We start from the raw sequence: 103,786 nt of genomic DNA, 5'->3' as shown, positions 1-103,786 counted from the left end.
CATCGCCTACTACAACCAAGACCGCATAAGCCTCAGACTGAATGGCTTGAGTCCAGTACAATTTCGGACCCAGGCACTAAATCAATAGCGTCCCCTGTCCAACTTTCGGGGGGCAGTTCAACGGCGGGTCACTTTTGGAAGGACCCAAAAGTAACCAAAAGGTCCTCGCCCCACCACTCGGCACCTCGCTTAGGCTCGGTGTGCCCGCAATCCGCCAGTGATTTGGGGGGCCGCCGCCACGCGCCATCCATGGCGCGGGGCGGCTAAACCGGCATCCCTGCCGGTTTACCCCCCAAATCCCTGTCGAATTCCGGCCAGCGTGGTTTAACGGGGCGCTTGAGATCAAAAGCAGATCAAGATCAAGATCAAGATCAAGAGCGACTCGCTTCGCATCGTGGTTACTGTTGGCTGCTACAGCCCCCACATTTGACTGAGGTGCCTGCTTTATTTGAGGCCCAGCCGCTTAGCCATGCGCCCCAGGTTGGCGCGGTCCAGGCCCAGTTCGCGGGCGGCGCTGGCCCAGTTGTGCTGGTGGCGTTCCAGGCAGGCGCTGATGAGTTGGCGCTGGTAATGCTCGGTGGCCTGGCGCAGGTCGCCGCTGACCACCGGGAGGGCTTGGGTCGGTGCTTGTTCGGCCACCGCCGTACTCACGTCGGGCAAGTCCAGGTCCAGGGCGCTCAGGCTGAGAATCTTTGGGCGCTCGCGGCAGTTGCCCAGGGCTTTCAACGCGCTGCGCCCGATCAAGTGCTCCAGCTCGCGCACATTGCCGGGCCAGTTGTAGGCCAGCAGCGCCGCCTGGGCATCGCCGGTCAGGCGCAGGCTGCCCAGGCCCATGCGCGAACGGTTCTGTTCAAGGAAGAAGCCCGCCAACAGCAGCACATCCCGCCCGCGCTCGCGCAGCGCCGGCACTTGCAGCGGGTAGACGCTCAAACGGTGGTAGAAGTCGGCGCGGTAGCGGCCATTGCGCACCTCTTCGGCGAGGTCGCGGTTGGTGGCGGCAATCAGGCGCACGTCCACCTGGTGTTCCTTGTCCGAGCCCAGTCGCTGCAACTGGCCGCTTTGCAGCACGCGCAGCAACTTGGCCTGCACGGTCAACGACAACTCCCCCACTTCATCCAGGAACAAGGTGCCGCCATTGGCCAGTTCGAACTTGCCTCGGCGCTCGTTCAGCGCGCCGGTAAAGGCGCCGCGCACATGCCCGAACAGTTCGCTTTCGACCAAGGTTTCGGGCAGGGCGGCGCAGTTGAGGCTGATCAGCGGTTTGTCGGCGCGCGCAGAGGCGGCGTGGATCGCCTGGGCCACCAACTCCTTGCCGACCCCGGTTTCGCCGGTAATCAGCACGGTCAGGTCGCTGCCGCCGACCAGCTTGATTTCCTCCACCAGGCGCTTGTGCGCTTTGCTCTGGCCGATCATTTCCTTGTGCTGCTGGCCGCTGGCCTGGCGATAGATCTCGGCGCGCTGGTGCTCGTCTTCGGCCCGCAGCGCCAGGCGCTCGATGCGTTCAGCCACGTTGACGGTGGCCGCGGCAAGGCTGGCGAAGGCTTGCAGGGCGTCCAGCTCGACCCGTTCAAACCGCTCGGTATCGAGGGCGTCCAGGGTCAGCAGGCCCCAGGGCTGGTCGTCGATAAACAGCGGGCAGCCCATGCAGTCGTGCACTTCCAAGTGGCCGTGCAAGCCGGCGACCAGGCCGTCATAAGGGTCGGGCAATTCGCTGTCACTGTCGAAGCGGGTAGGGCCGGGGCTGCTCAGCAGGATCTCGAAGCGCGGATGTTCGCTGACCTTGAAGCGTCGGCCCAAGGTATCGGCGCTCAAGCCGTCCACGGCCAACGGCACCAACCACTCGCCATCCAGGCGTAACAACGCGGCGGCGTCGCAGGGCAGCAGGGCGCGCATGGCTTGCAGCAGGCGTCGGTAGCGCTCGCCTTCGGGCAAGTCCCGGGACAGGTCAGCGACCAACGGCAGCAAGGTGGTGAGTAGGGGTTGTGCAGTCATAATGACTCCTTGTAGTCCTTATGACTATAAAGTGTAGGAGGTCATACTGACTACATAATATTTAACTTGTTGAAAATAAAGGATTTATAAGTTGGCATGATTACTGACTGCTTTAAGGCAATCAGTAAGAAGACCTAGGAGTCTCCCATGCTTAGTGCCCAAGACCGTGCAATCATCAAATCTACCGTGCCCCTGCTGGAAAGCGGCGGCGAAGCGCTGATCACCCATTTTTATCGCATGATGCTGTCCGAGTACCCCGAGGTGCGCCCGCTGTTCAACCAGGCCCACCAGGCCAGCGGTGACCAGCCTCGCGCCCTGGCCAATGGCGTGCTGATGTACGCGCGGCATATCGACCAGTTGGACCAACTGGGCGACCTGGTGGCCAAGATCATCAACAAGCACGTGGCCTTGCAGATTCTGCCGGAGCATTACCCCATCGTTGGGGCGTGCCTGCTGCGGGCTATTTCTGAAGTGCTGGGCAGCGAGATTGCCACCCCCGAAGTCATGAGTGCCTGGGGCGCGGCCTACGGCCAGTTGGCAGACATTCTGATCGGCGCGGAAGCGGCCATCTACGACGAAAAAGCCCAGGCGCCCGGCGGCTGGCGGGGTGCGCGGGCGTTCCTGTTGGTCAAGCGCGTGGAGGAGAGCGACGAGATCATCTCCTTCTACTTCGCCCCGGTAGACAACGGCCCGATCCTTGCGGCCGCGCCCGGCCAGTACATCGGCCTGAAACTGGTGCTTGATGGCGAAGAAGTGCGTCGCAACTATTCCCTGTCGGCCCTCACCGACACTGGCCTGTACCGCATCAGCGTCAAGCGCGAAGCGGGTGGGCGGGTCTCCAATTACCTGCATGACCAGATGCATGTCGGCGCGACCATTGACCTGTTCCCGCCATCGGGCGAGTTCACCCTGGCCGCCAGTGATAAACCGCTGGTGCTGATCAGCGGTGGGGTAGGGATTACGCCCACATTGCCGATGCTCGAAGCCGCCCTGGCAACCGAGCGCCCGGTGCACTTCATCCATTGCGCCCGTAACGGCGGGGTGCATGCGTTCCGTGACTGGGTGGACGCCCTGGCGGCCCAGCATCCGCAGCTCAAGCGTTTCTACTGCTACGCCGAGGATGACGGCATCAGCCCGGCGGCAGACAAGGTCGGCATGCTCAACCAGGAGCAACTGGCAGCCTGGTTGCCCGAGCAGCGCGACATTGATGCTTATTTCCTGGGACCCAAGGGCTTCATGGCGGCGATCAAGCGCCATCTCAAGGCGCTGGGTGTGCCGCAGGAGCAGGCGCGCTATGAGTTCTTTGGTCCGGCGGCGGCGCTGGAATAATCCCCCCTAGCAACAACACTGTCCAAAATGTGGGAGCGGGCTTGCTCGCGAAAGCGGTGTGTCAGTCACTACATGTGTCTCTGATGCTCCGCCTTCGCGAGCAAGCCCGCTCCCACATTTGGCCCTCTATTGCTCACGATTAATCCGCCGTTAACCCCTCTCTGTTTTAACCACTGCCTGTGTGTAAACTTGTTGCCATCAGGCACAACCATAATCAGAGAAAGGGAAAGACGGGGATGATTGACGACATGCGTTTAGGCAGGGAGCGGCGCTTTCTGGTGTTGCTGGGCATCATCTGCCTGGCGCTGATTGGCGGGGCGTTGTACATGCAAGTGGTGCTGGGCGAAGCACCGTGCCCGCTGTGCATTCTGCAACGCTACGCCTTGCTGCTGATTGCGCTCTTCGCGTTCATTGGCGCCGCTATGCGTACCAAGGGCGCGCTGACGTTCTTCGAAGGGTTGGTGGTGCTCAGCGCCTTGGGTGGCGTGGCTGCGGCCGGCCATCATGTGTACACCCAGTTCTTCCCTCAGGTCAGCTGCGGCATCGATGTGTTGCAGCCGATCGTCGATGACCTGCCCCTGGCCAAAGTGTTTCCCCTGGGCTTCCAGGTCGACGGCTTCTGCAGCACCCCCTACCCGCCGGTCCTCGGCCTGTCCCTGGCCCAATGGGCGCTGGTGGCATTCGTGCTGACGGCGATCCTGGTGCCCCTGTGCATCTATCGCAACCGTCACCCCAAAGCCTGAGTCACTGCGGTTGCCAAACGCTCCGTTCCTTCTGAATGAAGGCCGGAGCGTTTTTGTTTGTAGGGATTTGTGAAAGCACCGTGACGAGGGGCAACGGAAGGTGCGCGCAGCGTGCGACATGTTGTCACACGGACGCTGTCGCAGGACGTTTCTGACCCGCCAAATCGGCCCTTAAATTTGCACCCGGCGCACAAATTGTGCTGTCAGTTCGTGGTTCGTGCGGTGGCCCGATTTGTGTGCGGCCCCAACCCCTGCAGCCTCTATGAATGCCTTGTTTTATGGGGACTTGGACGGCATCCGCATGCCCTTACAAGCCGTAAGGGAAGTGGCACTGTGCCCAATAACACGGCAATTTTTGTGGTTTTTGTTGAGAATCGAACACGATAAGATCGCGAATCTTTGCAACTTTGGTGAAGGATTGTTGCTGGAATCGATAAAAATTATTTCTTTATAAGACATGGTTTATACATCGCTAGCTAACTACAATCGCCCGCACTGAATGTCCGGTGCTGTTCAATATTTGAGCATTGGAGCGGTCGAGGAGCAGATGGAAGGCTCAATGCGACCCCAGGTTCCGGCAGCCTTTCAACTATCCGCACCAAATGGAATTGGTCTGTAACAAGGCCTTTAGCCACGAAATCGAATAAGAACTCACTGCAGGTCCGTGAAACGTACAGTCATGACGTGTCGGGCAGGCTCTTATTCAATCGAAAAGAAATGCCAACCCTTGGCAGGGTGAAGTGTTGGCGATCAAAACCCAACTGCATTGCGCAAGCTGCTTTAGAGGTCGTGAGATGAGTAAAAACAGGTACCCCCGATTACTAGGCTTTTTGCCGCTGCTTGGCATGATGTTAATGCTGGGAGGCTGCAAGTGGACCTTGCTCGACCCAAAAGGACAGGTCGGTCTGGATGAACGAAACCTGATCATCACCGCTACCCTGCTGATGCTGCTGGTTGTGGTGCCTGTGATCGTGATGACCTTCGCCTTCGCCTGGAAATACCGCGCGTCCAACACCAGCGCTACCTACGCGCCGAAGTGGTCGCACTCCACCAAGATCGAGATCGCGGTGTGGCTGGTTCCGATCCTCATCATCATCGCCCTGGGTTACATCACCTATAAGTCGACCCACGCGCTGGACCCGTACCGTCCGCTGGAATCCGACGTCAAGCCTGTGAACATCCAAGTGGTCGCGCTGGATTGGAAGTGGCTGTTCATCTACCCGGACCTGGGTATCGCCACTGTCAACGAGATCCGCTTCCCGGAGCACACCCCGCTTAACTTCCGGATCACCTCCGACGCCGTGATGAACTCGTTCTTCATCCCTGCACTGGGCGGCCAGATCTACGCGATGGCAGGCATGCAGACCCGCCTGCACCTGATCGCCAACCAGAAAGCTGAAATGGAAGGCATCTCCGCCAACTACAGCGGCGCTGGCTTCACCGGCATGAAATTCAAAGCGATCTCGACAAGCCAGGAAGATTTCGACGCCTGGGTAGCTGCAGTCAAGGCCGCACCTAAACAGCTTGATCAAGCTGAATACGACGCTCTGACCAAACCGAGCCAGAACAACCCTGTCGCCTTGTACTCCGCGTATGAGCCGGACCTGTTTCAGAAAATCGTCGACAAGTACGAAGGTATGAAGCCAGGCAAGCCGGTCAAGCACGAGAAGAAAGAAGTGGCCGTGGTTGAAGGTTCTGATACGGGCGCGCATTCAACTGCTGGGGCAGAGGAGTAAACGATGTTTGGTAAATTAAGTTGGGACGCGGTCCCATTCCACGAGCCGATCGTAATGGTGACTATCGCCATGATCGCGCTGGGTGGTTTGGCGCTGGTTGCGGGTATCACCTATTTCAAGAAGTGGTCCTACCTGTGGACCGAGTGGTTGACCTCGGTCGACCACAAGAAAATCGGCGTCATGTACGTCATCGTTGCCATGGTCATGCTGCTGCGTGGTTTTGCCGACGCCATCATGATGCGTACTCAGTTGGCCATGGCCACCGAGGGTTCGCCTGGCTACCTGCCACCTGAACACTATGACCAGATCTTCACCGCCCACGGTGTGATCATGATCATCTTCATGGCGATGCCTTTCTTCACCGGCTTGATGAACCTTGCCTTGCCGCTGCAGATCGGTGCGCGTGACGTTGCCTACCCGTTCCTGAACTCCCTGAGCTTCTGGCTGCTGGTATCCGGCGTGGTGCTGATCAACGTTTCCCTGGGCGTCGGCGAATTCGCCAAGACCGGTTGGGTTGCGTATCCGCCATTGTCGGGGCTGCAGTACAGTCCGGGCGTGGGTGTGGACTACTACATCTGGGCGCTACAGTTATCAGGGCTCGGGACGACATTGACGGGGGTCAACTTCCTGGCCACCGTCCTGAAAATGCGCGCCCCTGGCATGAAACTGATGGACATGCCGATCTTCACCTGGACCTGCACCTGGGCAAACGTGCTGATCGTGGCTTCGTTCCCGATCCTGGCCGCTACCATGGCGCTGCTGTCGCTTGACCGTTACCTGGATTTCCACATTTTCACCAATGAACTTGGTGGCAATCCAATGATGTACGTGAACCTGTTCTGGGCATGGGGTCACCCTGAGGTGTACATCCTGATCCTGCCAGCGTTCGGTATCTTCTCCGAAGTGATCTCGACCTTTACCGGCAAGCGCCTGTTCGGTCACCACTCGATGGTCTACGCATCGGGCGCGATCTCCGTACTGGGCTTCATGGTGTGGCTGCACCACTTCTTCACCATGGGTTCGGGGGCCAGCGTCAACGCCTTCTTCGGCCTGGCGACGATGCTGATTTCCATCCCGACGGGGGTGAAGCTATTCAACTGGCTGTTCACCATCTACCACGGTCGTCTGCGCACGACCAGCCAGGTCCTGTGGACCCTGGGCTTCATGGTGACCTTCGCCATCGGCGGCATGACCGGCGTACTGCTGGCCATCCCAGGTGCTGACTTCGTGCTGCACAACAGCCTGTTCGTGATCGCCCACTTCCACAACGTGATCATCGGTGGTGCGGTATTCGGCTACATCGCTGGTTTCAGCTTCTACTTCCCGAAAGCGTTCGGCTTCAAGCTGCACGAAGGCTGGGGCAAAGCTGCATTCTGGTTCTGGATCTCTGGCTTCTTCGTCGCGTTCATGCCGCTCTATGCACTGGGCTTCATGGGCATGACCCGTCGTCTGAACGCCACTACCAACCCTGAGTGGGTACCGTACCTGTACGTTGCCATGTTCGGTGCGGTGATGATCGCTGTGGGTATCGCCTGCCAGCTGATCCAGCTGTACGTCAGCGTGCGTGATCGCAAGCAGAACATGTGCGAATCCGGCGACCCATGGAACGGCCACACCCTGGAATGGTCGACCTCGTCGCCACCACCGTTCTACAACTTCGCCGTGATCCCTACTGCGAACACCATTGATGCGTTCACCGAAGCCAAGGAAGACGGTACTGCGTACCAGAAGCCCAAGCATTACGAACCGATCCACATGCCAAACAACACCGCCACTGGCGTGGTGATGGGCGCGCTGTTGACCGTGTTCGGTTTCGCGATGATCTGGCACATCTGGTGGCTGGCAATCGCGAGCCTGGTGGGCACTATCGGTTACTTCATCATTCACGCTGCCCGTGATGATCAAGGCTACATGGTGCCGGTCGAAACGATCGAACGCATCGAAGCCGAGCAGCACGCTCGCCTGGTAGCCGAGAAGAAGATCCCGGCCAACCGTGTAGAAACCTCGTTGGAACAGGCTTAAACCATGTCGAACTTAGTGACCAATGCTGGACACGCCCATGTCGATGACCATGGGCACGATGACCACCACCACGACTCGGGGCCGATAACCGTCTACGGTTTCTGGCTCTACCTGATGACCGACTGCATCTTGTTTGCGTCGATCTTCGCGGTGTACGCGGTACTGGTAAACAACGTAGCGGGTGGCCCGTCGGGCCACGACATCTTCGAACTGCCTTACGTGCTCGGCGAAACCGCCTTGCTGTTGTTCAGTTCGATCACCTACGGCTTCGCCATGTTGGCCTTCTACAAGGGCAACAAGAAAGGCGTACTGAGCTGGCTGGGCCTGACCTTCCTGTTCGGCCTGGGCTTCATCGGCATGGAGATCAACGAGTTCCACCTGCTGATCTCCGAAGGCTACGGCCCGCACCGTTCCGGTTTCCTATCGGCGTTCTTCACGCTGGTCGGCACCCACGGTCTGCACGTATCCGCTGGCCTGCTGTGGATGGCGGTGATGATGTATCAGGTCAATAAGCACGGCCTGACCAACACCAACAAGACCCGCCTGAGCTGCCTGAGCCTGTTCTGGCACTTCCTGGACGTGGTCTGGATCTGCGTATTCACCGTCGTTTACTTGATGGGGACTCTGTAATGGCTAATGCACACTCCCATGACAGCCACGATTCGAGCCACGGCAGCGTAAAGTCTTACGCCATCGGCTTCATCCTGTCGGTCATCCTGACTCTGATCCCGTTCGGCCTGGTGATGTACCCAACCTTGCCGAAGTCGATCACCTTGATGATTGTCCTGGCGTTCGCGGTGATTCAGGTGCTGGTTCACCTGGTGTACTTCCTGCACCTGGACCGCTCCAAAGAGCAGCGCGAGAACGTGATCGCGTTTGTGTTCGCAGGCCTGGTGATCGTTCTGCTGGTTGGTCTGTCGCTGTGGATCATGTTCAGCATCCACACCTACATGATGGCGAAGTGAGGTAAGACCCGATGTCGCTTAAGCACTTTATCCAAATCACCAAACCGGGGATCATTTTCGGTAACGTGCTTTCTGTGGCGGGCGGTTTCTTCCTGGCCTCCAAGGGACATGTCGATCTGGCCATCTTCCTGGCGGCAATGATCGGTACGTCCCTGGTGGTTGCTTCCGGTTGCGTATTCAACAACTGCATCGACCGTGACATCGACATCAAGATGGAGCGCACCAAGAATCGCGTGCTGGTCCAGGGCCTTATCTCCCTGAAGCTGGCACTGATCTACGCGACCGTCCTGGGTGTTGCCGGTGTGGCCCTGTTGTACAAGGTGGCCAACCCGTTGGCGGCGCTGTTTGCCGTGATCGGTTTTGTCATCTACGTCGGCCTCTACAGCCTGTACCTCAAGCGCAAGTCGGTTCACGGCACGCTGGTGGGCAGTCTGTCGGGGGCGATGCCGCCGGTGATTGGTTATGTGGCTGTGACCAATAGCTTCGACATGGCCGCGCTGACGCTGCTGGTGATGTTCAGCCTGTGGCAGATGCCGCATTCCTACGCCATTGCGATTTTCCGCTTCAATGACTACCTGGCTGCGTCGATTCCGGTATTGCCGGTCAAGCGTGGCATCCAGGTGGCCAAGAAACACATCCTGCTCTACATCCTGGCCTTCCTCGTGGCGACCTTGATGTTGACCTTCAGTGGCTACGCCGGAATGAGCTACCTCGCTGTTGCCGCCGCCATGGGCATGTACTGGTTGTACATGGCCTGGACCGGCTACAAGGCGGTGGACGACACCGTCTGGGCGCGCAAGCTGTTCGTGTTCTCGATCTTCACCATCACCGCGCTCAGCGTGATGATGTCCCTGGATTTCCAAGTGCCGAAAGAGCTGTTGCTGACCTACGCTCACTGAGTGGTCTTGCAGTAAAAAAGCCCCGCCTTCGAAAGTCGTGCGGGGTTTTTTATTGAGCGCTGCGCCAAACCGGATACGCTGCGTTATCGTTGACGTTTTTCGCGAGCGAGCTCGCTCCTACACCCTAATTCTTCGAATGCAGGAAGCAATGCAATGAGTAAAAAAGCCGTAATGGTCTTCAGTGGCGGGCAGGATTCGACCACCTGCCTGATCCAGGCCCTGCCGCTGTATGACGAAGTGCACTGCATTACCTTTGATTACGGCCAGCGCCATGTGGCAGAAATCGAAGTGGCCCAGAAGTTGGCCAAGCAGTTGGGTGCCACTGTGCACAAAGTGATGGATGTGTCCCTGCTCAATGAGCTGGCGATCAGCAGCCTTACCCGTGACAACATTCCGGTGCCGACCGTGAACAGCTCGGGCGAAAGCCTGCCGAGCACCTTTGTGCCGGGGCGCAACATCCTGTTCCTGACCCTGGCTGCGATCTACGCCTACCAAGTCAAGGCCGAGACCGTCATCACCGGCGTGTGCGAAACCGACTTCTCGGGCTACCCGGATTGCCGGGATGAGTTTGTCAAAGCGCTCAACCAGGCCCTCAAGCTGGGCATGGAATATGACGTGCGCCTGGACACGCCGTTGATGTGGCTGAACAAGGCCGAGACCTGGGCCCTGGCCGATTACCACGGGCAACTGGAGCTGGTGCGCGAGCAAACACTGACTTGCTACAACGGCATCATCGGTACCGGCTGCGGCGAGTGTGATGCGTGCAACCTGCGCGCTCGGGGCTTGAATGACTACCTGCAGAACAAGACACCTGTCATGCAGAGCCTCAAGCACAAGTTGCAACTCAAATAACCCTTGTAGGAGCGAGCTTGCTCGCGAAAAACCTGAGAGCGCCGCGTTCCACCAGATGCGCTGCGTGATCGTTGACGTTCTTCGCGAGCAAGCTCGCTCCTACAGGATTATTGATAGCGTTTGAACAATGAGCGTGCGCCATAGGCGGGCAGGATATTGAAGAACGCAAAGCCGACTTTGATCGCGATCTGCACATAAATCATGCTGAGGATATCGCTGGTCTGCATCGCCCCGTAGAAGGCAATGAAGCAGAACAGGAAGCTGTCGATAATCACCGCGAAGAACGTACTGAGGAATATCCGCAGGTACAGGTACCTGGAGTTGGTCAGCTCCTTGATCTTGCACAGCAGGTAGGAGTTTATGTTCTCCGACACCAGGAACGACACCGAAGAGGCCACCAGCACCGACGACACTTGCAGGATCACGTCGGTATAAGGCCCATCCAGCTTCCAGCCCGGCAGCCCCGGCAGGAACGTGGAGCCATACAGCAGGATGATGATCATCGCGTTGCTGGCAAACGCAAACAGAATGGCCCGCCTGGCCAGGCGCAAACCAAAATTCTCGTTGAGCAAGTCCACGATCAAAAAGGTCAGCGGGTACAGGAACGTGCCCGGCGTGACGATGATGCCCAAGGACTCCAGATAAATCGGCTTGGTCGCGGCAATGCTGGTGAAGATATAGAAGGTGAACAGCAGCAAGTTCAGGATGATGTAGATCATCCAGGAGTTTTCATTGCGGTCGTTTATCTCGTAAGCGGTCAGTGCTCCGCCTTGGGAATAGAACTTCTTGTACAGGTTCTTGATTTCCATCTTGTTGAAGTTGTCCATCATTTCGCTGCTGAGCACTTCACTCAGCTTGATCTTGAGGACCTTGCCCGTGGCGATCACCATGATCACCGCCAGGCGCTTGTCATTTTCAAAACCCAGCAACTTGTATTTGCTGTTTTCAACGGCGCCCTCAGATGGTGTCATTGAAGCGCTCCTCAAGGATGTCGCCGATGACACACAACCGGTCTGAGTTCCCGCAGGGTTCGAGGGTGATGAACAGCTTCTTGGTGGCGCGGTCGTATACCAGCTTTTCTTTATCGTCGCTCGACGAGCCTTTCTGCACGATCAGCAAGTCCCCCGGTTCGTTGAGGCCGGGAATTCCGTGCTCCAGGCGCACGCCGATCAGGTTGCAGGCGCTGCCAAAGTAGTAGGTCAGTGGATGAAGCGTGGCCAGTTCACCGATGCGCTTGCCCAGGTTCTGCATGAGCAGGCTTTCCTTGAGCACAGGCACTGCCGCGGGGTTCTTGTTACCCAGCGGGGAAACGTTGCTCTCGATGACTTCCTTGGCCTCAAAACTGATGGTCTCGATTTCTTCGTAGGACACGCCAAAGAAGTCCGAGATCTTGCGAATCGTCGACTGCTGTACGTTAACGACCTTGCCTTCCAGGATGTTGTAGATAGTCGTCCTAGTCAGGCCGGCGGCACTGCTTAACGAAAGCTGGGTTTCGCCACGACTCTTGATCAAGTACTTGATGTTGCTCTTCAAGTGCTCGGTTTTTTCCCGTCTGTGTATCAAGTGCTCACCACTTCCATTTAGTCATCAGTCCATGCCGGCACAACCCGATGTTGCGGGTTTGGCGGCAGTGAAAGTGTTGCATGCGCCCGCTATAACAATAAAGTACTGAGTGCAGGGATACGCCTTGGTGGTAAATCCGGCAACGGCTTTCTCGTCATACTCTTCTGAACGGCCTGCGCGAATCCCTCGCGCCTCTACAAGGAGTAGTCACCATGGTGCGTGTCAGTCGTCGATCCCTTCTCGCCCTGGGCGCGGCCCTGCCTGTGATGGGGCAGCTCAATTGGGCCGTCGCCAGCCCGGCGCCGACGAAATCTGACAAGGTGCTGCTCAATTACAATGAAAGCCCCTACGGTCCTTCAGACGCGGCTCGCCAGGCGATGCAGCGCGCGATAGCGGCGTCCGGACGTTACCCTTACGGCGATATGTACGCATTGGCCGCGCTGTTCGCCCAACAACAGGGCATAGCCGAAGAAAACGTCGGGGTATTTGCCGGCTCGATGGCCGCCCTGCGTTACGCGGTGCTGGCGTTCACCAGCCAGACCCGCGGCCTGGTGATGGCCACGCCGTCCTACGAAGTACCGCGCCAGGCGGCCGAGTCGATCAAGGCGCCGGTGCAAGAAGTGAGCCTCGACGCCCAGCATGCCCACGATGTGCCTGCCATGCTCGCGGCGGACCCACAGGCCGGCATGCTGTACCTGTGCAACCCCAACAACCCGACCGGTACGCTCACCTCGACCGAGGCCATCCGCCAAGCCCTGGCGCACAAACCCAAGGGCAGCGTGCTGGTAGTGGACGAGGCTTATATCGACTTCTGTGATGCCCCCAGTTGCGTGAGTTGGATCAACGACCACGACGACCTGCTGGTGCTGCGCACGTTCTCCAAGATCTACGGCATGGCCGGTGCGCGCCTGGGCCTGGCGATCGGCCACCCGGCGCTGCTGGAGCGGTTGGCGGTGTTCGGCGGCGACAACGTCCCGGCCGGCGCCAGCTTGCTGGCCGCCCGTGCCAGCCTGGAAGATGCGCAACTGGTGGGCCAACGCAAAGCGCGCAATGCCAGGTTGCGCGATGAGACGATCGCTTGGCTCAAGGGCCGAGGCTTTACCTGCACCGTTTCCCACAGCAATTGCTTCATGATCGACGTGAAGCACCCGGCAGAGCAGGTGATTGAGCAGTTGGCGGCACAGGGTGTGCTGGTTGGGCGGGTGTGGAAGGACTGGCCGCATTGGGTGCGGGTGACGGTGGGCAACCCGCAGGAGATGCAGCGCTTTCGCGAGGCGTTCGCGGCGCAGGTCTAGGCCCAGTGTTTGTCATCCGCTGCCTGGACAGGTAAGCCAGGCATGCTTCATGCTCGACCGGGTCGAATGCTCAAGGAAGATACCCGTGGGACCTAATGGCCAACCCGATAAGAAATCGCCCATGCTGCCCGAGGAGATGCGCCGCTTGCTCGATGCCGAGCTGAGCCGCCGTGGCCTGGGGCACTTTGAGGTCTATCAGTGTGGGCCGCCGATGGACCAAGCGCAGATTGTGTCCAATTACCCTGAGGCCATGGAGCCTTCCGACACGGCCGACGATTTCTACCGGCGTGGCGAGCTGGTTTCATTGACCCGCACCCGGATCAAACCGTTTTTCTGGAGTGATGAACACCTGCTGGCCGTGGCCGATGAGGCGGTGCCGGTGCCGGGCCCCTACAAACCCGTTGGCGAGGGCGCCAGTTTTATCGTGCATGGCAATCGCGGCTTCTATTCGGTGCTCAATCTGTGCAGTTTCGGCGACGACCAGCAATTTCGCGAGACCGTGCTGGCCCATCAAAGTGAACTGCAGATGCTGTTGGTCTCGATGTACGACGAGGCCCTGGAAGATCACGCCGCGCCGGTCGCTCAACAGACGGTGCTGACCCCACGGGAAACCGAAGTATTGTCCTGGGTCAGCCTGGGCAAGACCTACAACGAAGTGGCGCTCCTGACCTCGATGACCTCCCATACGGTCAAGTTTCACATGAAGAATATCTTCGGCAAATTGCAGGTCACCAACGGCAAGTCAGCAATCGGCAAGGCCCTGCAATTGGGCTATATCCGCCACCCGGCCTGAGGTCGCAATCAGCACCTACCTGTCCAAATGGGTAGCTTGTTCGCCGCACAGTGCTGCATTAGGTTGCCCAGCTATGGAGTTTGGCGTCGGACACACCGGCGCCGCCATTGCCAAAGGACATTCGGATGAGCCGCTCTGTAGCTTTGCTCCACACCTGTGCCAGCGTGTTGCGCTGATGGGCACTTTTCACGCCTTGCGCGGCCTTAATGCGCGGTTGCAAGCACTGTTCATGATCACGCTGGTGTTCCGCATGGGCACTCTGGCGTTTCCTTTCTACGCGGCGTACCTGATTCATCAACACGCGATATCGGCGGGCACGGCTGGCCTGTTGGTCGGGGTATATGGCGCGGGCGCCCTGTGTACCGACCTGGTCATCGGCGCTGTGATCAAGCGGTTTTCGGCCAACCGGGTCATCCTCGGTTCGTTGGTGTTCAACGCGGCGTTGCTGCTGGTCATTCCCTCGGTGGAAAACCTGCTCGCGCTGTTCCTGTTGTCGTTTCTCTGGGGCGCTTGTTACGAAGCCTTCACACCGGCCGCGTTCTCCGAGACGGTGGCTCACAGCAACCTTGAGTCACGCAAAGTGGCGTTTTCGTGCAACCGGCTGGCGATCAACATCGGCATGGCCATCGGGCCGTTGCTGGGCAGCTTGATCTTTCTGCGCAATGCCGATGCGGTGTTCTACATCAATGCCGTGTTGTCCTTGCTGGCCTTCGCCGCCTGCCTGCGGTTCGGACGGCCCCGGCCAGCCACCCAAGACGCGCCCGTCGCCGGCAAGGGCGAGGGCTTGCCCGAGGTGGCGGCTCATGAGCGTTCGCGACTGCTGGTGATCCTGTTGGCGGCGCTGCCGGTGCACGTGGCATACGCACTGCCGCCGACTTTTCTGTCGGCGTACATCATCAACTACACCCAATTGCCGGCCTATTACGTGGGCATCATTTTCTTTATCAATGCTTTGCTGGTGATTGTGTTTGAAGTGCCGATCAACCTGCGCATGGCGCACTTGTCGAGCAGCCGCTCGCTGATCATCGGCTTCTTGCTGGCAGGCAGCGGTTTCTTCTTGATGGGCTTTGGTCAGGTCGGCGCGCTGTTGATGCTGGCTACGGTGTTGTGGAGCCTTGGCGAGATGATTGTGTTCCCCGCGATCACCCACTATGTCAGCAGCATTTCCAGCCGCGACAGCGTGGGCCGCAACCTTGGATATTACTCGGCAGGCGTCAACATCGGCGTGATGATCGCGCCCTCGTTGGCGTTCATGTTATTGGCCCGGCCAACCTTGCCATCACCGTGGCTGCTGACAGGCTGCGTGTTGGTGCTGTTCGCAATCGCCGTGGGGATGATGAAAAGCTCGGGGGTGTTGTGGAACAAATCGGCGTAGACGGCAACCGGCGCTGCGCCTTGCACGCGCGCCGGGTTGCGTCAGCTATTTACTGGGCGGCGATGGCGTAGCCGTCAAACGCGCTTTGCTGTTGCAGCGCGGTCACGATGCTCTTGCGCGTGACCGGGTGCTCGGCGCCGCTGTTGTCGATGAAGGTTTCGCTCGCAAGCTCCGCCTCGCTGCCTTCGCCCACAAAGGTGAAGCCCAGGAACTCCAGCGCTTCGCGGGCCACGTTGAGCTTGGAGCGCGGCGTGCGCAGCGGCAGGGTGACGCTGATGCCATCCTTGCTGATCACAAACACTTCGGTGTCTTTCTTGGCGCGTGCAGCCTTGCCCTTGCCGGCGCTCGGGTTGCTGATGGCCTGGTGCGACTGGTTAAGCACCTTGAGGGCCAGGCCGTAGACCAGTTCCTGAAACTCTGGGTCGTCCTTGAAGCTGGACAGGATGCGGCTGATCGAGAACTGGCTGCTCAGGTGTTCCAGCGCGGCGTTGTCTGCGGCTTCGGCGTCTTTCAATTGCTTGAGCTGGCCCATCAGCTCATAGGCTTTGTCATCGTCAAAGGCATCATGGGCCTGGCGGATGGCAACGCGCAGCTCGCGGATCTGGTCGCTTTCCTTGGAGGTGTGAAACGCGTCCAGCACCATCTCGCTGATGATCTTGGCGGCTGGCACATGCTGTGAAAGATTGATGGCGTTTTCGTATTCGGCTTTGGCGTGCAGGGCGACTACGGATTCTTCGGCGGATTTTTCGGTGTAGGAATCAGACATTAAAATTTCACTGCGTAGTATGCGGAGAGACAAAAAAACGTCGGGCATTTTCAGCGGGTGAGGGGATCAGGTCAAGGCAGGCCGCTATTCGTCCAACTGTGTGAGACACGCCTGGAGAATATCCAGGCCTTCCTCCAACACCTCAGGCTCAATGGTCAGCGGGGCCAGCAAGCGTACGATGTGCCGCGACTTGCCGCTGGGCATCAGCAGCAAGCCCGCCTTGCGCGCCAGCTCCAGCAGTTGCGCCAGTTGCTTGGGGGCGGGTGTGCCGTCGGCATGGGCCAGTTCAATGCCCCGCATGGCGCCGACACCGGTAAGGCGGCCCAGGTAGGGCGACAGTTGCTGTGCGCGCCAGGCTTCATAGCGGCCCACAATCGCGGCCTCCTGCGCGACGCCCCACGCGTTCAGATGTTCATCGCTCATCACCTCAAGGGTCGCCAGCGCCGCCGCACAGGCGATGGGATTACCCGAGTACGTACCGCCCAGGCCGCCTTTGGGCAGGTTGTCCATCAGCGCCTTGCGCCCGACCACCGCCCCCAGTGGCATGCCGCCAGCGATGCTTTTGCCGAGCAGCAGCAGGTCCGGCTCGATGCCCAGGCGCGAGAAGGCGAAACGCTGGCCGGTGCGCCCGAAACCCGACTGGATTTCATCAATGATCAGCAGGATGTTGTGCTGGTCGCAGAAGCGCCGCAGAGCCTGTGCGAAATCAGTGTCCAGGGTGAGAAAACCGCCTTCGCCCTGCACCGGCTCGATGATGAAGCAGACCACATCGTTTACGTCGATTTCCACGCTGAACAGACGGTCCATGGCCTTCAGCGCTTCGGCGCAGGTCACACCATTATCGGTGCTGGGGTAGGGCAGGTGATACACAGGGCCGGGCAGTACACCAACCTTCTGCTTGTAGGGCGCGACCTTGCCATTGAGGTTGAGGGTTGCCAGGGTGCGCCCGTGGAAGGCGCCGTCAAAGGCGATCACCGCCGTGCGCCCGGTGGCACCACGGGCGATCTTCAGGGCGTTTTCGGCCGCCTCGGCGCCGCTGTTGGTGAGCATGCCGCTGACCGGGTATTCCACCGGGATAAAAGCGCTGAGACGTTGCATCAGCTCGATGTAGGGCGTATGCGGTGCGGCGTTGAACGCGTAATGAGTAAGCCGGGTGGCTTGCTCGCAAATCGCCGCCACCACGGCCGGGTGGCAATGGCCCAGATTGAGTACACCGATACCGCCGACAAAGTCGATGTAACGCTTGCCCGCCGTGTCCCAGACTTCGGCGTTTTTACCGTGGCTCAGGCTGATGGGATGAACGATGGAAATCGACTGACTGATGGTGGCGTGGCTCATGACGGGAAGACTCTGCGGTGGCGTGCGGGAGCTTATCTAAGCTGCGCGCCGGGCCTTGCCGCAAACGAAATAAAGTTGCCGGGTCATTCCACCTTGGAAGGAGCTGCGGCTATTCCGACACCCCATCCTTGCCCGCCGCCTTGGACCGATACAAGGCTTGATCGGCCCGCGCCATCAGCGCAGCCGGAGATTCCCCCATGCGCCGCTCTACTACGCCCAGGCTCAGGGTAACGTTCAACGCGCCCAAGGGGGTCGCCGTCTTGATTTTATGGCGAATACTTTCGGCCAACTCTTTGGCCGTGTCCAGGCTGCTTTTGGGCAGCACCACCATAAATTCATCGCCGCCCCAGCGCGCCAGCAAGTCGCTTTTACGTACACAGGCTTCCAGCTGTTCCACTACCCGTATCAGGGTCTGGTCGCCGACGCCGTGGCCGTATTGGTCATTGATCGGTTTGAAGTCATCGACATCCATGGCCACCAGTGCCAAGGGTAGGCGGAAGCGCTCGGCACGGTCGCATTCTTCCAGCAGCACTTTTTCCAGGCGGTACCGGTTGGCGATGCGCGTCAGGGCGTCGCGCTCGGCCAAAGAGCGGTTTTCGTCCAGTTGCAATTGCAGTTGCTGGTTGACGCGTGACAACTCAAGGGTGCGCTCCGCGACTAGTGCTTCCAGGGACTGGTTGCGCTTTTGCAGCTGTTCGATAGAGCATTTGCGCGTATGAATATCGCGGTGTGCGCCCACCATGCGCGCCACGGAACCGTCGGGGTTGCGGGCAATGACGTAGCCACGGTCCTCGATCCACAGGTACGTACCGTCTTCTTTGCGACAACGGTATTCGGCCCGGTAATGAGGGGCGCGTTGGCAGATGTAGTCATCGAACCCGGCCATCACGCGGGGGTAATCCTCGGGGTGGATCACGTTCTCCCAGGTGAACACGCTGTTTTCCAGGGAGTGGTGGGAGTAGCCAAGCATTTCGTACCAGCCGGGGTTGCGGTAGACGAAGCCGGTGTTGGCGTTCCAGTCCCAGATGCCATCACTGACCAGTTCCATGATGGCGTGCAACAGGTCGACGTTAAGGTCGGACACCTCATTGCGTAGCGGTTCTTTGCCGGATGTATCGTCCATCTGCGCGCTTCCTGCGGGGGCTGGCGCCCAAGGCCAGTCATGGTTGAAGCCGATACTCCGTGGCTGGCGCTACTGTACATCGGTGCTTGCGCGCTTTGAATAGGGCAGGTGTGCTGCTTATGACGAGTGGCGAAACGCTATTTTTCTGGCGCCATCATCTTTGTCCGAGGCCTTCCATCCGCGTTGTGCTGGTAAATGGCCTGCGGTTGGCCCTGCTCATTGAAAAATACCTGGCCAATGCCTGCCGAGTTCCACAATCGCTCACCCGCTTCGGCGTGCTCGGGAATATAGGGCACCACCTGCATGGTGCGCCGGCGAGTAAACCAGTTGAGCGGCGAACGCGGGGAGTAGAGCCAGCGGTTGAGGCGGTCGAACCATTCCAGCAGGCGCGGCGGGAACTCATTCTTGATGCCGCTGCTGGTGATTTGCCAGATATTGGGGCCGCCGTTGCGGTGGCGGATCAGCACTTGGTAGACAAACGAGTAATGCACGTCACCGGAAAGGATCACGTAGTTACCCGGCGTGCGTGAGTGGCGCAAGATATTCAAAATCACCTGAGCGGCGCCGCGGTGAGCCATCCAGTTTTCGGCGTCCACCAGCAGGGGAAAGCCGCACCAGCTGAAGACCTTTTGCACCGTCTCGATCAGCTTGACGCCAAAGACCGGCGCGGGCGAGACAATGATGGCTGACGGGTGGTCCAGCAGGGCTTGTTGCAGTTCACTCAAGGCTTCCCAGTCCAGCAGGCCAGAGGGTTGCTTGAGGGTGAACTCGCTGCGCCAGCGGCGGGTGCGGGTGTCGAGTACCACCAGTGCCGGGCTGGTGGGCAATACGTAGTGCCACTGCTGGAATTTCAGCAGGGCCTCCAGCAACGCGTCTTGCGCCGCTGTGTCGAGATGATTGCCTTGTGCCTGGCCGGTGAGTGCCTGGGTCTGGCTCAGGAGTTCGCCAAATACCTGGGGCTGGTTGCCCCAGCCTTGGCATAGCAGATAAGCCAGCAAGGCATTGCCGATGATGCGTTTGGAAAAGGGATGGCCGTAGGCGGTTTCTTCCCACTGCGCGCTGAGGTTCCAGTCGTCGGTGATGTCGTGATCGTCAAACATCATCAGCGTCGACAGGTGCGCGAACACCCGCGCCACTCCAGGCAGGCCTTCGCGGAACTGATTGATATGAACCTGTTCGCGGGCGTAGCGTTGCTGCTCTTGCGCGCTCAGCGGCGGCGGTTCTGGCGTGATCAGTGTCCAGGGTGCTGGCGACCAGGCCAGCAGGTACATCGCGATCACTTCGGCAAAGGTCACCAGGTGATTGTCGGCGGTGCTGCTGGTGAAGATCGGCTTCTTCACGCCGCCGAAAAAGCGTTCGCGCAAGGTCTCGTTACTGTCCAGCGCAGGGAGCAGGTCGGCCCGGTGGTAATAGCTGGCGTGATGCCCATAAAGGCTGGCGCTGTCGCTCACCAGCGCGCCCTCCAGGTACTCATCGAACAGGCCCAGGCGCGCAATCAGCCCATGAATGGCGCGCAGCATGGGCCCCGCGACATCGTCGGCGTAGATCTGGTCGCCATTCATCATCAATAAGGCTGGGCGGTCGAGCGGTGTGCGAGCATCCGCCAACAGGCGGTCGACACACAACAAGCCTTCGTCGGCGCGGTGGTGGGGTTTACGGCACGAGCCATGCACCAAGTGGTGGATGCGGCTATGCAGCACGAAGCTGGGCGTAGTGGCGTCGCCATACAGCAAGTGTGGTGCCCATTGTGCAATGCCGAGGCCGTCAATCAACAGGTCGTAACCGATGATTTCATCCTGTGGCAGGGCGTGGCTCAGGGCTATGTCGATCAGGTGGATAAAGGCATGGCGCCCTACGGGCACGACTTGGCAGTGCGTTGCATCGAGTGGGATATCCAGCGCCTCGCCCGAGGGTAATTGCAGCATCAAGGACAGTGGCAGGGCACGACTGCCCACCAACCAGATAACCAGGCGTTGCGGCTCCAGGCGTCTTAGCAAGGGGCCAGTGATCACGGCAGGCAGGATTTCGGGTTGACCCATGAAGAATGCAGCTCATACCAAGTGGAACTGGAGAGGATAACGCAGAGGATGTCAGTGTTTTGTTAACAGGGTGCAGCGCTGTGCGCTGCACTTGTCGCCGGTGGCTCGCAACGGTTTAAATCAGCTTGCCGCCTCCAATGGAGTCCAGACCCGAATTTTTGGATTTTGGTTGGGTGTGTTGCTCCTGTTGGTTGCTGTCAACCGGCGAAGAGGTGGGTGCGGGATTGGCTGGAGGCTGGTTATCTTTCATGCCTTGCTGGATGTTATAGCTGAAGCTGCTAAACGAATTGCCAACGATCATCGGTAAAACCCCTTACTCAATTGGAGGATGGTTATCGCATCAATACTCCCTTTGACTGCGCACTGATTGAGTGGAGCTGGCCGGTTTTTCGTTCCCGGCCATAGGTAACCAAATGTCTGGCTTGTAGGATTTGAGAGCGTTTCAAGCAGGCTTAGGCACCGTAAACCTGAATTCACTGCCGCGGCCCAATTCGCTTTCGGCCTCGATGCGCCCACCATGGGCCTGGACAATCCCCTGGGTGATATACAGCCCGAGTCCGCTGCCGGTGGGGTTGTTTTCAGTCTGGGTCCAATAGCGATCGAACACATGGGGCAGGTCGTCCGGCGCAATGCCTTCACCGGAGTCGCGCACCGAAAATACAATCTCCTCGCCGTTGCTCATGGCGCTGATGCCGATGTTGCCCTGACGCGGGGTGAATTTGATCGCGTTGCCGATCAGGTTTGACAGCACCTGGAACAAGCGCTCCGGGTCGGCTTTGATCTGCAGGCCAGGCTCGACATTGAACGACAGGTCGATGCCCTTTTCCGAGGCCAGGGGCGCCAGCAGCGAATACGCCTCTTCAAAAATCTGGCTGACGTCCAGCGCCACCGGCTTGACCACATAGCGGCCGGCCTCGATTTTCGAGGTGTCGAGCAAATCCTCCAGCAACACGTTCATGCGCCCGGCAGCCTGTTGCATGGTGTCGATGGCGGAAGAGATGCGCCGTGAAGTGTGGGGGCCATCGGAGCTGAAGGCTTTTTGCATCATGCCGCAGAGCATGGAGATGACGGTCATGGGGTTGCGCAGATCGTGGGAAACCACCGCGACCAGTTCGTCCCGCGCACGCACCGCTTGTTGCTCGCGCAGCACCTGTCGGGACAGGTCGTTCTCCAGGGCCGAGCGGCGCAAATCATTGGCGGCAAACAGGTCGCCATGGCTCCATTTGGTGGAGATGCCGGCCATTTCCACTTTCCAGATTTCAAACGAGGTACGTGGGCGAAGGCGCATGCCCGCGTCGCAGGTTTCCAGGTTCAGCGGCTTGTTCGGGTCGCCACTCCAGTGGATGTTCTCTTTGACTTCCGGGCGAAACCACAACACGCCGTTATCCACAGGCTTGGGCAAGCTCATGGCAAGCACGCCGCTGGCCACGCTCTGATACTCGGCGGCAGGCGGATAAACCGAGGCCAGGTTATGGCTGGAAAATACCGGTGCGCCGTTGCCCAGCAACCACTTGTGCAGCGCGCGTATCTGCGCCGGTTCCGGGCAGTTGCCGTAGCGGTGCAATTGTTTATCTTCGATGATCGCCACGCCACCAGAGAGGGTCAGGTCCATCAGCATTCGGCCTTGCTGGGCCAGGCCGTCGAATACGTTATTGGCAGAGGCCTTCATCGCCAGGTCCAGCAGCGCCAGCGCTTCGACTTTTTCTTCGCGCTGGCGGGTCAGCTCCAGGGTCTCCATGGCACTGATCTGCAATGACAGCACCTGGCCGATGGTCTGACAGGCCATGCGCAAATCGTTAGGCACCAGCAGTGGCTCGCGGTTGCCGCAGCTGATCAGGCCCCAGAGTTTGTCGCCCTTCATCAGTGAAATACTCATGGACGACAACACGCCCATGTTCTGCATGTACTGGCAGTGAATCGGCGACACGCTGCGCAGGGTGGCGAAGCTCAGGTCCAGGGGCTGGCCCGTGTCCGGGCGCAATTTGGGCAGCAGCGGTACCGGTTCGTAGGACGCATTCGGGATGATCCGTAGCCAGTTGGTGCGGTACAGCTCGCGAGCCTGTTCGGGGATGTCGGACGCGGGGAAGAACAGCCCGTTGAACAGCTCCATGGACGGCGCCGAAGCTTCGGCGATTACCTGGCCATGGCCTTCTTCTTCGAAGCGATAGATGAGCACCCGGTCATAACCGGTCATGGCCTGGATTTCGTTGACGCTGATGGTGTAGAGCGCCTGCAAGGTCTTTGCCGATTGCAGGCGATGCAGCATTTTGCCCAGGTCGCTGGTGCGGCCATTGTGCGCACGGGGTTTGAAATCCTTGAGCCGGGGTTCGAATTCCAGCACCAACACGCCCTGGTGGCGATGCAACAGGCCTTCGAACTGCTCACCCTTGAAGGTGATGAGCAGGGGCGGCGAGTCCAGGAATGCACTGTCCTCGGCCATGGTTTGCACGGCCTGGGCGTACTCCTCGCCAATCAACCTGTGCAACGGTTGATTCAACAGCGCCTCGGGGGTGTGGCCGAACAACGTACCGACGTTGGCACTTACCTGAATGATGTTCAGGCCGGGCTCCGACAAGGTCAGCAGCACGCCGTGGGGCTGGATGGCCCCCGGAAAACGAATGGGTTCGTCGGCGCAGTTGGCAAGCAGCTCTTCAAAATCTTCGGGTTTCATAGCAATACCTCCTGGCTGTCGAGCCATTGCTCAAAGCCGCTGAATGTCGAACGGGCCGCCATCACCGCGCGCGCGGCGGTATGTGTATCCAGTGGCTGGCGGGCCAGATAATCGAGGAAATCTTTCCAGCGCCGTCCGGTCTCGGCGCCGTATACATTGAGAAAGGCACCGCCGTTGTCGGCGTTCACACCCAGGCGCAGGGCCATTTCCCGGCGCAGCACTTGGCCGCCCAGGGTGGCGCCTTCCAGCACATACAGGGCGCCGAGGCACGCAGCCGGTGTGTCTAATACGGGGAGTTGGGTACAGCGAGGCAGGGCATGGATGGCGTGGTCAATCAGGCCGAGTGCGTGCATGTCATGCACCAGTGTTGGCGTTTTCACACGCAACGCAGACTCATATCCCTCGGGAATCAAACCGCTGTCATACAGCGCCGCTTCCATTGGCTGATAAAAGCCGTAATACGCCTGCAGCAAGCGCCGATACCACTGGGCATCCAGGCGCTCGGAAAAAAACGGCAGGCGCTGTTCCAACGCCACATGCAGCAGGCCCGTGCCCGTGCGCAACGTTTCCAACAAGGAGGGCGCACTAACGTCATGGGCCTGTGAATGCATTCAATGAGCTCGAACTGTGGGCCTGTCGGCCATGAATGACGCGTGAAAATGGGCGACGATTCTACACAACTCATTGTCGTCAGATGAACGCAGAAGCGAAAAGGCTGACCAGCGGATCAGAAAAGTCGCTCCCTGCACATTACATGACCGCAGACCGGGCCCTCAAGTTCGGTTGAAATGATATCGAGCTGCTATCAATGCAGGGGCAGGCCCTAGTGCATCAATGCCGTCTGCACGCACTCGAGCAAGTGGTCGGTACTCCACGGTTTGGGCAGAAACCGCACCGAACTGCCCAACTCGGCGGCGATTTTCGTATTGCCTGAGGTCAGCACCACCTGCACTTCAGGCCAGCGATGGGCGACCACACGGCTCAAGTCATAACCATTGAGCAAACCGGGCATTTGAATATCACTGACAATCAAATCCACCGGGTCATCGCCGCGCTCCAGGTAAATCATCCCTTCGTCTGCCGATGCAAACGATGTCACCACCGCACCAAAGTCTTCCAGCACATCCACCATCAACGCCCGAATGATCTCGTCGTCTTCCAATACCAAAATCGATGGCTGAGCCATGATCCTTACTCCACCATCAGGGGTTCAGTAAGGTGGAGTGGAAGGTGGCCGGATAGGTTCGATTGGATGTTTTTTAAACGATGGGTGGTCATTTGGCTGCTTGTGAACTCTGGGCGCGACAATCCGTTAAGGTGAACGCCACCCCGCCGTCCAAGGAATGCCATGTTCAACCGTAACCCGCTCGTGCCGGAACTGATCGTCACCCGCCTCAGCGCCAGCCTGGCGTTCTGGGTCGAACAGCTAGGTTTCGCCATTGCCTATCAGCGCGCAGAAGAAGGCTTTGCCTACCTCGACCTGCACGGCGCGCAAATCATGCTCGAACAATACGACCCCGATGCCGGCCAGTGGCTCACCGCACCGTTACAGTCACCGTTTGGGCGCGGCATCAACCTACAAATCGATGTGCCCGCCGTGGCGCCTATCCTGCAACGCTTGGCGCAACTCGGCTGGCCATTGTTCCGCGATGTTGAAGATGCCTGGTACCGAGCCGGTGACGTAGAGGCCGGGCAACGCCAGTTTATCGTGCAAGACCCGGACGGTTATCTGGTCCGCCTGGTGCAGCGGCTGGGGGAAAGGCCGGTCGAACAGGCATAATCGACGGCAACAGCCGATAGGGAGACCTGAATGAAGTATGTGTTATTGAGCCTCGCCCTGACCGTTATCGCTGCCCCCGCGCTCGCTGCCGGCGACGCCGAGGCGGGCGGCAAACTCTTCACCAAGACTTGCGGCGGCTGCCACAGCATCGGTGAAGGCGCGCGGGGCGGTTTTGGCCCGGAACTGAACGGCATCATTGGCCGGCCTGCCGGTACCACCACGGACTACCAGTACTCGGATGCGATGAAAAATTCGGGCGTGGTGTGGACGCGGGAAAAACTGGCGGCCTACATCGAAAATCCGAAGTCGGTGGTGAGTGGCACGCGGATGATCTTCTGGGGGATCAGTGACCAGGAGAAGATTGAAAATATCCTGGCGTACTTAGCGACATTCCAGCCCAAGTGAGGGGCCCAGGCTGACACGCATCACCGCGCTCTGTCCTCTGTAGGAGCGAGCTTGCTCGCGAAAAGCTCACAGGCGTCGCATTCATTCAGGAAGCACGCGTCATCGTTGACGTTTTTCGCGAGCAAGCTCGCTCCTACAAAAAAGCACAGTGTGAGTGTTAGCCTGCATCCAAAGCCTACACACAAGTAGGACCGTTCTGATTTGCGCCAGACCTCGCCATTATCGGCAAAGTGTTTGCTACGTTCGTGTGAAAAATACGCTTAGAAGGTCATATGAAGCTGGTTAAGGGCGTGGTGTTTGTCGTCGGGGTGGTTGTAGTGGCGCTCGGAGTGTTTAACGGTTTGGTGGTGGCCGTATCTGCGTATTTTGGGCCGTTTTACCAAGGGGATGCCGATCAGAGCAGGAATTTTGGGTTTTGGTTGGTTGGGAATGGGGTTGTGGTTTTGGGAGCGGCGTTGAGCGGGGCGGTTTGGTATGGCAGGCGTTTGAGTCGGGGGCGGGAATGATCGTGTACTTCGACGGGGTTGAGGGGCGACTTAAAATTAGGCGAGCTGTGCGACGCTGAACCTGTGGCGAGGGAGCTTGCTCCCGTGACGGCCTGACAGCGGGCGTTGGTCTAGCTGACGCGCTGCGATCCAAATGTGGGAGCTGGCTTGCCTGCGAAGACGGCCTGACAGCTGACACAGTTATACCGAGTACATATCCATTCCTGAGGTAACGGCCACCTAGGGTTCCGCCCCAACGGTGGCTCACTTTTGAACAGCGATGTGGATCAACTCAGCAGATGCTTGGAAATCAGCCGGGAGATTTCCACGATCGAGGTCTTGCCGGTGAATTCGAATTTCACCTTCCCCAACGAAGAAAAGTAAATCTCCAACTCCGAATCCAGATCAAACGTCCCTGAAGTTTCCACCGAGTACGCCACGATGTTCTTGTACGGCAATGAAGTGAAGTCCTTCTTGCTGCCGGTAATCCCCTGCACGTTCACCGCGATGATGCGTTTAGTGGTGAACACAACGCCGTCGCGCATGGCCTTGTACGCGTCGACCACTTCTTCGCCGTCCAGCAGCAGGGCCGATACGCGTTCGGCGTATTCGTTGTTTTGCTTGAGTTTGAAGAAGCCTTTGTTGTTGAAGTCGATCATGTGCCTGTCCTGGGTAAGTGGTGGTGCCGGTGTATGACGTTTTGCTTGCGGATCTGTATCTAACGCCTGGGCCTGCAAGCCCCTAGCATGACGCTCAACACGACCGCGTCGGCGAAGGATTTCACGCTGGCAGCCTAAAAAACCAGGAGCCAATCCATGCCTGATATGTCCAGCTTGCTCGCCTACGGCCTGATTTCACTCGGCATGGTACTGACACCGGGGCCAAATATGATTTACCTGATTTCACGCTCCATCTGCCAGGGGCGCACGGCCGGGTTGATTTCTCTCGGTGGGGTGGCGCTGGGGTTTGTGGTGTATATGGTGTGTGCGGCGCTGGGTATCACGGCGTTGGTGATGGCGGTGCCCTTTGCCTACGAAGCGCTGCGGGTCGGCGGGGCGCTGTATCTGGTGTACCTGGCCTGGCAGGCGGTCAAGCCGGGTGGGCGCTCGCCATTCCAGGTGCGCGACTTGCCCAAGGACAGCCCGCGCAAGTTGGTCACCATGGGCTTGGTCACCAACCTGCTCAATCCCAAAGTGGCGGTGATGTATTTGTCGTTGCTGCCCCAGTTCATCGACCCGAATGGGCATGGCAGTGTGCTGATGCAATCCCTGGCGCTGGGTTCCCTGCAGATTCTTATCAGCGTGAGCGTCAACGCGGTGATTGCCTGCATGGCGGGTTCCATCGCGGTGTTCTTTGTCACCCGGCCGGGTTGGCAGGTGCTGCAGCGCTGGCTGATGGGGTCGGTGTTGATGGGCTTGGCGGTGCGGATGGCGGTGGAAGGGCGGCGCTAAATCTGCTTTCAGCGTGCCATGACGTTGACGATCACATGCAGGATGAATGCAGGTCCGTAGCAGGGGCGCCCGTGTTCATCTTCGATACGCCAGATCGAGGTGACCGTACAGGTCTCCCGCGGCGCTCCAAACTCCACCGTGATATGCACCGGCTGCCCAGGCAGGGTTTCGGCGATCGGCACCTCGCTGTCAAGGCTGCGCAGATGGCTGTCCATCACCACTTCCAGGGGCGCGCCTGTAGCCGTTCGACGGGCGATGACGTATTCACCGTCGACTCGTACCAAGCGTCGACCGCGCCAGGCGCGGGTGCCGACATTCTGGATCTCCCAGGTTTTCTGAAATGTTTCGCCTGGCAACACGACGGTCTGGTCGGGGGTGGTGACATCGGCGTTGAATACCACAACGTCGCCAGGATCATGCAGGCCGATGGCTCGGTTGGTGGTTGCCATTGAATGGGCATCGACCGGCGAGCCGGACAAATCGGCGAAGTAGCGGAACAGCATTAAGGGGGACACCTGCAGCGCCTTGGCCAGTTTGATCAAGGTGCGTACCGACGGATCTTTTGAAATACCACCCGCCAATCCGTACAAATAGGTTCGTGAAATACCGGCTTCCTTAGCCAGGGTTGTCATGGACTTTCCCAGTTCCCGACTGCGTCGTATGACCAGTGCCTGGAGGGTGTCGCGGGTTTTGATGCTCATGTCCGTATGTGATCCCAATCCTTGAAAAAAATCGTCAACTTGTTCGCCAAAAAGGACAACTTGCTCGCCGTTGCGTGTATTGGACCGTGCACACTCGCAACCTGCTAGCGACGTTGTGAAGGACATGGATCGGTCCCCTTCTGTTTGACTATATCCAGTGTCGCGGTTTCTCGCATGCTTGCGAACCTGGTGTGTTGCATTCCTTTACAACTATCTTTGGATATAGCTATGTCTCAATTTAAAGCATGCTGCGAATCCATAGCCCGATCAGGCTTTGGCATCCTGCAAATTCCTGATGCGATGTTGCAGGACTACAAAAAGATCATTGATGGGTATTCGGCCATTCCCCAGGCCATCAAGGATGAATTTTCCTTTGCCCAGGACACAGATGGGTTTTTCCCTTTTGTCGCCGAGTACTCCCTTGCCGAGGATCACCCGGACCTGTGCGAGCGGTTTTGTTACTGGCCCGCCCACGCTTCAAAAAGAACCGCTTTCGAATTCACCCGAAGTACTTTCGTTGCCGCAGTCGGCAGTTATGAGCGACAGATGAGCGAGTTGGCCCAGGGAGTGATGGATGGCATTTGCGCGGAGTTTGGCGTTCAATCCTTGGCCCCCTTTCGCTCGGCATCGTACATCCAGTTGTGTGTCTATGGCCCACAAGCCAAAGACAATTCTCGTAAATATGCCCAGGACCCTCATGAAGACGGGCATATGCTTTCGTTTATCAAGCCTACCCGCGAAGGGCTGGTTTTGATGAAAGGACGATCATTGGAGCCGGTGCGCCTTCTGGAGAACGAGGTCGCGGTGCTGGCGGGCTCCTTGCTGACAGAACTCTCTGATCATGCCGTGCCTGCCGCCTACCATGCTGTACTTGCACCCAGCAAACCGGTTGCCAGAAGCTCATTGATCTACTTTGCAAACCCCAATCCGGATCAGTTGCTAACGACCTTTTACCGCCAGAAACCTATTGATCTGGGCAGTACTGTGAATGCTCGTCATACCGGTTTCGGTAATCAACCGATTCAACTGCGCTAAATAGTCCTGGAGGGCTTGAACAGTCCATGTTTCCTCACTTCAATGCCCTTTACCTCGAAGGTTTGCTCTTGGGTATCGGACTGTTCGCCGCCCCTGGCCCGAAAGACACCTTGGTGATCCGCCAAGGTGTCGGTCGCGGGCCGATCTGGGGCGTTGTCGCTATTTGCGTCTTGGCCGATATTTTCCTGATCGCTTTCGGGGTCACGGGTTTAGGTTCGTTGTTGGGAAGTCGGCCTGAGGTGATGGCACTGTTGCTGTTGTCCGGCGCTGCCTATCTGCTTTGGTTTGGTGGCCAACGTCTGTTGGCTTGTATCCGGGATCAGTCCATGCCGGATGCTCAAGGTGGCAACTCGCAAAGAGGGCTGTTGCGCTCGGCGGTCATACTCGGCTTTGCCAACCCTTACGCCTGGCTCGATACCGTGGTGTTGATTGGTTCCATCGGTGCCACGAAACCTGCGGGCCAACAGGCGCTGTTCGCGACAGGCGCCATGACGGCATCACTCGTGTGGTTCGTGGTGTTGGCGCTGTGCTGTCAGCGATTGACGGTATTGTTTCGCAAGCCTGCGGTCTGGCGCTGGCTGGATGCAGGGGTGGCGGTGTTGATGGTTTACCTGGCCGTTATGCTGATCAACGATTCATTGCACATCTTTCAGATAGCCCTTTAGTACGGTCAGCGGGCAGGTCAACTCATCAAGACGAGCGATGTTTTGCACATCGGTGGATAGCCTTTGCAATTCACGCCCGAGAACGCTGTCCGCTCCACCCAATGCAATCAACGCCTGGGTGGTGCACTCATCGAGCTTCAACTGGATCTCAGCCAGGTTTCCCTGGCGCACTAACAACCCGAACACCTCGCGATCATAGCCCTCCATCACGGGATCATCGCGCAGCAATGGGCTGCCGTGGTCAGTCTCATGCACCAGCTTCAACGCGAACAACGCAACCGCTTCAAGCGTCAACTCCATGGTCCCGCTACCTCCACTGCCACGCCTGGCACTTTTTTGCAGGCGAAAAAAAAGACCTTGAATTTCAAGGTCTTTCTTTAAGATGGTGCCCCGAGGGAGACTCGAACTCCCACTCCTTTCGAAAACGGATTTTGAATCCGCCGCGTCTACCAATTCCGCCATCAGGGCTCAATGGCGGCGAAGTATAGAGATGAGATTACCGTTGGTCAATCACGTTTCATGGTCTATTTTCACTATTTCCGCTAGACTTCCCGGCCCTGCTAGACGAACCCCATCATGCGCGTTGCTGACTTTACTTTTGAGCTCCCTGATTCGCTGATCGCTCGCCACCCTTTGGCCGAGCGTCGCGCCAGTCGACTGCTGACCCTGGACGGGCCCAGCGGTGCCCTCGCACACCGTCAATTCACTGATTTGCTTGAGCATTTGCGCCCAGGCGATCTGATGGTTTTCAACAATACCCGGGTGATTCCGGCGCGGCTGTTTGGCCAGAAAGCGTCCGGCGGCAAGCTGGAAATCCTGGTGGAGCGGGTGCTGGACAGCCATCGTGTGCTGGCCCATGTGCGCTCCAGCAAGTCGCCCAAACCGGGGTCGAGCATCCTGATCGAGGGCGGTGGCGAAGCCGAGATGGTCGCGCGCCACGATGCCTTGTTCGAGCTCAAGTTTGCTGAAGAGGTGTTGCCGCTGTTGGAGCGTGTCGGCCATATGCCGTTGCCTCCTTATATAGACCGCCCCGACGAAGACGCGGACCGCGAGCGCTATCAGACCGTGTACTCACAGCGCCTCGGCGCCGTCGCCGCACCGACTGCCGGGCTGCATTTCGACCAGCCACTGCTGGATGCGATTGCTGCCAAGGGCGTCGACACCGCCTATGTGACCCTGCACGTGGGGGCCGGCACGTTTCAGCCGGTGCGTGTGGATAACATCGAAGACCACCATATGCACAGCGAATGGCTGGAAGTCAGCCAGGACGTAGTGGATGCGGTGGCGGCGTGCAAGGCGCGGGGCGGTCGAGTGGTGGCCGTGGGCACTACCAGTGTGCGTTCGCTGGAGAGCGCGGCGCGTGATGGCGTGCTCAAGCCGTTCAGTGGCGACACCGATATCTTCATTTTCCCAGGGCGGCCATTCCATGTGGTCGATTGCCTGGTCACCAACTTCCATTTGCCCGAATCCACGCTGTTGATGCTGGTGTCGGCATTTGCCGGTTACCCGGAAACCATGGCTGCCTACCAGGCCGCCATCGCCAACGAGTACCGTTTTTTCAGCTACGGTGATGCGATGTTTATCACCCGTAACCCGGCGCCGCGCGGCCCTGAGGACAACTTATGAGTCGTATGTCGTTTGAATTGCTCGCTACGGACGGCAAAGCCCGTCGCGGTCGCCTGACCTTCCCGCGTGGCACTGTGGAGACCCCGGCGTTCATGCCGGTCGGCACCTATGGCACCGTCAAGGGCATGTTGCCCCGTGACATCGTCGCCACTGGCGCCGAAATCATTCTCGGCAACACCTTCCACCTGTGGCTGCGCCCGGGCACGGAAGTGATCAAGAAGCATGGCGACCTGCATGACTTCATGAAGTGGCAAGGCCCGATCCTCACCGACTCTGGTGGTTTCCAGGTGTTCAGCCTGGGCGCCATGCGCAAGATCAAGGAGGAGGGCGTGACCTTCGCCTCGCCGGTCGACGGCGCCAAGGTGTTCATGGGCCCGGAAGAGTCGATGCAGGTACAGCGCGACCTGGGTTCGGACATCGTGATGATTTTCGACGAGTGCACGCCGTACCCGGCCGATGAAGACGTGGCGCGTATTTCCATGGAGCTGTCGCTGCGTTGGGCCCAGCGTTCGAAGAACGCCCATGGCGACAATACGGCGGCGCTGTTCGGTATTGTCCAGGGCGGCATGCATGAAAGCCTGCGCAAACGCTCGTTGGAAGGCCTCGACAAGATCGGCTTTGACGGCCTGGCCATCGGCGGTTTGTCGGTGGGCGAGCCCAAGCACGAAATGATCAAGGTGCTGGATTACCTGCCGGGCCTGATGCCCGCAGACAAACCTCGTTACCTTATGGGCGTTGGCAAACCGGAAGATCTCGTAGAGGGTGTGCGCCGCGGTGTGGACATGTTCGATTGCGTGATGCCAACCCGTAATGCCCGCAATGGGCATCTGTTCATCGATACAGGCGTGCTGAAGATCCGTAACGCGTTCCATCGCCATGATGATTCGCCGCTGGATCCTACCTGTGACTGCTACACCTGCCAGAACTTCTCCCGTGCTTATCTGCACCATCTGGACAAGTGCGGAGAAATGCTGGGTAGCATGTTGAATACCATCCACAATTTGCGTCATTACCAAGTCCTGATGGCTGGTTTGCGCGAGGCTATTCAACAGGGTACATTGGCCGCCTTCGTCGATGCCTTCTATGCCAAGCGTGGCCTCCCTGTGCCGCCCTTGGACTGAGTTTTCCGACCCTAAGATTCACTATTTGCAACTGGAGTGCTAAATGAGCTTTTTTATCTCTAACGCCATGGCTGACGCCGCTGCGCCTGCTGCTGCCGGCCCTATGGGCGGTGGTTTCGAGTGGATTTTCCTGGTCGGCTTCCTGGTCATCTTTTACCTGATGATCTGGCGTCCACAGGCCAAGCGGGCCAAAGAGCAGAAAAACCTGCTGGGCAGCCTGCAAAAAGGCGACGAAGTCGTGACCACTGGCGGCATCGCCGGCAAGATCACCAAGGTTTCCGATGCTTTCGTGGTACTGGAAGTCTCCGACACCGTGGAAATGAAGTTCCAGAAGGGCGCCATCGCCGCCACGCTGCCTAAAGGCACGCTCAAAGCGATCTAAGTAACAACCTTTACCAATCGACGGGGCGCGCAAGGCGCCCCGCGTTATAAGCGGGCGGCGTGATGCTGAACAAATACCCTCTGTGGAAATACGTACTGATCCTGGCGGTGCTGGCGATCGGTTTTATTTATTCCGCTCCCAATCTCTATCCTGATGACCCGGCTATCCAGATCTCTGGCGCCAGCACTTCGCTGCAAGTCAATCAGGCAGACCTGGACCGTGCGAGCAAAGCGCTCAACGACGCGGGTATCCAGGTTAAAGCGGCAACCTTGGCGGCTGGATCCAAAGGCGGCTTGTTGCGTCTGACCAAGCAAGAAGACCAATTGCCGGCCAAAGATGTCGTACGCAAGGCCATGGGTGACGACTACGTTGTCGCGCTCAACCTGGCCCAGACCACGCCACAATGGCTGCGCAGCATTGGCGCGCACCCGATGAAGCTGGGTCTGGACTTGTCCGGTGGTGTGCACTTCCTGCTGGAAGTCGACATGGACAAGGCCCTGGATGCACGTCTGAAGGTCTACGAAGGCGACGTGAAGAGCCTGCTGCGCAAAGAGAAGCTGCGCTATCGCAGCCTGCCGCAGCTCAACGGTGCCATCCAGCTTGGTTTTGCTGACGAAGCATCCCGCGAACAGGCCCGTGCGCTGATCCGCAAGAACTTCAATGACTTCGACATCGTACCGGCCGACCTCAATGGTCAAGCGGTACTGCGCCTGGCGATGAGCCCGGCCAAGATCGCGGAAATCCGCGAATACTCCATCAAGCAGAACTTGACCACGGTGCGTAACCGCGTCAACGAGCTGGGTGTGGCCGAGCCGATCGTGCAGCGCCAGGGTGCCAACCGCATCGTGGTCGAGCTGCCGGGTGTACAGGACACCGCTGAAGCCAAGCGTATCCTCGGCAAGACCGCCAACCTGGAGTTCCGTCTCGCGGCAGACCCAGGCGCTACGCGTGCCACTTCCGAAGAGTTCGAATTCCGTGAAGGCAACCGTCCTCCTGCGTTGATCGAGCGTGGTTTGATCATCACCGGTGACCAGGTGACCGACGCCAAGGCCGGTTTCGGCGAGCACGGTACGCCTGAAGTGAACATCCGCCTGGATGGCCATGGCGGCGAACTGATGAGCCGCGCCACGCGCAGCAACGTCGGTCGCAGCATGGCAGTGATCTTCATCGAGCAGCGCCCGGTGACCACCTACACCAAGCAGATGGTCAACGGCGTCGAGAAAGACGTGCCGGTGCAGACCTTCAAGGAAGAGAAGAAGATCATCAGCCTGGCGACCATCCAGTCGCCGCTGGGTGCTCAGTTCCGTATCACTGGCCTGAACGGCCAGGGCGAGTCGTCCGAGCTGGCGTTGCTGCTGCGTGCCGGTGGCCTGGCTGCACCGATGTACTTCGCTGAAGAACGTACCATCGGTCCGAGCCTGGGTGCCGACAACATCACCAAGGGTGTCGATGCGGCGCTGTGGGGCATGTTGTTCGTGTCGCTGTTCATCATCGCCATCTACCGCTTCTTTGGTGTGATCGCCACCGTTGCCCTGGCGGGCAACATGGTGATGTTGCTGGCTCTGATGTCGTTGCTGGGTGCCACACTGACCCTGCCAGGTATTGCCGGTATCGTACTCACCATGGGTATGGCGGTGGATGCCAACGTGCTGATCTTCTCGCGGATTCGTGAAGAGATCGCCGCCGGCATGACCGTGCAGCGTGCAATCAACGAAGGCTTCGGCCGGGCATTTACCGCGATCCTCGACTCCAACCTGACCACACTGTTGGTCGGCGGGATTCTCTTCGCTATGGGCACAGGCCCGGTGAAAGGTTTTGCGGTGACCATGTCCCTCGGGATCTTTACCTCGATGTTCACGGCCATCATGGTGACCCGCGCAATGGTCAACCTGATCTTTGGCGGGCGTGACTTCAAGAAGTTGTGGATTTAAGGGGCTGCCATGTTACGTACAATCAACTTCATGGGCGTTCGCAACGTTGCGTTCGGCGTCACCGTGCTCCTTACCGTTCTGGCGTTGTTCAGCTGGTTCCATAAGGGCCTGAACTACGGCCTGGACTTCACCGGCGGTACGCTCATCGAGCTGACCTACGAGAAGCCGGCCGACGTTACCCTGGTGCGCAACGAGCTGGTCAAGGCCGGCTATCACGAAGCCGTGGTACAGAGCTTTGGTGCCACCACCGACCTGCTGGTGCGTATGCCTGGCGAAGACCCGCAACTGGGTCACCAGGTAGCCGAGGCCTTGCAGAAGGTGGGCGGCGACAACCCGGCGTCGGTAAAGCGCGTCGAGTTCGTCGGCCCGCAAGTAGGTGAAGAGCTGCGCGACCAGGGCGGCCTCGGCATGCTGATGGCGCTGGTCGGCATCATGATCTACCTGGCGTTCCGCTTTCAGTGGAAGTTCGGTGTCGGCGCCATTGTGTCGCTGATCCACGACGTGGTCGTCACCGTGGGCATCCTGGCCTACTTCCAGATCACCTTCGACCTGACCGTACTGGCGGCCGTGCTGGCGATCATTGGTTACTCGCTCAACGACACCATCGTGGTATTCGACCGGGTTCGTGAGAACTTCCGTGTACTGCGCAAGGCGACGTTGATCGAGAACATCAACATCTCCACCACCCAGACCCTGCTGCGGACCATGGCGACGTCGATCTCCACCTTGCTGGCGATTGCTGCGCTGATGATCTTCGGCGGCGACAACCTGTGGGGTTTCTCCCTGGCGCTGTTCATCGGTGTTCTGGCGGGTACCTACTCGTCGATCTACATCGCCAACGTGGTGCTGATCTGGCTGAACCTCAACAGCGAAGACTTGATCCCTCCTGCCGCTACCGACAAGGAGGTTGACGACCGTCCTTGATGGGCGCTTGTTGATCCGCTGTTACAAGAAAGGCGCGAGTATTGAACTCGCGCCTTTTTTTTTGCTCCAAGGCTGGGTATAGCGCGGATCTTTCGGTCCGCTTGTGATGGTCAGGAGGTTCATGTGAACAAGTCGTTGCTGGTTGGTGCGGTATTGGGTGCTGTCGGTGTGACTGCCGGAGGCGCTGTTGCCACCTACAGCCTGGTAAAAAGCGGCCCTGAGTATGCGCAAGTACTGGCGGTACAGCCGGTGAAAACCCAGATCAAAACCCCGCGTGAGGTCTGCAAGGACGTCACCGTGACCCGGCAGCGTCCGGTGCAGGACCAACATCAAATCGCCGGTACCGTGGTGGGCGCCCTCGCAGGTGGCCTGCTGGGCAACCAGATTGGTGGTGGTAATGGTAAGAAGCTGGCCACCGTGGCCGGTGCAGTCGGTGGTGGCTACGCCGGTAACAAGGTTCAGGAAGGCATGCAGAACCGCGATACCTACACCACTACTCAAACTCGCTGTAACACCGTTAACGACATCAGTGACAAGGTGGTCGGTTATGACGTGCGTTACAACCTGGATGGCAAGGAAGGTACCGTGCGTATGGAGCGCGACCCTGGCAGCCAGATCCCGGTGGACAAGGAAGGCCGTCTGATCCTGGGTCAGAACCAGCAATAATTGCTGGGCAGTCACCGTTCAAAATAGGGGAGCGGGCTTGCTCGCGAAGGCGTACTGTCAGTCGGTAGATGTTTTGACTGGCCCACCGCATTCGCGAGCAAGCCCGCTCCCACATTGGGTATGTGCTGTGGCAGAAAATGCTGCATTACCCAAATGCCAGGCAAAAAAAAGCACCCCGAGGGGTGCTTTTTTGTGCTCGCTCGCTTAACGCTTCAGCGAAGCCGGCAGGTGCGGCTGGATCGCCGTCAGTACTGCCTTGAAGCATTTGGTGTTGCCAGCCACGACGTGGCCTTTCTCCAGGAAGTCATGACCACCGGTGAAGTCGCTCACCAGGCCACCTGCTTCTTGAATCAGCAGGGCGCCAGCAGCCATGTCCCACTCGGACAGGCCCGACTCCCAGAACGCATCAAAACGACCGGCGGCTACATACGCCAGGTCCAGGCTGGCTGCACCGGCGCGGCGGATGCCGGCGGTCTGGCCAACCAGGGCGCGGAACATGCCCAGGTAGTTTTCCAGGTTGTCCATCTGGTCGTCGCGGAATGGGAAGCCGGTGCCCAGCAGGGCGCCTTCCAGGCTGGTACGGCCGCTGACGCGCAGGCGGCGGCCGTTCAACTGGGCGCCACGGCCACGGCTGGCGGTGAATTCTTCCTGGCGAACCGGGTCCAGCACAACGGCGTGTTCCAGGCGGCCACGGTATTTGCAGGCGATGCTCACGGCAAAGTGCGGGATGCCGCGCAGGAAGTTGGTGGTGCCATCCAGTGGGTCGATGATCCACAGGTAGTCTTCGCCTTCGCCGCTGCCTTTGTGCAGGCCGGTTTCTTCGCCGAGGATGCCGTGGGTAGGGTAGGCCTTGCGCAGGGCGTCGATGATTTTCTGTTCGGCGGCGCGATCCACCTCGGATACATAATCCTTGGCGTCTTTTTCGTCGACCTTGATGGTATCCAGGCGCTCGATGGAGCGGAAAATCAATTCACTGGCGCTGCGGGCGGCGCGCAGCGCGATATTCAGCATGGGCTGCATGGATAGGTCACCTAAGGTTGTTAAAGAAAGCCGAGCATTCTAGCAGAAACTTTCTTCAGGTGAAGGACGACGTTCGCTTTCATGGCATAACCTTAGGCGGTTCTGTAAGATTTGCTCCCCTTTCCTGTGTCCGCGAGCGCCTCCCTTGCTGCAAAACATTCGTGTCGTCTTGGTCAATACCAGTCATCCCGGCAACATCGGCGGGGTGGCGCGAGCCATGAAAAACATGGGGCTGACGCGCCTGGTGCTGGTCGAACCGCGGGTATTCCCGCACCACGAGGCGGATGCCCGTGCGTCCGGCGCCAATGACGTGCTTGAAAATGCCCAGGTGGTCGACACCTTGGAGGACGCCCTGGTCGGCTGCAATCTGGTGCTCGGCACCAGCGCCCGTGACCGGCGTATCCCTTGGCCGCTGCTGGACCCGCGTGAGTGCGGCACCAAAGTGGTGGAAGAGGCTGCTGGCGATGCTGAAATCGCATTGGTATTCGGCCGTGAAGACTCCGGCCTGACCAACGAAGAGCTGCAGCGATGTCATTACCACGTGCATATTCCCTCAGACCCTGAGTTCAGCTCGCTGAACCTCGGGGCTGCGGTGCAGGTGCTGACTTATGAAGTGCGCATGGCCTGGCTGGCCGCTGCTGGCCAACCGAGCAAAATGGAAAAGGAAGAGGTTGCCTCGACCAAAAGTGGCGAGTTGGCCACCATGGACGAGCTGGAACGGTTCTATGAGCACCTGGAGCAAACCCTGGTCGCCATCGAATTCCTCGACCCTGAAAAGCCACGGCACTTGATGGCGCGCCTGCGTCGCTTGTATGGCCGCAGCTCGGTGAGCCGAGCTGAAATGAACATATTGCGTGGCATCCTCACGGAAACCCAGAAAGCGGCCCGTGGTGAGCTTCTTAAGCGGAAGGATTAAAAATGTTCGAGCGTTTGCGAGAAGATATCCAAAGTGTTTTCCACCGTGACCCGGCGGCGCGCAACGCCTTTGAAGTGCTGACCTGCTACCCGGGCATGCACGCGATCTGGATCCACCGCTTGTCCGGCGCCCTGTGGGGTATGGGCTGGAAGTGGCTGGCGCGGCTGGTATCGAACTTTGGGCGCTGGTTGACCGGTATCGAGATCCACCCGGGTGCCAAGGTGGGCCGTCGGTTCTTTATCGACCACGGCATGGGCATCGTGATCGGCGAAACGGCCGAGATCGGCGATGACGTCACCCTCTATCAAGGCGTGACCCTGGGCGGCACCACTTGGAACAAGGGTAAGCGCCACCCAACGCTGGGCGATGGCGTGGTGGTAGGGGCGGGCGCCAAGGTGCTCGGGCCGTTTACCGTGGGTGCTGGCGCCAAGGTTGGCTCCAATGCGGTGGTGACCAAGGCTGTGCCGCCGGGTGCCACGGTTGTAGGTATTCCAGGTCGCATCATCGTCAAGCCGCAAGTCGGTGATGAGCAAGAGGCCAAGCGCAAGGCAATGGCCGAGAAGATTGGCTTCGATGCCTACGGCGTCAGTGAAGACATGCCCGACCCGGTGGCTCGCGCCATTGGTCAATTGCTTGATCATTTGCAGGCGGTGGACGGCAAGCTGGAGGGCATGTGCGGGGCGCTGAAGGAGCTGGGCAGCCCGTACTGTGCCAAAGACCTGCCTGAACTGCGCGAAGAAGATTTTGCTGAAATCAAGGACGAGGCTGCCACCAAGGCAAGCTGAGGTTTCGCAATCACTGCAAAACCCCTGTGGGAGCGGGCTTGCTCGCGAAGGCGGCGTGTCAGTCGCCGGGTATATTGACTGGCCCATCGCATTCGCGAGCAAGCCCGCTCCCACATTTGCCCTCCGTTTGTCCTGCTTTCTCGGCTCTGCCCTGTTCCCGCTGGTCCATCCCACCCCATCCTGCTATGATTCGCGCGCCCTTTTTACGGGTAATCCTGACTAAAGTACTAGGTCTTATAGTTGACTTAAATACTCGGGAATCGCATACTTGCTCCCATTCTGAAACACCTTGGTACTTGTCCATGAGACTGACTACAAAAGGCCGATACGCGGTGACCGCCATGCTCGACTTGGCCTTGCACGCGCAAACTGGGCCGGTGTCCCTGGCCGATATCTCCGAGCGCCAAGGCATTTCCCTGTCCTATCTCGAGCAGTTGTTCGCCAAATTGCGCCGTAGCAATCTGGTTTCCAGCGTTCGCGGTCCGGGTGGTGGCTATCAGTTGTCCCGCGACATGCAGGGCATTCAGGTGGCCCAGGTGATCGACGCGGTCAACGAATCCGTCGATGCCACCAAATGCCAGGGTTTGGGTGACTGCCATGCCGGCGACACCTGCCTGACGCACCACTTGTGGTGTGACTTGAGCCTGCAGATCCATGAGTTTTTGAGTGGTATCAGCTTGGCTGATCTTGTGACTCGCCGTGAGGTGCAAGAAGTAGCCCAGCGTCAGGACCAGCGCCGTTGCAACACCAAGGCGCCGCGTCTGGACAAGATTGAAGCGTCCGCCGTCGAGTGACAGCCGAAGAGCTAACGGCACGCCAGCCAGCCTGATTTAGGAGAAAGTCCATGAAATTGCCGATTTACCTTGATTACTCAGCGACCACCCCGGTTGATCCGCGTGTCGCGCAAAAAATGAGCGAATGCCTGCTGGTCGACGGAAACTTCGGCAACCCGGCCTCCCGTTCCCACGTATTCGGCTGGAAAGCCGAGGAAGCGGTCGAGAACGCTCGTCGCCAAGTCGCTGACCTGGTCAATGCCGACCCGCGCGAAATCGTCTGGACCTCCGGTGCCACCGAGTCCGACAACCTGGCTATCAAGGGCGCGGCGCATTTCTACGCGACCAAAGGCAAACACCTGATCACCACCAAGATTGAGCACAAGGCTGTCCTGGACACCATGCGCCAACTGGAGCGTGAAGGTTTCGAGGTCACCTACCTCGAGCCGACCACCGACGGTATCGTCACCCCGGCCATGATCGAAGCCGCGATGCGTGAAGACACCATCCTGGTTTCCGTGATCCACGTGAACAACGAAATCGGCACCATCAACGACATCGCCGCCATCGGCGAGCTCACCCGCTCCAAGGGTGTGTTGCTGCACGTCGACGCTGCTCAGTCCACCGGCAAGGTCGATATCGACCTGTCCAAGCTGAAAGTCGACCTGATGTCGTTCTCTGCCCACAAGACTTACGGCCCTAAAGGCATCGGCGCGCTGTACGTGAGCCGCAAACCTCGCGTGCGCATCGAAGCCACCATGCACGGCGGCGGTCACGAGCGCGGCATGCGTTCGGGCACCCTGGCGACCCACCAGATCGTCGGCATGGGCGAAGCCTTCCGTGTAGCCAAGGAAGACATGGCTGCCGAAAACGTGCGTATCAAGGCCCTGAGCGATCGCTTCTACAAGCAGGTCGAAAACCTTGAAGAGCTGTACATCAACGGCAGCATGACCGCCCGTGTACCGCACAACCTGAATTTGAGCTTCAACTACGTCGAAGGCGAGTCGCTGATCATGGCGCTCAAGGACCTGGCGGTATCGTCCGGTTCGGCCTGCACCTCGGCGTCCCTTGAGCCTTCGTACGTACTGCGCGCCCTGGGCCGCAACGACGAACTGGCGCACAGCTCTATCCGCTTTACGTTCGGCCGCTTCACCACCGAAGAGCAAGTCGACTACGCCGCGCAGAAGGTCTGCGAAGCCGTCAACAAGCTGCGCGTTCTGTCGCCACTGTGGGACATGTACAAAGACGGTGTCGATATTTCCAAGATCGAGTGGGCGGCACACTAACTATAGAAGCCGCCACCCAAGCTCTGTAGGAACGTGGCGGAAAACGCAGGCGTTTCTACAGGGTTCCAGAGCGGCCCTGATGAGTGAGGATTCAGTACCATGGCTTACAGCGAAAAGGTCATCGACCACTACGAAAACCCGCGCAACGTCGGCAAGATGAACGCGGAAGATCCTGATGTCGGCACCGGCATGGTCGGCGCTCCGGCGTGCGGCGATGTGATGCGCCTGCAGATCAAGGTCAACGATGCTGGCGTTATCGAAGACGCCAAATTCAAGACTTACGGCTGCGGTTCGGCCATCGCCTCCAGCTCCCTGGCGACCGAATGGATGAAAGGCAAGACCCTGGATGAGGCTGTCACCATCAGCAACACCCAGCTGGCCGAAGAACTGGCGCTGCCGCCAGTGAAAATCCACTGCTCGGTACTCGCGGAAGACGCCATCAAGGCAGCAGTTCGCGACTACAAGCAGAAGAAAGGCTTGATCTAAGCATTTGGCGACGAGTAAGGAGTCAACGATGGCTATCAGCATGACAGAAGCGGCTGCGCAGCACATTCGCCGCTCCCTGAATGGGCGCGGTAAAGGTGAGGGGATTCGTCTGGGTGTACGCACCACGGGCTGTTCCGGCCTTGCCTACGTGCTGGAGTTTGTCGACGAGGTGGTTGCAGAGGATCAGGTGTTCGAAAGTCACGGCGAAAAGGTGATTATCGACCCGAAAAGCCTGACCTACCTGGACGGCACCGAACTCGATTTCGTCAAGGAAGGGTTGAACGAAGGCTTCAAGTTCAACAACCCTAACGTGCGCGGTGAGTGTGGCTGCGGCGAAAGCTTCAACATCTGAGGCTGCTCGTGGGTACTCCTTGTCATTTCGCTTTATTCGAGCTGCAGCCGAGCTTTCGGCTGGACCTTGAGCAGCTTGCTACGCGCTACCGTGAGTTGGCGCGTGGCGTGCATCCGGACCGCTTTGCCGACGCTTCCGAGCGTGAGCAACGCTTGGCGCTGGAGCAATCGGCCAGCCTCAACGAAGCCTATCAGACGCTCAAAAGCCCCCCGAAACGCGCGCGTTATTTACTGGCGATGAAGGGTGGTGAGTTGCCGATGGAAGTCACCGTGCATGATCCGGACTTCCTGATGCAGCAGATGCAGTGGCGCGAAGAGCTCGAAGACTTGCAGGACGAAGCCGATGTGGCTGGCGTCGTGGTCTTCAAGCGCCGTCTGAAGGCGGCCCAGGATGAGCTCAACGAAAGCTTCGCAGCCTGTTGGGATGATGCGGCGCAACGCGAACAGGCCGAACGCCTGATGCGGCGCATGCAATTCCTCGACAAGCTCACCTACGAAGTGCGCCAGCTAGAAGAGCGCCTCGACGATTAACCCAGTGCTGCCCGTGATGCACGCCTGATAGACAGATAAGACCTGATTACCATGGCTCTACTGCAAATCGCCGAACCCGGCCAAAGCCCTCAACCGCACCAGCGTCGCCTGGCGGTCGGGATTGACCTGGGCACCACCAATTCCCTGGTTGCTGCCTTGCGCAGCGGCCTGTCCGAGCCATTGCCCGATGCCGATGGGCAGGTGATCCTGCCGTCCGCCGTGCGTTATCACGCCGACCGCATCGAAGTGGGCGAATCGGCCAAGCTGGCCGCGTCCGCAGACCCCTTGAACACGGTGTTGTCGGTCAAGCGCTTGATGGGTCGTGGGCTGTCCGACGTCAAGCAATTGGGCGACCAACTGCCGTACCGCTTTGTCGGCGGTGAATCCCATATGCCGTTCATCGACACTGTCCAGGGGCCCAAGAGCCCGGTGGAAGTGTCGGCTGATATCCTCAAGGTGCTGCGCCAGCGTGCAGAAAGCACCCTGGGCGGTGAGCTGGTTGGGGCGGTGATCACTGTGCCGGCGTATTTCGATGACGCCCAGCGCCAAGCCACCAAGGATGCGGCGAAACTTGCCGGCTTGAACGTGCTGCGCTTGCTCAACGAGCCGACTGCGGCGGCGGTGGCCTACGGCCTCGATCAGCACGCTGAAGGCCTGGTCGCTATTTATGACCTGGGCGGCGGCACCTTCGATATTTCGATCCTGCGCCTGACCGGCGGTGTGTTCGAAGTGCTCGCGACCGGCGGCGACAGCGCCCTGGGTGGCGATGATTTCGATCACGCTATTGCTGGCTGGATCATCAGCAGTGCTGGCTTATCGGCCGACCTGGACCCAGGCGCGCAGCGCAACCTGCTGCAAACTGCCTGCGCGGCCAAAGAGGCGCTGACTGACGCTGCTTCTGTTGAAGTGTCCTACGGTGACTGGTCGGCACAGCTGACCCGCGAAGCCTTTGATGCGCTGATCGAGCCGATGGTCGCCCGCAGCCTCAAGGCCTGCCGTCGTGCTGTGCGTGATTCCGGTATCGAGTTGGAAGACGTCGGTGCAGTGGTCATGGTCGGCGGTTCCACCCGTGTGCCGCGCGTGCGTGAAGCGGTCGCTGAGGCCTTTGGGCGTCAACCATTGACCGAAATCGACCCGGATCAAGTCGTCGCCATCGGCGCTGCCATCCAGGCCGATACCCTGGCTGGTAACAAGCGCGATGGCGGCGAATTGCTGTTGCTCGACGTGATCCCGTTGTCCCTGGGCCTGGAAACCATGGGCGGTCTGATGGAAAAGGTGATTCCGCGTAACACCACCATCCCCGTCGCGCGTGCTCAGGACTTCACCACCTACAAAGACGGCCAGACAGCCATGATGATTCATGTGCTGCAAGGTGAGCGCGAGCTGATCAGCGACTGCCGCTCCCTGGCGCGCTTTGAATTGCGTGGCATTCCGGCGATGGTGGCCGGTGCCGCCAAGATTCGCGTGACCTTCCAGGTCGATGCCGATGGCTTGCTCAGTGTTGCCGCGCGCGAACTGGCGTCCGGCGTTGAAGCCAGCATCCAGGTCAAGCCGTCCTACGGCCTCACCGATGGCGAAATCGCCAAGATGCTCAAGGACTCGTTCCAGTATGCCGGTGACGACAAGGTCGCCCGCGTATTGCGCGAGCAACAAGTGGATGCCCAGCGCCTGCTCGAAGCGGTGCAGGGTGCGCTTGAAGCCGACGGCGAACGCCTGCTTGATGCCGAAGAACGCATGGTCATTGACCTGCAGATGCAGGAACTGGCCGAACTGATGAAAGGCAACGATGGTTACGCCATCGAGCAACAGACCAAGCGCCTGTCGCAAGTGACTGATGCCTTTGCCGCCCGCCGTATGGATCAGACGGTTAAAGCCGCGCTGGCGGGCCGCAACCTGAACGAAATTGAGGAATAACTGATGCCACGGGTCACTTTTCTACCGCACGCCGAACATTGCGCTGAGGGCATGGTCGTGGAGGCTGAGACCGGCAAGTCCCTGCTTGAAGTTGCCCACGACAACCATATCGAGATCGAAAGTGCCTGTGGCGGCGTGAATGCCTGCACCACCTGTCACTGCATCATTCGTAAAGGTTTCGACAGCCTCAATGAGGCTGACGACCTGGAAGAAGACTATCTTGATCGGGCGTGGGGCCTGGAGCCGACGTCGCGCCTGAGTTGCCAGGCAAAAGTGGGGACTGAAGACCTCACCGTCGAAATCCCGAAATATTCGCTCAACCATGCGGCCGAAGCGCCGCATTGATTCAAGGAAGTGTCATGAGTCTTAAATGGGTTGATGTACAAGAGATCGCTATCCTGTTGGCTGATGGCAACCCGGATTTGGATCCTTACTCCCTGAACTTTGTAGCTTTGCGTGACATGGTCATGGCATTGCCCGGGTTCGAAGATGAGCGTGATCGTGGTGGTGAAAAGGTCTTGGAAGCTATCCAGACTGCCTGGAAAGAAGAACAGGACTGACGCCTCCCTCACGCAGTTAGGCAATACCCAATAACCCGCGTATAATTCGCGGGTTTAATTTTTCGTAAATTACCGTTTCTGGAGTTACACCATGGCTGTTCAACGTACTTTCTCCATCATCAAGCCTGACGCTGTTGCAAAAAACGTCATCGGCGAGATCACCACTCGTTTCGAAAAAGCCGGCCTGAAGGTTGTAGCTTCGAAACTCAAGCAACTGTCCAAGGCTGAAGCTGAAGGCTTCTACGCTGAGCACAGCGCTCGTGGCTTCTTCGGCGACCTGGTTGCCTTCATGATCTCCGGTCCTGTTGTTGTTCAGGTTCTGGAAGGCGAAAACGCCATCGCTCTGAACCGTGAGCTGATGGGCGCTACCAACCCTAAAGAAGCAGCTGCCGGCACCATCCGTGCTGACTTCGCTGAGTCCATCGACGCCAACGCTGTTCACGGCTCGGACTCCGAAGCTGCTGCTGCTCGCGAAATCTCGTACTTTTTCGCTGCTACTGAAGTAACCGCTCGCTAAGCATCGGCTTAAAGAGTGAGGGTGAATCCATGACTACATCGACTGTTAAAACCAACCTGCTGGGTCTGACTCAGCCGGAAATGGAGAAATTCTTCGACTCAATCGGGGAGAAGCGTTTCCGTGCCGGTCAGGTAATGAAGTGGATTCACCACTTTGGCGTCGACGATTTCGACGCCATGACGAACGTCAGCAAGGCCCTGCGCGACAAGCTCAAGGCCATTGCCGAGGTGCGTGGTCCCGAAGTGGTCAGCGAGGACATCTCCAGCGACGGTACCCGTAAGTGGGTCGTGCGCGTGGCGTCTGGCAGCTGTGTCGAGACCGTGTACATTCCCCAGGGCAAACGTGGCACTTTGTGCGTTTCGTCCCAGGCAGGCTGTGCCCTGGACTGCAGTTTCTGCTCCACCGGCAAGCAAGGCTTCAATAGCAACCTCACCGCCGCTGAAGTTATCGGCCAGGTGTGGATTGCCAACAAATCCTTTGGCAGCGTCCCGGCGACCGTCGACCGTGCCATCACCAACGTGGTGATGATGGGCATGGGTGAGCCGCTGCTGAACTTCGACAACGTGATTGCGGCCATGCACCTGATGATGGACGACCTGGGCTACGGCATCTCCAAGCGCCGTGTGACCCTGTCGACCTCCGGCGTGGTACCGATGATCGATGAGCTGGCCAAGCACATCGACGTCTCCCTCGCGTTGTCGCTGCACGCACCTAATGACGCATTGCGTAACCAATTGGTGCCGATCAACAAGAAGTATCCGCTTAAGATGCTGCTCGAGTCGTGCCAGCGTTATATGGCGACCCTGGGTGAGAAGCGTGTGTTGACCATTGAGTACACCATGCTCAAGGACGTCAATGACAAGCTGGAGCACGCGGTCGAGATGATCGAATTGCTCAAGGACACCCCGTGCAAGATCAACTTGATCCCGTTCAACCCGTTTCCCCATTCTGGCTACGAGCGGCCGAGCAACAACGCTATCCGTCGTTTCCAGGATCAACTGCACCAGGCCGGCTATAACGTCACTGTGCGAACCACCCGTGGTGAAGACATCGATGCCGCGTGTGGCCAATTGGTTGGGCAGGTGATGGACCGCACCCGCCGCAGTGAACGTTATATCGCCGTGCGCGAACTTAACGCCGCTGAAGATTTGCCGCAAATCGCTGTGAATCGAATCTGAGAGAGGATCTCTATGCCCTTGCGCCTTGCGCTGCTTTTACTCTTTACCGGCCTGGTGGCCGGTTGCGTTTCATCGGGCCATGACAGCCCGTTGCGCACTGATAAAGGCCGTGATGAGGCGCGAGTTGCCTATGTGCAACTGGGCTTGGGGTATCTGCGCCAAGGCATGAGCGAGCAGGCCAAGGTGCCGTTGAAAAAGGCCTTGGAGCTGGACGCCGATGATGCCGATGCCAACGCCGCGCTGGCCCTGGTGTTTCAGGCCCAGGCCGAGCCCGAGCTGGCCGACCGCTATTTTCACAAGGCCCTGGCCTCCCGTCCTGCCGACCCGCGGCTGCTGAACAACTACGGCAGTTTCCTGTTCGAGCAGCAACGGTATGACCTGGCGTCACGTTATTTCCAGCAAGCCTCCACCGATACTCTCTACCCGCAGCGTTCGCGGGTGTTCGAGAACCTCGGTGTGACCTCGATGCGCCTCGGCCAACGCGACAGCGCCCGGCAGCAACTGGAAAAAGCCCTGCATTTGAATAGTCACCAGCCACGGGCATTGCTCGAAATGGCTGAGTTGTCTTACGAAGACAGGCATTATGTGCCGGCACGTGACTATTACGAGCGTTTTAGCCTGCTCAGCGGGCAAAATGCACGTAGTCTATTGCTCGGTGTGCGCCTGGCGACGGTTCATGAAGAACACGACACGGCCGCACGTTTTGGCCAGCAACTCGAACGACTCTATCCCGGTACGCCGGAATATCAGCAATACCTGTCGGAGCAATGATGAAAGCCGCGCACCCGGAAGATGTAGCAGCTAATCGCGTCAACCCAGGCGAAACCTTGCGCCAGGCCCGCGAAAGCAATGGTTGGTCGCTGGCGGAAGTGGCCCTCAAGCTCAATTTGACCAGCACCTCCCTGGCCAACCTGGAAGCTGGCGCGTTCGACAAGCTGCCTGGGCACACCTTTGCCCGCGGCTATATCCGCGCCTATGCCAAATTGCTGGGTATCGATCAGGCTGTGCTGGTCCAGGAGTTCGACCAGTTCACCGGCACCGATGCCCAGGGCAGTAATGTCCATGGGTTGGGGCGTATCGAAGAGCCAACGCGGGTTTCCCACACCATTTTGCGGATTGTCAGCCTGTTGTTGCTGATCGCCGTGGTCGGCGGCGGTTTTGTCTGGTGGCAAGACCAGACCTCCCAGCGCAACAAAGACCTGACCAGCAACGCCATGGAACATGTCGAAGTCGAAAGCGCCGACGGCACCACCCAGATTCACCCCTTGGACGAGCCGGAAGACCAGGCCGTGGTAGAAGGGCAAGCCGCGCCGCAAGCGCCGGCCACTGCCGAGCAACCGGTGCCAGACGCTGGCACGGCCCCGGCTGCGACGGCTGCGGTACCCGCCCCGGCTGCTCCGACCACTGCGGCAGCACCCGTGGCCCAGGCTCCGGTGGTTCCGACACCTGCACCTGCGACCCCTGCGCCAGCCGCACCCGCAGCGCCGGCGATGTCGCCTCCCACCAGCCCTGCGTTGATCGCCGGTGATGGGCGCGTACAAATTACTTTCATCGCTGACTGCTGGACGCAGGTCACCGATGGCAACGGCAAAGTGCTGTTCAGCGGTTTGAAGCGTAAGGGAGATACGCTTGACCAGGGCGGCAAGCCTCCTTTGACGCTGCGTCTGGGCTTCGCCCGTGGCGCGCAAGTGGCCTACAACGGCCAGCCTGTAGACGTGGCGCCGTTCACCAGTGGCGAGACTGCTCGCCTCAAGTTGGGACAATAGTCATGCACGGCGAATCTCCAATCAAACGTCGCGTATCGCGCAAGATCTGGGTCGGCTCGGTGCCGGTGGGTGGCGATGCCCCTATCGCAGTGCAGAGCATGACCAACAGCGACACCAACGATGTGGCCGCCACCGTGGCCCAGATCAACCGCCTGGAAGCGGCGGGTGTGGACATCGTGCGGGTGTCCGTTCCGGACATGGACGCAGCCGAGGCCTTTGGTCGTATCAAGCAGTTGGTCAAGGTGCCACTGGTTGCCGATATTCACTTCGACTACAAGATCGCCTTGCGCGTGGCCGAACTGGGTGTGGACTGCCTGCGTATCAACCCCGGCAACATCGGGCGTGAAGATCGCGTGCGTGCCGTGGTGGATGCTGCCCGGGATCGTGGTATTCCGATCCGCATTGGCGTCAACGCTGGCTCCCTGGAAAAAGACCTGCAAAAAAAATACGGCGAGCCCACGCCGGCAGCCCTTGTTGAGTCTGCACTGCGCCACGTTGAGCACCTGGAGCGCCTGAATTTCCAGGACTTCAAGGTCAGCGTAAAGGCCTCCGATGTGTTCATGGCGGTAGAAGCCTACCGCTTGCTGGCCAAGGAAATCGTGCAACCGCTGCACCTGGGCATCACCGAAGCGGGCGGTTTGCGCTCAGGCACAGTGAAATCTGCGGTGGGTCTCGGTATGCTGCTCGCCGAAGGGATTGGCGATACTATTCGCATCTCCCTGGCGGCAGACCCCGTAGAGGAAGTGAAAGTCGGTTACGACATTCTCAAATCCCTGCGTTTGCGTTCCCGTGGTATCAACTTCATCGCCTGCCCGAGCTGCTCGCGGCAGAACTTCGACGTGGTGAAAACCATGAACGACCTGGAGTTGCGCCTCGAAGACCTGCTGGTGCCGCTGGATGTCGCAGTGATCGGTTGTGTGGTCAACGGGCCGGGTGAGGCCAAAGAGGCCCACGTGGGCCTGACCGGTGGTACACCGAACCTGATTTACATCGACGGCAAGCCGTCGCAGAAGCTAACGAATGACAATCTGGTGGATGAGCTGGAAAAGCTGATCCGCGAGAAAGCGGCCGAGAAGGTCGCCGCTGACGCAGCGCTGATCGCTCGCGGCTGATTGACCGAATTTAAGGATCTGATGTGAGCAAGTCTCTGCAAGCCATTCGTGGCATGAACGACATCCTGCCGGAGCAGACGCCACTGTGGCGCTACTTCGAAAGCACTGTCGCGCGCCTGCTGGATAACTACGGTTACAAGCAGATCCGCATGCCGATCGTCGAGTTCACCGAACTGTTCAAGCGCTCCATCGGTGAAGTGACCGACATCGTCGAAAAAGAGATGTACACCTTTGAAGACCGCAACGGCGACTCCCTGACCCTGCGTCCGGAAGGCACTGCCGCGTGCGTGCGCGCCGTACTGGAACATGGCATCACCGGTGGTGGCCAGACCCAGAAGCTGTGGTACATCGGCCCGATGTTCCGCCACGAGCGCCCCCAGAAAGGCCGTTACCGCCAGTTCCACCAGATCGGTTGCGAAGTGTTCAACCTGGACGGCCCGGACATCGACGCCGAGCTGATCGTGCTGACCTGGCGCCTATGGGGCCAGTTGGGCATTCGTGACGCGGTCAAGCTTGAACTCAACAGCCTGGGCACCAGCGAGTCCCGGGGCCGCTATCGTGAAGCCCTGGTCGAGTACCTGTCGGCCCACCTGGACAAGCTGGACGAAGACAGCCAACGCCGTCTGAAGACCAACCCGTTGCGCGTCCTGGATACCAAGAACGCCGACACCCAGGCCGTGCTGGTCGATGCGCCGAAAATGGCCGATTACCTGGACGACGAGTCCCGTGTGCACTTCGAGGGCCTCAAGGCTCGCCTGGATGCAGCCGGTATTCCCTACGTGATCAACCCCAAGCTGGTGCGTGGCCTCGACTACTACAGCAAGACCGTGTTCGAGTGGGTCACCGACAAGCTCGGCGCCCAGGGCACCGTGTGTGCCGGTGGTCGCTACGACGGCCTGGTCGAGCAAATGGGCGGCAAGCCGACCACGGGCGTGGGCTTTGCCATGGGCATCGAGCGGTTGATCCTGCTGCTGGAAACCCTGGAGCAGGTCCCGCAAGAGATTTCCCGTCAGGTGGACGTGTACCTGTGCGCCTTCGGCGAGGCTGCCGAACTGGCGGCCCTGGCCTTGAGCGAAAAAGTACGTGACCAACTGCCGAGCCTGCGCCTGCAGGTCAATGCCGGCGCTGGTAGCTTCAAGAGCCAGTTCAAGAAGGCCGACAAGAGCGGTGCGCTGTACGCACTGATCCTCGGCGATGACGAGCTGGCCCAGCAAGTGATAGGTTTCAAACCCCTGCGTGGCCAGGGCGAACAACAGAACATTGCCTTTGATGCGCTCGCTGCGCACTTGGCCACCTGCGTTGTGCAGGGTTGAAGCTGTCGAACAGCCGAATTTAGCGATTAAGGAGTATTGGGGTGTCGAGTACTGATGATGAGCAACTGGCCGACTTCAAGGACTGGTGGCAGCGTAACGGCAAGCCCCTGGTCACAGGCGGCCTGCTGGCGCTAGTGGTGGTGTTCGGCTGGCAAGCCTGGACCAAGTATCAGGCCAACCAGTCCCAAGGTGCCTCGATCGTTTATCAGCAATTGCTGGAAACTACCCTGACCCCGGACGGCAAGCCTGACCCTGCGCAGGTAGCAGACCTGGCCGGCAAACTGAAGAACGAATTCGGCGGTAGCACCTACGCCCAGTACGGCAGCCTGTTCGTCGCGAAAGTCGCGGTCGACACCGGCAAGCTGGATGACGCGGCCACCGAGCTGAAGGCCATCGCCGACAAGCCGACCAACCCGACCCTGGGTGAAATCGCACGTCAGCGCCTGGCACAGGTATTGGCGGCACAGAACAAGGCTGACGAAGCACTCAAACTGCTCGACGGCGATGCTGACAAGGCATTCGTGGCCACTCGCGAAGAGCTCAAGGGCGACCTGTTGGTCCAATTGGGTCGTACCGACGAAGCCTATGCTGCGTACCAAAAAGCCAAGGCGGCGCTGTCTGATGAAGCAGCGGTCGGTGGCTTACAAATCAAGCTCGACGACTTGGCCAAAGGGGATGCGTGACGTGATCCGTTGGAAACATGCAGCATTGCTGGCTCTGGCCGTTTTGGCCGCGGGTTGCAGCAGCAACAGCAAAAAAGAACTGCCTCCTGCCGAGCTGACCAGCTTCAAGGAAGAAGTAGTCCTGCAAAAACAATGGAGCCAATCCATTGGTGATGGGCAGGGCGACCTCTACAACCTGTTGCAGCCGGCGATTGACGGCGACAACATCGTGGCCACTGATTCCACTGGCGTCGTGGTTGCCATGGATCGCATGAACGGCGACGTGAAGTGGAAGAAAGACCTCGAACTGCCGGTTTCCGGCGGTGTGGGCGTCGGCTACGGCATGGTGCTGATCGGTACCCTCAAGGGTGACGTGGTCGCACTGGACTCCAGCACCGGTGAAGAGAAATGGCGCGCTCGCGTGACCAGTGAAGTGCTCTCGGCACCGGCGACCAACGGCGATATCGTCGTGGTGCAAACCCAGGACGACCGCGTGATCGGCCTGGATGCCTCCACCGGCGACCAACGCTGGTTGTACGACAGCACCCCTGCGGTGTTGACCCTGCGTGGTACCAGTGGTCCGATTGTGACCAACAACCTGGCCGTTGCAGGCCTGTCGACCGGTAAAGTGGTTGCCCTCAATACCCAGAACGGCGTGCCGGCCTGGGAAACCCGTGTGGCCATCCCGCAAGGTCGTTCCGAACTGGACCGCGTTGTGGACATCGACGGCGGCTTGCTGCTGTCGGGTGAAACGATCTACGTCGCCACCTACCAGGGCCGTGTTGCCGCGCTGGACCTGCAAAGCGGCCGCATCAACTGGCAGCGTGATGCTTCCAGCTATGCGGGTGTCGCCCAAGGGTTTGGCAGCGTCTATGTGAGCCTGGCATCCGGCACCGTTGAAAGTGTCGATGAGCGTTCCACCACTGCGCTGTGGAGCAATGACTCCCTGGCTCGCCGTCAGCTGTCGGCACCGGAAGTCTTCTCCAGCTACGTGGCGGTCGGTGACTTCGAAGGCTACCTGCACCTGCTGAGCCAGGTGGACGGTCGTTTTGTCGGTCGCCAGCGTATCGACAGCGACGGCCTTCGTGCGCGTCCGCTGGTGGTGGGTAACATGCTTTATGTGTATGGCAACGGCGGCAAGCTGGAAGCCCTGACCATCAAGTAAAGGTTTGACTATGCTTGGGGTAACCCCCAGGCGGCCCTGCTTCAATGCTCTGTGTAGGAGCGAGCTTGCTCGCGAAGGACGTCAACGATAACGCGGGTTTTCTGGATAAACGCGTCGTTCTCGGTTTTTTCGCGAGCAAGCTCGCTCCTACAGTAGTAGTGCCAGAGCAGGGCATGTGGCATTTCAAATGCTGCCCCGAGCACCAGCCGCTGCCCTGCAGCGGCTTTTGTATTTTCTGAAATAACGAAGTGGAGAGCCGCATGGTTCCCGTAATCGCCCTGGTGGGCCGACCTAACGTCGGCAAGTCCACCTTGTTCAACCGCCTGACCAGGACTCGCGACGCCATTGTCGGCGACTTGTCCGGTCTGACCCGTGATCGCCAATACGGTGAGGCAAAGTGGCAAGGGCGCTCCTATATTATTGTCGACACCGGTGGTATCTCCGGTGACGAGCATGGCATGGACGAAAAGATGGCCGAGCAGTCGCTGCTCGCTATCGAAGAAGCCGATGTGGTGCTGTTCCTGGTGGACGCCCGTGCGGGCTACACCGCTGCCGACCAGATGATTGGCGAGCACCTGCGCAAGCGCAACAAGCGTTCCTATCTGGTCGCCAACAAGATCGATAACATCGATCCTGAGGCGGCCCGTGCCGAATTCAGCCCGATGGGCCTGGGCGATGCGATCCCGGTCGCCGGTGCTCACGGTCGTGGCATCACCCAGATGCTGGAAATCGCCCTGCGCGACTTCCCCAAGGATGACGTCGAGGAAGAAGAGGGCGAAGAAGAGATCGTTGCTGAAGGCGAGGAAGCCAAGCGCATTCCTGGCCCGAGCGAAAAAGACGGTATCAAGATCGCCATCATTGGCCGTCCGAACGTCGGCAAGTCGACCCTGGTCAACCGTATGCTCGGTGAAGACCGCGTTATCGTCTATGACCAGCCCGGTACCACCCGCGACAGCATCTACATCCCGTTCGAACGCAACGAGGAAAAGTACACGCTGATCGACACCGCCGGTGTGCGCAAGCGCGGCAAGATCCACGAAGAAGTTGAAAAGTTCTCCGTGGTCAAAACCCTGCAAGCCATCAAAGACGCCAACGTGGTGATCTTCGTGATGGACGCCCGCGAAGGCGTGGTGGACCACGACCTCAACTTGCTGGGCTTTGCCCTGGAAGCCGGTCGTGCGCTGGTGATCGCGATCAACAAGTGGGACGGCATGACGCCGAGCGAGCGTGATTTCGTCAAGATCGAGCTGCAACGCCGCTTGTTCTTCGTCGAATTCGCCGATATCCACTTCATCTCGGCACTGCACGGCACTGGCGTGGGCAACCTCTACGCGTCCGTACAGAACTCGTTCAAGTCTGCGGTCACCCGCTGGCCGACCAACCGCCTCACCCAGATCCTGGAAGACGCGGTGGGCGAGCACGCACCGCCGATGGTCAACAACCGCCGGATCAAACTGCGTTACGCCCACTTGGGGGGTGCCAACCCGCCGATTATCGTGATTCACGGTAACCAGATCGAGAAGGTGCCCAAGTCGTACGTGCGTTACCTGGAAAACACCTACCGCCGTGTCTTGAAGCTGGTCGGTACGCCGATCCGTATCGAGTTCAAAGGTGGCGATAACCCGTACGAAGGCAATAAGAACACACTGACCGACCGTCAGGTGAACAAGAAGCGTCGTTTGATGACTCACCACAAGAAGGCCGACAAGAAGCGCCGTGACAAGAAATAACGGCAGCTTTGAGTGGTAAGCGACACGCTGCGAGAGAGGGCTCCTTTGGAGCCCTTTTTTGTGCGCGACCGTTTGTGCCTTGACCCGATGCAATAGGCAGCTTAAAACTTGGGGCTCACCTGCAGGGGCTTTTGATGATCACCAGTAAGCTGCCAAACGTCGGCACGACCATTTTCACCACCATGTCGCAACTCGCCGCCGAAACTGGCGCGCTCAACCTGTCCCAGGGTTTTCCCGATTTCAATGGCCCGCAGGGCTTGCTCGATGCGGTAGGCAAGCACATCGCCCTCGGCCATAACCAGTACGCCCCCATGACTGGCTTGCCGGCGCTGCGCCAGCAAGTGGCGGCCAAGATTGCTCGCAGCTATGGCGCCACGGTGAATGCGGACACTGAAGTGACCATCACGCCTGGTGCCACCGAAGCGATCTTCTGCGCGATCCAGGCGGTGATTCGTAGCGGCGATGAAGTCATCGTGTTCGACCCCAGCTACGACAGCTACGAGCCTTCGGTTGAACTGGCCGGTGGTCGTTGCGTGCATGTGCAACTGAGCCTGCAAGGCTTTGCCCTGGACTTTGAGAAACTCAAGGCTGCGCTTTCCCCGCGTACGCGCATGATCATCCTCAATAGCCCGCACAACCCCACTGGCGCCTTGATCAGCCGTGCCGAGCTGGACCAGTTGGCCGAACTGATCCGCGACCGCGATATCTACCTGGTCAGCGATGAGGTCTACGAGCACCTGGTGTTCGACGGTGTGCCCCATGTCAGTGTATTGGCCCATGAGGAGCTGTATCAGCGCGCGTTCGTGGTCAGCTCATTCGGCAAGACCTATCACGTCACAGGCTGGAAGACCGGCTATGTGGTCGCGCCACCGGCCCTTAGCGCCGAACTGCGCAAGGTGCATCAATATGTCAACTTCTGCGGCGTCACCCCTTTGCAGTACGCTTTGGCGGACTTCATGGCCGAACACCCGGAACATGTCGAAGAGCTGCCGGCCTTCTATCAGGCCAAACGGGACTTGTTCTGCGACCTGCTGGCGCCTTCGCGCTTGAGCTTCACCCGGGTGACCGGCACTTACTTCCAACTGGTGGATTACTCGCAGATTCGCCCAGACCTGGATGACGTGGCCATGTCCCTGTGGATGACCCGCGAACATGGCGTGGCGACCATTCCGGTTTCGGTGTTCTATCAGCACCCACCCCAAGGCCAGCGCCTGGTGCGCCTGTGCTTTGCCAAACGCGAGGAGACGCTGCGACATGCGGCGCAAAAACTATGCGTGATCTGAGTACATTGCCCAATCTGAACATTGCCCTGGTGCAGACGAGCCTGGCCTGGCATGACCGCCAGGCCAATTTCGAACACTTCGAGTTGCTGCTGGAGCAGGCCAAAGGCGCTGACTTGATCGTGCTGCCAGAGATGTTCACCACAGGGTTTTCCATGGAATCAGCAGCCCTCGCCGAGCCGGAAAACGGCCCCACCCATCATTGGCTCCAGGCCCAAGCGGCAAAGTATCAGGCCGTGATAACGGGCAGTGTGATCATCCAGGCCGCCGATGGCAGCCACCGCAACCGCTTGCTGTGGGCGCGGCCGGATGGCGAGGTGTTGCATTACGACAAGCGCCACCTGTTCCGCATGGCCGGTGAACATAACCATTACACCCCAGGCGAGCGCCAGGTGCAGTTCGAATTGAAGGGTTGGCGCATTCGTCCGCTGATCTGCTATGACCTGCGCTTCCCGGTGTGGAGCCGCGATGCCCAGGACACGGACCTGCTGCTGTACACCGCCAACTGGCCAGGTGCGCGGCGTCAGCATTGGAATCGGCTGTTGCCGGCACGGGCGATTGAAAATCTGTGCTATGTGGCGGCGGTGAATCGTGTAGGCACCGACGGCAAGGGTTTTGCCTACACCGGCGATAGCCAGGTGTTGGATTTCCAGGGTGAGACGTTGCTGAGTGCAGGGGAGGCGGATGGGGTGTTTCAGGTGATCCTGGATGCGGCGGAGCTGGCGGCTTACCGTACGAGGTTCCCGGCGAACCTGGATGCCGATAGCTTTCAGTTTGTCTGAGGCTTATCTGTCGCCTGCAAGGGCGTCATCGCGGGCAAGCCCACTCCCACAGTTGATTGGAGTTACCTGAAAAAATGCAGTCCAAATGTGGGAGCCGGGCTTGCCCGCGATGACGGCCCCACAAACACTACAACTCTGACGTCGAACAAAAAAGGCCCCTGGATTCTTACCCAGGGGCCTTTTGCATTGCAGCGCTAGCTCTACGCCGCTTTGGCTTCCAACTGGCTCAACGAACGGTTCAGCGCACTGAACAGCGCCTTGAAGCTGGCGGTAGTGATGTTTTCATCGATGCCCACACCATGCACCGGGCGTTCGCCGTTCACGCGCAGCTCAATGTAAGCCGCCGCCTTGGCATTGGTACCCGCACCAATCGCGTGCTCGTTGTAGTCCATGATCTCCACACCAATCGGCAGGCCCGCTACCAGGGCTTCCAATGCGCCGTTGCCTTTACCTTTCCAGTGCAGGTTGGTTTCGCCCTGGCCTTTGCCGGAGACTTCCACCTCGACAAAACTGTTGCCGTTCTCTTCCTGCAGACGATGGCTGACCAATGCATACGGCGTGTTGGCTTGCAGGTATTCACGCTGCAGCAAGGCGTAGATCTGTGGCGCGGTCATCTCCAGGCCCACGCGGTCGGTTTCGGCCTGCACCACCTGGCTGAACTCAATCTGCATGCGACGCGGCAAGCTGATGTCGTATTCCTGCTCCAGCAGGTAGGCGATGCCGCCCTTGCCCGACTGGCTGTTCACGCGGATCACCGCCTCGTAGCTGCGGCCAATATCCGCCGGGTCGATCGGCAAGTACGGCACTTCCCACAAGGCATCGTCTTTCTGCTGGGAGAAGCCTTTACGGATCGCGTCCTGGTGCGAGCCGGAGAACGCGGTATGCACCAGGTCGCCGACATACGGGTGACGTGGATGCACCTGGATCTGGTTGCACTCCTCGACCACTTTGCGCACGCCGTCAATGTCGGAGAAGTCCAACTGCGGGTCCAGGCCCTGGGTGTACATGTTCAGCGCCACGGTGACCAAATCGACGTTACCGGTCCGCTCGCCGTTGCCAAACAGGCAACCTTCCACACGGTCGGCGCCGGCCATCAGGCCCAGCTCGGTGGCCGCCACGCCGGTGCCACGGTCGTTGTGGGTGTGCAGGCTGATGATCACGCTGTCGCGACGGTTGATATGGCGACCGAACCACTCGATCTGGTCGGCATAGATGTTCGGGGTGGCGCACTCGACAGTGGCTGGCAGGTTGAGAATCATCTTGTGCTCAGGCGTCGGGTTCCACACCTCGATCACCGCGTCGCAGACTTCCTTGGCGAACTCCAGCTCTGTGGCGCTGAACGTCTCTGGGGAGTATTCGAAGGTCCACTGGGTTTCCGGCTGCTGGGCAGCGTACTTGACGAACAGCTTGGCGGCGTTGACCGCGATGGCCTTGATGCCGTCCTTGTCCTGGTTGAACACGATGCGGCGGAACGACGGCGAGGTGGCATTGTACAAATGCACAATGGCTTTCTTGGCGCCGCGCAGGGATTCGAAGGTGCGTGCGATCAAGTCTTCACGGCCCTGGGTCAGCACCTGGATGGTGGTGTCCTCGGGGATGTGGTTGTCTTCGATCAGGGTGCGCACGAAGTCGAAGTCGGTTTGCGACGCGGCCGGGAACGAGGCTTCGATTTCCTTTACGCCAACGGCTACCAAGGTCTTCCAGAAGCGCAGCTTTTTCACCGCGTCCATCGGCTCGATCAGCGACTGGTTGCCATCACGCAGGTCGGAGCTGCACCAGATTGGCGCTTGGGTAATGGTTTTCGACGGCCAGGTACGGTCCGGGATGTCGATGGTCGGGAACGCGCGGTATTTCGAAGACGGGTCTTTGAGCATGCTCATCGGAAAATCCTTGGTTGTAGGGGCCGAGAAAAGGCGGCCTGCCGTAGTACTGTTATTGGGGATAAAACGTGAAGACGAGGCAGATCGATTCAGCCTGGCAGTCGTGCGCTGACGAGGCACAGGCTGCGGTGCTGGCGGAGCTGAATGAGGGTGTGAGAGGTTTTCATGCAGTCAACCCTAACCGCGAGACTGAGGGATGGCAAGCATCGAAAAAAAATTGGTATAACTTCTATTTTTTTCTGATTTGTTGGTTTTTTATTGTTGGTATTTGCAGGTTTTCTAATATTTATTCTCTGTTTGGTTTTTTGTAAGCAATAGTGCTCCACGCAGCCCAAAGGCTGCGTGGTGGTGTTTGCAAGGAGCCCTCAGACGAGCAGGCCATCTATGTTGTATTCGATGTTCACGTCTCCAACGGGTCGAAAGTTGCCGCCCCGTGTGAGTTTGATCGGGGCAGGCTTGGTATGGGGAGGCTGACGAACTCGGCTTGAGGTGCCTTTCAAGGCGGATGATACGGATATCCCGACCGCTCCGGTCTGTTCCGCAATGCCCGGCACACCCACAAAATTATTCATATGCGCGCTACCCACAACGCTCACGAATCTTTCCCAAGGTGGGGTTTTCTGGATGATTTGTGACGCGAAATAGTTGAACTCTGGAAGGCGTTCGTTCAGGTAACCGGGTTGGGCTCTCCATGCGGCGGCCTTCCCGGAGTGCAGGGTCAATTCGTAGTGCTCGAGCCCTATGACGTTAATGTCGTGTTTTCTGGCTTCGATGATGACGTCCAGCATCGTGGGGCCGCCCGTATATTCGGGGTCATAGTGGCGAGGTGACAGGTATTGAGCATGAGCCTCTGTTAACGCCGAAGCATTTAATCTCGAAGAGCCTTCAATAAACGGGGCGCCTTCAAGGTAAATGGTGGTCACACCGCTATTGGCGAAAGTTTGCATCTGATCAATCAGCAGTTGAAAAGGTGCAGGGTCATTGTGTGATTCACCGATTACGATGCCGCGTACTCCCGGTTGAGAAAGAATATTCTCAATGGCCGTTTTCGGCGAGGTGCTCTTGGACGTCAGTGCAGGTACGGAAGGCCGTTGAGTCGCTCCTGCTTTTCGGAGTTTTTTGTAGTGGGCCTTCATATCGCGCCTGTGCCATCTGCGGATAGTTCTGACTGTCGCATCCGTTGGGTTTACAAAGTCATCGGCTGCTGCCCCCGAGAGCACTCTATCCATATATCGTTCGGGGGCTTGGGGCAGAGCATTGCCTGGTTGAACGCCACCCGTCATCTGATTGAGTCGCCATTCACCATTTCCTGCCGATTGCAGAAACGCCACTGTCCTCTCGCTTCTGGAAGCCGTCGCCGGGGCGTTGGGGTTGATGATATCGACCCGCCCGCTGGAGGCGTGGAACGCTGAGTGGATCTGATAAACCCGGTTTTCTCCGGTAACGTCGGTGTACCGTATATACCAATTACCACCGACGTTATAGGTGCCGTTGGACCCTAGGTGCGCCCCACGGATGACGTCGTCGGCTACGGCGTAAGCACTCAGGTCGCGGTTTGGCACGGCGACCGTGGTCGAGGGGTGCGTGGAGACGGTGGTGACGCCGCTGCTGGTGGAGGCGACTGCCGTGGGAGGGATGGCGGGCGCCGGCAGCGCTCTGGGGCCCGAGCGTGCCACCAGCGGGCCGGCTTGGCCGGTGGCTCTGAATACCGGTCGCATGGGGGCCGCACGAAGATTGGAGATGCCTGTGGCAGCCAGGCTGAAGTCACTGTAGATCGTGCGTGCCAAGCCAGGTTTTCTGATCAAGTGCGGCAAGATCTTGCTATTGGCGCGCAGCGCAGTCACACCGGCTTTACCCAGTCGAACACCTGAGGACACCCCTTTACCGATCACGGGTATCAGGTCCGCGAAGATCAAGGCCACTTCGAGGCCGAACTCGATTTTGTTGAGGGTGGATTGCTTCGCCACTTCCTCGCTGCTTACCGACTGATGATCCGCTCGGTCGAGCACCATCTGTACGTGTTGTGTGTACAGGTGTTCCTGAACATCGCCTTCGATCGGCTTCAGGCTGATCGCACTGCCCAGTAGCTTGACCGATGAAATGATCAGTTCAGGGGAGATCAGCGTCAGAGGGTTGTATGCCTTTTCTTTAAGGGCTTCTTTGAATTGCGCGATGTCATCTTTACTGACGGGTGATTTTCTTTTTGCGATATAGGACGCCCACTCACCTTTAGCCAGAAGAGCGTCCAGGGCTTTGTGGTCCGCCACTTCGCGAAAGGTGATGCCGTCGGGAGCCTTGGGGGTGTAAAGCACCAATGCCGAGTCCGTCTGATTGCCGATCACCATCACGCCTTGCACCGCCAACCCACGGTGGACAAGGCTGTTGGCCACGATGTTTTTTCCATCCACTTGGGGGCGCGTGACGGGATTGGGGTGGTCCACTACCGCATCAACCCACTGCACCGCACGCTTGGTGCTAGTGTCTTGCTGGGCTTTTTCCGTGTAAGCGTCGGGATTGAGTTCTGATAAAAACGCCTCCTTGGCCATCGCGTCTTCCAGGTTGGCTTTCCAGGCTGTACGCAATTGCGCGGCGCTGCCAACCTCGGTGTCAGTGGCCATCTCCTGTTTGAGCAGCTTGGTGTATTCGCCGCCGACATCGACGGTATTGACCAGCTTTTTAAGCGCGTCGGTGTCCAGGATCACCGGCTTGCCAGCCGCGTCCAGTACGGGCCTGCCTTGCGTGTCGAGCAATGCCAGGGTCATTTTTACATCGGTAAACGTGCCCCTCTCGATGGCTGGAAAACCACTGGGATTGTCCAGCGCCAGGTCGGTCAGCGAGACGGAGTGCTGTTTGTCATAAAGCGGCTGGCCAGTCCCACGCCCACCCTGGATGCCGGTGCGGGTGTGTATCTGTACCTTTAATTGGTCAGCATCGACCGCTGCGTTCGGGTACTGCTTCTTGATGGCCGCATTCAGTCTGTCCCGTGAGAAGTCTCCCAGTGACGGGATTTTTGCGAGCAGTGGCGCCAGTGTCTCCAGGCTTTTCTCTTGCACACGCTCCAAATGCAAAAACACCGCTTCTTGAACCGCAGACAGGTTCTTCAACCATTGCGGTTGGTTTTTGTCAGTCAGTCTCGCATCCCGGGCCAGCATCGCATTGCTGCCATCGAGCAGATACGACCAGTCAGCCGCGTGATCGATGCCTTGGGCTGAGGCGTTGTCGAGCAAAGGGCTGGTGGTGCTGCCTGGCGCCAATGCGTTGTCCAAACCGGCCTTGGCTTCTGCTTGCTGGCGCCTGACCATCCAAGCCACGGCTTCTGCCAACACATCCCCGGACGATGGCGAGGCGCTGCGCATCAGGTCATCGCCGGAGAAACCGTCAGCCCGGTTTTGCAGGGCCGGTGGCAGGGTTTGTAGCAATAGCTGGGCCGCGGTGCCGCCTTGATCCAGTCGCTCGGCCAGTGCCTGACGTGCCTGGGCGGGCGTTGCAAACTCTTCGAATCCTTCGCCGGGTGTGTACAGCACGACGGGGCCATGAGTGTCGTTGAGTTCAAGGGTGCGCCCATTCGGCCAGGTAGGCGGCAGGGCCTGTGAGCCGTCGTTTTTGGTGATAAGAAACGCGCCCGCCAGCATCGCGCCGCGTTCGGTTTTGTTATCGACCGTGATGGGGTACACACCCAGTCGATCACCATTGGCGAAGTTTTTCTCGCGGGCATCCAGCGTGGGGTATCGCAGCGCGTCGTCGATCAGTGCTTTGCTTTCTGTACTGAGGGTTTGATCGCTGACACGCAAGGCTGCCAGGATCGACAATTGGCGTTTGTGCAGGGTCAACAGCTGATTCAATGGCGACTCGTGCTTGCTCGGGTCTTCATGCACCGGGCTGGCGGTGTTCCAATAGCGTTCAATGGCTTGTGGGTAATGCGTGGCGATGCTGCGCGCGATGGTTTGCAAGGTGCTCGTGGTGGCGGCGGGCAGTGCCAGATCGTCGTCCAGGCTGGTGCGATGAGTGAATTGGGTGTGTATGTCGCGCTCAGGGCTGATCAGTTTGTCGGGATTAGCCAGGATGTCTTGGACCATCCTGGCCAGGGCGGTCATTAGCGGTTCGGATGACTCCTGTGACACCTCATTGCCGTTAATGCGGTAACGATTGATGCTCATTGTCTCGGCGTCCAGAGGCCGGACGGCGGGGAATGCTTCCTCGAGTTGCGCCTGTATGAAGGCTTTGAAGCTTGGCTGTTGGTTGTGCAGGCGCTGCATGTCCTCCGTCAGGAGGGCGTGTTCAACGGTGTAGGCTAATTGTTTGCTGGGTTTGAAATGTTTCTCCAGGTGGGGGTAACGCATTTGCGCGCTGGCTATGCCGGGCGAAGTGGGGACGGGGGGAGTGTCGGGGGCGTAGGTTGAAGCGCGAGCAAGCGCTTGTGTCGTACTAGACGGCGTGGGAAGAGCGGGGGATGCAGGAACCGCAGAATCGATCAGGACTTGGTGTGCGTGTCGTGCTGCCAACGCTTGGGTCAGAGAGTACATAGAATGAGTCTCACAGGTTTCGGATTTCCACTGGTCAGGTCATGCTCATTACGCTCCGTGTAAGTTGTGGAATAGGTGGGTGGTGGATGTCGGATGGTTCCCGTCGCAACTGTAAGAGGTGTGCAACAGCTTGCTTCGAAGTCACCGCTTTTGAGGGGGCGATGGTAAAGGCGGGCAGGTGTGTGGCGTGGCGCGCTGATTCAGTCAGCGCGCCGTCGTCAGGTTGATCAAGACGTTTTGAGGTAGGGGTCGACGTTCTGGTGGACTTGGTAGTCCCCCACCGTTGCATCGGCGGCGAACTTTTCTTCAGGTGCCGGACGCGAGCCGGTGTTTTTGACGGCATTACTGCTGGCGCCTTGCGGTGCGTCATACACGCCTACGCTGACGGCCCCGGTTTGCTCAGCGATGCCGGGGACGCCCTGGGTGGTGTTCATGTGCCTTCTTCCCACTACGGCGATCCACTTTTCCCCAGGGGGGGTCTGCTGAATAATCTTGCTGGCAAAGTAATTGAACTCACGCAGCCGGTCAGTGGTGTGCGCCGCGTTACCTGCTTCACCTATGGGCGTTCGGGTTATGTGCATCGTCATATGTTCATGTTCGAGACCTACGATTTTAATACCATGTTGTTGCGCGGCAGCGAGCACGTCATCGCGTGTAGGCGTACCGCGTTTATACTTTTTCGCATCAGCGGGCGTCTGCCATACCCCATCCACCCCGCTGGCGCTATTCCAGTAGGCCCCTTCCAGGTACAGGGTCGTGACGCCTGAATCTGCGTAACCCTGCATATTCTTTATCAGCATGACGTTGGTGGAAATCTGATCGTGCTTCTCTCCAAATACGATACCGTCCGAGACGCGCAGCAGTTCACGTGTCATTTCGCCGGGAGAGGCGTCAGGCGTCAGAGCCGGCATGTTCGGGCGAGGTCTCGGTGCGACGGCATGATTGGCATAAGATTCAGTCATCCCTTCTCTGAACCAGCGTATCGCCATGCGCCTGTAGCATGGTTGGGTGCTTGAATCAGGTAGGCCTACGATCAGGTAATCGACGAAATTTATATTCCAGTGTTGTTGAATGTGATTTTTCCTATGCCGCCTGCCACCAGGCAGTTGATTGATGCGCCATTCGCCATTGCCCGCCGATTGCAGGGAGGCCACCGTTCTGCTGCTTCTGGACGCCGTCGCTGGGGCATTCGGATCAATGATATTGACGTGCCCGCTGCGGGCGTGGAATGCCGAGTCGATCTGGTAAACCCGGTTTTCTCCGGTACTGTCGGTAAAGCGCACGTACCAGTTGTCCCCCACGTTGTACGTGCCGTCGGGCCTTAACGGGCGACCGGTGATGACCTCATTCGGCACAGTGTAGGCGCTCAGGTCGCGGGTTGGCCGGGCGACCGGGGTGGCGACGGTGGTCACGCCACTGCTGGTAGAGGCGGTGGCTGGCGGTGTGCTGGGCGGGGTTCCCGTCGAGGTGCCGGTCACTTGACGTGGCGCAGGCGCGCGTGCCGTTGTCGACTGTCTGAAGACAGGCCGTAGTGGCCCTGCACGCACACCCTTGATACCGGTTGTAGCCAGTAGGAAATCAATATAAAGCGTCTGCGCCAGGCCGGGATTTTTCATGAGCTTGGGCAACAGTTTTCTGTTGGCGCGCAAAGCGATTAAAGCGGCTTTGCTCAGATGAGTCGTGGTGCTTGCGACCTTGCCGGCACCTGGCAAAAAGTCCAGGAATAGCATTCCCACTTCGACGCCAAACGTGGCCTTATTGATGAACGATTGCTTGGCCACTTCTGCACTGCTGACGGATTGATGGTCTGCCTTGTCGACGATCATCTGAACGTTTTGCTGGTACAGGTGATCCTGGACATTGCCCCTTATTGGTTTGAGTGCCGAGCCACCGAGCATGACCTTTGTACTTTTGTCGGCTATGTCCAGGGCTTTATCGGGCGCCAGGGCGGTGAATGGATTGTTGGGGATATCCCTGACGACCTCGTCGAATTCAGCTACATCATCTTTCTTGACCGGTGATTTTCTGTCCGCGATATAGGCTTTCCACGCGTCTTTTTTCAGTAAGTCGTCCATTGCCTTCTGGTCCGCAACTTCGCGAAACGCGATGCCGTCGGGCGCCTTGGGCGTGTAGAGCACCAATGAAGAATCGACCTTGTTGCCAATCACCATCACTCCATGAACCGGCTGTCCGTAGTCGTACAGGGCATTGGCGATAATGTTCTGGCCATCGACTTTGGGGCGGTTGGCGGGGTTGGGGTGGTCCAGGATTGCCGTAACCCATTGCGCTGCGCGTTTGCTGTTCTTGTCTTCGGCGGCCTGCTCTTTATAGGCCGTAGGGTTGAGCTCCGCGAGAAAGGCGTCTTTCTCCATGGCATCGCTCAGGTTGGTTTTCCACGCCTCCCGTAGAGGTGAAGGGGCATCAGGTGCCAGTTCTTTTTTAAGCAGCTTGTCGTATTCGCCTCCCACATCTGCAGCCTTGATCAAGGCTTTTAGCTGCTCATCATTGAGTATGATTGGCTTGCCACGGCTATCGCGAATCGGGTTGCCCTGGGTGTCAATCAACGGCAGGGTCAGTGTGATAGTGGTTTTTTTCTGAATACTTCTTGGAAGAAAACCGGTGGGGTTTTTCAGCGCCAGATCCGTCAGTGAAAGCTGTTTTTGTTCTGACGAGGTCGTTACGCGGTTACCCATTATTGACATGGCCACGTCCGCTAGGACGAAGTTGGTCGAATTGTCCCGGGTTGTGGTTTGGTCTATTTTCACCGTTAATTTATCGGCATCAATCTGCGCAGTGGGGTACAGCTTCCTGATAGCCTCGTTCATCCTGTTGCGAGCGAAGTCCGACAGGGACGGGATTTTTTCAAGCAGGGGCAGTAACGCGTCAGTGCTCTTTTTCTCCCACTGTTCCAGTTTCAGGAAGATGGCTTCTTGAGCCGGGGTCAGGTTTTTCAACCACTGCGGTTGTTGTTTTTCGATCAACTTGGCGTTGTAAGCCAACAGGGCATTGGTGCTGTCGAGCTGGTACGACCAGTCGGCGGCGTCATCTATGGCTTGGGCTGACGTCGGGTCCGTCAGTGGGTTAGCTGGCGTAGTGGCTGTCAGTGTCTGGGTGAGCTGTTTATTGATTTCCTCTTGCTGGCGCTTGAGCATCCACGGAATGCCCTCTGCCAGTACCTCCGCAGCCACAGGCTCAACGCGCCATGTCAGGTCATCTCCCGAGGGCTGTTCTGTTCGGTTTTGCAGCGCCAACGGCAGCGTTTGCAACAACAGTTCGGCCTCTACTCCACCTTCATCAAGGCGCTTGGCCAATGCTTCGCGGGCTTGGGCGGGTGTGGCGAACTCCTCGAACCCTTTACTGGGGGTATACAGAACCACCGGGCCGTGGCTGTCGTCGAGCGCTAAGGACCGACCTTTAGGCCATGCGGGCTCGGTCGCGAAGGAGCCGTCGGTCTGGGTGATGAGGAAGGTCCCCGCCAGCAGTGCACCCCGTTCAGTACCGTCATCCACGGTGAGTGGGTACACCCCAGGGCGGGCACCGTCAGCAAAGGCATTTTCCCGCGCGGCCAAGGTGGGGTATTGCAGCGCCGTGTCGATCAGTTGTTTGCTCGCCGGGCTCAAGGTGCCATCGTTGGCGCGCGCTGCGGCCACGGTTGCCAGTTGCTGCTTGTACAAGGCCAACAGTTCGTTCTGTGGTGTGGTTCGCACGTGCGGGTTGTGCGGGCTTTGGCGAGGCGTGGTCCAGAACTTCTGTTGCATGGTCGCGTATTGGACGATGCGCTGGGCAATCGTGTGCAGTGAGTGCGAAGGGGTAACCAGGGTGGGCGGCACACCGGTGCTGCCCCGGGTGAAAAAATCTCCGTATAGGTTGTTGCCTTCGCCTGCTTTGTTCCCAGGGTTACGCAGCTGTTCCTGGATTTCTTTATGCAGTGCGTCGAGAAAGGGTTCTACAGACAGCGTTTTTATACTGCCATCGTTTTGCTTGCGCCAACGCTTGAAGGTGAGGTCTGCAACATTGAGGTGGGGCTGGTCGGGAAACAGTGTGGCCAGTTGTTGCTGCAGGAAAGTCTTGAAGTTCGGTTGCTCTTTGTAGAGCTGTTGTATCGCATGGGCGGCTTCGTTGTGTTGCTCTATGAGGCTGCTATTGCGTGGAGGTGTGACGGCGGCAGGTGGCGTACTTGGCGAATCGGGTACAGGCAAATCGTCTGGTGCGTAGGTCGAAGACGCTACGAACGGGGCGGCCTGGCTTTTTTCTAGGTGGGGTGTCGGTGTTCCGGCAGGTTGGTGAAAGGGTCGATGCTGTTCCAAAGGGGTTTGGACTGTAGAACTGGCTGGCGCAAGCATAGAAACAACCTCATCACTTAATGGAAATGGTGTCGTTACGGTCCTTGTAAGTCGCCAGGTAAGTGATGGGGTGTGTTGGGTTGGTTCCGGCTGCAAATGTAAGGAAAGAGGTATGCCCTGTGCCAGGGCATTGGATAAAAATCAGGGTTGAAACGCGCCGATGAATATCGCCGGGTCTACCCGGGCATCGTTGAGGCTGACGTTCCAGTGCATATGCGGCCCGGTCGCACGGCCTGTCGAGCCGACCTTGCCCACCACTGCGCCGCGCACCAGTTGCTGGCCCACCTTCACGTCGATCTTGGACATATGGCAGAACATGCTGATAAAGCCCTGGCCATGGTCGACGAACACCGTGTTGCCGTTGAAGAAGTAATTGCCCACCAGGATCACCTTGCCGTTCGCAGGCGTCTTGATCGGCGTACCGGCCGGCACCGCGAAGTCCAGGCCCGAGTGCGGGTTGCGCTCTTCGCCATTGAAGAAGCGCCGCACGCCAAACTTGCTCGACAACGGCCCGTTCATCGGTTTATCCAGTACCAGGTTGCTCGGCAGGTTCGGGCTGAAACTGCGGTAAGCCTTGATCTGCACGGCCAGCTCATTTTCGATGCGCTTGAGCTGGGCCGGGTCGGGGTTGACCTGGCTTTTGTTTTTCAAGGTGATGCGCTGTTCCGGGTACTTCTTGTAGCCGACGATAAACGGCAGGTTGCGCCCACCGCTGCTGATGCGCTCGTTACCGGGCTTGACCGTCAACGGGATGCCGACAATCGCCAGCCAGTTGTCCTGCTCCTTGACCACCAGCACCGGCTTGCCCTGGTAGGTGGCTTTCGGCGCCGTGGCCGAAGGGCCTAGTTCGACGACGGCCACGCCGCCAGGCACGGGTTTGTTCAGGGTTCGCGTGATGTAGCTGTCGGCGTGGGCGTTAAACGTGAGGCACAACAGCATCAACAGGCTCAGTAGGCGTGGCATCGATCAATCCAATAATGAAAGGGTGACGGGTGTCAGGTGGTTGTCTTCCACCCGCACTTGCAATTGGCCTTCACCCAGGCGCGCGGTGAGGCGCTGGCCGGTGTGGGTTTGTGCGGCGTTGCGAATCGCCTGGCCGCGCTCGTCCAACAGGATGCTGTAGCCACGGCCCAGGGTTGCCAGCGGGCTGACCACCTGCAACGTCTGCACCTGGCTTTGCAGTTGCAGGCGCCGCGCCTTGAGACCTTCGCGCATGGCGCGGGGCAGGCGTTCGGCGAGGCTGTCCAGGCGCTGGCGCAAGAGGGCCAGTTGACGGCCCGGGTGCTGGCCGGCGAGGCGGGTTTCCAGGCGGATCAAGCGCTCGCGACGGGTATTGAGGCTGCGCTCAAACGCACGACGCAAGCGCATGTCCAGGTCATCCAGGCGCTGGGCCTGTTGGCGCAAGCGCTCACCAGGGTGACGCAAGCGGCGGGCCATGCCTTCCAGGCGCAGGCGGCTGTGGCTCAGGCGGTTGCGCATCAGCATCACCAGGCGGCGCTGCAGGTTTTCTACCTGGCGCACCAGGTGGCTGGCGTCCGGGGCGAGCAACTCTGCGGCGGCGGAGGGAGTAGGGGCGCGCACGTCCGCCACGAAGTCGCTGATGGACACATCGGTTTCATGGCCGACGGCACTGACGATAGGGGTAACGCAGGCATCGATTGCGCGGGCCACCGCCTCTTCGTTGAAACACCAGAGGTCTTCCAGGGAGCCGCCGCCACGGGCCAGGATCAGCGCGTCGAAACCGCGTGCGTCCGCGAGTTTCAGTGCTCGCACAATCTGCGCGATCGCTTCGCGGCCTTGCACAGCTGTGGGAACCAGGGTCAGTTCAATGTTCGGCGCACGCCGGCTGAACACGCTGATGATGTCGCGAATCACCGCACCGGTGGGTGAGCTGATAATGCCAATGCGCCGAGGATGCACCGGCAGCGCCACTTTGCGTTCGGCACTGAACAGGCCTTCGGCGCTGAGTTTTTCCTTCAAAGCATCAAAGGCCAGGCGCAGCGCACCATCCCCGGCCGGCTCCACGGTGTCGAGGATCAGTTGGTAATCGCCACGGCCCTCGAACAACGAGACCTTGCCGCGCACCTTCACCGCCAGGCCGTCTTTCAGTGCCTGGCGTACCCGCGCCGCGTTATTGCGAAACAGCGCGCAACGCACCTGGGCGCCACTGTCCTTGAGCGTGAAATACACATGACCGGAAGCCGGGCGGGCGAGGTTGGAGATCTCGCCTTCCACCCAGATATTGGTGAATACGTCTTCCAGCAACACCCGCGCACGGCCGTTGAGTTGGCTGACAGTCAGGACTTCGCGGTCCAGGCCCAAGCGGGCAAAAGGATCTTTAATCATGGGCAGCAGTTTATAGGCATTCGTGCAGGGTTTGACAGAATTGCTCCACCAACGCGTTCGGCGCTTGCGCGCAGGCCAGCGCTACGGTGCTGTGGCAGTCCGGGTCGGCCAAGGGCAAAAAATGCACATTGGGCGGGGCAATGTCCTGCATGGATTTTGGTAACAAGGCAATACCGAAACCGGCCTGGATCAATTGCAACTGCGTGGTCTTGCGCGACATCACCCGCGCCGCCTTGGGGAAAAAACCGGCGCGCATGCACAATTCGGCTGACAGATAACTCAGCCCGCCGCGCTGAGGGTGGGGGATCGAAATAAACGCCTCGTCCTTGAGTTGCATTAATTCGACCGCTGCGTTGCCACGTGCCAACGGGTGACCCGTCGGCACTGCCAGCGCCAACGGCTCGGTGTACAAAGGCACCACGCGCACGCCTTCGCGCTGGCGCAACACCGGCAACCGCAGCAGGCCGACGTCCAGGCGCCCCTCGGCGATTTCTTCCAGTTGGGCTTCGGAGGAGAGCTTGACGATATCCATCGACACACCCGGGCAGCGCTCCAGCCACATGCTGATGCCTTGCAGTAACGCGCCGCTCATCGGCACGGTGCTCGAATGGCTCAGGCGCAGGGTGCCGAGTTGGCCATGGCCCACTTGCGTCGCCAGGTCGCTGGCCTTGAGCAACTCACTCAGCAGGTTGCGCGCCCGTGGGTAGAAGGCTTCGCCGGCGGCCGTCAGCCGTGGCTGGCGTGCAGTGCGTTCGAACAGCGGGGTTTGCAGGTGGGATTCCAGCGCCTTGATCTGCCGGCTCAACGCCGATTGCGCCACGAACAGGCGTTCGGCCGCGGCACTGAAGCTGCCGCTGTCGGCGATTTCGACGAAATAACGCAGTTGGCGAGTGGAGATCACAAGTCATGCCTTTTTGAGATGGGTAGCGAGCTTTGAAGATATTAGTCGCAACGCTCGTCGATGGCTAAAGTGAGTGGCATCTGAAATAGAAGGAATAAGTCATGAGCCCGGTTGAGCTGATGAGCCAGTGGTCGTTCGGCGGTGTTGATTGGCTGGTGATCGGCCTGGGCCTGACGGTGGCTTACATCGTGTTCGGCATTGCCGGATTCGGCACCGCGCTGGTGGCGGGGCCGATCCTGATTCTATTCATGCCGCTGTCGAAGATCATCCCGTTGCTGGTGCTGCTGGACTTTGTCGCGGCGTTTGGCGGCCTGCTGCAAACGCGGCGCGATGTGAATAGGTCGGAACTGTTGCGGTTGCTGCCCTGCATGGCCATCGGCTGCACCTTGGGCGTGGTGTTTTTGCTTAACCTGCATTCGGACCTGTTGCTGTTGTTGATGGGGCTGTTTATCAGCGCCTACGCGATTTACAGCCTGGCGGTGAAAGCTCGGCCGACTCAGTTGGCGGCGGGCTGGTCGATTCCCATGGGCACTGTGGGTGGCCTGTTTGGTGCGCTATTTGGCAGTGGCGGCTTTTTATATGCGATCTATCTGAATAGCCGTTTGCCCAAGGACGCAGCGCGGGCCACGCAAAGCGCGCTGATCAGTTGCAGCACGGTCGTGCGTTTGAGTCTGTTCCTGATTGCCGGGGTGTATGCCGATTGGCCGTTATTGATGTTGGCGGTTTGTCTGTTGCCGGCGATGGTTCTGGGGCTGTGGTGTGGGCGCAGGCTGACGATGCGGCTGTCCCGTGAGGCGTTCGTGCGGTTGGTGACCTGGCTGGTATTGGCCAGTGGTATTGCGTTGATCGGGCGGTATTTGAGTACTTGACCGGTTTTTTTCAGGGATTAAGCTGCCAGCCTTCAGGGCCTCTTCGCGAGCAAGCCCGCTCCCACAGTCGACCGCATTTAATCCTGCAGGATCGCGGTCGAATGTGGGAGCGGGCTTGCTCGCGAAGGCGTCAGACGGCACACCGCAGGACTCCCATGAATTCCCAAAGCATCCTTGTCCCGAAAATTTCCACCTTGCCCGTCCACGAACCCCGCGCCCGGGCGATTGTGCGCTGGCTGGTGCGCAAGAACATCATCAAGGAAGAGCTCACCACTTGCGGCCGCACCGGCAACCGCATGGGCTATGCCCTGGCCGATGGTGCCCGCGCCGTGGTGCTGCACCCCGAGGCGCTGCCATTCAACGAGCCGGTCAACGGTTTGGAGATCATCTACAAGCGGTGCATCTATACCCCGGCCAAGGGCTTTCTCGAAGAAACCGGCTGCCCGGAGTGCCTCAAGGAAGTCGGCGAGGCGCTGTTTGAAAGCCTGGAAGACTGGATGCCTGGCCACACCGATAACTTCACCTGCCCGCTATGTGGGCATGAAGACGACATCAACGGCTTTCTATTCCTGCAGGAATGCGGGTTTTCCAACCTGGGCTTTATTTTCAACAACTGGGCGGAGGCGGGCTTCAAGCAGAGCTTTATCGACGAGTTTGCCGACTGGTTGGACCAGAAGATTGCCTGGGTCAAAGTTGAGCTGTAGGAGCGAGCTTGCTCGCGAAAATCGTCAACGATAACGGGGTGAGTCTGATTTAACGCGGTGCCTTTGCCTCCTTCGCGAGCAAGTTCGCTCCTACAGAAAAAGCTGCGGGTTTTCTCCATCTATCAGTATTACCAAGTTTGTCAGAGTTTTACATTGAGCCCGGCAGGGTGCATGTATATAATGGCGCGCTTCCATTTTCCCGCTCGGGAGCCCCCGCGATGCTGCGTATCAGCCAAGAAGCTCTGACATTCGACGACATTCTCCTAGTGCCCGGTTATTCCGAGGTGCTTCCTAACGAAGTCAGTCTCAAGACCCGCCTAACCCGTGGCATCGAGCTGAATATTCCCCTGGTTTCTGCTGCCATGGACACCGTCACCGAAGCCCGTTTGGCAATCGCCATGGCTCAGGAAGGCGGCATCGGCATCATCCACAAGAACATGACCATCGAGCAGCAAGCTGCCGAAGTGCGCAAGGTCAAGCGTTACGAAGCCGGCGTGGTGAAAGATCCGATCACCATCGAAGCTGAGGCCACCGTGCGTGATCTGTTCGAACTCACTCGCATGCACAACATCTCCGGCGTTCCGGTGCTGCACGATGGCGACCTGGTCGGCATCGTCACTTCCCGTGACGTGCGTTTCGAGAACCGCCTTGAAGTCACCGTCCGCGAAGTGATGACGCCTAAAGAGCGCCTCGTCACCGTCAAGGAAGGCGCCGACAAGAACGATGTGCGCGAACTGCTGCACAAGCACCGCATCGAGCGCGTGCTGATCGTCGACGACAAATTCGCCCTCAAAGGCATGATGACCGTCAACGACATCGAAAAAGCCAAGGCTTACCCGCTGGCCAGCAAGGATGACCAAGGTCGTCTGCGCGTTGGTGCTGCAGTCGGCACCGGTAAAGACACCGGTGATCGCGTCTCGGCGCTGGTCGCTGCTGGCGTTGACGTGGTGGTGGTCGACACCGCCCACGGCCACTCCAAAGGCGTGATCGACCGTGTGCGTTGGGTCAAGCAGAACTTCCCTGACGTGCAGGTGATCGGCGGCAACATCGCCACCGGCGCTGCCGCCAAGGCCCTGGCCGAAGCGGGCGCCGATGCAGTCAAGGTCGGTATCGGCCCAGGCTCCATCTGCACCACGCGTATCGTTGCCGGTGTCGGTGTGCCGCAGATCAGCGCCATCGCCAACGTTGCCGCTGCCCTTGAAGGCACAGGCGTACCGTTGATCGCCGACGGCGGCATCCGTTTCTCCGGTGACCTGTCCAAGGCCATCGTTGCCGGTGCCTCCTGCGTGATGATGGGCTCGATGTTTGCCGGTACCGAAGAGGCGCCAGGCGAGATCGAACTGTTCCAGGGCCGTTCGTACAAGGCTTACCGTGGCATGGGTTCGCTGGGCGCCATGTCCCAGGCGCAGGGCTCTTCCGACCGTTACTTCCAGGACTCTTCGGCAGGCGCCGAGAAGCTCGTACCGGAAGGCATCGAAGGCCGTGTGCCGTACAAAGGCACCCTGAGCGCGATCATCCACCAACTGATGGGCGGCCTGCGTTCCTCGATGGGCTACACCGGCAGCGCCAACATCGAAGAAATGCGCACCAAGCCAGAGTTCGTGCGGATCACCGGCGCCGGCATGGCTGAGTCCCATGTCCACGACGTGCAGATCACCAAGGAAGCGCCAAACTACCGTGTAGGTTGAGCCTTCCAGCAAAATGTTAAGTAACCGGGGCTGTTCTTCAGCCCCGAGTTGTTTCTGATTCATTAGACGAGACTGACTTCATGGCCCTCGACATTCACGCCCACCGCATCCTGATCCTCGACTTCGGTTCCCAGTACACCCAACTGATCGCCCGCCGCGTGCGTGAAATCGGCGTGTACTGCGAACTGCACCCGTTCGACATGGACGATGAAGCGATCCGCGAATTCGCACCCAAAGGCGTCATTCTCGCCGGTGGCCCCGAGTCCGTTCACGAAGCCAACAGCCCGCGCTGCCCGCAAGCGGTATTCGACCTGGGCGTGCCGGTATTTGGCATCTGCTACGGCATGCAGACCATGGCCGAGCAACTGGGCGGCAAGGTTGAAGGTTCCGAGCTGCGTGAATTCGGTTATGCCCGTGTGGACGTGGTTGGCAAGAGCCGCCTGCTGGACGGCATCGAAGACCACATCGACGCCGACGGCCTGTTCGGCCTCGACGTATGGATGAGCCACGGTGACAAGGTCACCAAAATGCCGGAAGACTTCCACATCCTGGCCAGCACCCCGAGCTGCCCGATCGCTGGCATGTTCAGCGACGAGCGTCGCTACTACGGCGTGCAGTTCCACCCGGAAGTGACCCACACCAAGCAAGGCGGGCGCATCCTGTCGCGTTTCATCCTCGACATCTGCGAGTGTGAAGCTCTGTGGACCCCGTCGAAAATCGCTGAAGACGCCATCGCCCAGGTGCGCGCCCAGGTCGGCACCGACAACGTGCTGCTCGGCCTGTCCGGCGGCGTTGACTCTTCGGTTGTGGCGGCCTTGCTGCACAAGGCCATCGGCGACCAGCTGACCTGCGTATTTGTCGACAACGGCCTGCTGCGCCTGCACGAAGGTGAGCAAGTGATGGCCATGTTCGCCGAGAACATGGGCGTCAAGGTGATCCGCGCCAACGCTGAGGAACAGTTCCTCAACAACCTGGCCGGCGAGTCCGACCCGGAGAAGAAGCGCAAGATCATCGGCCGCACCTTCATCGACGTATTCGATGCCGAGTCCACCAAACTGGACAACATCAAGTACCTCGCCCAAGGCACCATCTACCCCGACGTGATCGAGTCGGCCGGCGCCAAGAGCGGCAAGGCCCACGTGATCAAATCCCACCACAACGTGGGTGGCCTGCCTGAGGAAATGAACCTCAAGCTGGTAGAACCGCTGCGCGAGCTGTTCAAGGACGAAGTCCGCCGTCTGGGCCTGGAACTGGGCCTGCCGTACGATATGGTCTACCGCCACCCATTCCCAGGCCCGGGCCTGGGCGTGCGTATCCTGGGTGAAGTGAAAAAGGAATACGCCGACCTGCTGCGTCGCGCCGACCACATCTTCATCGAAGAACTGCGCAAGGCCGACTGGTACCACAAGGTCAGCCAGGCATTCGTGGTGTTCCAGCCGGTGAAATCGGTTGGCGTTGTAGGCGATGGCCGTCGTTACGCGTGGGTTGTTGCACTGCGTGCCGTAGAGACGATCGACTTCATGACAGCGCGTTGGGCACACCTGCCTTACGAACTGCTGGAGACGGTCAGCGGCCGTATCATCAATGAGATCGAAGGTATTTCGCGCGTGACTTATGACGTGTCGAGCAAGCCGCCGGCAACGATTGAGTGGGAATGATGGGACGCCCGGAATTGTCCGGCACCCACTAGCAAAAAATGCCCTGGAGCCCGCGTAATTGCGGGCTTTTGGCTTTTTGGGGTTGGCACTTTCAGCCACTTTGTGCATCGCCAGGTATGGGTGGCTACCCCTTCGACACGCGTCGCCTGACTAATCGCGCGTAAAAATTTTACGGAGAATTTACGCAGCCTGTTTGGGGGGCATCCGATACTGCGCGGTGCTCATTTCGGAACGCTACTGTGATGTCACTCGCAGCAATTCGGCTTATCGGCTTCATCTTAGGTATTTTTTTGATCACGCTGGCCGTCAGCATGGCTATTCCCATGATTAGGCTGGTGGTCTATGAGCGCAGCGACGATCTCTCGGCCTTCCTCTGGGCGAGTTTGATTACGCTTATTTGCGGTCTTCTGTTGATCGTGCGAGGGCGCCCCGATACTGGCCATCTTCGCCCAAGGGACATGTACTTGCTGACTACCGCAAGCTGGGTAGTTGTGTGCACGTTCGCCGCGTTACCCATGGTATTCATCAGTCATATCAGTTACACCGACGCCTTCTTTGAAACGATGTCTGGCATCACAACCACTGGCTCGACCGTACTCAGCGGTCTGGATAGTTCATCTCCCGGATTGCTGATCTGGCGTTCGATGCTCCATTGGTTGGGCGGCATCGGTTTTATCGGCATGGCTGTGGCGATTCTTCCACTTTTGCGCATCGGCGGGATGCGTCTGTTCCAGACAGAGTCCTCAGATTGGTCTGAGAAAGTGACCCCTCGCTCCCATGTGGCAGCCAAGTACATTCTTTTGCTCTATCTGGGGCTTACGGGCCTCGGAACCCTGTCGCTCTGGCTCGCTGGAATGACGCCATTTGAAGCGGTCAACCATGCGATGTCGCTGATCTCTACCGGAGGATTCTCAACCTCGGACGCCTCTCTTGGGCATTGGACGCAACCAGCGATTCACTGGGTGGCAGTAGCAATCATGGTTCTGGGCAGCCTGCCATTCACCTTGTACGTTGCAACATTGCGAGGTAATCGGCGTGCGTTGATCAGGGATCACCAGGTGCGCGGATTTATTGGATTCTTGCTCATCACATCGCTGGCTGTGGGTACCTGGCTGCACGTTCACAGCGATCATGGATGGTGGGATGCATTTCGTATCGTGGCCGTCAACGTGACCTCGGTGGTCACAACTACCGGCGTTGCGGTGGGCGACTACACCTTGTGGGGCAGCTTCGCGGTCTTGCTGTTTTTCTATTTAACCTTTGTCGGAGGCTGTTCCGGCTCAACGGCAGGCGGTCTTAAAATCTTCCGATTTCAAGTAGCTGCCGCTTTACTGGTCAGCAGCTTGAAGCAGTTGATCCATCCTCGAGCCGTGATTCAGAAAAAATACAACGGCCATCCCATCGACGAGGAGATTGTGCGCTCGCTTTTGACCTTCTCGTTTTTCTTCACCATCACGATTGCCGTTATCGCTTTGGGCCTGGCGCTCATTGGGCTTGATTGGATAACCGCGTTGAGCGGCGCCGCCACGGCGGTGTGTAACGTCGGGCCAGGCCTGGGCTCCATCATTGGGCCGGCCGGCAATTTTTCATCATTGCCGGATGCGGCCAAATGGTTACTTACCGTTGGAATGCTTCTGGGAAGGTTGGAAATCCTGACGGTGCTGGTACTCGTAACTCCGGTTTTCAGAAGGTATTGAAATTCTGGATTAGGTTGTTTTTCTGGATTATTCATCCAGCCAGCGGTGGTTTATCGCGCTGGGTGAAGCCGCCTAAGCTGAACTCTCCATCGAATTGTGAAGAAGGAGATTCCCCCATGACAGACCATTCCATCCGAGGCAAAGTCGTTCTAATCGCCGGCGGCGCCAAGAATCTTGGGGGGGTGATCGCGCGCGACCTGGCCGCTCAGGGCGCCAAGGCTGTCGCGATCCACTACAACAGTGCGGCGTCCAAGGTCGATGCCGATGCAACTGTCGCCGCAGTGCAAGCCAGCGGTGCGCAGGCTGTGGCGTTGCAGGGCGACCTGACAACGGCCGGCGCCGTCGAAAAGCTGTTCGCCGATGCTGTCGCTGCTGTCGGCAAGCCCGACATCGCCATCAATACCGTCGGTAAGGTGCTCAAGAAGCCAATGGCCGAAATCAGCGAGGCGGAGTACGACGAGATGACGGCAGTCAATTCGAAGACCGCTTTCTTTTTTCTCAAGGAAGCCGGCAAGCACCTCAACGATAACGGCAAGATCTGCACCGTAGTGACCTCGCTGCTGGGCGCTTATACGCCGTTCTATGCCGCCTATGCAGGTACAAAAGCGCCCGTGGAGCATTTCACTCGCGCCGCCTCCAAGGAGTTCGGTGCGCGCGGTATTTCGGTGACGGCGGTCGGCCCAGGCCCGATGGACACGCCATTTTTCTATCCGGCCGAGGGTGCCGATGCAGTGGCGTATCACAAGACGGCTGCGGCGCTTTCAACATCCAGCAAAACTGGCCTGACCGACATCCAGGATGTAGTGCCCTTTATTCGGCACTTGGTAAGCGACGGATGGTGGATTACTGGACAGACCATCCTCATTAATGGTGGGTACACCACCAAATAAGCCGCGGCGGCACCGTTTTGCCGATATAAGGAAAAATCACCAACGGACAGCACCCCGGTGGCGGGGTGCGAGTACGATGAATGCCTTGGTTTTGCTGGATGAGGGGGTGTTGCGCCTCCTCAGTTAGAGCGGGCGCTATGGAAAGGGATGAATGGATAGGCTCGATCAGTACCGCATATTTGTTCAGGTTGCCGAGATGGGCAGTTTCATCAACGCTGCCCATGCGCTGCAAGTGCCGCGGGCGTCGGTGTCGGCTGCTGTGCAGCAACTCGAATCGACCATGGGCACGCGCTTGCTGCACCGAACGACGCGACATGTGCGGCTGACCGCTGATGGTGTGCAATTGTTGGAACGGGTGCGTCTGTTCCTTTGCGACGCGGAAGACATTGATCAGTTATTTCATGCCAGCCAACGCAAGATTTCGGGGCGTCTGAATGTGGACGTGCCTAGCCGTATTGCTCGTCGGCTGATTGCCCCTGCGTTGCCAGGCTTTTTGCGCCGCTATCCTCGCCTCCAGTTGGCGTTGGGTTCGACCGATCGCGCGATTGATCTGGTGCAGGAGGGTGTTGACTGTGCCGTGCGGATTGGAGCGCTGCACGACAGCAGTCTGGTCGCGCTTCCCTTGGGTCATATCGCATTGATCAACTGCGCCAGCCCAGGCTACCTGCACGAGCATGGTGTGCCGACCAAGCCGGATGATCTGCTGCAAGGACACTTTTGCGTGGGGTATGCCTCGCCTTCCACAGGGCGGGAGCTTCCCTGGGACTGCTATGTGTCGGGTGAGGAGCGGCAGCTTGTCGTACCCAGTCGTGTGATTGTCAACAACGCTGAAAGCTACATCGCCTGTTGCGTCTCGGGGGTGGGATTGATCCAGATTCCCAGATTTGACGTTCAGCACCTGCTCGACGCAGGCGAACTGGTTGAGGTTATGCCCGACTTTCGTGCCGCGCCGATGCAGGTATCGCTTGTCTATCCGAACCGCAGGCAACGTTCGCGTCGTCTTAACGCATTCCTCGAGTGGTTCCAGGGCTTGGTGCAACCTCACCTTGACCGCTGATTATTAGAGAAGTAGTGATCGAATCAAATCCGTATCGAACGGTGTTGTCCCTTGATCAGGCGCAAACACCGTCTGTGCCAGCTGGGGTAACAAAAGAGGGGGCGCTTCGCGACCCAGCGGGAGCAGGCTCCCTCGCCACGGGTTGCTTTGTGTCCTGTAAGTGGCGGCACTACGACTTAAACTGAGGGTGTAGAGAGGGTATCGACAGTACGCTCAGTGTCAGAAAAACTCATCCAGCAGACAATAGAACTTCATACGCTGCTCATCGGGCTCAACGCCATACACCTCGAAAAATGGCTTCACCCATTCCTGCCCCAGGTTGCTTTCAATACTTCGTGCTGCCAGGGCAAGGTCTTGGAACCGATCGCTGACCCCCAGGCGTCCACAGTCGATGAAGCCGCTGAAGCAACCCTCTGCTGCCATGAAATTCGGCAGGCACGCGTCGCCATGGGTCACTACCAGATCATGAGTCTTTGGCTGAGTCGCCACCAGTTCGGCAAACACATCCTCAGCGCTTTGCCCCAGTCGCTCGTCATCGAAGTCTGCCTCGTCCACGAGGCCGGCACTGACGTGCTCCCGTGCGCGTGCAATGCGCAGCTCAAGGGAGTGATCGAAGGGGCAGAGGGCCACGGGTAACTGGTGTAAAGCACGCAGCGCGGTCGCCAGGATGTGAATGATTTGCCCGGCAGGAAGCTCGTTGGTGCTGGCCAGGTCCCGTCCCGGTACGGCGGTCATCAGTAACCAATGGCGATGGACCTCTTTAACTTCATCCAAGACCGCAGGCGCCGACAGACCCATGTGCTGCAGCCACCTAAGCCGATCAATTTCGTCTGCCAACTCACCGTGTTCCTCGAGGGGCTCGGATTTCAGGAACAGATCCGTGCCACTGTCTTGGTGCAGGCGAAAGACGTCAGCGCGCGATTCACCAATGGCCTGTTGTTCAATCAGCGCATGGGGGAATTGTTCACGCCATTTTTGGGGGATATTCATCGCTGTCTCTGGCTTTAGCGCCGCGCCACATCCGAAAAGTAAAACTTATCCAACGTATGCCGCGACTCGGTGTACTCGAATTGCCTTCCATCCTGCAAAAACGTCTGGTTGCTCACCACAATCACATGGCTTTGCCCATCCAGATCCAGATGCGCCTGGTCGTCCTTGCTGCGCGGCAAGGCTTCGATGGTGCGTTGCGCGTAGCTGATCTGCAGCTGCAGCGTTTGCTCGATAAACGCGTAGATCGACTGCTCGGCGATGTCGCGGTCCAGGCCGGGAATCAGGTCGCTGATGAAATGGTTGATGTCCAGGATCACCCGTTTGCCACCGATGCGGCGTACCCGTTTGATGCGCGTGATCAGGGTGCCGGGCTCGGCCTCGATGTGTTGCAGCAGTGACCCTTCCAGTGGGATCTGGGTGAACTCGACCACCTCGGTGCGTACGTCATCACCCAGGTCGGCGTGGGTCTCGTGGAAGCTGACGATGCCGCCCAGTTGGAACTCAATCGGGTTGGGCGACAACACAAAGGTGCCCTTGCCGTGGATTTTTTGTGCAAAGCCGCGTTCCTGCAACTGCTCGATGGCGCGCCGCACGGTGCCACGGCTGGCCTGGTAGGCGTCCATCAATTCGGTTTCGGAGGGAAGGCGCGTACCGCGTTGCAGGCGTTCGGTGGTGATGCTGGCAAGCAGATCCGTATAGATCTGGTTGTATTTGCTCATGGGATGGCTCTTGCCCGGCGTTATGAAGGTGGACTGCGCGTTCAAGGCAGGAACCATAGTGGCAGAGGTGGGGTTTGTCCATTGGACAGCGGTGCGAGCTGGGGAAAAATCTGACAGAAAGCTCGCAGGCATAAACAAAAGTGTAACTCGTACAGACGAGTTGTTGATTTAACTCGTACAGACGAGTACTTTTCCCTTCTCGGCGTGCTGCCAACGACTGCCACCCATAAAAACAATCACAGTGGAAAACGAGCATGAGCCACGACTATTCAACGATTGCCCGCGAGATTCTCGACAACCTCGGGGGCCGCGAAAACCTTGAGCAGGCCGCCCATTGCGTGACCCGCCTGCGCCTGGCGCTCAAGGACCCCAGCCTGGTCAACAGCAGTGCGCTGAACCAGGTCGACTTGGTCAAAGGGTCGTTCTTTACCGGTGGCCTGTTCCAGGTGGTGATCGGCCCCGGCGAAGTGGAAAAGGTCTACGCCGCCCTGCGCGAACTGACCGGCCTTGCCGCCTCGACCATTGCCGACGTCAAGAAGGCCGGCGGCGACAAGACCAACCCCATGCAGCGTCTGGTGCGGGTGTTCTCCGATGTGTTCATGCCGATCCTGCCCGCGCTGATCATCGCGGGCCTGTTGATGGGCGTGAACAACCTGATGGGCGCCAAGGGCATGTTCATCGAAGGCAAGACGCTGCTGGAGGCCTACCCGAACCTGGATGGCCTGTGGAGCCTGATCAACCTGATGGCCAACACCTCCTTCGTGTTCCTGCCGGCGCTGGTGGGCTGGTCGGCGGCCAAGCGGTTCGGCGGCAGTGAAATCCTCGGCATCGTGCTGGGCCTGATGCTGGTGCACCCGGACCTGCTCAACGCCTGGAACTACGGCAAGGCGGTCGCTGGCCTCGACGGCCAGAGCCTGCCGTACTTCGATATCTTCGGTTGGTTCCAGATCGAGAAAGTCGGCTATCAAGGGCAGATCCTGCCGATCCTGATGGCGGCCTTTGTCATGAGCGTGATCGAAAAGTGGCTGCGGGCGAGGGTGCCGAATGCCATTCAACTGCTGGTCGTGCCGATCACCACCATCGTCGTCACCGGTGTGCTCGCCCTGGCGATCATCGGCCCGGTGACCCGTCACCTCGGCATCCTGATCACCGAAGGTTTGGTGACGCTGTTCGAGATCGCCCCGATGATCGGCGGCGCGATTTTCGGCCTGCTCTACGCGCCGCTGGTGATCACCGGCATGCACCACATGTTCCTGGCGGTCGACCTGCAGCTTATTTCCACCCAGGGCGGCACCTTTATCTGGCCGATGATCGTCATGTCCAACCTGGCCCAGGGCAGCGCCGCCCTCGGGGTGTTCTACATGACCCGCAACGCGCGGGACAAAAGCATGGCCTCGACCTCGGCGATTTCCGCTTACTTCGGCATCACTGAGCCGGCGATGTTCGGCGTGAACCTACGCTTCAAGTTTCCGTTCTATGCCGCGCTGCTGGGCTCGGCGCTGGGCAGCATTTTCCTGTCGTTGAACAAGGTGCAGGCCTCGGCCATCGGCGTCGGTGGGCTGCCCGGGTTTATCTCGATTGTGCCGAGCGCCATTCCGATGTTCGTGATTGGCATGGTCGTGGCGATGGTCGTGCCGTTTGCGCTGACGTGCATGTTGAGCATGAAGATTGTTCGGCCTGGTTACCGGGTCGCCTGAAGGTCGCTATCGCAGGCAAGCCAGCTCCCACAGTGATTTGTGAACACATTCAAATGTGGGAGCTGGCTTGCCTGCGATGAGGCCAGAAGGGCCAGCCCCCAACTCTACTGAAGGAACCCACCATGCAAACCTGGCAACACTCGGTGATCTACCAGATCTACCCCAAAAGCTTCCACAGCCACGCGGGTAACGCCACCGGTGACCTGTTGGGCATCGTGGACAAACTCGACTACCTCAAGTGGCTGGGCGTGGATTGTCTGTGGGTCACCCCGTTCCTGCGCTCGCCCCAGCGCGACAACGGCTACGACATCAGCGACTACTACGCCATCGACCCCAGCTACGGCACCATGGCCGATTGCGAGCTGCTGATCAGCGAAGCCGCCAAGCGTGGCATCAAGCTGATGCTCGACATCGTGGTCAACCACACCTCCATCGAACACGAATGGTTCCAGCAGGCGCGCAGCAGCCTCGACAACCCCTACCGCGACTTCTATATCTGGCGCGACCAGCCGAACAACTGGGAATCCAAGTTCGGCGGTTCGGCCTGGGAATACGAAGCGCAGACCGGCCAGTACTACCTGCACCTGTTCGACCACACCCAGGCCGACCTCAATTGGGACAACCCCCAGGTGCGCGCCGAAGTATTCAAGATGATGCGCTTCTGGCGCGACAAAGGCGTGGGTGGGTTCCGCCTGGATGTGATCAACCTGATCTCCAAGCCCGCCGATTTCCCCGAGGACAACAGCGATGGCCGCCGCTTCTACACCGACGGCCCGAACGTGCATGAATACCTGCAGCAAATGCACCGCGAAGTCTTTGAAGGCCATGACCTGATCAACGTGGGCGAGATGTCATCCACCCGCCTGGAACACTGCATTCGCTACTCGAATCCAGCGTCTAAAGAACTATCGATGACGTTTAACTTCCACCACCTGAAAGTCGATTACCCGAACCTGCAGAAGTGGGTGAAGGCCGACTTCGACTTCCTGCAACTCAAGCAGATTTTCTCCGACTGGCAGATGGGCATGCAGGCCGGTGGCGGCTGGAATGCGTTGTTCTGGTGCAACCACGACCAGCCGCGGGTGGTTTCGCGTTTTGGTGACGACGGCGAATACCGCGTGGTCTCGGCCAAGATGCTCGCCACGGCGCTGCACTTTCTGCAGGGCACGCCGTATGTGTATCAGGGCGAAGAGCTGGGCATGACCAACCCCGGCTTCGACAGCATCTCGCAGTACCGTGATGTGGAAACCCTGAACATCTTCCGGCTCAAGCGCGATGCGGGCGAGTCCGAAGCCTCGAGCATGGCGGCGATCATGCAGAAGTCCCGCGACAACGGGCGTACGCCCATGCAGTGGAGCACCGAAGCGAACGCGGGGTTCAGTCGCGGTGAACCCTGGATCGGCATCCCCGCCAATGCCGCGCAGATCAACGTCGCAAGCCAGATGGATGACCCGGATTCAGTGCTGCATCACTACCGCAGGCTGATCGACTTGCGCCGCCGCGAACCGCTGATACAGCAAGGCGTTTACCGCCCGTTGCTGCAAGACCATCTCCAGGTCTGGGCGTACCTGCGTGAAGGTCACGGCGAGCGCTTGTTGGTAGTCAACAACTTCTATGGATCACCGTGCGAGATCCAACTGCCCGAAGGCGTGATCAACGCCGCGAACGAGCAACGCCTGCTGATCAGCAACTACCCCGACTGCCCACCGCGCACGAGCACGCTGGTGCTACGCCCTTATGAATCCTTCGTGCTGCACCTGACGGGTTGAAACACCCCCTGTAGGAGCGAGCTCGCTCGCGAAGATCGCCAACGAAAACGCGCCCCTCCAGGTGTTGCGTGGAGGCTGCAAGTTCTTCGCGAGCAAGCTCGCTCCTACAGGTGATCGCGTCACGCAAGACCGTAAGAAAAAACAATAAAAATAAAAGGAGCGCTTCATGAAAACAACAATCAAGCTGGGCCTTATAGCGTCCTGCCTCACGGTGCCTTTCGGCGCCCAAGCCCTGGAGTTTGCCGGGTATTTGCGCAGCGGTGTGGGCACGTCAACCGGAAGTGGCAAGCAGCAATGTTTCCAACTGCCGGGTGCGCAAACCAAATACCGCCTGGGTAACGAATGCGAGCAGTACGCCGAGCTGGAACTGCGTCAGGATTTGCTGACCCTTGACGATGGTTCGGTGCTCAGCGTCGATGCCATGGCTTCCCTCTACAACAAGTACGACCGCGCCCTGAAGTTCCAGGGCGAAAACAACGGCTCGGCGCGCATGCCACAGATGTATGCGCAGTGGTCCAACCTGCCCAGCCTCAATGGCGGTTCGCTGTGGGCCGGGCGGCGTTACTACAAGCGTAACGACATCCATATCTCCGACTTCTACTACTGGAACCAGAGCGCCACCGGTGGCGGGATCGAGGACGTGCTGATCGGCGGATTGAAATACAGCTACGCGCTGTCGCGCAAAGACAACCTGTACCAGAAGGAATACGCCACCCGTCACGACTTCAACGTCGCAGGTTTCAAGACCAACCCCGGTGGCGAGCTGGAACTGGGCTTGAGCTACATCGCCAAGGCCGGTGGCCGTGACACAAACAGCGGCTGGGCGCTGACGGCGCAGCATGTGCAAGCGGCCTTCCTGGGCGGCAAGAACAAGTTTGCCCTGCAGTACGGCGAAGGCCCCGGCACCGGCCTGGGCTACACCGGCAATACCGCGCTGGACAAGAGCAGCAAAAGTTACCGCGCGGTGGAGTTCTTTGATTGGCAGGTAACGCCGCGTTTCGGCGGGCAAGTCGAGGCGGTGTACCAGAAAGATGTGCGCCCAGGGCGTCAGGACCAGAACTGGATGTCCTTGGGTGTGCGCCCGGCGTATGCGCTCAGCGAGCAATTCAAACTGGTCACTGAGCTGGGGCACGATCAGGTCGAGGCCACAGGCGGTACGCGCAAATTGAGCAAATTTACCTTCGCCCCGACCTGGTCGCCCAAAGGCCCTGAATTCTGGGCGCGGCCGGAGGTGCGGTTGTATTACACCTATGCATCCTGGAACAAAGCGGCCAAGCGTGCGGCCAATGAGCTGGCGGCGGGCTCGGCGTTGTCCGACACCGGCGCCTATGGCACGGCGCGGCATGGCTCGAACATAGGCATGCAGGTCGAATATTGGTGGAAGTAATCAGGAGGGAGTACGCGGGCTAATGTGGGAGCGGGCTTGCTCGCGAATGCAGTGGGTCAGTCAGTGAATGTGTCGCCTGATACACCGCTTTCGCGAGCAAGCCCGCTCCCACACTGACCTTCGTCATCCTCAACCTTGCATCGACTCAACGATTTTTAAAGAACAACACAAACAGGTGAAGTCATGACCACATCTCAACCCCTGGAACTGCTGGCACCCTTGTCCGGGGTTTTGCTGGCGCTGGACCAGGTGCCCGACCCGGTATTTTCCGGCCGCGTGATTGGCGATGGCCTGTGCATCGACCCCACCTCGCAAACCCTCTGCGCGCCGTTGACCGGGGTGATCAGCAACATTCAGGACAGCGGCCATGCGGTCAGTGTCACCGCCGATAACGGTGTGCAGGTGCTGCTGCATATTGGCCTGGATACCGTGAACCTGGCGGGCCAGGGTTTCACCCGGCTGGTCGAGGAGGGCCAGCGGGTGGAGGCCGGGCAGCCGCTGATCGAGTTCGATGCCGACTATGTCGCGCTCAATGCACGCAGCCTGCTGACCTTGATGCTCATTGTGAGCGGCGAGCCGTTTGTGCCGTTGGTGGCCGGTCAGGCGCTGGTCGAGTCCGGCCAGCCACTGTTGCAGGTCTCGCCGGGGCCGATGAAAGCTGAGGTGGACGAGGAGGAGGGCAATGCGCTGTTTTCCAAGCCAGTGACCCTGCCCAATGCCAGCGGCTTGCACGCCCGCCCTGCGGCGGTGTTTGCCCAGGCGGCGAAGGGGTTCAGTTCCAGCATTTTCCTGCACAAGCAAACCCTGAGCGCGAATGCCAAGTCGCTTGTAGCGATCATGGCGCTGCAGACCTCCCAGGGCGACAGTGTGCAAGTGAGCGCGGCGGGGGAAGATGCCGAGGCGGCGATTCACGCGCTGGTGGCGTTGTTGCTCGACGGCTGTGGCGAGACGCTGCCGGTAGCGGTCGAGAAAGTCAGCAAGCCCGCTGTGCCGGCGTCTTCGGCGTCCGTGTTGCGAGGCGTCTGTGCCTCGCCTGGCTCGGCGTTCGGCCAGGTTGTCCAAGTGGCTGAACCGGTGCTTGAGATTTCCGAAGCCGGTGCGGGAGAAACCTTCGAACGTACCGCATTGGCGCGTGGCCTGCGGGCGGCAAACGAGGCGTTGCAAGCGTTGCAGGCCAAGGCGGCCGGCAGCGCCCAGGCCGAGATCTTCCGCGCCCATCAGGAACTGCTTGAAGACCCGACCCTGCTTGAACAAGCCCATAGCCTGCTGGCCGAAGGCAAGAGCGCTGCCTTTGCCTGGAACACCGCCACAGTGGCGACCGCCAGACTCTTCGAAGGCTTGGGTAAAACGCTGCTGGCTGAGCGTGCGGCGGACTTGGCCGACGTCGGCCAGCGCGTACTCAAGTTGATCCTGGGCGTGCCAGAGCGGTCCATGGAGCTGCCGGAGTGCGCCATTCTGGTCGCTGAACAACTGACACCCTCACAAACCGCCGGCCTGGATACCAGCAAAGTGCTGGGCTTTGTCACGGTCGCCGGGGGCGCTACCAGTCACGTGGCCATCCTCGCCCGGGCCCTCGGCCTGCCATCCCTTTGCGGTGTACCCAGTCAAGTACTGGCCTTGGCCAACGGCAAGCGGGTACTGCTCAATGCCGACAAAGGTGAGCTGCAGCTGGAGCCGAACCTGGCCGAAATCGAACAACTGCAGGCGGTGCGCCAACAGCAAAAGCTGCGGCTGCAGCGTGAAGTGGCACAGGCCTCACAGGCGGCGGTCACCCGAGACGGTCACCACGTCGAGGTCACAGCCAACGTCGCCTCATTGCAGGAAGTGGAGCAGTCCCTGACCCTGGGCGGTGAAGGCGTGGGCCTGCTGCGTTCGGAGTTCCTCTACCTGGAACGTAACCGTGCGCCGAGCGCAGAGGAGCAGGCCGACACCTACAGCGCCATTGCCCGCGCCCTCGGCACCGAACGAAATCTGGTGGTACGTACCCTGGATGTGGGCGGCGATAAACCCTTGGCCTATGTGCCGATGGACAGCGAGACCAACCCGTTCCTAGGCCTGCGCGGTATCCGCTTGTGCCTGGAACGCCCCGAACTGTTGCGTGAACAGTTACGTGCGATTCTTGCCAGCGCCGGCTTGGCGCGGCTGCATATCATGTTGCCGATGGTCAGCCTGCTGTCGGAGCTGCACCTGGCGCGCAAAATGCTCGAAGAGGAAGCACAGGCCCTTGGCCTGAGCGAACTGCCCAAGCTGGGCATCATGATCGAAGTGCCGAGCGCGGCGTTGATGGCGGATGTGTTTGCGCCCCATGTGGATTTCTTCTCCATCGGCACCAACGACCTCACCCAATACACCTTGGCCATGGACCGCGACCACCCGCGGCTGGCCAGCCAGGCCGACAGTTTTCACCCGGCGGTGCTGCGCCTGATCGACATCACCGTCAAAGCGGCCCATGCCCACGGCAAGTGGGTGGGCGTGTGTGGTGCGCTGGCGTCCGAAACCATGGCGGTGCCGGTGTTGATCGGTCTGGGCGTGGATGAGCTGTCGGTCAGTGTGCCGCTGATCCCCACCATCAAGGCCACCGTGCGCGAGCTGGACCTGCACGACTGCCAGATCATCGCCCGCCAGGTGCTGGGCCTGGAAGAAGCCGACCAAGTGCGCGAGGCCCTGCGCCTGTACCACGCGGCCACCGTTGAAACCTCACCTGTCGTGGAGCACTGAGCATGTTCGAGAAATTGCAGCGGGCGTTCTGGAAAGCCCTGACGCCTGATTTGGTGGCCGAGACGGTTACCACGCTGACACCCAGCCTGTTGTCGGCCGAGGTGCTGAGTGCATTGGGCGGGGAGGGCAACGTCACGTCACAGCAGCGCGTGGCACTCACGCGGGTACGGGTGCAGTTGCGGGAGGCGGGGCGTGTGGATGAGTCGGCGTTGAAGGCCGCGGGTATACCCGCCGTGATGGTACTGCCGGGCGGCGTGGCCCACCTGCTCACCGGCCTCTAGGCCAAGTGAAGATCCAAATGTGGGAGCGGGCTTGCTCGCGAAGGCGGTGGATCAGTCAATACATGTGCTGACTGACACACCGCCTTCGCGAGCAAGCCCGCTCCCACATGAGGTATGTGGTGTTTTTATAACTGTGGGGTGTCTTGCGCAGGCTTGGTCTTGTCCACACCCGGCACATGCAGGTTGCCTTCCACCACCTGGTTACCCTCCAGCTGCGGCTGGGTTACCCAGGTGAGGATGTCGTAGTAACGCCGGATGTTCGCCACAAAATGCACCGGCTCGCCGCCGCGGGCGTAGCCGTAGCGGGTCTTGCTGTACCACTGCTTCTGCGACAGGCGTGGCAGCATCTTCTTCACGTCCAGCCACTTGTTCGGGTTCAGGCCTTCTTTTTTCGCCAGGATGCGCGCGTCGTCCAGATGGCCGGTGCCCACGTTATAGGCGGCGAGGGCGAACCAGGTGCGGTCGGGCTCGGCGATCTTGTCGTCCAGCTCATCCTTGATCCGGGCCAGGTACTTGGCGCCGCCCATGATGCTCTGCTTGGGGTCCAGGCGGTTGGACACGCCCATGGCTTGGGCGGTGTTCTGGGTCAGCATCATCAGGCCGCGCACGCCGGTCTTGGACGTGACCGTGGGTTGCCACAGCGATTCCTGGTAACCAATGGCTGCCAATAAGCGCCAATCGACTTTCTCGGCCTTGGCATAGGCGCGAAAGTGCTTCTCGTACTTGGGCAAGCGTTGTTGCAGGTGCTGGGCAAAGGTATAGGCGCCGACATAGCCAAGGACATCGACATGCCCGTAGTAGCGATCCTTCAGACGCTGCAGGGTGCCATTCTTCTCGACCTTGTCCAGGTAACTGTTGATCTCGTTGAGCAGGCTGTTGTCTTCACCGGCCGCCACCGCCCAGCTCTGGTTGCTGGCATTGCCAAGGTCGAAGGCCACGCGCACGTTGGGGAAGTACACCTGGTTCATGGCCACTTCGTTGGAGTCCACCAGGGTCAGGTCGATTTGCCCTTCGTCGACCATGCGCAGCAAATCCACCACCTCAACGGCGTCGGATTCTTCGTATTCAATCGCCGGGTTCTGTTTTTTCAGCGCTGCCAGTTGTTCGGCGTGGGTGCTGCCCTTGAGCACCATGATCTTCTTGCCCACCAGGTCGGCGGCGTTGGTCGGGCGCGACTGGCCGTTGCGGTAGATGATCTGTGGGGTGACTTCAAGGTACGGGTGGGAAAAGCGCACCTGCTGCTGGCGCTGATCGCTGCTCACCAGGCCGGCGGCGGCGAGCACCGGGCCGTTGGGTTTGCTCAACTGGTTGAACAGGTCGTCAAGGTTGTCGGCCGTCTCGATTTCCAGTTTCACGCCCAGGTCGTCGGCAAAGCGCTTGACCAGTTCGTATTCGAAGCCGGTTTCACCGTTGCGATCCTGGAAATACGTCGCGGGACTGTTGCGAGTGACCACCCGCAATACGCCATCCTCCTTGATTCGCTCCAGTGTGCTGGGTTTATCAACACAGGCACTGAGCATCAGGAAGAGCAAGGTGGCGATGAGCCATTTGACGCATCGCAGGCGCGAAACAGTTGGGAAGAACATCTGCGCAGTATACGCAAACGGCTCACGGCGCCATATCTCGACAGCGGCGCACTTGTCTGCTAGCCAGCGCAAAACTGTGCTGCAGCCCGCAGAAACGGGGGTTGGCGAGCGTTTGTGACGGTTAAAATAACTGCGCCCAATGCCCTGGATAACGCCGTGATCGCAGGCAAAGCGTGCCAACTGACGTTCGGCGGCGGCCACCGGTAGCGTTTCGGGTGCCGTTGGCGAAGGTTTACGCTAGAATGCACGGCCTCAAAGCACACCCCTTCCCGAGGCTGTCCCGAAGATGTTGATCCTGCGCGGCGCTCCTGCCCTTTCTGCCTTTCGCCACAGCAAACTCCTTGAGCAACTGAGCCAGAAGGTTCCAGCTGTTACAGGCCTGTACGCTGAATTTGCTCACTTCGCCGACGTAACCGGCGTCTTGACCGCCGACGAACAGCAAGTGCTGGCACGCCTTCTGAAGTACGGCCCAAGCGTTCCCGTTCAAGAGCCGACTGGCCGCTTGTTCCTGGTTCTGCCGCGGTTCGGCACCATCTCGCCCTGGTCAAGCAAGGCCAGCGACATCGCCCGCAACTGCGGCCTGGATAAAATCCAGCGCCTGGAACGTGGGATCGCCTTCTACGTGGCTGGCCAGTTCAGCGACGCCGAGGCCGAGCTGATCGCCAGCAGCCTGCACGACCGCATGACCCAGATCATCGTCAGCCAGTTGGAACAGGCTGCCGGCCTGTTCAGCCACGCCGAACCCAAGCCGCTCACCGCCATTGACGTGCTGGGCGGTGGCCGCGCCGCCCTCGAGAAGGCCAACACCGAGCTGGGCCTGGCCCTGGCCGAAGACGAGATCGACTACCTGGTCAACGCCTTCAACGGCTTGAAGCGCAACCCCCACGACATCGAACTGATGATGTTCGCCCAGGCCAACTCCGAGCACTGCCGTCACAAGATCTTCAACGCCAGTTGGGACATCGACGGCCAAAGCCAGGAAAAAAGCCTGTTCGGCATGATCAAGAACACCTACGTGATGCACAGCGAAGGCGTTCTGTCGGCTTATAAGGACAACGCCTCGGTGATCGTCGGCTCCGTCGCCGGCCGTTTCTTCCCCGACCCTGAAACCCGCCAATACGGCGCGGTGCAGGAGCCGGTGCATATCCTGATGAAGGTTGAAACCCACAACCACCCGACCGCGATTGCCCCATTCCCGGGCGCAGCCACAGGTTCCGGTGGCGAAATCCGCGATGAAGGTGCCACCGGCCGTGGCGCCAAGCCCAAGGCGGGCCTCACCGGTTTCACCGTGTCCAACCTGCAGATCCCGGGCTTCGAACAGCCGTGGGAAGTGCCGTACGGCAAGCCTGAGCGCATCGTCACCGCGCTGGACATCATGATCGAAGGCCCGCTGGGCGGCGCCGCGTTCAACAACGAATTCGGGCGCCCGGCGCTCACCGGCTACTTCCGGACCTTCGAGCAGTCCATCACCACCCCGCGTGGCGATGAAGTGCGCGGTTACCACAAACCGATCATGTTGGCCGGCGGCATGGGCAACATCCGTGAAGAACACGTCAAGAAAGGCGAGATTCTGGTTGGCTCCAAGCTGATCGTGCTCGGCGGCCCGGCGATGTTGATCGGCCTGGGCGGCGGTGCGGCTTCTTCCATGGCCACCGGCACCAGCTCGGCAGACCTGGATTTTGCTTCCGTACAGCGCGAAAACCCTGAGATGGAGCGCCGCTGCCAGGAAGTCATCGACCGTTGCTGGCAGTTGGGTGACAAGAACCCGATCAGCTTCATCCATGACGTCGGCGCCGGTGGTTTGTCCAACGCCTTCCCGGAACTGGTCAACGACGGCGACCGTGGTGGCCGTTTCGAACTGCGCAACATTCCAAACGACGAGCCGGGCATGGCCCCGCACGAAATCTGGAGCAACGAATCCCAAGAACGCTACGTACTGGCCGTCGGCCCTGAAGACTTCGCACGCTTCCAGGCCATCTGCGAACGCGAGCGTTGCCCGTTTGCCGTGGTCGGCGAAGCCACTGCCGAGCCACAACTGACGGTCACCGACAGCCACTTCGGCAACAGCCCGGTGGACATGCCGTTGGAAGTGCTGCTGGGCAAGGCTCCGCGCATGCACCGTTCGGCGGTACGTGAAAGCGAACTGGGCGATGATTTCGACCCAAGCACGCTGGACCTGGCCAACAGCATCGAACGCGTACTGCACCACCCGGCCGTGGCGAGCAAAAGCTTTTTGATCACCATCGGCGACCGCACCATCACAGGCCTGGTTGCCCGTGACCAAATGGTCGGCCCATGGCAAGTGCCGGTGGCTGACGTTGCCGTCACCGCCACCAGCTTCGATGTGTACACCGGTGAAGCCATGGCCATGGGCGAGCGCACACCGCTGGCCTTGCTGGACGCTCCGGCGTCGGGCCGCATGGCCATTGGTGAAACCCTCACCAACATCGCGGCCTCGCGTATCGGCAAGCTGTCCGACATCAAACTGTCGGCCAACTGGATGTCCGCTGCCGGCCACCCGGGTGAAGATGCGCGCCTGTACGACACGGTCAAAGCCGTCGGCATGGAGCTGTGCCCGGAGCTGGGTATCACCATTCCGGTGGGCAAGGACTCCATGTCCATGGCCACCCGTTGGAACGAAGACGGCACCGACAAGAGCGTCACGTCGCCGCTGTCGTTGATCGTCACCGGTTTTGCGCCGGTCACCGACATCCGCCAGACCCTGACTCCGCAACTGCGCATGGACAAGGGCACCACCGACCTGATCCTTATCGACCTGGGCCGTGGCCAGAACCGCATGGGCGCCTCGATCCTGGCGCAAACCCATGGCAAGCTCGGCAAGCAGGCCCCGGACGTCGATGACGCCGAAGACCTCAAAGCCTTCTTTGCCGTGATCCAGGGCCTGAATGCCGACGGCCACCTGCTGGCTTACCACGACCGTTCCGACGGTGGTTTGCTGACCAGCGTTGTCGAAATGGCCTTCGCCGGTCACTGCGGCCTGAACATCGTGCTCGACAGCGTTGCCGAGGATGCTGCCGAAATCAACGGCATCCTGTTCAACGAAGAGCTGGGTGCGGTGATTCAGGTGCGCCAGGACGCGACCCCAGACGTGCTCGCGCAGTTCAGCGCCGCTGGCCTGGCCGAGTGCGTGGCGGTGATTGGCCAGCCGATCAACAACGGCGAAGTCAATATCTCGTTCAACGGCGACACGGTCTTTACCGGTCAGCGCCGCTTGCTGCAACGCCAGTGGGCCGAGACCAGCTACCAGATCCAACGCCTGCGCGACAACGCCGACTGCGCCGAGCAGGAATTCGACGTGATCCTGGAAGAAGACAACCCGGGCCTGAGCACCATGCTCAGCTTCGACGTCAACCAGGACATCGCCGCGCCTTACATCAAGAAGGGCATCCGCCCACAGGTTGCCGTGCTGCGTGAGCAGGGCGTCAACGGCCAGGTGGAAATGGCGGCCGCGTTCGACCGCGCCGGCTTCAATGCGATCGACGTGCACATGAGCGACATCCTCGCCGGTCGCGTTGACCTCAACGAGTTCAAAGGCCTGGTGGCCTGCGGTGGTTTCTCCTACGGCGACGTGCTGGGTGCCGGTGAAGGCTGGGCCAAGTCGGCCCTGTTCAACAGCCGTGCCCGCGACGCGTTCCAGGGCTTCTTCGAACGCAACGACAGCTTCACCCTGGGTGTGTGCAACGGTTGCCAGATGATGTCCAATCTCAGCGAACTGATCCCGGGCAGCGAGTTCTGGCCGCACTTTGTGCGCAACCGTTCCGAGCAGTTCGAAGCCCGTGTTGCCATGGTTCAGGTGCAGGAATCCAACTCCATCTTCCTGCAGGGCATGGCCGGTTCGCGCATGCCAATCGCCATCGCCCACGGTGAAGGCCACGCCGAATTCAGCAGCGAAGAAGCGTTGCTTGAAGCCGACCTGTCCGGCACCGTGGCCCTGCGCTTTGTCGATAACCATGGCAAGGTCACCGAAAACTACCCGGCCAACCCGAACGGCTCGCCGCGCGGGATCACCGGCCTCACCAGCCGCGACGGCCGCGTGACCATCATGATGCCGCACCCGGAGCGCGTATTCCGCGCCGTGCAGAACTCATGGCGCCCGGAAGAGTGGAACGAAGACGGCGCCTGGATGCGCATGTTCCGCAACGCCCGCGTGTGGGTGAACTAAGGCCGTGTACAAGCTCGCCTTCTTCGTGCCCGACAGCCATGTAGAGACGGTGAAAACCGCCGTCTTCACCGCTGGCGGCGGGCGCATCGGCGACTACGACAGCTGCGCCTGGCAAGTGCTGGGCCAAGGCCAATTCCGCGCGTTGGACGGCAGTCAGCCGTTTATCGGGCAGGTGGGCCAGGTTGAAGTAGTTGAAGAGTGGAAGGTTGAGTTGGTGGTGGCAGATGAATTGATCGTGGCCGCTGTGGCTGCTTTGAAACTCAGTCACCCGTATGAGACTCCGGCGTATGAGGTGTGGCAGTTGGCGGATTTTTGATCGGCTGGCTGCATAAACAAGAAACCCGCTGGGCCAGTTTGGCCGGCGGGTTTTTTGTTGTCTGCAAGGGCCTCATCGCGGCATAGGTATCTACACAACTCTGTAGCGCCCCAACGGTAACCACGATGCGAAGCGAGCCGCTCTTGATCTTGATCTGCTTTTGATCTCAGGCGCCCCGTTAAACCACGCTGGCCGAACGCAGGCTTGAATTCGTGGGTAACCCGGCAGGACGCCGGGTTAGCCGCCCCGCGCCATGGATGGCGCGTGGCGGCGGCCCACGGATTCAAGCCTGTGTTCGGGCACACCGAGCCTAAGCGAGGTGCCGAGTGGTGGGGCAAGAGCGTTTTGCTTACTTTTGCGCTTTTCAAAAGTGAGCCGCTGTCAGAGCGGAACCTTAGGTGGCCGTTACCGCAGGAATGGATATGTACACGGTCCAACTGTGTTAACTGTTAGGCCGTCTTCGCGAGCAAGCCCGCTCCCACATTTGGATCGTGGGGTGTCAGGTAGATAGGCGTCGGCTGTCTAATCGTCACGGGAGCAAGCTCCCTCGCCACAGATTTAGCTTCGTGCCGAAGTTGTGTATAGCTATGCTCATCGCGGGCAAGCCCGGCTCCCACAGTTTGAACGTGTTGTCCTGTCATGCATCACCCCACTGTGGGAGCTGGCTTGCCTGCGATGGCGCCGGTGCAGGTGCCTCAGAATTTTCCGACAAGCCTTTCAGGTTGTCCCTCAGAACGGGTACCACTAACCTTCGTCAGTCGCTGCCAATTCAGCGACCGGGACTGCAAGCCCGCCGAAATTATGTTGGAGCTCATAAGCGCCGCTATAATCGTGGCGCTTTTCATGGTCATCGCTTTATGGTGGCTGTGTGCGGGAGACCTTTGGGTCTACCCGGGATGCTCCTTCCTTGGTCTTGCAGGCCCGCACACAGCTGCCACCCATCATCTGCAAGTGATGTTGGTAGTTCCCATTTTTTGAGGAGCATTACCATGATCAAAGACAGTCCCAATCCCCCTTCCGATCAGTTATTCAGCGTACGACGCAGTATCGATAGCGAAACCTTGCTCGCCAATACCTCGCAGGACATCGCTTCGCTGCAGGCGCTAACCAGCCAGCTGGCGTTTGAAGTCGCTGGCGCGCAGCGTGATGTTGTCTTGGCGATTTGCCGGATGCTGGAGGGTATTCAGCTCATGGTGGATCGGGTGTTGGACTTGAACGAAGTGCCCGAGCTTAAACCTTCCGGCGCCAGTTAAAACCCATTCGCGAGCAAGCCCGCTCCCACATTTTGATCGGTGCCTGACTTGGCAACGCGGTCAAATGTGGGAGCGGGCTTGCTCGCGAATAGGCCAGAATAGCCACGACATCTCTAGAGCCTGGCACCGACCTCAACGCCACTGACCAACCGCTCCAACGCCTCGCCCAACCACTAAAGTGGCCCGAACCGCTCATCGAAACTGTTATTTCTAACAGTTACCCCTGTTCGCCAATAATGGCTCACTGGCTCCTCACTTACGCAGATGGAGAATGATCATGGTTGTTTCTATTACCAGCGTTAAAACGGCAGGTAACCAAGAGATTCCAAGTGGCGGCAATACGCCTCGTAGAACTTTGATCTTTACCGGTCGCGTCTCTGTTTCTGGGCTTGTTGATATCAAAGATGGCCCGCAAGGGCAGGTCTTAGGGAGTGCGCAAGCCACGGCTGGTACCCCCTTCGAAGTTACTGTGAACAATTTGGATGCCAAGAAATACGAGTTCGTGGCCGTTAACAGAGATACACAAGATAGCTCGGAACCATGGGTGATCACGGTTACTTAAGACGCTTACTAATGTTTGATCGTTCCCACGCTCTGCGTGGGAACGCATCCCGTGACGCTCTGCGTCACCCTTGCGCCGTCAGGCATTGATCGGGTGAGTCACCAACCGCTCCAGCGCTTCACCCAACCCCGATGCCTTGTCACCCATCAACAGGTGCCAAACACCGCTCTCAAGCTGACTCACACCCTGACAGCCCAGCGCAGTGAGCTGAGCCTCAGACAACCGCGAATCATCCCCCAACTCCACCCGCAACCGGGTCATCGCTACCGCTTCCAGATGGCGCACATTCCCCCGGCCACCCAAGGCACTCAGCCACTTCTCAGCCTCCTGCACATTCACCGTTACCGGCTTATCCACAGGTGCAACCGCTACAGGCGCTGCGGCAATAAACCCCGGCATCGCTAAGCGAATTTCATCGGCAATGCTATCGGCCATCGGCCCAACCACCACCTGCAAACTCCCCCCATTCCCCGGCCGCACCACAGCCATGGCACCCAGCGCTTTGAGCTGCGCATCCACCGCCTTGTTGCGATCCACCATGTCCAAGCGCAGCCGCGTGGTACAAGCACCCACACTCAGCAAGTTCTCAGCGCCGCCCAACGCCTGGATATAAGCCGTCGCACGCTGGTTATCACTCATCGCTTCAGCCTGCACCACCTGGATGTCTTCACGGCCCGGTGTCTTCAGGTTGAAGCGGCGGATGCAGTAGCTGAACACGCTGTAGTAGATCACCGCGTAGGCCAGGCCCACCGGTACCACCAGCCAGCCATTGGTGGACTTGCCCCAGCCCAGCACCATGTCGATAAACCCACCGGAGAAGGTAAAGCCCAGGTGGATATTCAGCAGGTCGGTGACCGCCATCGACAGGCCGGTGAGCAACGCATGGATCAAGTACAGAAATGGCGCCAGGAACATGAAGGCAAATTCAATCGGTTCGGTCACGCCGGTGAGGAACGAGGTCAGCGCCATCGACAGAAAAATCCCGCCCATCACTTTACGCCGCTCAGGCAGCGCATTGCGGTACATCGCCAGGCACGCGGCGGGCAGGCCGAACAGCATCACCGGGAACATGCCGGTCATGAACTGGCCGCCTTTGGGGTCGCCGGCAAAGTAGCGGGTCAGGTCACCGGTGACCACCGCGCCGGTTACCGGGTCGGTAAAGCTGCCGAACACGGACCAGGCCATGTTGTTAAGGATGTGATGCAAGCCGGTGACGATCAGCAGGCGGTTGAACACGCCAAACACGAACGCGCCCAGGCTGCCGCTTTCCATCAGCAGCACCCCGAAGCTGTTGATGCCGTGCTGGATCGGCGGCCAGATCAGGCCGAAAATCACGCCCAGGCCCACCGCGCTGAAGCCGGTGACAATCGGTACAAACCGTCGACCACCGAAGAACGCCAGGTATTCCGGCAACTTGATGTCCTTGAAGCGGTTGTACAGCCCACCGGCCATCAGGCCGCTGGCGATACCGGCGAGCATGCCCATGTTGATGGTGGTGTCCATCACCTTGAGCGTGGAGATCATCACCAGGTAGCCAATCGCCCCGGCCAGGCCCGCAGTGCCGTTGTTGTCACGGGCAAACCCCACGGCGATGCCGATGGCGAAGATCAGCGCCAGGTTGGCGAAGATCGCCTGGCCGGCGTCGTGCATCACCGCAATGTTGAGCAAGTCGGTGTCGCCCAGGCGCAGCAACAGGCCGGCAATCGGCAGGATCGCAATCGGCAGCATCAGTGCGCGGCCCAGGCGTTGCAGGCCTTCGATAAAGTGTTGGTACATGGCGTGTCTCCCTATTCTTGTTGTTTTCAGCTCAGCGGCCAGTGGTGTTGACAGGCTTGGCGAACGGCCTTGGCGCTGCTCAGGTTGAGCAGCTCCTGGCTCAGTTGCCGGCATTGCGCCGCGTCCAGGTGGCGAACGCGGTCCTTGATCTCTCCGATCTGCGGCGGGCTCACCGACAGCTCGGTGACGCCCAGGCCGACCAGTACGGGCGTGGCCAGCGGGTCAGAGGCCAACGCACCGCACACGCCAACCCAACGGCCATGCTTGGCCGCGCCGGCGCAGGTTTGGGCGATCAGCCGCAACAACGCCGGGTGCAGCGCGTCGACACGGGCGGCCAGGCCTGCGTGGTCGCGGTCCATGGCCAGGGTGTACTGGGAAAGGTCATTGGTGCCGATGGACAAAAAGTCCGCATGTTCGGCCAGCTGTTCAGCCATCAGCGCAGCGGCGGGCACTTCGATCATCACCCCCAGTTCGGGGCGCTGGCTCAAACCCAACTCGGCGCACAGTTCATCCAGGCGCTGGCGGATGTGCAGCAGTTCGTCCACCTCGCTGACCATTGGCAACAGGATGCGGCAACGCGCCAGCGGCGAGACTTGCAACAGGGCGCGCAGTTGCTGGTCGAGCAGTTCCGGGCGTACCTGGGCCATGCGAATGCCGCGCAGGCCCAGCACCGGGTTGGCCTCGACGGGCAGCGGCAGGTAGTCGAGTTGCTTGTCGCCGCCCACATCGATGGTGCGGATGATCACCGACTTGTCACCCATGGCGTCTAGCACAGCCTGATAAGCCTGGCGTTGTTCCTGCTCATCCGGCGCGGTGCGACGGTCGACAAACAGGAATTCGGTGCGCAGCAGGCCGACGCCATCGGCGCCGTTTGCAAACGCCAGTTGGGCTTCGCTGCTGGAGGCGACATTGGCGGCGATTTCGATGGTCACGCCATCGCGGGTACTCGCCGCTTGCTGGGCTTGGGCCTGCTGTTGCTGACGTCGCAGTTTTTGTGTTTCGCGAATCTGGTGCACTTCGGCATGGCGCGCGTCGCTGGGGGCCAGTTCCAGGCGGCCATTGGCGGCGTCGAGCACCACCCGTTGGCCTTGGGGCACGTCGAGCACTTCATCGCCCAATGCCACCACACAGGGCAAGCCTTTGCCCCGCGCCAAAATGGCCACATGGGAGGTCGCGCCGCCTTCGGCCATGCAGATGCCCGCTGCGTTTTGCGTGCTCAGTTGCAGCAAGTCCGAGGGCGTCAGTTCATGGGCGCTGACAATCGCCCCGGCCGGCAATTCGAAGTGCCAGGCTTCACCCAGCAACGCACGCAATACCCGTTGTTGCAGGTCGCGCAGGTCGTTGGCGCGCTCGGCGAACAGCGGCTTGCCCAAGGCCAGCAGCACGGCGCATTGGGCCTGGATCGCATCGCGCCAGGCGTGGGTGGCGGCGCTGCCCTGTGCGATGGCGGCGGTGGCCGCGTCGAGCAATGCGGGGTCTTCCAGCAGGGCGAGGTGGGCGGCGAAGATCTCTTCTTCTTCGACATTCTTGCGTTGGCGAGCGTGGTCCAGGGTGCTGCGGATTTCACCGCGCACTTGTTCAAGGGCCGCATCCAGCTGTTGCCGTTGCTCGCCGACATTATGGCTGCCGGTGTCTTGCGGTAGCTCGATGCCCGTGAGGCGGAACAACGGCCCACACACCAGGCCCGGTGCCGCGCACACGCCTTGCAGTACATTGGCTTCGGTATTCACGCGGCGGGGCGTGGCCACGACCGGCGCGTGATGTTCATCGTGCACCACCACAGACAGCGCGGTAATCAGTGCCTGCAACGCGGCGTCGCAATCGGTGCCACGGCAGGTCACCCGCACCTCGTCGCCTTCGCCAATGCCCAGCCCCATCAGGCCGATCAGGCTGTCACACGCCGCTGACTTATCGCCGATGTGCAGCTGCGATTGGCTGCTGAAACCTTGCGCGGTCTTGCGCACCAGTGCGGCAGGGCGCGCATGCAAACCGCCGCGGTGGGTGATGCGCACGCTGGCGCTGGCTTCGGCGCTGGAGTTATCCACAGCTGCTTGCACGGCGGTGGCCGACCGCGGGGCCAACTGCATCAGCGGCTCGCCGGCCTTGACGCTTTTCACTGCCAGAGGCGTCAGCGCAAAACGCTCGCTGTTGGTGAGGATGATCAGGCTCACCAGGCTCTTGCACTGGCGCGCAATGCGGTCCAGATCAAACTGCACCAGCGCCTGGCCCTGGCTCACCCGTGCACCTTCCTTCACCAGCAAGGCAAAGCCTTCGCCATTGAGTTGCACGGTGTCGATGCCGATGTGCATCAACACTTCGGCACCGTTGTCGGCGCGCAGGGTCAGGGCATGCCCGGTGCGGGCGACATGGATGATCACGCCGTCACAGGGCGCCTGCAGGCAATCGTTCAGCGGGTCGATAGCGAGACCGTCGCCCATGGCACCGCTGGCGAACACTTCGTCGGGGACGCGGCTCAGGGCCAGCACCGGCCCACTCAAGGGGGCGCTAAGGGTCAATGGATTATTGTTGTTGGGCATGGGCACGGTACTCATCAGGAAAACGCCGCTTTAGTGCGTGCGGGTGACTTTGCTCAGGTGGCGCGGCTGGTCCGGGTCCATGCCACGCGCCTCGGCAAGGCCGGCGGCCATCACGTAGAAACTCTGGATCGCCAGGATCGGATCCAGGCTCGGGTGTTCAGCGCGGCTCAGGGTCAGGTCGCGTTCGGCGATGTCATCCGGCGCAGCCAGCAGCACGCGGGCACCGCGTTGGCGCATATCGGCGGCCAGGCTCAACAGGCCGGCCTGCTCGGCGCCGCGTGGGGCGAACACCAGCAGGGGGTAGTTCTCGTCGATCAGCGCCATCGGCCCGTGGCGCACTTCGGCGCTGCTGAAGGCTTCGGCCTGGATCGCCGAGGTTTCCTTGAGCTTGAGCGCGGCTTCCTGGGCGATGGCAAACCCGGCGCCTCGACCGATCACCATCAAGCGCTGGCTACCTTTGAGCGCGTCGATGGCCGTGCGCCAATCCTGTCTGGCCGCGTCACGCAGGCCCTCGGGCAAGGCCTGGCAGGCTTGCAGCAAGTCGGCTTCTTGATTCCAGTGGCCGATCAGCTGCGCGCTGGCGCTGAGGGTGGCGATAAAGCTCTTGGTGGCGGCCACGCTGAGTTCCGGCCCGGCGCACAGCGGCACGTGGAATTCACAGGCGGCTTCCAGCGGCGAGTCTTCGGCGTTGACCAGTGAGATGCTCAGGGCGCCACGTTTGCGCAACAGGCGCAGGCTGTTGACCAGATCCGGGCTCTGCCCCGACTGGGAGAACCCAAACGCCACTTGGCCGCTGACTTTCATCGGCGCCTGCAACAGGGTCACCACCGACATCGGCAACGACGCCACCGGAATGCCCACATGCTGCATGGTCAGGTAGGCGAAGTAGCTGGCGGCATGGTCGGAACTGCCACGGGCGATGGTCATCGCCACTTGCGGTGGCTGGCGGCGCAGGCGGCCGGCGATTTCTTCCAGCATCGGGTCCAGGCGTTGCAGTTGGGCCGCGACGGCGTCGCAGGAGGCCAGGGCCTCTTCAAGCATTTTTGAAGTCAATGGTGTCTCCTTCGACCATTACGTCGGTGAGTGTCAGGGAGCGGTCCAGGCGCACGCAGTCGGCAAAGCTGCCGGGTTGCAGGCGGCCGCGTTCTTCCAGGCCCAGGTAGTCCGCAGGAAATTGCGACAGGCGTTGTGAGGCTTCACTGAGCGGCAGGCCGATTTTCAGCAGGTTGCGCAGCGCCTGATCCATGGTCAGGGTGCTGCCGGCCAGGGTGCCGTCGGCCAGGCGCACGCCACCCAGGCATTTGGTCACGGTGTGGCTGCCCAGCTTGTATTCGCCGTCGGGCATGCCGGCGGCGGCGGTGGAGTCAGTGACGCAGTACAGGCAGGGGATCGAGCGCAGCGCCACGCGCATGGCGCCGGGGTGCACATGCAGCAAGTCGGGGATCAGCTCGGCGTACTGGGCGTGGGCCAGCGCGGCGCCGACGATGCCGGGTTCGCGGTGATGCAGCGGGCTCATGGCGTTGTACAAATGGGTGAAGCTGGTGGCGCCGGCGGCCAGGGCCGCAACGCCTTCTTCATAGCTGCCCAGGGTGTGGCCGATCTGCATGCGCACGCCGCGTTCGCTGAGGGCGCGGATCAGGCCGTCGTGGCCGGCGATTTCCGGGGCGATGGTGATCACCCGGATCGGCGCCAGGCGCAGGTAGGCTTCCACTTCCTGCATCAACGCGGTGTGGGCGAAGTTGGGTTGGGCGCCGAGTTTTCCCGGATTGATGTAGGGGCCTTCCAGGTGCACGCCGAGTACGCGGGCGCTGCCGGCTGGGCGCTGTTCGCAGAACGTGCCGAGTTCACCGAGTACCCAGGAGATTTCTTCCACCGGCGCCGTCATGGTGGTGGCCAGCAGCGAGGTGGTGCCAAAACGCACGTGGGTACGGGTAATGGTCTCGAAGGCGTGAGCACCTTCCATGATGTCGGCACCGCCACCGCCGTGTACGTGCAGGTCGATAAAGCCCGGCAGCAGGTAGGGCAGGTCGTTGTCGGCCGGGTCGCACGGCGTGCCGTCAATGGCGACCACCTTGCCGTGCTCGTGCACCAGGCGACCGCGCATCCAGCCGCTGGGCGTGAGGATATTGTCTTCAGTCATGGGCAGTTCTCTAAGTTCGCCTTCAGGCGGAGTAGTCATGGCGGCGCAGCTCTGCGACAAAGTCGTAGTAGTCGTTGCGGCAATAGGTGTCGGTGATTTCAATCGGCGTGTTGTCGGCGGTGTAGCCCACGCGGGTCATCAGCAGCATGGCGGTGCCGGGGGCGATGCCGACCAGTGCGGCGAACTCGTCCGAGGCATTGATCGCCTGGATGTGCTGCAAGGCGCGCACGATGGGTTTTCCGATGCTTTCCAGGTATTCGTACAACGAATTGCCGATGGCTTGGGGGTGGGGCAACACCGACGCCGGCATGGCGGTCATTTCAATCGCCATCACCGTGTCATCGGCTTTGCGCAGGCGCTTGAGGCGCGCCACTTTGTCGGTGGGCGACAGGCCCAGGCGGATCAGTTCTTCATGGGTTGGCGGGGTAATGTCGCGCTCCAGCCACTGGGACGTGGGCACAAACCCCTTGAGCCGCAGCATTTCGCTGAACCCCGACAGGCGCGACAAGGGTTGTT

At 59.6% G+C, this 103,786-nt stretch carries 91 protein-coding genes and 1 tRNA gene (1 of these 92 cut by a window edge); 62 read left to right on the top strand and 30 right to left on the bottom strand.

All coding sequences use genetic code 11. The features are described 5' to 3' along the window. Window position 1: 1 nt before the first annotated feature. On the top strand, window positions 2-88 hold the full coding sequence (locus MF6394_RS35150) for an IS3 family transposase (protein WP_443217241.1): 87 nt from the start codon (window positions 2-4) through the stop codon (window positions 86-88). Between the two features lie 356 nt (window positions 89-444). On the opposite strand, the gene norR is transcribed toward MF6394_RS35150, so the two are convergent. Next, window positions 445-1,992 (bottom strand): nitric oxide reductase transcriptional regulator NorR, encoded by a 1,548-nt coding sequence (gene norR / locus MF6394_RS07290; RefSeq protein WP_044268328.1) that lies wholly within the window; start codon window positions 1,990-1,992, stop codon window positions 445-447. 147 nt (window positions 1,993-2,139) lie between these two features. Between norR and hmpA the strand changes: the two genes are divergently transcribed. From hmpA to queC, 8 genes are all read left to right on the top strand, one after another. Next, window positions 2,140-3,321, top strand: coding sequence for an NO-inducible flavohemoprotein (gene hmpA / locus MF6394_RS07285; RefSeq protein WP_044268327.1), 1,182 nt, complete (start codon window positions 2,140-2,142; stop codon window positions 3,319-3,321). 236 nt (window positions 3,322-3,557) lie between these two features. Beyond that, on the top strand, window positions 3,558-4,064 hold the full coding sequence (locus tag MF6394_RS07280; RefSeq protein WP_047711744.1) for a disulfide bond formation protein B: 507 nt from the start codon (window positions 3,558-3,560) through the stop codon (window positions 4,062-4,064). Between the two features lie 794 nt (window positions 4,065-4,858). Next, entirely contained in the window at window positions 4,859-5,800 is a 942-nt protein-coding gene (gene cyoA / locus MF6394_RS07270) for a ubiquinol oxidase subunit II (RefSeq protein WP_003194054.1), read from the top strand. 3 nt (window positions 5,801-5,803) lie between these two features. Further along, window positions 5,804-7,822, top strand: a complete 2,019-nt coding sequence (cyoB, locus tag MF6394_RS07265) for a cytochrome o ubiquinol oxidase subunit I (RefSeq protein ID WP_078466398.1) — start codon at window positions 5,804-5,806, stop codon at window positions 7,820-7,822. A gap of 3 nt (window positions 7,823-7,825) precedes the next feature. Continuing rightward, on the top strand, window positions 7,826-8,452 hold the full coding sequence (locus tag MF6394_RS07260; RefSeq protein ID WP_003194052.1) for a cytochrome o ubiquinol oxidase subunit III: 627 nt from the start codon (window positions 7,826-7,828) through the stop codon (window positions 8,450-8,452). Further along, window positions 8,452-8,787: a cytochrome o ubiquinol oxidase subunit IV gene (gene cyoD / locus MF6394_RS07255; protein WP_003194051.1), complete on the top strand. Its 336-nt coding sequence runs from the start codon at window positions 8,452-8,454 to the stop codon at window positions 8,785-8,787. Before MF6394_RS07260 ends, cyoD begins: the two co-directional genes overlap by 1 nt. Window positions 8,788-8,798: 11 nt before the next feature. Next, on the top strand, window positions 8,799-9,686 hold the full coding sequence (gene cyoE, locus MF6394_RS07250) for a heme o synthase (RefSeq protein ID WP_003194050.1): 888 nt from the start codon (window positions 8,799-8,801) through the stop codon (window positions 9,684-9,686). A gap of 153 nt (window positions 9,687-9,839) precedes the next feature. After that, window positions 9,840-10,538: a 7-cyano-7-deazaguanine synthase QueC gene (gene queC, locus MF6394_RS07245; RefSeq protein ID WP_044268318.1), complete on the top strand. Its 699-nt coding sequence runs from the start codon at window positions 9,840-9,842 to the stop codon at window positions 10,536-10,538. Between the two features lie 107 nt (window positions 10,539-10,645). Here queC and MF6394_RS07240 read toward each other — a convergent pair whose 3' ends face one another. Next, entirely contained in the window at window positions 10,646-11,509 is an 864-nt protein-coding gene (locus tag MF6394_RS07240) for a queuosine precursor transporter (protein WP_044268316.1), read from the bottom strand. After that, a complete protein-coding gene (locus MF6394_RS07235; RefSeq protein ID WP_078466397.1) occupies window positions 11,496-12,101 on the bottom strand; it encodes a helix-turn-helix transcriptional regulator in 606 nt (201 codons plus the stop codon). Before MF6394_RS07235 ends, MF6394_RS07240 begins: the two co-directional genes overlap by 14 nt. Before the next feature lie 212 nt (window positions 12,102-12,313). Between MF6394_RS07235 and ptaA the strand changes: the two genes are divergently transcribed. From ptaA to MF6394_RS07220, 3 genes are all read left to right on the top strand, one after another. Then, window positions 12,314-13,396, top strand: a complete 1,083-nt coding sequence (gene ptaA / locus MF6394_RS07230) for a pyoverdine biosynthesis transaminase PtaA (protein ID WP_078466396.1) — start codon at window positions 12,314-12,316, stop codon at window positions 13,394-13,396. An 85-nt stretch (window positions 13,397-13,481) separates the two neighbouring features. Further along, a complete protein-coding gene (locus MF6394_RS07225) occupies window positions 13,482-14,189 on the top strand; it encodes a helix-turn-helix transcriptional regulator (RefSeq protein ID WP_032895366.1) in 708 nt (235 codons plus the stop codon). A gap of 73 nt (window positions 14,190-14,262) precedes the next feature. Continuing rightward, window positions 14,263-15,564 (top strand): MFS transporter, encoded by a 1,302-nt coding sequence (locus MF6394_RS07220; RefSeq protein WP_238348838.1) that lies wholly within the window; start codon window positions 14,263-14,265, stop codon window positions 15,562-15,564. A gap of 49 nt (window positions 15,565-15,613) precedes the next feature. On the opposite strand, the gene MF6394_RS07215 is transcribed toward MF6394_RS07220, so the two are convergent. The 8 genes from MF6394_RS07215 to MF6394_RS07180 form a co-directional block, all read right to left on the bottom strand. Further along, window positions 15,614-16,330, bottom strand: a complete 717-nt coding sequence (locus tag MF6394_RS07215) for a hypothetical protein (RefSeq protein ID WP_078466395.1) — start codon at window positions 16,328-16,330, stop codon at window positions 15,614-15,616. 84 nt (window positions 16,331-16,414) lie between these two features. Further along, complete coding sequence (locus MF6394_RS07210) at window positions 16,415-17,668, bottom strand: 2-aminoadipate transaminase (RefSeq protein WP_078466394.1); 1,254 nt, start codon at window positions 17,666-17,668, stop codon at window positions 16,415-16,417. Window positions 17,669-17,777: 109 nt separating this feature from the next. Beyond that, entirely contained in the window at window positions 17,778-18,791 is a 1,014-nt protein-coding gene (locus MF6394_RS07205; protein WP_047711740.1) for a sensor domain-containing diguanylate cyclase, read from the bottom strand. Window positions 18,792-18,928: 137 nt separating this feature from the next. After that, window positions 18,929-20,830, bottom strand: a complete 1,902-nt coding sequence (locus tag MF6394_RS07200) for an alkaline phosphatase D family protein (protein ID WP_078466393.1) — start codon at window positions 20,828-20,830, stop codon at window positions 18,929-18,931. Between the two features lie 115 nt (window positions 20,831-20,945). Next, the gene (locus MF6394_RS07195; protein WP_047711738.1) at window positions 20,946-21,131 is read right to left on the bottom strand and encodes a hypothetical protein; all 186 of its coding nucleotides are present in this window, start codon (window positions 21,129-21,131) and stop codon (window positions 20,946-20,948) included. Window positions 21,132-21,272: 141 nt separating this feature from the next. Then, window positions 21,273-23,501, bottom strand: coding sequence for an ATP-binding protein (locus MF6394_RS07190; RefSeq protein WP_078466392.1), 2,229 nt, complete (start codon window positions 23,499-23,501; stop codon window positions 21,273-21,275). Beyond that, entirely contained in the window at window positions 23,498-24,112 is a 615-nt protein-coding gene (locus MF6394_RS07185) for a biliverdin-producing heme oxygenase (protein ID WP_047711736.1), read from the bottom strand. The genes MF6394_RS07190 and MF6394_RS07185 overlap by 4 nt, the downstream gene beginning before the upstream one ends. Window positions 24,113-24,324: 212 nt before the next feature. Then, window positions 24,325-24,687, bottom strand: a complete 363-nt coding sequence (locus MF6394_RS07180) for a response regulator (RefSeq protein ID WP_044268271.1) — start codon at window positions 24,685-24,687, stop codon at window positions 24,325-24,327. Between the two features lie 162 nt (window positions 24,688-24,849). On the opposite strand from MF6394_RS07180, the gene MF6394_RS07175 reads away from it, so the two are divergent. The 3 genes from MF6394_RS07175 (at window position 24,850) to MF6394_RS07165 (ending at window position 26,192) form a co-directional block, all read left to right on the top strand. Beyond that, window positions 24,850-25,281, top strand: coding sequence for a bleomycin resistance protein (locus tag MF6394_RS07175; RefSeq protein ID WP_078466391.1), 432 nt, complete (start codon window positions 24,850-24,852; stop codon window positions 25,279-25,281). Between the two features lie 30 nt (window positions 25,282-25,311). Further along, window positions 25,312-25,686, top strand: coding sequence for a c-type cytochrome (locus MF6394_RS07170; protein WP_044268267.1), 375 nt, complete (start codon window positions 25,312-25,314; stop codon window positions 25,684-25,686). Window positions 25,687-25,958: 272 nt separating this feature from the next. Continuing rightward, on the top strand, window positions 25,959-26,192 hold the full coding sequence (locus tag MF6394_RS07165; RefSeq protein ID WP_047711734.1) for a hypothetical protein: 234 nt from the start codon (window positions 25,959-25,961) through the stop codon (window positions 26,190-26,192). A gap of 266 nt (window positions 26,193-26,458) precedes the next feature. Here MF6394_RS07165 and MF6394_RS07160 read toward each other — a convergent pair whose 3' ends face one another. Further along, a complete protein-coding gene (locus MF6394_RS07160; RefSeq protein ID WP_032895376.1) occupies window positions 26,459-26,830 on the bottom strand; it encodes a PH domain-containing protein in 372 nt (123 codons plus the stop codon). Between the two features lie 156 nt (window positions 26,831-26,986). Between MF6394_RS07160 and MF6394_RS07155 the strand changes: the two genes are divergently transcribed. Further along, window positions 26,987-27,622 (top strand): LysE family translocator, encoded by a 636-nt coding sequence (locus tag MF6394_RS07155; RefSeq protein ID WP_078466390.1) that lies wholly within the window; start codon window positions 26,987-26,989, stop codon window positions 27,620-27,622. An 8-nt stretch (window positions 27,623-27,630) separates the two neighbouring features. Here MF6394_RS07155 and MF6394_RS07150 read toward each other — a convergent pair whose 3' ends face one another. Next, entirely contained in the window at window positions 27,631-28,323 is a 693-nt protein-coding gene (locus MF6394_RS07150) for an NBR1-Ig-like domain-containing protein (RefSeq protein ID WP_032895378.1), read from the bottom strand. Window positions 28,324-28,551: 228 nt separating this feature from the next. Between MF6394_RS07150 and MF6394_RS07145 the strand changes: the two genes are divergently transcribed. Continuing rightward, window positions 28,552-29,358: a 2OG-Fe(II) oxygenase family protein gene (locus MF6394_RS07145; protein ID WP_078466389.1), complete on the top strand. Its 807-nt coding sequence runs from the start codon at window positions 28,552-28,554 to the stop codon at window positions 29,356-29,358. Window positions 29,359-29,384: 26 nt separating this feature from the next. Next, a complete protein-coding gene (locus tag MF6394_RS07140) occupies window positions 29,385-30,023 on the top strand; it encodes a LysE/ArgO family amino acid transporter (RefSeq protein WP_044268254.1) in 639 nt (212 codons plus the stop codon). Here the strand turns inward: MF6394_RS07140 and MF6394_RS07135 are convergent. Together MF6394_RS07135 and MF6394_RS07130 are read right to left on the bottom strand one after the other, a co-directional pair. Beyond that, window positions 29,994-30,323, bottom strand: coding sequence for a hypothetical protein (locus tag MF6394_RS07135; protein WP_078466388.1), 330 nt, complete (start codon window positions 30,321-30,323; stop codon window positions 29,994-29,996). The genes MF6394_RS07140 and MF6394_RS07135 overlap by 30 nt on opposite strands. A gap of 83 nt (window positions 30,324-30,406) precedes the next feature. Further along, window positions 30,407-30,491: transfer RNA gene (locus tag MF6394_RS07130), tRNA-Leu, on the bottom strand. Window positions 30,492-30,599: 108 nt separating this feature from the next. Here MF6394_RS07130 and queA point away from each other — a divergent pair. The 6 genes from queA (at window position 30,600) to MF6394_RS07100 (ending at window position 36,673) form a co-directional block, all read left to right on the top strand. Continuing rightward, complete coding sequence (queA, locus tag MF6394_RS07125; protein WP_003194027.1) at window positions 30,600-31,649, top strand: tRNA preQ1(34) S-adenosylmethionine ribosyltransferase-isomerase QueA; 1,050 nt, start codon at window positions 30,600-30,602, stop codon at window positions 31,647-31,649. 5 nt (window positions 31,650-31,654) lie between these two features. After that, window positions 31,655-32,770 (top strand): tRNA guanosine(34) transglycosylase Tgt, encoded by a 1,116-nt coding sequence (gene tgt / locus MF6394_RS07120; RefSeq protein ID WP_032803964.1) that lies wholly within the window; start codon window positions 31,655-31,657, stop codon window positions 32,768-32,770. Window positions 32,771-32,813: 43 nt separating this feature from the next. Next, window positions 32,814-33,152 carry a preprotein translocase subunit YajC gene (gene yajC / locus MF6394_RS07115; protein WP_003175975.1) on the top strand — a complete coding sequence of 113 codons (339 nt, stop codon included), beginning with the start codon at window positions 32,814-32,816 and terminating at the stop codon, window positions 33,150-33,152. Between the two features lie 62 nt (window positions 33,153-33,214). Then, on the top strand, window positions 33,215-35,083 hold the full coding sequence (gene secD / locus MF6394_RS07110) for a protein translocase subunit SecD (RefSeq protein ID WP_003194025.1): 1,869 nt from the start codon (window positions 33,215-33,217) through the stop codon (window positions 35,081-35,083). A gap of 9 nt (window positions 35,084-35,092) precedes the next feature. Then, entirely contained in the window at window positions 35,093-36,007 is a 915-nt protein-coding gene (secF, locus tag MF6394_RS07105; RefSeq protein WP_032895384.1) for a protein translocase subunit SecF, read from the top strand. Between the two features lie 123 nt (window positions 36,008-36,130). Continuing rightward, entirely contained in the window at window positions 36,131-36,673 is a 543-nt protein-coding gene (locus tag MF6394_RS07100; RefSeq protein ID WP_003194023.1) for a glycine zipper 2TM domain-containing protein, read from the top strand. Window positions 36,674-36,877: 204 nt separating this feature from the next. On the opposite strand, the gene suhB is transcribed toward MF6394_RS07100, so the two are convergent. Then, window positions 36,878-37,693 carry a type III secretion system regulator SuhB gene (suhB, locus tag MF6394_RS07095; RefSeq protein WP_005791195.1) on the bottom strand — a complete coding sequence of 272 codons (816 nt, stop codon included), beginning with the start codon at window positions 37,691-37,693 and terminating at the stop codon, window positions 36,878-36,880. Window positions 37,694-37,838: 145 nt separating this feature from the next. Here suhB and trmJ point away from each other — a divergent pair, with 145 nt between their 5' ends. The 22 genes from trmJ (at window position 37,839) to MF6394_RS06990 (ending at window position 56,800) form a co-directional block, all read left to right on the top strand. Next, a complete protein-coding gene (gene trmJ, locus MF6394_RS07090; RefSeq protein WP_078466387.1) occupies window positions 37,839-38,609 on the top strand; it encodes a tRNA (cytosine(32)/uridine(32)-2'-O)-methyltransferase TrmJ in 771 nt (256 codons plus the stop codon). Between the two features lie 2 nt (window positions 38,610-38,611). Then, complete coding sequence (gene cysE, locus MF6394_RS07085; protein ID WP_044268105.1) at window positions 38,612-39,394, top strand: serine O-acetyltransferase; 783 nt, start codon at window positions 38,612-38,614, stop codon at window positions 39,392-39,394. A 302-nt stretch (window positions 39,395-39,696) separates the two neighbouring features. Then, the gene (iscR, locus tag MF6394_RS07080; RefSeq protein ID WP_003194020.1) at window positions 39,697-40,188 is read left to right on the top strand and encodes a Fe-S cluster assembly transcriptional regulator IscR; all 492 of its coding nucleotides are present in this window, start codon (window positions 39,697-39,699) and stop codon (window positions 40,186-40,188) included. Between the two features lie 50 nt (window positions 40,189-40,238). Continuing rightward, complete coding sequence (locus MF6394_RS07075) at window positions 40,239-41,453, top strand: IscS subfamily cysteine desulfurase (RefSeq protein ID WP_003194019.1); 1,215 nt, start codon at window positions 40,239-40,241, stop codon at window positions 41,451-41,453. A 99-nt stretch (window positions 41,454-41,552) separates the two neighbouring features. Further along, the gene (gene iscU, locus MF6394_RS07070; RefSeq protein WP_003175965.1) at window positions 41,553-41,939 is read left to right on the top strand and encodes a Fe-S cluster assembly scaffold IscU; all 387 of its coding nucleotides are present in this window, start codon (window positions 41,553-41,555) and stop codon (window positions 41,937-41,939) included. 28 nt (window positions 41,940-41,967) lie between these two features. Then, entirely contained in the window at window positions 41,968-42,291 is a 324-nt protein-coding gene (gene iscA, locus MF6394_RS07065; RefSeq protein WP_003175963.1) for an iron-sulfur cluster assembly protein IscA, read from the top strand. Between the two features lie 8 nt (window positions 42,292-42,299). Continuing rightward, window positions 42,300-42,821, top strand: coding sequence for a co-chaperone HscB (gene hscB / locus MF6394_RS07060; protein ID WP_032895386.1), 522 nt, complete (start codon window positions 42,300-42,302; stop codon window positions 42,819-42,821). 51 nt (window positions 42,822-42,872) lie between these two features. Continuing rightward, the gene (hscA, locus tag MF6394_RS07055; RefSeq protein ID WP_032895387.1) at window positions 42,873-44,735 is read left to right on the top strand and encodes a Fe-S protein assembly chaperone HscA; all 1,863 of its coding nucleotides are present in this window, start codon (window positions 42,873-42,875) and stop codon (window positions 44,733-44,735) included. Between the two features lie 3 nt (window positions 44,736-44,738). Continuing rightward, window positions 44,739-45,080, top strand: coding sequence for an ISC system 2Fe-2S type ferredoxin (gene fdx / locus MF6394_RS07050; RefSeq protein WP_047711727.1), 342 nt, complete (start codon window positions 44,739-44,741; stop codon window positions 45,078-45,080). 14 nt (window positions 45,081-45,094) lie between these two features. Beyond that, window positions 45,095-45,295 carry a Fe-S cluster assembly protein IscX gene (gene iscX, locus MF6394_RS07045; RefSeq protein ID WP_003194015.1) on the top strand — a complete coding sequence of 67 codons (201 nt, stop codon included), beginning with the start codon at window positions 45,095-45,097 and terminating at the stop codon, window positions 45,293-45,295. A 91-nt stretch (window positions 45,296-45,386) separates the two neighbouring features. Beyond that, window positions 45,387-45,812, top strand: coding sequence for a nucleoside-diphosphate kinase (gene ndk / locus MF6394_RS07040; RefSeq protein ID WP_003175956.1), 426 nt, complete (start codon window positions 45,387-45,389; stop codon window positions 45,810-45,812). A 29-nt stretch (window positions 45,813-45,841) separates the two neighbouring features. After that, a complete protein-coding gene (gene rlmN, locus MF6394_RS07035; protein ID WP_003194014.1) occupies window positions 45,842-46,990 on the top strand; it encodes a 23S rRNA (adenine(2503)-C(2))-methyltransferase RlmN in 1,149 nt (382 codons plus the stop codon). 12 nt (window positions 46,991-47,002) lie between these two features. Then, window positions 47,003-47,761 carry a type IV pilus biogenesis/stability protein PilW gene (gene pilW / locus MF6394_RS07030; protein WP_078466386.1) on the top strand — a complete coding sequence of 253 codons (759 nt, stop codon included), beginning with the start codon at window positions 47,003-47,005 and terminating at the stop codon, window positions 47,759-47,761. Next, window positions 47,761-48,756 (top strand): RodZ domain-containing protein, encoded by a 996-nt coding sequence (locus tag MF6394_RS07025; RefSeq protein WP_078466385.1) that lies wholly within the window; start codon window positions 47,761-47,763, stop codon window positions 48,754-48,756. Before pilW ends, MF6394_RS07025 begins: the two co-directional genes overlap by 1 nt. 2 nt (window positions 48,757-48,758) lie before the next feature. Further along, a complete protein-coding gene (gene ispG / locus MF6394_RS07020; protein ID WP_003175952.1) occupies window positions 48,759-49,868 on the top strand; it encodes a flavodoxin-dependent (E)-4-hydroxy-3-methylbut-2-enyl-diphosphate synthase in 1,110 nt (369 codons plus the stop codon). A 23-nt stretch (window positions 49,869-49,891) separates the two neighbouring features. Beyond that, window positions 49,892-51,181: a histidine--tRNA ligase gene (hisS, locus tag MF6394_RS07015; RefSeq protein ID WP_032895392.1), complete on the top strand. Its 1,290-nt coding sequence runs from the start codon at window positions 49,892-49,894 to the stop codon at window positions 51,179-51,181. A 41-nt stretch (window positions 51,182-51,222) separates the two neighbouring features. Next, on the top strand, window positions 51,223-51,864 hold the full coding sequence (locus MF6394_RS07010) for a YfgM family protein (RefSeq protein WP_032895393.1): 642 nt from the start codon (window positions 51,223-51,225) through the stop codon (window positions 51,862-51,864). Further along, on the top strand, window positions 51,857-53,008 hold the full coding sequence (gene bamB / locus MF6394_RS07005) for an outer membrane protein assembly factor BamB (RefSeq protein ID WP_003194009.1): 1,152 nt from the start codon (window positions 51,857-51,859) through the stop codon (window positions 53,006-53,008). Before MF6394_RS07010 ends, bamB begins: the two co-directional genes overlap by 8 nt. A gap of 65 nt (window positions 53,009-53,073) precedes the next feature. After that, window positions 53,074-53,247, top strand: a complete 174-nt coding sequence (locus MF6394_RS34215; protein WP_162552012.1) for a hypothetical protein — start codon at window positions 53,074-53,076, stop codon at window positions 53,245-53,247. A gap of 21 nt (window positions 53,248-53,268) precedes the next feature. Continuing rightward, window positions 53,269-54,738 (top strand): ribosome biogenesis GTPase Der, encoded by a 1,470-nt coding sequence (gene der, locus MF6394_RS07000; protein WP_003194008.1) that lies wholly within the window; start codon window positions 53,269-53,271, stop codon window positions 54,736-54,738. A gap of 134 nt (window positions 54,739-54,872) precedes the next feature. Next, window positions 54,873-56,021, top strand: a complete 1,149-nt coding sequence (locus tag MF6394_RS06995) for a pyridoxal phosphate-dependent aminotransferase (protein ID WP_047711723.1) — start codon at window positions 54,873-54,875, stop codon at window positions 56,019-56,021. Beyond that, window positions 56,009-56,800: an amidohydrolase gene (locus tag MF6394_RS06990; RefSeq protein ID WP_044268083.1), complete on the top strand. Its 792-nt coding sequence runs from the start codon at window positions 56,009-56,011 to the stop codon at window positions 56,798-56,800. The genes MF6394_RS06995 and MF6394_RS06990 overlap by 13 nt, the downstream gene beginning before the upstream one ends. 200 nt (window positions 56,801-57,000) lie before the next feature. Here the strand turns inward: MF6394_RS06990 and leuA are convergent, their stop codons facing one another. From leuA to MF6394_RS06950, 6 genes are all read right to left on the bottom strand, one after another. Continuing rightward, a complete protein-coding gene (leuA, locus tag MF6394_RS06985) occupies window positions 57,001-58,680 on the bottom strand; it encodes a 2-isopropylmalate synthase (RefSeq protein WP_014719812.1) in 1,680 nt (559 codons plus the stop codon). A 365-nt stretch (window positions 58,681-59,045) separates the two neighbouring features. Beyond that, window positions 59,046-63,020: a membrane-targeted effector domain-containing toxin gene (locus MF6394_RS06975; RefSeq protein WP_238597277.1), complete on the bottom strand. Its 3,975-nt coding sequence runs from the start codon at window positions 63,018-63,020 to the stop codon at window positions 59,046-59,048. A 410-nt stretch (window positions 63,021-63,430) separates the two neighbouring features. After that, the gene (locus MF6394_RS06970) at window positions 63,431-67,546 is read right to left on the bottom strand and encodes a membrane-targeted effector domain-containing toxin (RefSeq protein WP_153046004.1); all 4,116 of its coding nucleotides are present in this window, start codon (window positions 67,544-67,546) and stop codon (window positions 63,431-63,433) included. A gap of 141 nt (window positions 67,547-67,687) precedes the next feature. Continuing rightward, window positions 67,688-68,509, bottom strand: a complete 822-nt coding sequence (locus tag MF6394_RS06960; protein WP_078466382.1) for a M23 family metallopeptidase — start codon at window positions 68,507-68,509, stop codon at window positions 67,688-67,690. 3 nt (window positions 68,510-68,512) lie between these two features. After that, a complete protein-coding gene (gene xseA / locus MF6394_RS06955; protein ID WP_078466381.1) occupies window positions 68,513-69,892 on the bottom strand; it encodes an exodeoxyribonuclease VII large subunit in 1,380 nt (459 codons plus the stop codon). A gap of 10 nt (window positions 69,893-69,902) precedes the next feature. Beyond that, window positions 69,903-70,793, bottom strand: a complete 891-nt coding sequence (locus MF6394_RS06950; RefSeq protein ID WP_078466380.1) for a LysR family transcriptional regulator — start codon at window positions 70,791-70,793, stop codon at window positions 69,903-69,905. 101 nt (window positions 70,794-70,894) lie between these two features. Here MF6394_RS06950 and MF6394_RS06945 point away from each other — a divergent pair, with 101 nt between their 5' ends. The 7 genes from MF6394_RS06945 (at window position 70,895) to MF6394_RS06915 (ending at window position 79,356) form a co-directional block, all read left to right on the top strand. After that, window positions 70,895-71,662, top strand: a complete 768-nt coding sequence (locus MF6394_RS06945) for a sulfite exporter TauE/SafE family protein (RefSeq protein ID WP_078466379.1) — start codon at window positions 70,895-70,897, stop codon at window positions 71,660-71,662. Window positions 71,663-71,817: 155 nt separating this feature from the next. Further along, window positions 71,818-72,366 carry a sugar ABC transporter ATPase gene (locus tag MF6394_RS06940; RefSeq protein WP_078466378.1) on the top strand — a complete coding sequence of 183 codons (549 nt, stop codon included), beginning with the start codon at window positions 71,818-71,820 and terminating at the stop codon, window positions 72,364-72,366. Between the two features lie 218 nt (window positions 72,367-72,584). Further along, on the top strand, window positions 72,585-74,054 hold the full coding sequence (gene guaB / locus MF6394_RS06935; protein ID WP_069557281.1) for an IMP dehydrogenase: 1,470 nt from the start codon (window positions 72,585-72,587) through the stop codon (window positions 74,052-74,054). A gap of 80 nt (window positions 74,055-74,134) precedes the next feature. After that, window positions 74,135-75,712, top strand: a complete 1,578-nt coding sequence (gene guaA / locus MF6394_RS06930) for a glutamine-hydrolyzing GMP synthase (protein WP_078466377.1) — start codon at window positions 74,135-74,137, stop codon at window positions 75,710-75,712. A gap of 242 nt (window positions 75,713-75,954) precedes the next feature. Next, window positions 75,955-77,409 (top strand): TrkH family potassium uptake protein, encoded by a 1,455-nt coding sequence (locus tag MF6394_RS06925; RefSeq protein WP_078466376.1) that lies wholly within the window; start codon window positions 75,955-75,957, stop codon window positions 77,407-77,409. Window positions 77,410-77,525: 116 nt separating this feature from the next. After that, window positions 77,526-78,299, top strand: a complete 774-nt coding sequence (locus MF6394_RS06920) for an SDR family oxidoreductase (RefSeq protein WP_047711717.1) — start codon at window positions 77,526-77,528, stop codon at window positions 78,297-78,299. 151 nt (window positions 78,300-78,450) lie between these two features. Continuing rightward, window positions 78,451-79,356 carry a LysR family transcriptional regulator gene (locus MF6394_RS06915; protein ID WP_078466375.1) on the top strand — a complete coding sequence of 302 codons (906 nt, stop codon included), beginning with the start codon at window positions 78,451-78,453 and terminating at the stop codon, window positions 79,354-79,356. A gap of 219 nt (window positions 79,357-79,575) precedes the next feature. Here MF6394_RS06915 and MF6394_RS06910 read toward each other — a convergent pair whose 3' ends face one another. Both MF6394_RS06910 and treR read right to left on the bottom strand, forming a co-directional pair. Next, entirely contained in the window at window positions 79,576-80,346 is a 771-nt protein-coding gene (locus MF6394_RS06910; protein ID WP_047711715.1) for an APH(3')-II family aminoglycoside O-phosphotransferase, read from the bottom strand. A gap of 14 nt (window positions 80,347-80,360) precedes the next feature. Continuing rightward, complete coding sequence (gene treR, locus MF6394_RS06905; protein WP_032895407.1) at window positions 80,361-81,065, bottom strand: trehalose operon repressor; 705 nt, start codon at window positions 81,063-81,065, stop codon at window positions 80,361-80,363. Between the two features lie 254 nt (window positions 81,066-81,319). On the opposite strand from treR, the gene treP reads away from it, so the two are divergent. The 5 genes from treP to MF6394_RS06880 all read left to right on the top strand — a co-directional run bounded on the left by treP (window position 81,320) and on the right by MF6394_RS06880 (window position 88,917). Next, the gene (treP, locus tag MF6394_RS06900) at window positions 81,320-82,762 is read left to right on the top strand and encodes a PTS system trehalose-specific EIIBC component (RefSeq protein WP_014719803.1); all 1,443 of its coding nucleotides are present in this window, start codon (window positions 81,320-81,322) and stop codon (window positions 82,760-82,762) included. A gap of 122 nt (window positions 82,763-82,884) precedes the next feature. Continuing rightward, window positions 82,885-84,531, top strand: a complete 1,647-nt coding sequence (treC, locus tag MF6394_RS06895; RefSeq protein ID WP_044268055.1) for an alpha,alpha-phosphotrehalase — start codon at window positions 82,885-82,887, stop codon at window positions 84,529-84,531. 166 nt (window positions 84,532-84,697) lie between these two features. Next, a complete protein-coding gene (locus MF6394_RS06890) occupies window positions 84,698-85,918 on the top strand; it encodes a maltoporin (RefSeq protein ID WP_044268053.1) in 1,221 nt (406 codons plus the stop codon). Between the two features lie 183 nt (window positions 85,919-86,101). Then, window positions 86,102-88,636, top strand: coding sequence for a phosphoenolpyruvate--protein phosphotransferase (gene ptsP / locus MF6394_RS06885; protein WP_078466374.1), 2,535 nt, complete (start codon window positions 86,102-86,104; stop codon window positions 88,634-88,636). Between the two features lie 2 nt (window positions 88,637-88,638). Next, window positions 88,639-88,917 (top strand): PTS transporter subunit EIIB, encoded by a 279-nt coding sequence (locus tag MF6394_RS06880; protein ID WP_078466373.1) that lies wholly within the window; start codon window positions 88,639-88,641, stop codon window positions 88,915-88,917. Window positions 88,918-89,042: 125 nt separating this feature from the next. Here the strand turns inward: MF6394_RS06880 and mltF are convergent, their stop codons facing one another. After that, a complete protein-coding gene (mltF, locus tag MF6394_RS06875) occupies window positions 89,043-90,503 on the bottom strand; it encodes a membrane-bound lytic murein transglycosylase MltF (protein WP_003193988.1) in 1,461 nt (486 codons plus the stop codon). 286 nt (window positions 90,504-90,789) lie between these two features. Between mltF and purL the strand changes: the two genes are divergently transcribed. From purL to MF6394_RS06845, 4 genes are all read left to right on the top strand, one after another. Then, window positions 90,790-94,686 (top strand): phosphoribosylformylglycinamidine synthase, encoded by a 3,897-nt coding sequence (gene purL / locus MF6394_RS06870; RefSeq protein WP_044268047.1) that lies wholly within the window; start codon window positions 90,790-90,792, stop codon window positions 94,684-94,686. A gap of 4 nt (window positions 94,687-94,690) precedes the next feature. After that, window positions 94,691-95,002, top strand: a complete 312-nt coding sequence (locus tag MF6394_RS06865; RefSeq protein ID WP_047711711.1) for an NGG1p interacting factor 3 protein, NIF3 — start codon at window positions 94,691-94,693, stop codon at window positions 95,000-95,002. Window positions 95,003-95,991: 989 nt separating this feature from the next. Next, the gene (locus MF6394_RS06850; RefSeq protein ID WP_032895417.1) at window positions 95,992-96,255 is read left to right on the top strand and encodes a DUF6124 family protein; all 264 of its coding nucleotides are present in this window, start codon (window positions 95,992-95,994) and stop codon (window positions 96,253-96,255) included. 277 nt (window positions 96,256-96,532) lie between these two features. Further along, a complete protein-coding gene (locus MF6394_RS06845) occupies window positions 96,533-96,817 on the top strand; it encodes a hypothetical protein (protein ID WP_047711710.1) in 285 nt (94 codons plus the stop codon). 78 nt (window positions 96,818-96,895) lie between these two features. On the opposite strand, the gene nagE is transcribed toward MF6394_RS06845, so the two are convergent. The 5 genes in view from nagE to MF6394_RS06820 are tightly spaced (at most 30 nt apart) and all read right to left on the bottom strand, a layout consistent with a single transcriptional unit that may run on beyond the window. Next, window positions 96,896-98,593 carry an N-acetylglucosamine-specific PTS transporter subunit IIBC gene (gene nagE / locus MF6394_RS06840; RefSeq protein WP_078466371.1) on the bottom strand — a complete coding sequence of 566 codons (1,698 nt, stop codon included), beginning with the start codon at window positions 98,591-98,593 and terminating at the stop codon, window positions 96,896-96,898. Window positions 98,594-98,619: 26 nt separating this feature from the next. Continuing rightward, window positions 98,620-101,130 carry a phosphoenolpyruvate--protein phosphotransferase gene (ptsP, locus tag MF6394_RS06835; RefSeq protein ID WP_078466370.1) on the bottom strand — a complete coding sequence of 837 codons (2,511 nt, stop codon included), beginning with the start codon at window positions 101,128-101,130 and terminating at the stop codon, window positions 98,620-98,622. A gap of 30 nt (window positions 101,131-101,160) precedes the next feature. Continuing rightward, window positions 101,161-102,183 (bottom strand): SIS domain-containing protein, encoded by a 1,023-nt coding sequence (locus tag MF6394_RS06830; RefSeq protein ID WP_102047756.1) that lies wholly within the window; start codon window positions 102,181-102,183, stop codon window positions 101,161-101,163. Continuing rightward, window positions 102,164-103,270: an N-acetylglucosamine-6-phosphate deacetylase gene (gene nagA / locus MF6394_RS06825; RefSeq protein ID WP_078466368.1), complete on the bottom strand. Its 1,107-nt coding sequence runs from the start codon at window positions 103,268-103,270 to the stop codon at window positions 102,164-102,166. Before nagA ends, MF6394_RS06830 begins: the two co-directional genes overlap by 20 nt. A gap of 22 nt (window positions 103,271-103,292) precedes the next feature. Next, window positions 103,293-103,786 carry the 3' portion of a GntR family transcriptional regulator gene (locus tag MF6394_RS06820; RefSeq protein ID WP_032895423.1) on the bottom strand. Its footprint extends 253 nt past the window's final position, so the window shows 494 of its 747 coding nt (coding positions 254-747); its start codon lies off the right edge, out of view; its stop codon occupies window positions 103,293-103,295.

The organism is Pseudomonas sp. MF6394 (assembly GCF_002018845.1).
Classification (GTDB): Bacteria; Pseudomonadota; Gammaproteobacteria; order Pseudomonadales; family Pseudomonadaceae; genus Aquipseudomonas; species Aquipseudomonas lactis.
The sequence above is the reverse complement of the archived record's forward strand: the minus strand, read 5'-3'. Positions and strand labels throughout refer to the sequence as shown.

Bases quoted from the DNA above. Each gene is read 5' to 3' on its own strand.
- MF6394_RS07185 (WP_047711736.1), bottom strand. From the start codon at position 24,112: ATGCATTCACAGGCCCATGACGTTAGTGCGCCCTCCTTGTTGGAAACG.
- MF6394_RS06890 (WP_044268053.1), top strand. From the start codon at position 84,698: ATGAAAACAACAATCAAGCTGGGCCTTATAGCGTCCTGCCTCACGGTG.
- ptaA (WP_078466396.1), top strand. From the start codon at position 12,314: ATGGTGCGTGTCAGTCGTCGATCCCTTCTCGCCCTGGGCGCGGCCCTG.
- mltF (WP_003193988.1), bottom strand. From the start codon at position 90,503: ATGTTCTTCCCAACTGTTTCGCGCCTGCGATGCGTCAAATGGCTCATC.
- nagA (WP_078466368.1), bottom strand. From the start codon at position 103,270: ATGACTGAAGACAATATCCTCACGCCCAGCGGCTGGATGCGCGGTCGC.
- MF6394_RS07260 (WP_003194052.1), top strand. From the start codon at position 7,826: ATGTCGAACTTAGTGACCAATGCTGGACACGCCCATGTCGATGACCAT.
- MF6394_RS07215 (WP_078466395.1), bottom strand. From the start codon at position 16,330: ATGTCTGATTCCTACACCGAAAAATCCGCCGAAGAATCCGTAGTCGCC.
- MF6394_RS07220 (WP_238348838.1), top strand. From the start codon at position 14,263: ATGGAGTTTGGCGTCGGACACACCGGCGCCGCCATTGCCAAAGGACAT.
- MF6394_RS07025 (WP_078466385.1), top strand. From the start codon at position 47,761: ATGAAAGCCGCGCACCCGGAAGATGTAGCAGCTAATCGCGTCAACCCA.
- secD (WP_003194025.1), top strand. From the start codon at position 33,215: ATGCTGAACAAATACCCTCTGTGGAAATACGTACTGATCCTGGCGGTG.
- MF6394_RS07135 (WP_078466388.1), bottom strand. From the start codon at position 30,323: ATGGAGTTGACGCTTGAAGCGGTTGCGTTGTTCGCGTTGAAGCTGGTG.
- MF6394_RS07205 (WP_047711740.1), bottom strand. From the start codon at position 18,791: ATGGACGATACATCCGGCAAAGAACCGCTACGCAATGAGGTGTCCGAC.
- purL (WP_044268047.1), top strand. From the start codon at position 90,790: ATGTTGATCCTGCGCGGCGCTCCTGCCCTTTCTGCCTTTCGCCACAGC.
- pilW (WP_078466386.1), top strand. From the start codon at position 47,003: ATGCCCTTGCGCCTTGCGCTGCTTTTACTCTTTACCGGCCTGGTGGCC.
- queC (WP_044268318.1), top strand. From the start codon at position 9,840: ATGAGTAAAAAAGCCGTAATGGTCTTCAGTGGCGGGCAGGATTCGACC.
- ptsP (WP_078466374.1), top strand. From the start codon at position 86,102: ATGACCACATCTCAACCCCTGGAACTGCTGGCACCCTTGTCCGGGGTT.
- bamB (WP_003194009.1), top strand. From the start codon at position 51,857: ATGCGTGACGTGATCCGTTGGAAACATGCAGCATTGCTGGCTCTGGCC.
- treP (WP_014719803.1), top strand. From the start codon at position 81,320: ATGAGCCACGACTATTCAACGATTGCCCGCGAGATTCTCGACAACCTC.
- MF6394_RS06940 (WP_078466378.1), top strand. From the start codon at position 71,818: ATGAATTCCCAAAGCATCCTTGTCCCGAAAATTTCCACCTTGCCCGTC.
- MF6394_RS07190 (WP_078466392.1), bottom strand. From the start codon at position 23,501: ATGAAACCCGAAGATTTTGAAGAGCTGCTTGCCAACTGCGCCGACGAA.
- MF6394_RS07075 (WP_003194019.1), top strand. From the start codon at position 40,239: ATGAAATTGCCGATTTACCTTGATTACTCAGCGACCACCCCGGTTGAT.
- iscA (WP_003175963.1), top strand. From the start codon at position 41,968: ATGGCTATCAGCATGACAGAAGCGGCTGCGCAGCACATTCGCCGCTCC.
- MF6394_RS07140 (WP_044268254.1), top strand. From the start codon at position 29,385: ATGTTTCCTCACTTCAATGCCCTTTACCTCGAAGGTTTGCTCTTGGGT.
- MF6394_RS07195 (WP_047711738.1), bottom strand. From the start codon at position 21,131: ATGATCGTTGGCAATTCGTTTAGCAGCTTCAGCTATAACATCCAGCAA.
- MF6394_RS07155 (WP_078466390.1), top strand. From the start codon at position 26,987: ATGCCTGATATGTCCAGCTTGCTCGCCTACGGCCTGATTTCACTCGGC.
- leuA (WP_014719812.1), bottom strand. From the start codon at position 58,680: ATGAGCATGCTCAAAGACCCGTCTTCGAAATACCGCGCGTTCCCGACC.
- cysE (WP_044268105.1), top strand. From the start codon at position 38,612: ATGTTCGAGCGTTTGCGAGAAGATATCCAAAGTGTTTTCCACCGTGAC.
- MF6394_RS06880 (WP_078466373.1), top strand. From the start codon at position 88,639: ATGTTCGAGAAATTGCAGCGGGCGTTCTGGAAAGCCCTGACGCCTGAT.
- MF6394_RS07180 (WP_044268271.1), bottom strand. From the start codon at position 24,687: ATGGCTCAGCCATCGATTTTGGTATTGGAAGACGACGAGATCATTCGG.
- cyoE (WP_003194050.1), top strand. From the start codon at position 8,799: ATGTCGCTTAAGCACTTTATCCAAATCACCAAACCGGGGATCATTTTC.
- norR (WP_044268328.1), bottom strand. From the start codon at position 1,992: ATGACTGCACAACCCCTACTCACCACCTTGCTGCCGTTGGTCGCTGAC.
- MF6394_RS07175 (WP_078466391.1), top strand. From the start codon at position 24,850: ATGTTCAACCGTAACCCGCTCGTGCCGGAACTGATCGTCACCCGCCTC.
- MF6394_RS07145 (WP_078466389.1), top strand. From the start codon at position 28,552: ATGTCTCAATTTAAAGCATGCTGCGAATCCATAGCCCGATCAGGCTTT.
- iscR (WP_003194020.1), top strand. From the start codon at position 39,697: ATGAGACTGACTACAAAAGGCCGATACGCGGTGACCGCCATGCTCGAC.
- tgt (WP_032803964.1), top strand. From the start codon at position 31,655: ATGTCGTTTGAATTGCTCGCTACGGACGGCAAAGCCCGTCGCGGTCGC.
- treC (WP_044268055.1), top strand. From the start codon at position 82,885: ATGCAAACCTGGCAACACTCGGTGATCTACCAGATCTACCCCAAAAGC.
- iscX (WP_003194015.1), top strand. From the start codon at position 45,095: ATGAGTCTTAAATGGGTTGATGTACAAGAGATCGCTATCCTGTTGGCT.
- MF6394_RS06990 (WP_044268083.1), top strand. From the start codon at position 56,009: ATGCGTGATCTGAGTACATTGCCCAATCTGAACATTGCCCTGGTGCAG.
- MF6394_RS06975 (WP_238597277.1), bottom strand. From the start codon at position 63,020: ATGCGTTACCCCCACCTGGAGAAACATTTCAAACCCAGCAAACAATTA.
- MF6394_RS06970 (WP_153046004.1), bottom strand. From the start codon at position 67,546: ATGCTTGCGCCAGCCAGTTCTACAGTCCAAACCCCTTTGGAACAGCAT.
- yajC (WP_003175975.1), top strand. From the start codon at position 32,814: ATGAGCTTTTTTATCTCTAACGCCATGGCTGACGCCGCTGCGCCTGCT.
- MF6394_RS07165 (WP_047711734.1), top strand. From the start codon at position 25,959: ATGAAGCTGGTTAAGGGCGTGGTGTTTGTCGTCGGGGTGGTTGTAGTG.
- MF6394_RS07280 (WP_047711744.1), top strand. From the start codon at position 3,558: ATGATTGACGACATGCGTTTAGGCAGGGAGCGGCGCTTTCTGGTGTTG.
- guaB (WP_069557281.1), top strand. From the start codon at position 72,585: ATGCTGCGTATCAGCCAAGAAGCTCTGACATTCGACGACATTCTCCTA.
- cyoA (WP_003194054.1), top strand. From the start codon at position 4,859: ATGAGTAAAAACAGGTACCCCCGATTACTAGGCTTTTTGCCGCTGCTT.
- hmpA (WP_044268327.1), top strand. From the start codon at position 2,140: ATGCTTAGTGCCCAAGACCGTGCAATCATCAAATCTACCGTGCCCCTG.
- fdx (WP_047711727.1), top strand. From the start codon at position 44,739: ATGCCACGGGTCACTTTTCTACCGCACGCCGAACATTGCGCTGAGGGC.
- MF6394_RS07150 (WP_032895378.1), bottom strand. From the start codon at position 28,323: ATGAGCATCAAAACCCGCGACACCCTCCAGGCACTGGTCATACGACGC.
- MF6394_RS07200 (WP_078466393.1), bottom strand. From the start codon at position 20,830: ATGGGTCAACCCGAAATCCTGCCTGCCGTGATCACTGGCCCCTTGCTA.
- MF6394_RS06925 (WP_078466376.1), top strand. From the start codon at position 75,955: ATGTCACTCGCAGCAATTCGGCTTATCGGCTTCATCTTAGGTATTTTT.
- treR (WP_032895407.1), bottom strand. From the start codon at position 81,065: ATGAGCAAATACAACCAGATCTATACGGATCTGCTTGCCAGCATCACC.
- MF6394_RS07240 (WP_044268316.1), bottom strand. From the start codon at position 11,509: ATGACACCATCTGAGGGCGCCGTTGAAAACAGCAAATACAAGTTGCTG.
- suhB (WP_005791195.1), bottom strand. From the start codon at position 37,693: ATGCAGCCCATGCTGAATATCGCGCTGCGCGCCGCCCGCAGCGCCAGT.
- ptsP (WP_078466370.1), bottom strand. From the start codon at position 101,130: ATGCCCAACAACAATAATCCATTGACCCTTAGCGCCCCCTTGAGTGGG.
- MF6394_RS06915 (WP_078466375.1), top strand. From the start codon at position 78,451: ATGGATAGGCTCGATCAGTACCGCATATTTGTTCAGGTTGCCGAGATG.
- guaA (WP_078466377.1), top strand. From the start codon at position 74,135: ATGGCCCTCGACATTCACGCCCACCGCATCCTGATCCTCGACTTCGGT.
- secF (WP_032895384.1), top strand. From the start codon at position 35,093: ATGTTACGTACAATCAACTTCATGGGCGTTCGCAACGTTGCGTTCGGC.
- MF6394_RS06845 (WP_047711710.1), top strand. From the start codon at position 96,533: ATGGTTGTTTCTATTACCAGCGTTAAAACGGCAGGTAACCAAGAGATT.
- MF6394_RS06910 (WP_047711715.1), bottom strand. From the start codon at position 80,346: ATGAATATCCCCCAAAAATGGCGTGAACAATTCCCCCATGCGCTGATT.
- MF6394_RS07170 (WP_044268267.1), top strand. From the start codon at position 25,312: ATGAAGTATGTGTTATTGAGCCTCGCCCTGACCGTTATCGCTGCCCCC.
- MF6394_RS06920 (WP_047711717.1), top strand. From the start codon at position 77,526: ATGACAGACCATTCCATCCGAGGCAAAGTCGTTCTAATCGCCGGCGGC.
- rlmN (WP_003194014.1), top strand. From the start codon at position 45,842: ATGACTACATCGACTGTTAAAACCAACCTGCTGGGTCTGACTCAGCCG.
- xseA (WP_078466381.1), bottom strand. From the start codon at position 69,892: ATGATTAAAGATCCTTTTGCCCGCTTGGGCCTGGACCGCGAAGTCCTG.
- queA (WP_003194027.1), top strand. From the start codon at position 30,600: ATGCGCGTTGCTGACTTTACTTTTGAGCTCCCTGATTCGCTGATCGCT.
- MF6394_RS06850 (WP_032895417.1), top strand. From the start codon at position 95,992: ATGATCAAAGACAGTCCCAATCCCCCTTCCGATCAGTTATTCAGCGTA.
- ndk (WP_003175956.1), top strand. From the start codon at position 45,387: ATGGCTGTTCAACGTACTTTCTCCATCATCAAGCCTGACGCTGTTGCA.
- MF6394_RS06945 (WP_078466379.1), top strand. From the start codon at position 70,895: ATGAGCCCGGTTGAGCTGATGAGCCAGTGGTCGTTCGGCGGTGTTGAT.
- MF6394_RS06995 (WP_047711723.1), top strand. From the start codon at position 54,873: ATGATCACCAGTAAGCTGCCAAACGTCGGCACGACCATTTTCACCACC.
- cyoD (WP_003194051.1), top strand. From the start codon at position 8,452: ATGGCTAATGCACACTCCCATGACAGCCACGATTCGAGCCACGGCAGC.
- MF6394_RS07210 (WP_078466394.1), bottom strand. From the start codon at position 17,668: ATGAGCCACGCCACCATCAGTCAGTCGATTTCCATCGTTCATCCCATC.
- ispG (WP_003175952.1), top strand. From the start codon at position 48,759: ATGCACGGCGAATCTCCAATCAAACGTCGCGTATCGCGCAAGATCTGG.
- nagE (WP_078466371.1), bottom strand. From the start codon at position 98,593: ATGTACCAACACTTTATCGAAGGCCTGCAACGCCTGGGCCGCGCACTG.
- iscU (WP_003175965.1), top strand. From the start codon at position 41,553: ATGGCTTACAGCGAAAAGGTCATCGACCACTACGAAAACCCGCGCAAC.
- cyoB (WP_078466398.1), top strand. From the start codon at position 5,804: ATGTTTGGTAAATTAAGTTGGGACGCGGTCCCATTCCACGAGCCGATC.
- MF6394_RS06960 (WP_078466382.1), bottom strand. From the start codon at position 68,509: ATGCCACGCCTACTGAGCCTGTTGATGCTGTTGTGCCTCACGTTTAAC.
- hscA (WP_032895387.1), top strand. From the start codon at position 42,873: ATGGCTCTACTGCAAATCGCCGAACCCGGCCAAAGCCCTCAACCGCAC.
- MF6394_RS07160 (WP_032895376.1), bottom strand. From the start codon at position 26,830: ATGATCGACTTCAACAACAAAGGCTTCTTCAAACTCAAGCAAAACAAC.
- der (WP_003194008.1), top strand. From the start codon at position 53,269: ATGGTTCCCGTAATCGCCCTGGTGGGCCGACCTAACGTCGGCAAGTCC.